The 100,262-nt window shown below is 74.2% G+C and carries 67 protein-coding genes (1 of these 67 running past the window's edge); 28 read left to right on the top strand and 39 right to left on the bottom strand.

Annotated features, from left to right (window positions below; all coding sequences use genetic code 11):
- Positions 1-76: 76 nt before the first annotated feature.
- Together ACQP6G_RS12510 and ACQP6G_RS12505 are read right to left on the bottom strand one after the other, a co-directional pair.
- Positions 77-2,263, bottom strand: coding sequence for a hypothetical protein (locus ACQP6G_RS12510; protein WP_429764642.1), 2,187 nt, complete (start codon positions 2,261-2,263; stop codon positions 77-79).
- A 269-nt stretch (positions 2,264-2,532) separates the two neighbouring features.
- Positions 2,533-4,044, bottom strand: a complete 1,512-nt coding sequence (locus tag ACQP6G_RS12505) for a S8 family peptidase (RefSeq protein ID WP_429764641.1) — start codon at positions 4,042-4,044, stop codon at positions 2,533-2,535.
- 314 nt (positions 4,045-4,358) lie between these two features.
- Here ACQP6G_RS12505 and glf (ACQP6G_RS12500) point away from each other — a divergent pair, with 314 nt between their 5' ends.
- From glf (ACQP6G_RS12500) to ACQP6G_RS12490, 3 genes are read left to right on the top strand one after another with little or no spacing between them, the layout of a single operon-like run.
- Positions 4,359-5,516, top strand: coding sequence for a UDP-galactopyranose mutase (gene glf / locus ACQP6G_RS12500; RefSeq protein WP_429764640.1), 1,158 nt, complete (start codon positions 4,359-4,361; stop codon positions 5,514-5,516).
- Positions 5,513-7,474, top strand: a complete 1,962-nt coding sequence (locus tag ACQP6G_RS12495; RefSeq protein ID WP_429764639.1) for a glycosyltransferase — start codon at positions 5,513-5,515, stop codon at positions 7,472-7,474. Before glf (ACQP6G_RS12500) ends, ACQP6G_RS12495 begins: the two co-directional genes overlap by 4 nt.
- A gap of 52 nt (positions 7,475-7,526) precedes the next feature.
- Positions 7,527-10,103: a polysaccharide pyruvyl transferase family protein gene (locus ACQP6G_RS12490; protein ID WP_429764638.1), complete on the top strand. Its 2,577-nt coding sequence runs from the start codon at positions 7,527-7,529 to the stop codon at positions 10,101-10,103.
- 45 nt (positions 10,104-10,148) lie between these two features.
- On the opposite strand, the gene ACQP6G_RS12485 is transcribed toward ACQP6G_RS12490, so the two are convergent.
- On the bottom strand, positions 10,149-12,266 hold the full coding sequence (locus ACQP6G_RS12485) for an acyltransferase family protein (RefSeq protein WP_429764637.1): 2,118 nt from the start codon (positions 12,264-12,266) through the stop codon (positions 10,149-10,151).
- 446 nt (positions 12,267-12,712) lie between these two features.
- Here ACQP6G_RS12485 and ACQP6G_RS12480 point away from each other — a divergent pair, with 446 nt between their 5' ends.
- From ACQP6G_RS12480 to ACQP6G_RS12465, 4 genes are read left to right on the top strand one after another with little or no spacing between them, the layout of a single operon-like run.
- Complete coding sequence (locus ACQP6G_RS12480) at positions 12,713-13,972, top strand: nucleotide sugar dehydrogenase (protein WP_429764636.1); 1,260 nt, start codon at positions 12,713-12,715, stop codon at positions 13,970-13,972.
- A 51-nt stretch (positions 13,973-14,023) separates the two neighbouring features.
- A complete protein-coding gene (locus ACQP6G_RS12475; protein WP_429764635.1) occupies positions 14,024-15,094 on the top strand; it encodes a class I SAM-dependent methyltransferase in 1,071 nt (356 codons plus the stop codon).
- Between the two features lie 39 nt (positions 15,095-15,133).
- Complete coding sequence (locus tag ACQP6G_RS12470; protein ID WP_429764634.1) at positions 15,134-17,248, top strand: acyltransferase family protein; 2,115 nt, start codon at positions 15,134-15,136, stop codon at positions 17,246-17,248.
- Positions 17,245-19,719: a glycosyltransferase gene (locus ACQP6G_RS12465; RefSeq protein ID WP_429764633.1), complete on the top strand. Its 2,475-nt coding sequence runs from the start codon at positions 17,245-17,247 to the stop codon at positions 19,717-19,719. Before ACQP6G_RS12470 ends, ACQP6G_RS12465 begins: the two co-directional genes overlap by 4 nt.
- A gap of 1 nt (position 19,720) precedes the next feature.
- Here ACQP6G_RS12465 and ACQP6G_RS12460 read toward each other — a convergent pair whose 3' ends face one another.
- From ACQP6G_RS12460 to ACQP6G_RS12430, 7 genes are all read right to left on the bottom strand, one after another.
- On the bottom strand, positions 19,721-20,077 hold the full coding sequence (locus ACQP6G_RS12460) for a hypothetical protein (protein ID WP_429764632.1): 357 nt from the start codon (positions 20,075-20,077) through the stop codon (positions 19,721-19,723).
- Positions 20,078-20,129: 52 nt separating this feature from the next.
- Positions 20,130-22,343, bottom strand: coding sequence for a CDP-glycerol glycerophosphotransferase family protein (locus tag ACQP6G_RS12455; protein ID WP_429764631.1), 2,214 nt, complete (start codon positions 22,341-22,343; stop codon positions 20,130-20,132).
- Positions 22,344-22,387: 44 nt separating this feature from the next.
- Positions 22,388-24,373: a CDP-glycerol glycerophosphotransferase family protein gene (locus tag ACQP6G_RS12450; RefSeq protein ID WP_429764630.1), complete on the bottom strand. Its 1,986-nt coding sequence runs from the start codon at positions 24,371-24,373 to the stop codon at positions 22,388-22,390.
- 338 nt (positions 24,374-24,711) lie between these two features.
- Positions 24,712-25,740, bottom strand: coding sequence for a sulfotransferase family 2 domain-containing protein (locus tag ACQP6G_RS12445; protein WP_429764629.1), 1,029 nt, complete (start codon positions 25,738-25,740; stop codon positions 24,712-24,714).
- Between the two features lie 16 nt (positions 25,741-25,756).
- Positions 25,757-27,070 (bottom strand): sulfate adenylyltransferase subunit CysN, encoded by a 1,314-nt coding sequence (gene cysN / locus ACQP6G_RS12440; protein ID WP_429764628.1) that lies wholly within the window; start codon positions 27,068-27,070, stop codon positions 25,757-25,759.
- Positions 27,071-27,073: 3 nt separating this feature from the next.
- Positions 27,074-27,976 (bottom strand): sulfate adenylyltransferase subunit CysD, encoded by a 903-nt coding sequence (gene cysD / locus ACQP6G_RS12435; RefSeq protein ID WP_429764627.1) that lies wholly within the window; start codon positions 27,974-27,976, stop codon positions 27,074-27,076.
- On the bottom strand, positions 27,973-28,848 hold the full coding sequence (locus tag ACQP6G_RS12430; protein ID WP_429764626.1) for an inositol monophosphatase family protein: 876 nt from the start codon (positions 28,846-28,848) through the stop codon (positions 27,973-27,975). Before ACQP6G_RS12430 ends, cysD begins: the two co-directional genes overlap by 4 nt.
- A gap of 131 nt (positions 28,849-28,979) precedes the next feature.
- Here ACQP6G_RS12430 and ACQP6G_RS12425 point away from each other — a divergent pair, with 131 nt between their 5' ends.
- Both ACQP6G_RS12425 and cysC read left to right on the top strand, forming a co-directional pair.
- Complete coding sequence (locus tag ACQP6G_RS12425) at positions 28,980-29,966, top strand: sulfite exporter TauE/SafE family protein (RefSeq protein WP_429764625.1); 987 nt, start codon at positions 28,980-28,982, stop codon at positions 29,964-29,966.
- Positions 29,963-31,258 (top strand): adenylyl-sulfate kinase, encoded by a 1,296-nt coding sequence (cysC, locus tag ACQP6G_RS12420; RefSeq protein WP_429764624.1) that lies wholly within the window; start codon positions 29,963-29,965, stop codon positions 31,256-31,258. Before ACQP6G_RS12425 ends, cysC begins: the two co-directional genes overlap by 4 nt.
- 37 nt (positions 31,259-31,295) lie before the next feature.
- On the opposite strand, the gene ACQP6G_RS12415 is transcribed toward cysC, so the two are convergent.
- The 5 genes from ACQP6G_RS12415 to ACQP6G_RS12395 form a co-directional block, all read right to left on the bottom strand.
- Entirely contained in the window at positions 31,296-33,917 is a 2,622-nt protein-coding gene (locus tag ACQP6G_RS12415; RefSeq protein WP_429764623.1) for a bifunctional glycosyltransferase/CDP-glycerol:glycerophosphate glycerophosphotransferase, read from the bottom strand.
- Positions 33,910-39,006: a CDP-glycerol glycerophosphotransferase family protein gene (locus tag ACQP6G_RS12410; RefSeq protein ID WP_429764622.1), complete on the bottom strand. Its 5,097-nt coding sequence runs from the start codon at positions 39,004-39,006 to the stop codon at positions 33,910-33,912. The genes ACQP6G_RS12415 and ACQP6G_RS12410 overlap by 8 nt, the downstream gene beginning before the upstream one ends.
- A 14-nt stretch (positions 39,007-39,020) precedes the next feature.
- Positions 39,021-39,410 carry a hypothetical protein gene (locus tag ACQP6G_RS12405; protein ID WP_429764621.1) on the bottom strand — a complete coding sequence of 130 codons (390 nt, stop codon included), beginning with the start codon at positions 39,408-39,410 and terminating at the stop codon, positions 39,021-39,023.
- 171 nt (positions 39,411-39,581) lie between these two features.
- Positions 39,582-40,550 carry an ABC transporter ATP-binding protein gene (locus ACQP6G_RS12400; protein WP_429764620.1) on the bottom strand — a complete coding sequence of 323 codons (969 nt, stop codon included), beginning with the start codon at positions 40,548-40,550 and terminating at the stop codon, positions 39,582-39,584.
- Positions 40,543-41,541: an ABC transporter permease gene (locus tag ACQP6G_RS12395; RefSeq protein ID WP_429764619.1), complete on the bottom strand. Its 999-nt coding sequence runs from the start codon at positions 41,539-41,541 to the stop codon at positions 40,543-40,545. Before ACQP6G_RS12395 ends, ACQP6G_RS12400 begins: the two co-directional genes overlap by 8 nt.
- A gap of 174 nt (positions 41,542-41,715) precedes the next feature.
- On the opposite strand from ACQP6G_RS12395, the gene ACQP6G_RS12390 reads away from it, so the two are divergent.
- Entirely contained in the window at positions 41,716-42,975 is a 1,260-nt protein-coding gene (locus ACQP6G_RS12390) for a CDP-glycerol glycerophosphotransferase family protein (RefSeq protein WP_429764618.1), read from the top strand.
- Positions 42,976-43,070: 95 nt separating this feature from the next.
- Here ACQP6G_RS12390 and ACQP6G_RS12385 read toward each other — a convergent pair whose 3' ends face one another.
- From ACQP6G_RS12385 to ACQP6G_RS12375, 3 genes are read right to left on the bottom strand one after another with little or no spacing between them, the layout of a single operon-like run.
- A complete protein-coding gene (locus ACQP6G_RS12385) occupies positions 43,071-43,766 on the bottom strand; it encodes a phosphocholine cytidylyltransferase family protein (protein WP_429764617.1) in 696 nt (231 codons plus the stop codon).
- Entirely contained in the window at positions 43,763-45,061 is a 1,299-nt protein-coding gene (locus ACQP6G_RS12380; RefSeq protein ID WP_429764616.1) for a CDP-glycerol glycerophosphotransferase family protein, read from the bottom strand. Before ACQP6G_RS12380 ends, ACQP6G_RS12385 begins: the two co-directional genes overlap by 4 nt.
- 47 nt (positions 45,062-45,108) lie before the next feature.
- Positions 45,109-46,599: a glycosyltransferase gene (locus tag ACQP6G_RS12375; protein WP_429764615.1), complete on the bottom strand. Its 1,491-nt coding sequence runs from the start codon at positions 46,597-46,599 to the stop codon at positions 45,109-45,111.
- A 160-nt stretch (positions 46,600-46,759) separates the two neighbouring features.
- Between ACQP6G_RS12375 and ACQP6G_RS12370 the strand changes: the two genes are divergently transcribed.
- The gene (locus ACQP6G_RS12370) at positions 46,760-49,225 is read left to right on the top strand and encodes a glycosyltransferase (protein ID WP_429764614.1); all 2,466 of its coding nucleotides are present in this window, start codon (positions 46,760-46,762) and stop codon (positions 49,223-49,225) included.
- Between the two features lie 88 nt (positions 49,226-49,313).
- Positions 49,314-50,435: an acyltransferase family protein gene (locus ACQP6G_RS12365; RefSeq protein WP_429764613.1), complete on the top strand. Its 1,122-nt coding sequence runs from the start codon at positions 49,314-49,316 to the stop codon at positions 50,433-50,435.
- 1 nt (position 50,436) lies between these two features.
- Here ACQP6G_RS12365 and ACQP6G_RS12360 read toward each other — a convergent pair whose 3' ends face one another.
- On the bottom strand, positions 50,437-51,297 hold the full coding sequence (locus tag ACQP6G_RS12360; RefSeq protein WP_429764612.1) for a TylF/MycF/NovP-related O-methyltransferase: 861 nt from the start codon (positions 51,295-51,297) through the stop codon (positions 50,437-50,439).
- A 124-nt stretch (positions 51,298-51,421) separates the two neighbouring features.
- Here ACQP6G_RS12360 and ACQP6G_RS12355 point away from each other — a divergent pair, with 124 nt between their 5' ends.
- Together ACQP6G_RS12355 and ACQP6G_RS12350 are read left to right on the top strand one after the other, a co-directional pair.
- Positions 51,422-52,438 (top strand): hypothetical protein, encoded by a 1,017-nt coding sequence (locus tag ACQP6G_RS12355; protein ID WP_429764611.1) that lies wholly within the window; start codon positions 51,422-51,424, stop codon positions 52,436-52,438.
- A 131-nt stretch (positions 52,439-52,569) separates the two neighbouring features.
- A complete protein-coding gene (locus ACQP6G_RS12350; RefSeq protein WP_429764610.1) occupies positions 52,570-54,681 on the top strand; it encodes an acyltransferase family protein in 2,112 nt (703 codons plus the stop codon).
- A gap of 32 nt (positions 54,682-54,713) precedes the next feature.
- Here the strand turns inward: ACQP6G_RS12350 and glf (ACQP6G_RS12345) are convergent, their stop codons facing one another.
- The 4 genes from glf (ACQP6G_RS12345) to ACQP6G_RS12330 all read right to left on the bottom strand — a co-directional run bounded on the left by glf (ACQP6G_RS12345) (position 54,714) and on the right by ACQP6G_RS12330 (position 61,653).
- Positions 54,714-55,850, bottom strand: a complete 1,137-nt coding sequence (glf, locus tag ACQP6G_RS12345; protein ID WP_429764609.1) for a UDP-galactopyranose mutase — start codon at positions 55,848-55,850, stop codon at positions 54,714-54,716.
- A gap of 13 nt (positions 55,851-55,863) precedes the next feature.
- The gene (locus ACQP6G_RS12340) at positions 55,864-57,744 is read right to left on the bottom strand and encodes a glycosyltransferase (protein WP_429764608.1); all 1,881 of its coding nucleotides are present in this window, start codon (positions 57,742-57,744) and stop codon (positions 55,864-55,866) included.
- 10 nt (positions 57,745-57,754) lie between these two features.
- On the bottom strand, positions 57,755-59,629 hold the full coding sequence (locus tag ACQP6G_RS12335; RefSeq protein ID WP_429764607.1) for a glycosyltransferase: 1,875 nt from the start codon (positions 59,627-59,629) through the stop codon (positions 57,755-57,757).
- Positions 59,630-59,691: 62 nt separating this feature from the next.
- Positions 59,692-61,653, bottom strand: coding sequence for a peptidoglycan recognition protein family protein (locus ACQP6G_RS12330; RefSeq protein ID WP_429764606.1), 1,962 nt, complete (start codon positions 61,651-61,653; stop codon positions 59,692-59,694).
- A gap of 192 nt (positions 61,654-61,845) precedes the next feature.
- Between ACQP6G_RS12330 and ACQP6G_RS12325 the strand changes: the two genes are divergently transcribed.
- On the top strand, positions 61,846-63,216 hold the full coding sequence (locus ACQP6G_RS12325; protein ID WP_429764605.1) for a SpoIID/LytB domain-containing protein: 1,371 nt from the start codon (positions 61,846-61,848) through the stop codon (positions 63,214-63,216).
- Between the two features lie 13 nt (positions 63,217-63,229).
- Here ACQP6G_RS12325 and ACQP6G_RS12320 read toward each other — a convergent pair whose 3' ends face one another.
- Positions 63,230-63,418 (bottom strand): Trm112 family protein, encoded by a 189-nt coding sequence (locus ACQP6G_RS12320; protein ID WP_429764604.1) that lies wholly within the window; start codon positions 63,416-63,418, stop codon positions 63,230-63,232.
- The gene (locus tag ACQP6G_RS12315; RefSeq protein ID WP_429764603.1) at positions 63,415-64,857 is read right to left on the bottom strand and encodes a phosphomannomutase/phosphoglucomutase; all 1,443 of its coding nucleotides are present in this window, start codon (positions 64,855-64,857) and stop codon (positions 63,415-63,417) included. Before ACQP6G_RS12315 ends, ACQP6G_RS12320 begins: the two co-directional genes overlap by 4 nt.
- Before the next feature lie 104 nt (positions 64,858-64,961).
- On the opposite strand from ACQP6G_RS12315, the gene manA reads away from it, so the two are divergent.
- Entirely contained in the window at positions 64,962-66,170 is a 1,209-nt protein-coding gene (gene manA / locus ACQP6G_RS12310; protein WP_429764602.1) for a mannose-6-phosphate isomerase, class I, read from the top strand.
- A gap of 27 nt (positions 66,171-66,197) precedes the next feature.
- Here the strand turns inward: manA and ACQP6G_RS12305 are convergent, their stop codons facing one another.
- Positions 66,198-66,554 (bottom strand): DUF3499 domain-containing protein, encoded by a 357-nt coding sequence (locus ACQP6G_RS12305; protein WP_429764601.1) that lies wholly within the window; start codon positions 66,552-66,554, stop codon positions 66,198-66,200.
- A 174-nt stretch (positions 66,555-66,728) separates the two neighbouring features.
- Here ACQP6G_RS12305 and ACQP6G_RS12300 point away from each other — a divergent pair, with 174 nt between their 5' ends.
- Entirely contained in the window at positions 66,729-67,205 is a 477-nt protein-coding gene (locus ACQP6G_RS12300; RefSeq protein WP_429764600.1) for a metallopeptidase family protein, read from the top strand.
- Between the two features lie 10 nt (positions 67,206-67,215).
- Here the strand turns inward: ACQP6G_RS12300 and ACQP6G_RS12295 are convergent, their stop codons facing one another.
- The 3 genes from ACQP6G_RS12295 to ACQP6G_RS12285 form a co-directional block, all read right to left on the bottom strand.
- The gene (locus ACQP6G_RS12295) at positions 67,216-68,886 is read right to left on the bottom strand and encodes a DUF5719 family protein (RefSeq protein WP_429764599.1); all 1,671 of its coding nucleotides are present in this window, start codon (positions 68,884-68,886) and stop codon (positions 67,216-67,218) included.
- Positions 68,883-72,254, bottom strand: coding sequence for a glycosyltransferase (locus tag ACQP6G_RS12290; RefSeq protein WP_429764598.1), 3,372 nt, complete (start codon positions 72,252-72,254; stop codon positions 68,883-68,885). The genes ACQP6G_RS12295 and ACQP6G_RS12290 overlap by 4 nt, the downstream gene beginning before the upstream one ends.
- 88 nt (positions 72,255-72,342) lie before the next feature.
- Complete coding sequence (locus ACQP6G_RS12285; protein ID WP_429733639.1) at positions 72,343-72,678, bottom strand: WhiB family transcriptional regulator; 336 nt, start codon at positions 72,676-72,678, stop codon at positions 72,343-72,345.
- 162 nt (positions 72,679-72,840) lie between these two features.
- Between ACQP6G_RS12285 and ACQP6G_RS12280 the strand changes: the two genes are divergently transcribed.
- Positions 72,841-73,599, top strand: a complete 759-nt coding sequence (locus tag ACQP6G_RS12280; RefSeq protein WP_429764597.1) for a TIGR03089 family protein — start codon at positions 72,841-72,843, stop codon at positions 73,597-73,599.
- 31 nt (positions 73,600-73,630) lie between these two features.
- Here the strand turns inward: ACQP6G_RS12280 and ACQP6G_RS12275 are convergent, their stop codons facing one another.
- From ACQP6G_RS12275 to ACQP6G_RS12255, 5 genes are all read right to left on the bottom strand, one after another.
- Positions 73,631-74,386 (bottom strand): class I SAM-dependent methyltransferase, encoded by a 756-nt coding sequence (locus ACQP6G_RS12275; RefSeq protein WP_429764596.1) that lies wholly within the window; start codon positions 74,384-74,386, stop codon positions 73,631-73,633.
- A gap of 140 nt (positions 74,387-74,526) precedes the next feature.
- Positions 74,527-75,495 carry a lysylphosphatidylglycerol synthase domain-containing protein gene (locus ACQP6G_RS12270; protein ID WP_429764595.1) on the bottom strand — a complete coding sequence of 323 codons (969 nt, stop codon included), beginning with the start codon at positions 75,493-75,495 and terminating at the stop codon, positions 74,527-74,529.
- Positions 75,492-76,640, bottom strand: coding sequence for a glycosyltransferase (locus tag ACQP6G_RS12265; RefSeq protein ID WP_429764594.1), 1,149 nt, complete (start codon positions 76,638-76,640; stop codon positions 75,492-75,494). The genes ACQP6G_RS12270 and ACQP6G_RS12265 overlap by 4 nt, the downstream gene beginning before the upstream one ends.
- Entirely contained in the window at positions 76,637-77,644 is a 1,008-nt protein-coding gene (locus ACQP6G_RS12260; RefSeq protein ID WP_429764593.1) for a glycosyltransferase family 2 protein, read from the bottom strand. Before ACQP6G_RS12260 ends, ACQP6G_RS12265 begins: the two co-directional genes overlap by 4 nt.
- On the bottom strand, positions 77,641-79,332 hold the full coding sequence (locus tag ACQP6G_RS12255) for a DUF2142 domain-containing protein (RefSeq protein ID WP_429764592.1): 1,692 nt from the start codon (positions 79,330-79,332) through the stop codon (positions 77,641-77,643). The genes ACQP6G_RS12260 and ACQP6G_RS12255 overlap by 4 nt, the downstream gene beginning before the upstream one ends.
- 137 nt (positions 79,333-79,469) lie before the next feature.
- Here ACQP6G_RS12255 and ACQP6G_RS12250 point away from each other — a divergent pair, with 137 nt between their 5' ends.
- The 3 genes from ACQP6G_RS12250 to ACQP6G_RS12240 all read left to right on the top strand — a co-directional run bounded on the left by ACQP6G_RS12250 (position 79,470) and on the right by ACQP6G_RS12240 (position 83,502).
- Complete coding sequence (locus ACQP6G_RS12250) at positions 79,470-80,870, top strand: LCP family protein (RefSeq protein ID WP_429764591.1); 1,401 nt, start codon at positions 79,470-79,472, stop codon at positions 80,868-80,870.
- A gap of 13 nt (positions 80,871-80,883) precedes the next feature.
- Positions 80,884-82,272, top strand: a complete 1,389-nt coding sequence (locus ACQP6G_RS12245) for an LCP family protein (RefSeq protein ID WP_429764590.1) — start codon at positions 80,884-80,886, stop codon at positions 82,270-82,272.
- A gap of 162 nt (positions 82,273-82,434) precedes the next feature.
- Complete coding sequence (locus tag ACQP6G_RS12240) at positions 82,435-83,502, top strand: TIGR00341 family protein (RefSeq protein WP_429764589.1); 1,068 nt, start codon at positions 82,435-82,437, stop codon at positions 83,500-83,502.
- Between the two features lie 27 nt (positions 83,503-83,529).
- On the opposite strand, the gene purE is transcribed toward ACQP6G_RS12240, so the two are convergent.
- The 4 genes from purE to ACQP6G_RS12220 are packed head-to-tail and all read right to left on the bottom strand — an operon-like array spanning position 83,530 to position 87,396.
- Positions 83,530-84,066 carry a 5-(carboxyamino)imidazole ribonucleotide mutase gene (gene purE / locus ACQP6G_RS12235; RefSeq protein WP_429764588.1) on the bottom strand — a complete coding sequence of 179 codons (537 nt, stop codon included), beginning with the start codon at positions 84,064-84,066 and terminating at the stop codon, positions 83,530-83,532.
- Positions 84,063-85,319, bottom strand: a complete 1,257-nt coding sequence (locus tag ACQP6G_RS12230; RefSeq protein WP_429764587.1) for a 5-(carboxyamino)imidazole ribonucleotide synthase — start codon at positions 85,317-85,319, stop codon at positions 84,063-84,065. The genes purE and ACQP6G_RS12230 overlap by 4 nt, the downstream gene beginning before the upstream one ends.
- A gap of 25 nt (positions 85,320-85,344) precedes the next feature.
- Positions 85,345-86,688 (bottom strand): ATP-binding protein, encoded by a 1,344-nt coding sequence (locus ACQP6G_RS12225; RefSeq protein ID WP_429764586.1) that lies wholly within the window; start codon positions 86,686-86,688, stop codon positions 85,345-85,347.
- Between the two features lie 24 nt (positions 86,689-86,712).
- Positions 86,713-87,396: a response regulator transcription factor gene (locus tag ACQP6G_RS12220; protein WP_079569979.1), complete on the bottom strand. Its 684-nt coding sequence runs from the start codon at positions 87,394-87,396 to the stop codon at positions 86,713-86,715.
- Positions 87,397-87,629: 233 nt separating this feature from the next.
- On the opposite strand from ACQP6G_RS12220, the gene ACQP6G_RS12215 reads away from it, so the two are divergent.
- The 6 genes from ACQP6G_RS12215 to ACQP6G_RS12190 all read left to right on the top strand — a co-directional run bounded on the left by ACQP6G_RS12215 (position 87,630) and on the right by ACQP6G_RS12190 (position 98,578).
- Entirely contained in the window at positions 87,630-89,009 is a 1,380-nt protein-coding gene (locus ACQP6G_RS12215) for a sensor histidine kinase (RefSeq protein WP_429764585.1), read from the top strand.
- Positions 89,006-89,725 (top strand): response regulator, encoded by a 720-nt coding sequence (locus ACQP6G_RS12210; protein WP_429764584.1) that lies wholly within the window; start codon positions 89,006-89,008, stop codon positions 89,723-89,725. Before ACQP6G_RS12215 ends, ACQP6G_RS12210 begins: the two co-directional genes overlap by 4 nt.
- Positions 89,726-89,975: 250 nt before the next feature.
- Complete coding sequence (locus ACQP6G_RS12205) at positions 89,976-90,770, top strand: ABC transporter ATP-binding protein (RefSeq protein ID WP_429764583.1); 795 nt, start codon at positions 89,976-89,978, stop codon at positions 90,768-90,770.
- A complete protein-coding gene (locus tag ACQP6G_RS12200; RefSeq protein WP_429764582.1) occupies positions 90,767-93,403 on the top strand; it encodes an ABC transporter permease in 2,637 nt (878 codons plus the stop codon). Before ACQP6G_RS12205 ends, ACQP6G_RS12200 begins: the two co-directional genes overlap by 4 nt.
- A gap of 57 nt (positions 93,404-93,460) precedes the next feature.
- Positions 93,461-98,200 carry an FtsK/SpoIIIE domain-containing protein gene (locus ACQP6G_RS12195; RefSeq protein ID WP_429764581.1) on the top strand — a complete coding sequence of 1,580 codons (4,740 nt, stop codon included), beginning with the start codon at positions 93,461-93,463 and terminating at the stop codon, positions 98,198-98,200.
- Between the two features lie 129 nt (positions 98,201-98,329).
- A complete protein-coding gene (locus ACQP6G_RS12190) occupies positions 98,330-98,578 on the top strand; it encodes a WhiB family transcriptional regulator (RefSeq protein WP_166849954.1) in 249 nt (82 codons plus the stop codon).
- A gap of 107 nt (positions 98,579-98,685) precedes the next feature.
- Here ACQP6G_RS12190 and ACQP6G_RS12185 read toward each other — a convergent pair whose 3' ends face one another.
- On the bottom strand, positions 98,686-100,176 hold the full coding sequence (locus ACQP6G_RS12185) for a sensor histidine kinase (protein ID WP_429764652.1): 1,491 nt from the start codon (positions 100,174-100,176) through the stop codon (positions 98,686-98,688).
- A 63-nt stretch (positions 100,177-100,239) separates the two neighbouring features.
- Here ACQP6G_RS12185 and ACQP6G_RS12180 point away from each other — a divergent pair, with 63 nt between their 5' ends.
- Positions 100,240-100,262, top strand: partial view of a DUF2505 domain-containing protein gene (locus ACQP6G_RS12180; RefSeq protein WP_429764580.1) — the beginning only. Its footprint extends 499 nt past the window's final position; the window shows 23 of its 522 coding nt (coding positions 1-23); it begins with the start codon at positions 100,240-100,242; the stop codon falls past the right edge of the window.

Genomic DNA, 100,262 nt, shown 5'->3' with positions numbered 1-100,262 from the left:
CCCCCCCCCCCCCCCCCCCCCCCCCCCCCCCCCCCCCCCCCCCCCCCCCCCCCACCCCGTGGTCACGCGCCGGCCGTCAGCCCAGCCCGCGCACCCACTGCGTCGACGACCCGTACATCCACGACCCCGAGTGGTCGACGATCTTCCACACACCGCCCTTGGCGACGGCGCTGCTGACGCCGTCGGCCTCGACGACGATCTGCTCGCAGCCGTCCTCCGTCGCGTAGGGATAGGCGGAGGCACGGTAGGTCTTGCCGTTCGACCCGACGTACGAGATCTCCAGGTCGTCCCAGACGCTCACGGCCGGGTCCCCGAGCGAGCACCCGACGAACCACGCATCGACGAAGGAGACCCCGTCGACCGTCCCCGCCTCGGTGTCCCAGAGAGACTGCATCCAGAAGTTGCCCACGAACCACTTGCCGGGCGCGTAGGGGTCGGACCGGCTGGAGTCGACCCAGAGCGTGGCCGGCTTCGAGTAGGTCGTGCCTGCGACGTTCGACACCCGAACGCGGTAGTCGGCGAGCGTGTGCTTGGAGCGCGCGGTGAACGCGTAGGACGACGAGGTGCGGTCGGACACGTTCTTCCACGTGCCCGACTCCGCCGTCCGCACCTGCCACTGGTACTTCAGCCTGCCGCCGGTCGCGGACGCCGAGAACCGGGCGGACTGGCCGGTGGTGACCCACAGCGCGTCGGGCTGGTTCGTCACCCTGGGCGTGCTGACGCCCACGGGCCAGGCCACCGTGGCGGTGGCCGCGCTGGTCCGGGACGACGTCGCGTACCCCGGGCGGACGCCGGTGACGGTGACGGTGATCTTCTTGCCGTGCAGGGCCGACGTCAGCGTGAACGACGACCTCGTGGCGCCCTTGATGGCGGTGCCGTTCGCCTTCCACTGGTACTTCCACGACGTCGGTGCGGGGCTCCAGGTGCCCTTGCTGCTCACCTTGAGCGTGGAGCCGACGCGGACGGTCCCGGAGACCTGGGGCGCGGAGGTCCTGGAGTAGACGCGCAGCACGGTCGTGCCGGAGCTCGTCACGGTGCGCGTGGTGTAGCCGCTGCGGCTGCCCGTCACGGCGACGGTGAGCGTCCTGCCGGCGTACCTCGACGGGATCGTGTACGTGGAGCGCGTGGCGCCCGGGATCGACCGGCCGCTGATCTTCCACTGGTAGCGGTAGGTCGTCGCCCCGGGGTTCCACGTCCCGCGCGACACGGAGACCGTGCTGCCCGCCTTGACGGTGCCCTTGACGGTCGGCCTCGGCGCCGACAGCACCCCCGGCGCGACCTTCGTGCCGGCGCTCGTCCTCGTGACCGTGGTGTACCCGGTCTTCTTCCCGGTCACCTTGACGGTGAGGGTCCGGCCCTTGGCCGTCGACGGCAGCGTGTAACTCGACCCCGTGGCGCCCGAGACCTTCGTGCCGGACACGTACCACTGGTAGCCCAGCGTGGTCCCGGAGGTCCAGGTGCCCGGCTTGGCGGTGACCTTCGAGCCCACGCGCACGGTGCCGCTGATCGTGGGCGTCCCCGCGGACAGGCCGGCCGCGACGACGACGGCGGTCCGGTCCGACGTGAGCGTCCGGGACGTGTAGCCCTCCGCGGCGCCCGACACCGAGACCGCGATCGTCCTGCCCAGGTCGGCGGCCGTCAGGGTGTACGTCGGCTTCGTGGCCCCGCTGACGGGGTCGTGGCCCCGCCACCACTGGTACGTGAGGGTGGCCGCCGGCTCCCAGGAACCGGCCTTCGCGGTGAGGGTCTGCCCGTACCTCGCCGTCCCGCTGATCGTCGGGGCGTCGGTCACGAGCTCGCCCTCGGCCACCGTGCCGGCGGCGACGACCACGACCGACGCCGAGGTCGCGCCGTCGACGGCGCCCTCGGGAGCCGTGCCGGTGACCTCGACGCTGACCTGCTCGCCGACGGTCGCGGGCCCGAGCGTCAGCGTGGGCTCCGTGCCCTCCGCGACCAGGGAGTCGCCGGCGAACCAGCGGTAGGTGAAGGCGAGCCCGATCCCGGCCGGCGCCCACAGCTCCGGCCGCGGGTCGACCGCGACCTCCTCGCCGACCTGCAGCGTGCCGTCGACGAGGAGCTGCTCCGCCGCCGGGGCGACGACGTCCGTCGGGGCCACCGTCGGTTCGTCCGCGGCCTCCGTCGCGACGACGGACGCCGAGGCCGGTGGTGCGACCAGGAGCGGTGTGACGACCAGAGCCAGGGCCGTGACGAGCGCCGCCGCGCGACCGCGACGTCGTCGCGCCGCCGGGTGGAGAGGTTCCACGGGTCCTCCGAGGATCAGCGGCCGGCGGAGCGGCCACGAGACGAAGCACGGCCGTCGTGGCCACGACCGCTCAGGGCCGGTCGCCTCGTCGCGCGGGCGCGGTCCGGCGGTGCTGCACGTCAGTATGGGGAACCGCGAGGGACGTTCTACGACATATCCACCCAGGTCAGCGGTTTTCACCCGGCCGCACCGGGTGAAACTCCGTCGACGACGCAGGGCGGCCCGCAGCACGCTGCGGGCCGCCCTCCCCCTGCGGTCGTCGTGCTCGGTCAGCCCAGCGTCACCGCGTCGAGGGCGTCGACGAGGCCGTCACCGAAGAAGCTGTTCTCCTCCGGCGTCCCGACGCACGTCGGCCCGACGGGCGTCGTCCCGCAGGGCCGGTCGTCCGCCTGGTCGCGCACGGCCTGCTCGAGCTGGGCGGGCGTCCAGTCCGGGTGCGCGGACTTCATGAGCGCGAGCACGCCCGCGACGTGCGGCGACGCCATGGACGTGCCGCTCTTGGTGTCCCACGTGCCGTTCAGCTCGGTCGAGACGATGGCGCTGCCCGGGGCGGCGACGTCGATCTTGCCGAGGCCGCGGTTGGAGAAGGAGCTCAGGGCTCCGGTGCTCGTGACGGACGAGACCGTCACGACCCCGTCCGCCTCGGTCGGGATGTCCTCGCAGCCCGAGTTGATGGTGCGGTCCACGGCCGTCGAGTCGTTGGGGCTCGACGTGTCGCGGGTGTTGTTCGCCAGGTCCGTGGACGCGTTGCCGGCCGCCGCGGCGTGCACGGCGCCCCGGTCGGTGGAGAAGTCGATCGCGCGGCGCACGGCCTCCTTCACCGCGGCCTGGTCGGGCTGGTCCTCACACCAGTACATGAACGGGTCGATGTAGTACGAGTTGTTGGTGACGTCCACGCCGTGCAGGCCCGCCCAGACGAAGCCGCAGACGGCGTACTCGGGGTAGATGAAGCCGTCGTCGTTGACGACCTTCACGGACGCCATCTTCACGCCCGGCGCGACGCCGACGATGCCCAGCCCGTTGTCGGCCGCCGCGATCGTCCCGGCCACGTGGGTGCCGTGGTCGGACGTCGTGGGCAGCCAGCCGGTGGCCGACGTGTCGGGGCGCCCCGCCGCGGTGCAGTTCACGGACGCCGCCGTGTCGACCTGCGTCGCGAGGTCGGGGTGCGTGGCGTCGATGCCGGAGTCGAGGACGCCGACCAGCACGTCCGGCGAGCCCGGGTTGATCTCGATCGCCCGGTCGGCCTTGATCATCGCCATGTCCCACTGGGTGGCCTCGCCCGGGTCCGGGACGGCCGTCGCGCCGGCGCCGTCCTCGACGACGGCACCGGGCTTCTTGGTGACCTTCGCCTTCCACGGGCCGCCCTTGGCACCCGGGACGTCGTCGGCGACGGCGGGCGTGCCCTCGCTCACCGGGACGGTCCGGGTGACGCCGACCGACTCGACGGCGTGCCCGCGCGCGAGGCGCACGACGTCGGCGCGGAAGTCCGCGCGTGCCGCGTGCGCGACCACGACGCCGATCTCGGGCCACGACTGGACGACGACGCCTCCCGCCGCCTCGACGGCCCGCTCCGCGAGACGCGTCTGGCCGGGGTTCGCGTGCTTGGCGTTGACGACGTAGGAGAAGGTCTGGCCGTCGGGGGTGGTCACCGGGACCGGCGTGGACGGCGGCTCGGCCGCGGTGCCGCCGGCGACGGCGGCGCTTCCGGCGCCGGCGATCAGGAGGGCCGTGGCGGCGCCGACGGCGACCAGACGCGCGCGATGGGTGGTGCGCAGGCTCATGGTGTCCCCTTCGAAGAGGTGCGGTCGCCTCGTTGCGACCGTCACCAGGTGACGGTAGAGCGCCCGGGCCCCCAGAGCCCGTCGAACGCACCGCCGGGTCGGCGTCGCGGGTTTTCTTGACGTCCGGGTAACGCCCGGGTGAACCCGGATGAACACTGTCCGATCATCAGGAGACGCCGTTCAATTCGGCACTTTTGCGGCCTGTCGTGCCCCTAATCTCGGATCCCGTGACCAGCCCGGCACGCACCCCGGTGGTCCTGCTTCTGCCGTGCATGTTCACGGCACCGATTTCGCATTCTTGAGGAGGTCGTCGTATGACGGACGCTGTCGTGGTGGGCTCGGGGTTCTTCGGCCTGACCGTTGCCGAGAGGCTCGCCGAACAGTACGGCGCGAACGTTCTCGTGATCGACCGGCGCCACCACGTCGGCGGCAACGCCTACAGCGCTCTGGAGCCCGAGACCGGCATCGAGGTCCACCAGTACGGCGCCCACCTGTTCCACACGTCGAACGAGCGGGTGTGGGAGTACGTCAACCGGTTCACGGCGTTCACGGGCTACGTGCACCGGGTGTACACGACGCACCGGGGCGAGGTGTTCCCGATGCCGATCAACCTGGGCACGATCAACCAGTTCTTCCGGTCGGCGCACGGCCCCGACGCGGCGCGGGCGCTCATCGCCGAGCTCGCGGGCGAGCTCGCGGGCAAGGACCCCGAGAACCTCGACGAGCAGGGCGTGTCGCTCATCGGGCGACCGCTGTACGAGGCGTTCATCCGCGACTACACCGCCAAGCAGTGGCAGACCGACCCCACCGAACTCCCCGCGTCGATCATCAAGCGGCTCCCCGTGCGCTACACGTACGACAACCGCTACTTCAACGACACGCACGAGGGCCTGCCGGTGGACGGGTACACCGCATGGCTCGAGCGGATGGCCGACCACCCGCGCATCGAGGTGCGGCTCGAGACGGACTTCTTCGACGAGGGGCAGCCGGTCAACAAGGCCGCGACCGTCGGCCAGGTGCCCGTCGTCTACACGGGCCCCGTCGACCGCTACTTCGAGTTCACCGAGGGCGAGCTGTCGTGGCGCACCCTGGACTTCGAGCAGGAGGTCCTGCCGGTCGGCGACTTCCAGGGCACCCCGGTCATGAACTACGCCGACCTGGACGTGCCCTATACGCGCACCCTCGAGTTCCGCCATTTCCACCCCGAACGCGACTACCAGCGCGAGAAGACCGTCGTCGTACGGGAGTACTCGCGTTTCGCCGAGCGCGGCGACGAGCCGTACTACCCGGTCAACACCTCGGCGGACCGCGATCGGCTGCAGCTGTACCGCAAGCACACGGAAGGCGAGAAGGACGTGTTCTTCGGCGGCCGACTGGGTACCTACCAGTACCTCGACATGCACATGGCGATCGGGTCCGCCCTCTCCATGGTCGACAACAAGCTCGGCGCGGTCTTCGGGGGTGCGGCGTGACTCTCCTGGCACAGCTCGAGACGGCCTCGGAGGCCGAGGTGTCCCGCCGCGTCGTGCACCAGGTGGTGCTGCCGCCGGACGCCGACCCGGACACGCTCCCGCTGTACGTGGACTTCACGATGGCGCGCGCCGCCGAGGAGGCGCACCCGGACGTCGCGCCCGCCGAAGCAGGAGCCGAGGTGCTGGGCCGCAGGTCGCTGCGCCTCGACCACGGCCGCGAGGCGTCGTTCGGCACCTACTTCGGCGCGTTCCCCGCCGGGTACTGGCGGCGCTGGACCGACGTCGCCGAGGTGCGGCTCAGCCTCCGGCTCTCGGGGCCCGCGACCGTCGCGGTGTACAAGTCGAACGCGCGGGGAAACCCGCAGCGGGTGCGGTTGATCCACAGCGTGGACGGCGTCGTCGACGTCGACCTGACGCTCGCGTCCTTCGGCGACGGCGGCTGGTACTGGTTCGACCTGTACGCCTCCGACGGCGCCGTGACCCTCGAGTCCGCGGAGTGGAGCGTCGACGGGTCGTACGCCCGCAAGCACGGCACGGCCTCCATCGCGATCACCACGTTCAACCGCCCCGACTACTGCGTCGCGCAGCTGCACGCGCTCGGCGGCGACGAGGGCCTCCAGGACGTGGTGGACCGGATCTACGTGGTCGACCAGGGCAGCAGGCTCGTCCAGGACCAGCCCGACTTCGCCGAGGCCGCCGCCCGGCTCGGCGGCCGCCTGTCGCTCGTGCGCCAGGGAAACCTCGGGGGCTCCGGCGGCTTCTCGCGCGGCATGGCGGAGACGCTGCAGGCCGGCGAGTCCGACTACGTGCTGCTGCTCGACGACGACGTCGTCTCGGAGCCCGAGGGCATCGCCCGCGCGGTCGCCTTCGGCGACTTCGCCCGGACGCCCACGATCGTGGGCGGCCACATGTTCTCGATGTTCGAGAAGTCGTGCCTGCACACCTTCGGCGAGCGGGTCAACCGCTACTCGTTCTGGTGGGGCAAGATCGAGAACACGTTCGACCGGCACGACTTCTCGCTGCACCCCCTGCGCACGACCCCGTGGCTGCACCAGCGCGTGGACGTCGACTACAACGGCTGGTGGATGTCGCTGATCCCGGTCGAGGCGCTGCGCACGGTGGGCCTGTCGCTCCCCGTGTTCATCAAGTGGGACGACGCCGAGTACAGCCTGCGCGCCACCGACCACGGCATCCCGACGGTCTCCCTCCCCGGGGCCGCGGTGTGGCACGTGCCGTGGGTCGACAAGGACGACGCGATCGACTGGCAGGCCTACTACCACCAGCGCAACCGGTGGCTCGCGGCCATGCTGCACTCGCCGTACCGCGGCGGCGGCGAGCTGCCGCGGGCGAGCTTCGTCGGCGACGTCAAGCACCTGCTGCAGCTGCAGTACTCGGCCGTCGAGCTGCGCCTGCGGGCCCTCGAGGACCTGCTCCAGGGCCCCGAGCACCTGCACGCGACGATCGGCTCCACGCTGCCCGAGGTGCGGGCGCTGCGGGCGCGGTTCCCCGACGCCGTGGTGGAGAAGGACCCGGGGGCCTTCCCGCTCACCCGGCGCCACCGCCCCTCCCGCCGGGGCAAGGTGCCGTCGGCTCCCGGAGGGAAGCCCCGCGCGCTCGCGTCGGCGCTGACCGGGATGGCCAAGCAGCTGCGCGCCGTGCGGCCGGAGGCGCTCGAGGTGCCCGAGGAGAGGGTCTCGACCACCGCCGCCCGGTGGTGGCGCCTGTCGCACCTCGACTCCGCGGTCGTCACGTCGGCCGACGGCACGGGCGCCTCGATGTACGTCCGCGACCCGAGGAAGTTCCGCGCCTACCTGGTCCGCAGCCTGCGGCTGCACCGGCAGCTGCGCAGCCAGTGGGCGCCGCTGAGCCGGCGGTACCGGAAGGCCATGCCGTCGTTCACCTCGGTCGACGAGTGGCGCGCGACGTTCGACACCCACGGTGTCGACGAGAACGAGTGAAGACACGATGCGGGCACCGCGCAGGCATCACGAGCAGGCAGGGACACAGCGCATGACGGATCCGGCGAAGAAGTACGACGTCGCCATCCTCGGATGGTGGTACGGCAAGAACTACGGTTCGATCCTCACCTACTACGGGCTCAACCGCGCCGTCGAGAGCCTCGGCCGCTCGGTCCTCATGGTGCACGAGCCGCTCGGCTACAACGGCTACCGGGTGCACTGGCCCACGGACATCGTCTCCATGGACTTCGCCCGTCGCGTCGGCTACGAGCACACCGATCAGGAGCACCACTCCGCGCTGCCGCGCCTGAACGACGTCGCACGCACCTTCGTCGTGGGCAGCGACCAGCTGTGGAACCCGCTGATCGGCCGGGTCAACGACGACCTGTTCCTGGACTTCGTCGCCCCGGAGAACCGCCGGGTGGCCTACGGCACGTCGTTCGGGAACCGCGGCACCGACAAGTTCAAGGTGCCGTTCGTCGCGAAGCACGCCGCGAACCTGCAGCAGTTCACCGCGATCTCGGTGCGCGAGGAGTACGCGATCGACACCGCGCGGGACGTCTTCGGCGCCAAGGCGGCGCTCGTCGTCGACCCTGTCTTCCTGCTGCCCGAGGAGCACTACGCCGGCCTCGCCGACAAGGCGACGGTGGCTCCCGGGGGCGAGTACCTCGCGGTCTTCTACCTCGACCCCAACCCGGAGAAGGTGTCCGTCGCGCGGGCGATCGCCGACAAGCTGGGCTTCGACAAGATCCTGGTGATCCCCAACCCCGACGAGGGGCGCGAGAAGGTGACGTCCCTGTTCGCGGACGAGCCGCGGGTCGAGGTCCTGGCCGAGGACGCCCCGGAGAACTTCCTGCGCGCGTACCGCGACGCCGGCTACGTCGTCACCGACAGCTACCACGGCTCGGCCTTCGCGGCGATCTTCGAGAAGCCCTTCTCGTCGATCTACAACACCAAGCGGGGCGCCGACCGGTTCAAGAACCTCATGGCGGCGATGGGTTTCGACGACCAGCGCCGCGTCCTGGAGTCCGACACCGCCGAGACGATCTCCGAGAACGAGTACGTCACCCGGGAGATCGACTTCACGAAGGCCCGCGAGTACATCGAGTCCGGCCGGGCCTCGTCGCTGGATTGGCTGAGGACGGCGCTGGACCCCGAGGCCGAGGGCTCCGCCGCGATCCGCCGCTTCCAGCGGTTCGCCCTGGACAACCCCGCGTTCAGCGCCAACGGCAAGGCCTGGCGCGTCTCGCGCAAGGCGCGCGGCACCCGGCTGAAGGTGGCCCGGGACGGCGCGGCGGTCGGCAACCACGCCTGGACCGCCCTGCCGGAGCCGCTGACGCCGGGCTCGGCGTACCAGCTGACGATCGACTGGACCCCCCGGACCGACGCGCCGGCCGTCAACCTCCACCTCCGCAACCCCGAGACCGGGCAGTTCCGCGCCGTCGGCAAGGTGAACGTCGCGCAGGGCTCGGGCACGGCGCGCCGGGACGCGGTCACCTTCACCGTCTCCGACCCGGGATTCTCCGAGATCATGCTGGGCGCGCTGCACTTCACCGGCCGCAACGCGGGCGCCGAGGTGCGTGGCATCGAGGTCGTGGAGGTGCCCGCAGCCGTCGCCGCCGCGGCACGGCGGAAGGCCTCGGGCAGGCCCCCTGCCAAGGGCTTCGCGGGCCAGGCCAGGGCGCTGGCGCTGGCGGACTACGAACGCCAGGTGCGTTCGTACGATCGCGCCCGCTCGGCGGACAGGATCTCGGGTGCCCGGGCGCGGATGATCTTCCACGCCCACGCGATCGAGAAGGGTCTGAGCCGGAGCAACTTCCGCGCGGGCTTCGGCAAGATCGCGGTCCCGGGGCTCGCCAAGGAGATGAACTCCTGGCTGGCGTCCGGGTTCAGCATCGACGACCCCTACCTGCAGAGCTCCGCGGCCGTGATGAAGACCTACTTCGAGCGGCACGCGGCGCTGCAGCACGACGTCTCCGCCTTCCGTCAGCTCTTCTCCGGCGCGGCGCAGGACCTCATCGACACCACCCGGCACCACGAGGGCGGTGTGCTGCCCGCCGAGCAGACGCGCGAGATCCGCCTCGAGACCGACGACTCGCGAGGCTTCCTCGACGTGGTCTACGGGCGGCGCAGCGTGCGGGAGTTCACCGACGAGCCCGTCAGCGACGCGGACGTCAGCAGGGCCGTGCAGATCGCGATGCAGTCGCCGTCGGTGTGCAACCGCCAGGCCGCCCGCGTGCACCAGTTCCAGGACCCGCAGGTCATCAGGTCGGTGCTGGACATCCAGGGCGGGTTCAACGGCTACGAGATGCCCCCGCGCCTGCTGCTGGTCACCGCCGACCTCGACGCCTTCCTCTTCGCCCCCGAGCGCAACCAGCCGTTCGTGGACGGCGGGCTGTTCATGATGTCGCTGCTCCTCGGCCTGACCCAGGTGGGCCTGGGGTCGTGCTCGCTCAACACCGCGATGGGGAGCGCGAAGGACGCCGCGATCCGCAAGATCATCGACGTCCCCGACAACGAGGTGTTCATCTCCTTCGTCGCGGTCGGCCACTACGACCAGCAGGTCCTGGTGCCGCGGTCGAAGCGGACCCACGTCCAGGACGTCCTCGTCCGGCACGCCGCCGGTTGAGTCCGCCGCCCCGCCGTCGGTCGAGCGACCCACGGCGGGGCGGCGTCAGCCTCCCGCGGTACGGAGCGCGGCGCGCACGCCGTCGGTGACCTCGGGGGTGAGGGTGCGGGCGAACGTCGCGGTGAGGTGACCGTGGTCGAAGTACGCGACGACCCCGCCGACGACGGGGTGGCAGACCTCGTCGTCGCACATGAGGTCGGTGACCTCGCGGACCGTCACCAGCCCGGAGTCGTCCGCACGCCCGGCCGCGGCGAGGGGGTCCGGCTCGAGCGCCTGCGACGGCGGCGCCCCGCAGGCGTCCCAGGACACGGGCCCGGCGGCGAGGCAGTCGGGGACGTCGTCCGGCATCGCGGGGGTGTCGCGCAGCACGAGCACGGGGATGCCGGCGTCGGTGAACGTGGACAGCGTGTCGGCGTAGGCGTCCTGCGCGGCGCCGGCCTGCTCGGGCTCCGGGACGCCCGCCAGGAGCTGGTTGGTGCGCGCCGACAGGACCACGAGGTCGTACCCGCCGTCGACGACCGAGTCGACCGCCCAGCGCGTGGTGTCGAGGCAGCCCTGCGCGTCACCGGCCGCGTCGTACTCCAGCAGCCGCTCGACGGGGTAGCAGGACGACTGGAGGTACGTGTCGACCTGCCAGTCCCCCGCGCCCTCCCCCGCCTCCAGGGCGGGAGCCCAGTGGCCCGCGTGCGAGTTGCCGAGCAGCGCGACCCGCACGGGGGCGTCGTCGGAGCCGTACGTGCAGGTGTTCCGGGTCGTGAACGGCGGGTCGTTCCAGCAGTCGTCCGCGTAGACGGCCGGCTTGTCCTGCGCGGCCGCCTCCGGCGGCGTCAGCAGGCCCTGGATGTCGCAGGACGGGTCGCGGGCGGCACCGGCCCCCGCGCACGCACCGGCGTCGGCGACCCGGGCGGGGGCGGACGCGACCGCCTCGCGCACCCGCTGGTCGGAGGCGGACGCCGCCGAGACGCCCCAGACCGCGGAGACGCCGACGCACACCGCGAGCAGCCCGAACGTCGCGGCGCGCCGGCGTACCAGCACCGGCTGCCGGCGCAACGGGTCCTCGACCCACCGCTTGGTCAGGGCGGCCAGCACCAGCGACGCCACCACGACGGCCACCAGCTCGACACCCCCCATCGCGCGGCCGAGCGCGTAGGGCACGACGACGATCAGCGGCCAGTGCCACAGGTACACGCTGTAGGAGACGTCGCCCAGCCACTGCACCGGGCGCAGAGCGAGCAGCCCGCCGGGCCCGCCGCGGGCGCCGTCGGCGGCCGCCGCGATCACCAGGGCCGTGCCCACCGTCGGCAGGGCGGCCGCGACGCCGGGGAACGGCGTCGTCCCGTCGAAGAGGACCACCGCCGCCACGACCGCTGCCAGCCCCGCCCACGCCGCCGCCGCCCGGACCGGAGCCGGCGGCTGCCACGGCCGCACCGTCACCGCCGCGGCGACGAGCCCGCCCAGCGCGAGCTCCCACAGCCGGGTCGTCGTGACGAAGTACGCCGCGGACGGGTTCGTCGCGGTCAGGTGCACCGACCACGCGAGCGACACGACGACGACCAGCCCGACGACCGCCGTCGGCAGCCACGCCGACAGCGACGCCGGACGGCCTGCGCCGCGCCGGCGCCACCGCACCGCGACCCACACGGTGAGTCCGATCAGCACCGGCCACAGCACGTAGAACTGCTCCTCGACCGACAACGACCAGTAGTGCTGCACGGGGGACGCCAGCTCCTCGGCGGCCAGGTAGTCCGTCGCCGACCGCGCCAGCGCCCAGTTCTCCACGTACAGCGCCGCGGCCGCGACCTCCCGCGCCACGCGGGCGTGCATCGTCGACGGCAGCCACAGCAGCGTCGCCGCCAAGGTGGCCACGAGCACCACCGTCGCCGCGGGGATGAGGCGACGCACCCGCCGTGCCCAGAACTCCAGCAGGTCGCCCACCCCGCGCACCGGCCGGCGCAGCAGGTGCGACGTGATGAGGAAGCCCGAGATGACGAAGAAGACGTCCACGCCCACGTAGCCGCCCGTCACCGTGCCCGGCAGCAGGTGGTAGACCAGCACCGCGCTCACCGCCAGCGCACGCAGGCCCTGCACGTCGGTGCGGACCTCGGTGCGCGTCGGCGTGCCCGCCGACGAGCCGGCGGGGACGGGCGGGGACAGGATGGTCACGCAGCGCTCCAGGATCGGGTCGGTCCCGACGCGACGGCTCGGGGCGTGGCGGCCCGACGGGCCGGCGCACACTCCCGCGGGGACCGCCTCGGAGAATAGCCCGCCGACCGGTGACGGGCGCAGTCGGGTCCGGTCGCGGGCGCGGCGGGGACCGGGCCTTCACGACACGTCCCGGACGTCTCCACGCCATGTCCGGTCCACCGTCCCGCCGACCACGAGCAGTTCGTCCGCTTGGCGATGTTTCCCGGCGCACGGGGCCGGACGGGCGGTACCCGACGCCCCCGCGGAGGCGGGTATCCTCTCCAACGACATTCAGCCGTTCAGACGGCGTTCACCGGAGCTCCGCCCCCCGCGGTCCCCGGCGCACCTCACACACCGCCGTGGCCTGGTCCCGTCGAGGATTCTTCCTCCCGGGCTCGACCACAGATCGAAAGGACCTGGGCCCCATGCCTCTCGACCTTGCCGTGATCGGCCTTGGTTATGTCGGACTGCCGCTCGCCCGGGAGGCGGTGCGTGCTGGCCTCCAGGTGCGCGGTTTCGACGTCACCACGCCGGTCGTGGACGCGCTCAACGAGGGCCGCTCGCACGTGGACGACATCTCGGACGCGGACGTGGCCTCGATGGTCGAGGCGGGGTTCCGCGCGACCGCCGACGTGGAGGACATCCGTGGTGCGGGCGCCGTGGTGATCTGCGTGCCGACGCCGCTGGGGCAGGACGGCGGGCCGGACCTGGGTGCGGTGATCGCGGCGACCCGCACGGTGGCGGGGGTGCTCGAGCCGGGCATGGTCGTGGTGCTGGAGTCGACGACGTACCCGGGCACCACGGAGGAGGTCCTCAAGCCGATCCTCGAGGAGAGCGGCCTGCGGTGCGGCGAGGACTTCCACCTGGCGTTCTCGCCCGAGCGGATCGACCCGGGCAACCCGACGTACGGCATGAAGAACACGCCGAAGGTCGTGGGCGGGCTCACCCCGGAGGCCACGGAGCGTGCCGCGGCGCTGTACTCGCGGTTCGTGGACACGGTCGTGGTCGCCAAGGGTGCGCGCGAGGCCGAGACGGCGAAGCTGCTGGAGAACACCTACCGGCACATCAACATCGCGCTGGTGAACGAGATGGCGCGGTTCTGCCACGAGCTGGGCATCGACCTGTGGGACGTGATCCGGCTGGCCAAGACCAAGCCGTTCGGGTTCCAGGCGTTCTACCCCGGCCCCGGCGTGGGTGGGCACTGCATCCCGATCGACCCGAACTACCTGAGCCACAACGTGCGCTCGCGTCTGGGCTACCCGTTCCGGTTCGTCGAGCTGGCGCAGGAGATCAACGCGACGATGCCGTCGTACGTGGTGCGGCGTGCGCAGGACATCCTGAACGAGGACGCGAAGGCGATGCGTGGCTCGCGGGTGCTGGTGCTGGGCGTGACGTACAAGCCGAACATCGCCGACCAGCGGGAGTCGCCCGCGGTCGCGGTCGCCCGGGCGTTGGTGGCCCAGGGCGCCGACCTGGTGTTCCACGACCCGCACGTCGCGCAGTGGCACGTCAACGGTGAGGTCCTGGACCGGGTCGCGGACCTCGACACGGCCATCCTCGACGCGGACCTGGTCATCCTGGTGCAGAACCACAGCGCCTACGATGTCGATGTACTGGCGGAGAAGTCGGTGCGCTTCTTCGACACGAAGGGCGCGACGACCCACCCCGACGCCATCCGGCTCTGACCGGCGGGCCGGAACGGACCGGCGCCGAACACCTGACGTCGAAGGAGCCCCATGCGCGCCCGAAGCCTCACGGCCCTCTCAGTGGTCGCCGTGGCAGCAGTCGTGGGCGTCGTCGCCGCCCTCCTGGGCAGCGCCGACGTCGCGCTGGCGGTTCTCGTCGCGCTGGTCGGCGGGGTCGCGGGGGTCGCGGTGCTGACCTACCGGCGGGCCGGGACGGCATCCGCTCGCGCGCAGGCTGCCGAGCAACAGCTTCGTGAGCTCCGCAAGGAGCTTGCGCGCGAGCGCAAGGTCACCACGTCGGCGACCGCGCAGCTCCGTCGCCAGGTGGCACGCACCGACACGTCGGTCGCGCGGTGGCGCTCCGACCTCGAGGCGACGGTGCGCGCCGACGTCGTGCCGCCGCTGGGCGAGGTCTCCGCCAGGCTCGACGGTCTGGACGGCGACGTCCGGCACCTCCGGCGACGGGTCGAGAACGTCCGGAGCCTGGTCCATGCGGCGCGGCCGGGGACCCTGCTCACCCAGATGCAGGCGCTCGATCAGCTCCGGTCCAAGTTCGACGTCTCCGGCCCGCTCCCCGACGTCGGGGGCTGGGCCCTCGATCCGACCGCGCTCGTCTGGCTCGTCGACGAGATCGAGCGTCGGCGTCCCGAGCACGTCGTCGAGTGCGGGAGCGGCACCTCCACCTTCTGGATCGCCATGGCCCTGCGCCAGAACGGCCGCGGCCGGGTCACCGCGCTCGACCACCTGGAGGGGTACGCCGCGCGAACCAGGTCGTCCCTCGAGCGGCACGGGCTGTCCGAGGTGGCCGAGGTCCGTCACGCACCTCTGGTGACGACGTCGACCCCGCGTGGCGAGTTCCCCTGGTACGACGTCGACCCTGCGACCCTCGGGGCGATCGACCTGCTCGTCGTCGACGGACCGCCCGAGGCGACCGGCCCGCTCGCCCGCTATCCCGCGCTCCCCGTGCTGCACGGGGCGTTGCTCCCCGACTCTCACGTCCTGGTCGACGACGTGCACCGCGAGGACGAGAGGAAGGCGATCGAGCACTGGCTCGAGGATCTGCCCCGCCTCCGGCGCGCCGAATACAGGAACGATGTCTCCGAGGTGCTGACCTATGAGTAACCTCGGCTGCCCGCCCGCCCCCTGCACGAAAGCCTTCGAATGACCGTCGACTCGCGCGCCGTCCCGGACGTCTCGGCCTCCGCCGAGACCTCCGGCGCTGCTCCGCGCGCCACGCGCTTCCGCCCCGACGTGGAGGGACTCCGCGCGATCGCGATCGGGAGCGTGCTGCTCTATCACGCCGGGATCGTCTTCATCCCCGGCGGCTTCATCGGCGTGGACGTCTTCTTCGTCATCTCCGGATTCCTCATCACGGGCCAGCTCGTGCGCGAGCTGGAGCGGAGCGGCCGGGTGTCGATGATCCGCTTCTACGCCCGCCGAGCACGACGGCTCCTGCCCGCCGCGGCGCTCGTCCTGGCCGTCACCGCCGCCCTGGTGTTCTTCGTGGGCAGCATCGTCGACCGCCGGGTCTTCGGCGGCGACATCGTCGCGGCCGCCGCCTACGTGGAGAACTGGCGTCTCGCAGGTCGCGCCGTCGACTACCTGGCGGAGGGCGTCAGCGTCTCGCCGGTGCAGCACTTCTGGTCGCTGTCCGTCGAGGAGCAGTTCTACATCGTCTGGCCGCTCCTGCTCGTCGTCGTGGCCTTCCTGGCGCGGCGGTTCCACTGGCCCGCGCGGATCGTGATGGCCGCCGGCCTGTGCCTGATCGTGGTCCCGTCGTTCCTCTGGTCCGTCATGATGTCCACCTCGAGCCCGGCCAACGCGTTCTTCGTGACCACGACCCGGCTCTGGGAGCTCGGGATCGGCGGTCTCGTGGCCGTCGGCGTCGCGATCTGGCCCCGCGTGCCGCGAGCCGTCGCTCTGGTCCTCGGCTGGGGCGGTATCGCGGCCATCGTCGCGGGCGCGCTGCTCCTCGACGAGACGGCCGTCTGGCCCGGCTCCCTGGCGCTCGTCCCGGTCCTCGGCACCGCGGCAGTGATCATCGCCGGGGCGAGCAGCTCGGCCCCCGGGTTCCTCGGCAACAAGCTCATGGTGTGGCTCGGCGGCCTGTCCTACTCGCTGTACCTCTGGCACTGGCCGCTGCTCATCGCCGCCACCTGGGTGTGGGGCGAGCTCGGCCAGAAGCGCGGGCTGCTCATCGTGGTGCTCGCCGTCATCCCCGCGTGGCTGTCGTACAAGCTCGTCGAGAACCCCGTGCGGCGGATCGCCCAGGAGCGCTGGTCGCCCCGGATGACCCTTTCGGTCGGGCTCAACCTGACCGCCCTCACCGTGATCGCCGGGCTCCTCCTCATGAGCGGCACCCCCACGAGCGCCCCGGCGAACGCCAGCGTCGAGGGCAAGGGCGCGCAGAGCCTCGAGATGAAGGACGGCGAGGCGACCGGGATCCCGAACCCCGACACGGTCGAGAGCTTCACCCCGCTCCCCCAGGACGCCGCCGCCGACAAGCCCGACGCCTACGACCGCGGCTGCCAGGTGGACCAGAAGGTCGCCATCCCCAAGCCCTGCGCCTACGGCGACCGGGAGGGCAAGACGCACCTGATGCTCCTCGGCGACTCCAAGGCCCTCCAGTGGATCGACGCGCTCGACCCGATCGCGAAGGACCACGGCTGGAAGCTCGACGTCGCCACCAAGAGCGCGTGCGGCTTCTCGAGCGCGCAGATCAACGACGGGCAGGGCGACCCCTACGTGAGCTGCACGCAGTACAACGAGGCCCTGCTGCAGATGGTGCTCGACGAGAAGCCCGACGCCGTCATGGTCTCGCAGACCACGAGCTACTCCTACGACAGCGCGGGCGAGCGGACGCAGGACGCGATGGTCGAGGCCCTCGAGTCCACGTGGAAGACGCTCGAGGACGCCGGGATCGACGTGATCGCGATCGCGGACAACCCCGACCCGGTCGATCTCCCGGCCGGCGACGGCGAGGTCTACAAGTGCGTCGCCGAGTACATGGACTCCCTGTCCAGCTGCGCCTTCTCCAAGGAGGCCGGGCTCGACAAGAGCGGCACCCCGGCGATGCTGGCGACCGCCGACCTCCTGCCGTCGGTCGACGTCGTCAACATGAACGACCTGGTCTGCACCGACGTCTGCCCGCCGGTGATCGGTGACATCCTCGCCTACCGGCAGGGTTCGCACCTCTCCCGCACCTACGTGAAGTCCACGACCCCGATCCTCGAACGACGCCTGACCCCCGTGATCGAGGAGGCCCGCGCGTCGTGAGCCGGCGGACCGAGCACGGCGCACCCGGGGGCGCGGGTTCCACGACGTTCGTCACGCACCCCGACGTCGTGCTCGCCGCGGCACGGCACGCCGAGGGCCTCGGGGCCTCAGGTGGCCGCGTCACCTCCCTGGCGCTCGACATGCAGGCGCCCACCGCCCGGGAGATCGTCGCGCGGATGATCGACCCGCACGCCGACTACGCCGCGGTCGTCGGGGCGGCTCTCGACCCCTCGTCCGACCTCCTCGGCACGGAGGCCGGACGGACCGGTGAGCTGCTCTGCTCGCTCGCCCGGATGGTCGGGCACCAGCAGGCGACCGAGGACGACGTGCCGCACGCGCTGGCCCTCTTCGCCGCCGCTCGACGGCGCGTCCCCGTCCGCCGCTGGTCCGTCCCCGACCGGCGCGCCCTCGCCCAGCTCCTGTGGGCTCACGGCGAGCACGACACCTTGCGTCGCGACGCGGCCCTGCTGTCGTCTCTCGACGCCGGGACGCGGGCGTTCTTCCGGCTCGACCTCCACGGCGAGGAGCACGGCGTCGCGTCGGAGTCGTGGCTCGCCGAGCTCAACGACAACCTCCGGGCCTTCGGGATCGACCCGGTCGGGCTGACGCCGGAGGGCGCCACCCCCTTCGACCGCCTGCAGCCCGGAACGACCCGGACGGCGGGGCCGGGCCCGCTGATCACCGTGGTGATGCCGGCCTACCGGCCCGGACCGGAGTCGATCACCGCGGTGCGCTCCGTCGTGCAGCAGACATGGCAGGACTGGGAGCTGCTCGTCGTCGACGACGCCTCCGGCGACGAGTTCGAGGCCGTCTTCGCGCAGCTCCAGGGCCTGGACCCCCGGGTGCGCGTCCTGCGTCAGCCCGTCAACCGGGGCACCTACGCTGCGCGCAACCGCGCGCTGGAGGAGGCCCGCGGAGAGTTCGTCACGTTCCAGGACACCGACGACTGGTCGCATCCCGAGCGGCTCGAGCGGCAGGTCCGCCCGCTCCTCGAGGACCCGTCCCTCCTGAGGACGCTCAGCCGCTCCCTGCGGTGCGACGACGACCTCGTCTTCCAGCGCCTGGGGAACGACCCGGTCCACGCCAACGCCTCGTCGCACCTGTTCCGGCGCTCCGTCCTCGACACGGTCGGCCGCTTCGACTGGGTGCGCAAGAGCGCCGACACGGAGTTCGACCTGCGGCTGGAGGCGGTGTTCCCCGGCCGCCGCCTGCAGCTGCAGGAGCCCTTGGCCTTCGTGCGGCTCCAGGTGGACTCGCTCTCCCGCAACGACGTCCGGCCCGGCTGGATGCATCCCACGCGCGTCGAGTACCGGGCTGCGACGATCCACTGGCACCGGCAGATCGAGGCCGGGGCGAGCCCGCGGATCCCCGCGGACGTCACGCAGCGCCCGCTGACGGCGCCGCGCCCGTTCCTGCGGGACGTCGGGCTCCCGGAGCAGGGGGTCGACGTCGCCTTCGTCGCCGACTGGACGATGGACGGCGCCACCCAGCGCACCGCGCTCGCCGAGATGGCGGCCCTCGCGCGCACCGGCCTGCGCGTAGGTCTCGTCCACGTGCGCAGCGCGTTCAGCGAGGCGCCCCGTCGAGCGCCGCTGTCCCTCGCCGCGCGCCGCGCCCTCGCCGACCGGACGCTCACGTTCGTGTCCCTCGAGGAGCAGGACCACGTGCCGACGATCGTCGTCCGGCAGCCCGACGTCCTCGAGTTCCCCACGTCGCGCCCGGTGGCCCTCAGCACGGACCGCGTGGTGGTCGTCGCGGACGCGGGGTCGCGTGCGGCCGGCGGTCCCGGCGTCCGCTGGGTCGCCGAGGACTGCGAGCGGAACGTCGAGACGCTCTTCGGCGTCGCCCCGGAGTGGATCGCCCCCGACGATCCCGCGCATGCGTACCCGCGGGTCCTCGACGTGCCGCGGTGGCCCGGGACGCTGCCGCGCCGGTTCAGGAACGACCGGCCGGTCGTCGGCTGGATCTTCGGCGGCGAGCCGTCCGCGCTGCCCGACGGCGCCGCCCGTCTGCGAGAGGTCTTCCCGGTCGACGGCACGGTCGACGTCCGCCTTCTCGGGAGCCGCCGCGTCCTCGCCGGGGCCCTCCCCGCCGTCCCGGCCGAGTGGCTCGTCTACGAGACGGGCGAGGTCACCGCACGGCAGCTGCTGCACCAGGTCGACGTCGTCGTCGCCTTCCCCCGAGCGGTGACGGCCGAGGCGCTGCGCACGGTGCAGGAGGCGCTCGCCGAGGGCTGTGTGCCGGTCGTCTCGCCAGAGCTCGCCCCGCACTTCGGCGACGCCGTGCTGATGTGCGCACCCGACGAGGTCCCCGGCCTCGTCGGACGGCTGCGGGCCGACGAGGCCGCCTTCCGCGAGCGGTCGCGCCGTGGATGGCGGTGGGCGGACGAGCGGTTCGCGGACTCCGGGCGACGCGTCGTCGACGCACTGGGCCTGGCGGCCCCGTCGTCGAGCCCGACCGGATCGCCGTAGGTCAGCGGGCGGCGCCGGCCTCGCGCTCGGTGGCCTCCAGCCGGACGGCGCCGACGTCGGCGACGACGCGCCGCGCCATCGCGTCGGCGTGCTCCGCGTGCGCGGCGGCGGCCCGGTCGCTCTTCTTCTGACCCGCCAGGACGAGGTCGGCCTTGGCCGCCAGCCGTGCGGTGCCCTCGTCGATCCGCGCGGCCAGGGTGCGGCCGACGCTGTGGACCAGGCCAGCCCCGAGGACGGCGGCCACGCCGAGCGCGGCCCCGCCCAGCTCGGTGCTGGAGGCCGCGAAGCCGACGGCGGCGACCACGCCGGCCAGCGCGGTCAGAGACGTGAGGACGTTGGTCCTCGAGAGCTGGGGCACGATTGCTCCTCGAACTCGGTCGACAGGGATGATGGGGCGCAGACCGCCATGGTCACAGCGGCCGCTCGGGGATCCGTTCCTCGATCGCCGCGACGGTCCGTGCACAATTCTGCCGGTCCCGCCGCGGGAACGCCGCGTCGATGCGTGCCGTGTAGACGGGATCGGGCCGGCAGTCCCGCTCGAGCAGGCTCTCGACGGCGTCGAGCGTGTCGTCGAGGGTCCGCACGACCGGGCCGAAACCGTCCCGGTCGTAGTCGAACCACGTGGGCGACGAGTGCTTGCTCTCGAACTCCTCCTCGTCGAAGCGCGCGTACACGATCGGCGTTCCCAGGTACGCCACGTCGAAGTGCACCGACGAGTAGTCCGTGACGAAGGCGTCGCAGCCACCGATCAGCTCCTGGAACGACACGGCGTCCGTGTCGGCGATCTCGATGCGCTCTCCCGCCACGGGGGCACCCACGAACCTGGACGCCATGTTGTAGTGGGGCACGAAGGTCAGCCGGTAGTCGTACCGCTCCAGCATCTCGTGCAGTCGCCGACTCTCCAGCAGACCCGACATGAACCGCTGGTAGGTCGACCCCTCGTAGGGGACATCGCCGTCCTGCGAGCCCTTGAGCACCGTCGTCGCGAGGTAGTTCCGCCAGGTCGGCATGAAGAGGACGGTCCTGCTGGCCGAGGTGGGCACCAGCGCGTCGTACCGCGGCATCCCCGCCTCGACGAGCTGGCGGTCGTACCCCGACGCGGCGCGCAACGCCTCCGTCTCCCGCGGCATGACGGTCAGGCAGACGTCGTACCCCGTCATGCCGCGCTTCACCGCGTTCGGGCTGAGGTGGACGCCGTGCTTGAGATACACGCGCAGGGCCCCGACCCGCCAGACGATGTGGCGCGTGTAGTCCTTCACGTCCCACCCGTCCGGCACCAGGTAGGCGATCGAGTAGGCGTTGGCCAGGACGGTGGCGTGCAGCAGGAGCAGCTGGTGCTTCCACGACGAGTGGGCGACGACGTGCCCGTACGGGGCCACGCGGTCGTACTGGGGGCTCGACCGGTCGATGACGTAGTAGGCCCGGCGCCGACGGTTCGACTCACGGAGGTGCCGGAACAGGTGGACGCCGTTGTCCTGCGCGGTGTCCTTCCGCTCACCGACCAGCCAGATCTCACGCCCCGCGAAGAACGGCCGGGTCACGAGCCGGAGGAAGCGGAGCCACCTCATCCGGCGGCCTGCCGACCCCCGGCCGATGAACCCCGCGTCCTTCTTGAGCAGCATGCCGGCCCAGCGCAGGCGGGCCCTCAGCCCGGATCCGACCTGGGTGGTGAGGAATGCCGCGGCTCCGTCGCCGACGGTGTGCAGGAGGTACCTGACGGTGGTCGTCCGTGCCTGCCCGGAGGCATCGACCACCTCGGCATGCGTGCCGACCGTCCGCGCGCTGATCAGCGCGCCCACGCGCGGCCGGAGGTTGCGGCGCAACCGCAGCTCGGGCACCTCGGTGTCCAGCTCGACGACGAAGCGCCGGTGGCCGTTCCCCGCGCCCAGGAGCGGGATCCGGGTCCTCAGGCCCGCCCACTGCGCGTCGCCGCGGTTGCCGACCCGCGGGGTCAGCGGTACCGGCCCCGACCGGGCGACGTCACCCGACGGGCCGGTCAGCGCGAGGCGGTACCGCCAGGGCGGCTCGGGCATCTCCGGGAAGAAGGCCACGGAGAGGAACCCCAGGATCTCGATGTCGCCGTCGCCCGGGTCCACCGCCTCGAGCCACGGGGTCGCCGCGGACAGCGCGAGGCGCCCCAGGAAGTCGGCGAGCAGCGATCCCCGCGTCACGTCGTGCTCCGCGAGCATCCGGTGGACGTACCGGGCCACGCTCAGCTTCGTCCCGTGGTCCGTCCAGAGCAGCAGCGGCATCGGGCTGGTGAGGGACAGCTGGTCCAGCCGCTTGACCTCCTGCCACAGACGCCGGGACCACTCGTCGAGCTTGTCGGGTCGCGGGAGGGTCGCGACGGTGCCGTAGAGGGCACCCGAGGACACCAGCCAGTCGCACGCCGCGTCGTTGTGGTCCCGGCTCAGGTTCGACGCCGACTCCACGGCGGCGGCCTCGTGGCGAGAGACCGCCTTGCTGACGTCCGTGCCGGGGTCGTGCACGACCGCGATCGGGGCACGGCGGAAGCGGGGCATCTTCCGGAGCGCTGCCAGAGCAGGCGCGAGGATCCCCGCCCGGCTCTCACTGACGATGAAGACGAGCGCCATCGTCGGTCTCGGCGCATCCACGTCGCTCACCTGCACGTCGTCCACGGGCCGCTCCGGCTCCCTTCCTCCACGGTTCACGACGCCCCACCGCCTCCCGAAGTCTGCCGGACGCCCCTCCGCCGGTCCACCCATCGCCACCACAGGACACGGACGCCACCGGCCGTGCGGACCGAGCGAGCCACCCGCTCGCAGTTGTGGCGGTCGTGGTAGCGGACCGACCGCTGCGCGCGGGCCCAGTGCTCCTCCGACATCGCGAAGCCGGCGGCAGCCGTCGCCTCGACCTCCTCGACCAGCCGGTCGACGTCGGTGACGATCGTCCCCGGGAGGTCCGCGTCCAGGTCGAGGAACGACCCCTGGTCCCCGAAGAACCGCTCCTGGTCGAACTGGAAGTAGAGGACCGGTCTCCGCTGCAGCGCGAAGTCGAAGGCCACGGACGAGTAGTCGGTGACGAGGCAGGCGTGCTCCCGCAGGAGCGTCTGCACGTCGACCGCCCCCTGCTGCAGCACGCGGACGCCGTCCACGTCGAACAGGTCGACGTAGTGCCGCATGTTCGGGTGGAGGATGAACGTCACGCGGAGGCCGTCGCGCATCGCCTGCGCCAGGCGCGGGTGGCCGAGGAACTCCTGCCACCGCGCGCGGTACTCGCTGTCCAGGAACCGGTCGCGGTTCCCCAGCCACTCGCGCCAGGTCGGGATGACGAGCAGGCCCCCCGGGTCCCGGTCCAGCGGGGCGAGCAGCTGGTCGAACCGCGGCAGCCCCGTCACCCGCACCTGCGCGGGCCGGTACCCGAACGCGTCGACGGCGACCCGGTACTCGCGGTCCGAGCTGACATGGAAGCGATCCGTGGCGAAGCCCGGGGCGAAGCGCCCGTAGTTGGCCGTCATGTTCTTGGTGCCGGAGATCCCGTGGCGCAGGAAGACCCGCACGGCCCGCACCCGGGCGACGACGGCCGGGTGCCGCGACGGCAGGAGGTACTCGGCGTGGTGCGTCCCGGCGAGCCGCGACGCCAGGAACGCCACCCGGACGTGCTCGCGCGAGCCGTGGAGGACGACGTTGCCGAGGCCGTCGAGCCTGGCGCGGTCGGGTGCGTCCTCGGCGACGACGTAGTAGGCGCGTCGCCGCGGCTCGTGCTCGCGGAGCCACCGGAACAGGTGGTAGCCGTTGTCCTGCGCCTTGTACGGCAGCTCCCCGACGAGCCAGATCCCGAGGAACGGCCGGACCAGCGGAAGGAGCCAGGCGAGACGGGTCCACCGCCGCAGGGAGGCGAAGACCTCCGGCGACATCCGCTCGACGCGCACCGACACGTTGGCGCCGCGGAAGGTCTCGTAGGGAAGCAGCTGCGTGACGACGCCCCCGACGACGGCCCGGCCGGGCCGCAGCACGACCTGGTGCGCCCTCGTGCCGACGCGGCGGGTCTGGACCCGGCCCTCCTGGTCCTCGACCTCGATGCTGAGGTCCAGCGTCTCGTCCCGCGGGTCGAGGCGCGCCACGAGCGCGGACACCGGCAGGGCGACGGACCCGCGGTGGACGAACCGCCCTCGGTCCCGACGGGACTCGTCGGGCATCGCCGCGAGGGGCACGTCGACGTCGTATCGCCGCCCGGTCTCGCGGGAGACCGCCACGAGACGGGCCCTGCGTGCGCCTCGGTCGGGCCCGCGGACCCGCAGCCGCAGCGCCACGCCGTCGGCGCCCAGGCGCAGCTCGTCCACGTCGATCAGGAACTTGCGTGCGGGGGCGCCCCCCAGGAGCACGCTGAGGTTGCCGTTCTGCGTCACGGCGAGGCGGTCGTCGGCCGCGGCGGCCCCGGACGACCGCGCCACGTCGACCCGCGTCGTCGACCGGAAGTTGCCGAGGCGGACGGGCGCGGGTGCCTGGGCGGCGCCCCGGTCCGGGGCCGCGCCACCCTGGGCCGGCACCAGGTGCATCCACAGGTCGGCGACGTCGTCCCCGGGCACGGAGCGCCGACGCAGCTCGTCCAGCGACAGCCGCGCCGAGAACGTCTCGCGCCCGCTCGCAGGCACCCGGACCTCGGCCCCGCTGTCGCGAAGGACCGCGGACACCTCGCCGACCGTCCACCCGGGGCGCGCCGAGGTCCCCTCGACGACGACCTCACCGTCGCGGATGCCCACCTCGAGGGACGTCTTGTCCGGCCCAACCACCCCGGCCGGGCGCAGCGCACGTGCCGTTCGACGGGCCCATCGGCGGAGCAGCCCTCCTCGCCTCACCGCCGTCGCGCCGCGGGGACGACGAGCGCAGGCCTGCACGTGCGGGGGGACGACGGTGCGTCGCACCTGCGCTCCAGTCGAACCATCGAAACTCCCCACGAATACCCGCGGACACACCGCGGCGGCCACGACATTCTAGGTCGTCCACGGGCCCCGTCGAGCGCCCCGCACGGCTAGTCGCCGGAGCGCGTCATCATCCGCCTCGCCTTGGAGGCGGCGCGCCTCAGCGGCGTCCTCGTCGCCTGCGCGAGGTTCTGCTCCAGGTCCCGGTTGGCGCGGACCAGGACGGCCTTCTCCTGCTTCAGGTCCTTGATCGCTGCGCGCTCGTCCTTGGCGATGCCGTACAGCGTGGTGATCCGCTCGCCGAGGCTTCGTCGGGCGGCGATGTCGCGGAAGTCCGACGCCGACCACTGCGCGGGCTGCTGCATCACAGGGTCGAAGTCCCACCGGTCGCCGAACCGGGCGAGGTCGGCGCCGTAGATCTCCTCGAGCGCCTCGCGCACGCCGCCCCCGAACACCTCGGACGCCGCCCGGAGCGGGGTGTCGTTCTCCCTGCCGAGGGACACCTCGTGCGGGCGCCCGACGTCGTCGAGGTGGGCGCTCAGGTCGCCCAGCAGCGCGGAGATCTCGCTGATGTCGTAGATGCGCGAGTACGGGATCGTGTCCTCGTGCAGCCGCGTCGTCTGGGGCGCGAAGTGCGTGTCGCGGACCGGGCCGCGGGGGTCGCGCAGCACCTCGACGAACCGCGCGAAGTCGCGGACCACGTCCTCGACGGAGCCCGGCGCGCCCGGCAGCCACTCGGCCCCGGCGAACTTCCGACCCGTGTAGACGGGGTCGCCCACGAGGAACTTGGACTGCCACGCCGAGAACGCCCGCAGGCGCGGGTCGCGCACGACCGCGAAGACGAACCAGCCGTTCGCCGGGGAGATCTCCGCCCGCTCGGCCGGCTCGAGCTGCTTGAGCGAGCGCACGTCGTGCCAGAGCCGCCGGTGGTGGATCATCATGCGCGGGGTCGCCTCGCAGCTCAGCACGCTGGTGAACTGCTCCGGGTCCTGCCCGCTGAGCTCCGCGACGAGCCACTTCAGGCTCGTGCACGCGTTCTTCGCCAGGTGCGTGAACAGGACCTTGTGCTCCGGCAGCACCCAGGTGTTGGGAGCGGTCGCGTGCTCCGCCGTCAGCGGGGCGGTCCCGGTCACGGCCATGTCGATCACCTCGTCCTCAGGCGGTGTGCGGAAGGGTCCCGACCATCCCCGCCGCCACGGTCTTGTTGGTGGCCTCGTCGACCAGGATGAACGCGCCCGTCCGCCGGTTCTGGCGGTAGGGGTCGACGAACAGCGGCTGCGTGACCCGCAGCTGGATGCGGCCGATCTCGTTGAGCCGGATCTCGGTCGCGTCCTCGTCGCGGTGCAGCGTGTTGACGTCGACGCGGTACTTGACGTCCTTCACCATGGCGCGCGCCCACCGGGTGGTGTGCTTGATCGCGTACTTCTTGCCCTGCACCAGCGGCGCCGTCTCGTCCATCCAGCAGATCTGGGCGTCGATGTCCTGCAGCGCGGCGGGCGAGTTGTTCGGGCGGCAGATCATGTCCCCGCGCGAGATGTCGATATCGTCCGCGAGGCGCACCGTGACGGACATGGGCGGGAAGGCCTCGTCGACCGGGCCGTCGGCGGTGTCGATCCCCTCGATCGTGGTCTCGAGCCCGGAGGGCAGGACCCGGACCTTGTCGCCCTTCTTGAGCACCCCGCCGGCCACGGTGCCCGCGTACCCGCGGTAGTCGCGCGCGTCGTGCGACTGGGGCCGGATCACGTACTGCACGGGGAACCGCACGTCCTGCAGGTTGCGGTCGCTCGCCACGTGCAGGGACTCGAGGTGGCTGAGCAGCGGGCGCCCGTCGAACCAGGGGGTGTTCTCGCTGCGGTTCACCACGTTGTCGCCGACGAGCGCCGAGATCGGGATGAACGTGAGGTCCGGCACCCGCAGGCGCGAGGCGAAGTCCGTGAAGTCGCGCCGGATGCCCTCGAAGACCTCCTCGGAGTAGTCGACGAGGTCCATCTTGTTCACGCACACCACGATGTGCGGGACACCCAGCAGGGTGGCGAGGAACGTGTGCCGGCGGCTCTGCTCGATGACGCCCTTGCGCGCGTCCACGAGGATGATCGCGACGTCCGCCGTGGACGCCCCGGTCACCATGTTCCGGGTGTACTGGATGTGCCCCGGGGTGTCCGCGATGATGAACTTGCGCTTCGGCGTGGCGAAGTAGCGGTACGCGACGTCGATCGTGATGCCCTGCTCGCGCTCGGCCCGCAGGCCGTCGGTGAGCAGCGCCAGGTCGGTGTAGTCGTTGCCGCGGTCCTTGCTCACCTGCTCCACCGACTCGAGCTGGTCCTCGAAGATCGTCTTGGAGTCGAACAGCAGGCGCCCGATGAGGGTGCTCTTGCCGTCGTCCACGGAGCCCGCGGTCGCGAAGCGCAGCAGGTCGGCCGACGTGTCGATCGCCTGGGAGGCGGTCTCGGTCAAGGTCTCGGTGGTCATGGCTTAGAAGTAGCCCTCTCGCTTGCGGTCCTCCATCGCGGCCTCGCTCACCTTGTCGTCGCCACGGGTGGCGCCACGCTCGGTGAGGCGCACGGCGGCGACCTCCTCGACGATCTCGGCACGGGTCGCCGCCGTCGACGCGACGGCGGCGGTGAGGTTCGCGTCCCCCACCGTGCGGTAGCGGACGGACCGCACCTCGGCGGTCTCGCCCTCCTTGAGCGGCGTGAACTCGTTGACCGCGAACAGCATGCCTCCCCGGTCCACGACCTCGCGCTCGGCCGCGAAGTACAGCTCGGGCAGATCGATGTCCTCGGCCTCGATGTAGGCCCAGATGTCCAGCTCGGTCCAGTTGGACAGCGGGAACACGCGGATCGACTCGCCCTGGTGGACGCGGCCGTTGTACAGGTCCCAGATCTCGGGCCGCTGGTTCTTGGGGTCCCACTGGCCGAAGTCGTCGCGGAAGGAGAACACGCGCTCCTTGGCGCGCGCCTTCTCCTCGTCGCGGCGCCCGCCGCCGAACAGCGCGTCGAAGCCGTTCTTCTCCGCCGCCTCGAGCAGCACCGGGGTCTGGATGCGGTTGCGGGAGCCGTTGGGCTCCTCCTGCACCAGCCCGCGCTCGATGGCCTCCGGCACGGAGGCGACGACGAGCTGGATGCCGAGCCGCTCGACCCAGCGGTCGCGCGTGGCGAGCACGGACGGGAAGTTCAGGCCGGTGTCCACGTGCATGATCGGGAACGGGATCCGCGCCGGGGCGAACGCCTTGGCGGCCAGGTGGAGCATGACGATCGAGTCCTTGCCGCCCGAGAAGAGCAGACAGGGGCGCTGCATCTCCGCGACCACCTCGCGAAAGATGTGGATGCTCTCCGCTTCGAGGCTGCGGAGCTGGCTCAGGACGTGGGACGTCACGGCTGGGCACCTTCCTTGATGTCGACCCCGACCTCCGTCAGCGCCGCACGCAGGTGCGCCGCCACGGCCGGGTGGCTGACGAAGAGATCGGGGAGCCAGGGGTCCTGGCGGTTGTACTCGAGGGGGGTGCCGTCCAGTCGGGTGCACACGAGGCCCGCGGCGAGCGCGACCGCGACGGGCGCCGCCGAGTCCCACTCGTACTGGCCGCCGGCGTGCACGTACGCGTCGACGGTGCCGTCCACGACGGACACGACCTTGACGCCGGCCGACCCCATGGGCACGAGCTCGACGTCGTCGCGGGCGGCGAGGTCCTGCACGAACTGCGGTGGACGGCTGCGGCTCGCGGCGAGGCGCAGCGGCCGGCGGCCGGCGAGGACCGCGTCGGTGTCGTCGGCCGGGCTCGGCCCGGCGTCGGTCGTGGCGGTGCTGAGGACGGCGCCGCGGGCCGGCAGACCGACCGCCCCGGCGGCGAGCCCGTCGGAGCGGGCGACGCCGCGGTCCCAGAGGGCCACGTGCACCGCGAAGTCGTCGCGCCAGCCCGCGCCGTCGCCGGCGCGCTCGGCGAACTCGCGGGTGCCGTCGAGCGGGTCGACGATCCACACGCGGTCCGCCGTCAGGCGGGCGGCGGAGTCGGCGGCCTCCTCGGAGAGGACGGCGTCGCCCGGGCGGGCGTGCGCGAGCGCGGCGGCGAGCCACGCCTGGCTGGCCGCGTCACCCGCGTCCTTGAGCTCCCCCGCCACGAACGACCCGCCGGCGGCGTCGACCTCCGCCCGCAGGCCGCGGAGCACCTCGCCGGCCCCCTGCGCGAGCACGACGGCGAGCTCGCCGTCGGGCAGGCCCGGGTCCGGGAAGGACGGGGCGGACGCGGACATACGACTCCTCGGCTTGCAGCTCTGGACGGAGGCCCCGGGCGGGCCGCGGCCGACGCTACCATTCCGAATTGGACGATTCCCTGAGAGTTCACATTGTTGAATTCTGTTTTTCCGATAGGAATGGTGCGCTTTTGAGCCTCGACCTCCCGCTGATCGTCGGCGGACTCGTCGTGGGCTTCGTCGTCGGCCTGACGGGGATGGGCGGCGGCGCCCTGATGACGCCGATGCTCATCTTCGTGTTCCGCGTCGACCCGCTCACCGCGGTCTCCTCCGACGTCGTGGCCAGCCTGTTCATGAAGCCCGCGGGCGCGATCGTGCACCTGCGCCGCCGCACCGTGAACCTGCAGCTCGTGCTGTGGCTGTGCATCGGCTCCGTGCCGGCGGCGTTCTCCGGCGCGCTCCTCATCCGCTACCTCCCGTTCGACGACGGGTTCGACGAGGTGCTCAAGCAGATCCTCGGCGTCGCCCTGCTCATCGCGTCGGCCGGGCTGGTCGTGCGCGCGGTGCTCGGCATGCTGCAGCGCCGCACCGCCCTCGGCGAGGGGCCCGCCGCGCCCAGCAGCCCCGACGTCGTCGTCCGCAAGGTGCCCACGCTGATCCTCGGCGCCGTGGCCGGGCTCATGGTCGGCCTCACCTCCGTCGGCGCCGGCTCGATCATCATCGTGGTGCTGCTCCTGCTCTACCCGGCCCTCAAGGCCTCCCAGCTCGTCGGGACCGACCTGGTGCAGGCGGTCCCGCTGGTCGCGGCCGCGTCGCTGGGGCACATCCTCTACGGGGACTTCGAGCTGGGCCTGACGACGTCCCTGCTCGTCGGAGCCATCCCCGGTGCGTGGTTCGGCGCCCACGTCTCGAGCCGCGCCCCCGGCGGCATCATCCGCCGCGCCCTGGCGATCCTCCTCCTGGCCTCCGGCCTCAAGCTGCTGGGCGCCTCCCTCGGCGTGGTGGTCGCCGCCGCCGTCGGCGCGCTCGTCGTCGGCAACCTGCTGTGGATCGTGGTCCGGGAGCGCATCAAGCGGCTCCCGCCCCGGCCGGCCGTGCTCGGCACCGTCCCCGCACCCGACCCCGACCCCGCACCCGAACCGGACCCCGACCAGAAGGACACGACGACGCGATCATGACGGAGCCCACGCCCGGCACGGTGCCCTCGGACCTGCCCTCCGACCTGCCCGCCGCGACCCACGTCCTGTCCCCCGACGAGCTGGACCTCCTCGAGCTCGCCCTCGCCGGCGGCCCCTGGGTCCCGCCCGCCGGGCTGCCCGCCGGCCCCGTGACCCTCACGGACGCCGAGAACACGCCGCTCGCCGTCGCCGGTGTCCCCGGCGACGAGGCCCCGCGCGCCGTGCGCCCGTTCGCCCGTGCCGCCGGGCCGCACTGGGACCCCGCGGTGCGTCGCACCGCCCGCGAGGTGCGCGACGGCGCGCAGGCAGGCGTCGAGGCCCTCGCCCTGGTCGTGGCCGAACCGCCCACGCGCTCGGAGGTGGACGCCCTGCCCGGGCTCGTCGGCGACCCGGGCTCGGTGCTCCTGCTCGTCCCCGCCGCGCGCCGGACCCCCGCCGCAGGGCACGTGGGGGCCCCGGGACTCGTGCGCATCGCCCAGGACCTCGCCGACCGGCTCGAGGACCGCGCCCGCCGCGCCAGCGTCGTCGTCGTGCCGTGGCCGGCCGAAGCCCCGGACGGGCTGCGCTGGACGGACGTCGGCGCGCGCTACGGCGCCGCGCGGACCGAGACGCTCGTCGCGCACCGCTCCCCCGAGGACCGCGGCGCCGTCGAGGGGCTCGGCACCGTGTGGTCCGGCGCCGTCGCCGCGCTCTACCCGGAGGTGGCGGCCGCCGAGGTCGTGCGGGCCGTCGGCACGGCCCGGCCGCGGGGCGCCGTGGTCTTCTTCACGGGCCTGTCCGGCTCCGGGAAGTCGACCGTGGCCCGGGCGCTGGCCGCCGAGCTCGACGACGAGGGCCTGCACACCACCCTGCTCGACGGCGACGAGGTACGCCACCACCTGTCCAAGGGCCTCGGCTTCGACAAGGCCTCCCGCGAGCTCAACGTGGAGCGCATCGGCTACGTCGCGTCGCTCGTGTCCTCGCACGGCGGCGTCGCGGTGGCGGCGCCGATCGCGCCGTTCGCGTCGGGCCGCGCGCGGGTGCGCGAGCTCGCCGAGGCCGCGGGCACCTTCCTGCTCGTGCACGTCAGCACGCCGCTGGAGGTGTGCGAGGCCCGCGACCGCAAGGGCCTGTACGCCAAGGCCCGGCGCGGCGAGATCCCCGAGTTCACCGGGGTCTCCTCGCCGTACGAGGCGCCGACCGACGCCGACCTGGTCGTCGACACCTCCCGCGTGACCGTCGAGGACGCCGTGGCGCGCGTCCGCGCGGCGCTCGACGCCGCGGGCGGCGAGCCCTCCGGCCCGCTCCGCTGAGCCCGGGCGTCGTGGCGTCCGCGCGGGACGCCGGGCCTCAGCCGCGCAACGCCTCGAGGATCCGCTCGCGCGCCTTGCCGTCCCGGTAGGCGAACGCGCGGTCGATCCGCTCCGCGTACCGGTCGGGCAGGCGCTCGAGGGTGCTGACGACCGCGTTCCAGGCGTCCTCGGGGCTCGTGACGACCGGGCCGAACCCGGACGACTCGAACCCCGCCGCCCGGGATCGCGCGCTGTCGGCGGCGCCGAGCACGGCCTCCCGGTCGACCTGGAGATAGACCGTCGGCCGGCCGAGATAGGCCAGGTCGAGCGCACGCGCGGAGGAGTAGTCGGTGACGAGGATCGCGGCGGAGGCCAGCGCCTCCAGCTCGTCGTCCTGGGGGACGAGCTCCACCCCGGGCGGGGGCGAGAAGACCTCGGGGCCCACCCCCGACGGGAGGATCAGCCGGACGCGGCGCCCCTCCCGGGCGGCGAGAGCGGCGAGCTCGGCGGACCCGAGGAGCTCCCGCCAGGCGGCCACGAACGGCAGGTCGTGGAACTCCTCGATCGCCCTCCCGGCCGCTTCCGGGTCGGTCGGCCGCAGCGTGCCGGATCGCCAGCCGGGCGCGACGACGACGTGCTCGGCCGGCGCCCGCAGCTCCTCGAGCCGGTCGTGAGAGGGCAGCCCCGTGAGCGCGACCTCGCTCGGGAGGAAGGCCTGGGTCCCGTAGGGGCCGCCGGCGCGGACGAGCTCGATCGCCGAGGAGACGGTGACGAGGTCGGCCTGCGACGCCCAGGAGTCGCGATGGAGCAGCCTGCCGACCCCGGCGGCGGGCAGCAGCGCCACGCGCCACTCCCGCGGGATCCCGTGCCCCGGGAGCGGGACGTGCGCACGCCGTGTCATGCGGGACGTGACCAGGAGGTCCGCCCGGCGCAGGAGGGAGGCGTGCTCGGCCGACCCTGCGGTCACGCACCGGACACCCGCCCGGCGCAGCCGTGCCTCGGCCTCGGAGCCCGCCTCGGTCACGAAGCGCACCTCGACGTCGGACGCCCGCTCCTGCGCGTACTCGTAGAGCAGCTCGCTCTGCGACGGCACGGCGTCGGCGTCGTCGCCGGTGATGAACACCCAGGTCTCGCCGCGCGCGGCCTGCGGCACGGCGTGCACCGCGGCGCGTGGCGGCGCCGCGGAGCCGGTCACGGCCCGCGCGAGGCGCCGCCAACGGGAGACGACGGACCCGGGTTCGACACCCGGCGACGGCGCGGGGGCCGGCGCGGTGGCGGTGGCCGGTTCGGGCTTCTGCGCCGCGGGCTTGACGTCGATGGGCGGCCGTCTCCCGGCACGCTCGTCGACGTCGCCGGCCTTCAGGATCGTGCCGTCGAGCTCGAGCGTGAAGCGCGGCTCCGTCGAGGCCAGGCCGACGGCGTCCCCCCGCTGCATCCGCACGAGGAGCACCAGCTGGTACAACCAGGTCTTCCCGAGGTACTCGACCCCGCGGCTCCTGTGCTCGAGGACCTCGGCCTCGCCCGCGACGACCTGGAGCTCCGGGAAGTCGTGGTCGCTCCCGTAGACGGCCGCGCGCCACGCGCCCCGCTCCGGGTGCCAGCGCAGCCGTTCCACGGGCGAGGACGAGACGTCCTCGACGGCGGAGAGCCACGCATACCGCATCTCCAGCGGCACCGCGAAGATGTCGAAGCCCCTGATGTTCTCGGCGCCGATCTGCCGCAGGTTCTCGACCAGGCGCTCGCGGATGAGCGCCAGCTGATCCTCGGAGGCGAGGTCGACGGGCGTGTTGGCGCGGCGGTTCCGGCGGAACAGCATGAACACGAAGTACAGCAGGAGGTTCGCCAGCCAGGGCGGGCACTCGTCGCCGGCGCGGTCGAGCATGCCGCGGTGCGAGATCCCGAACAGCGACGCGTAGCGGGACATGTTGCCGCTGTGCTTCGACACGATCGAGGACGCGTCGGCACGGCGGAGGTAGAAGTACTCCGCCCCCGGGACGAGCACGTATCGCGCCCGGTTGCAGAGCAGGAAGTGCCCGATCATGTCCGTGTCGGAGGACTGCAGGATCTGCTCGTCGAACCGGAGGCCGTGGCGAGAGATCACGTCGTGGCGGAAGAACGCGACACCACCGAGAGTGTGGATCTTGCGCGGCTGCCGACGCAGGTCGATGACCGAGCTGACGGCGTCGACGTACCGGGCGTCCAGCGTGTGCCCGATCGTCGAACCGTCGGGCGACGTGAGGATCGCCCGGCCCACGAACATCGTCTCGTCCGGGAACCGCTCCCGTGCCTGCTCGATCTCGAGCAGGTAGCGGGGGTCCAGCCGGTCGTCGGGGTCCGGGTGCGACACCCAGGTGCCGCGAGCCCAGGCGAGGCCCGTGTTCCGGGCCGAGGCCACGCCCCCGTTCGGCTTCGTGACGACGCGGACCGCGTAGTCGGTGGTGGGCATCCAGGCCCGCACGACGTCCTCGGAGTCCTCGGGGCAGCCGTCGATGACGAAGATCAGCTCGTACCCCGCGTGCGCCGCGACCTGCTCGTCGAGCGACCGGAGGAACGCGGGAAGGTACGGGCCGACGCGGTAGCAGGCGATGACGAGGCTCGTGTGGGGCGAAAGCCCGTCCCACTCGCCCTCGGGGCGATTGACGTCGGTCACCTCGATGTCGGTCACCTCGGTGTCAGTCATCACGACCCTTCCGCTCCTTCAGGCCTTCGAGCTCCAGCCCGACCTCGTAGATGCGCTTCGAGTTGTCGTGGTCGAAGTAGGCGAAGAACGTCTCGACCCGCTCCTCGAACTCCGGTTCCGGTGCGCAGCCCCGCTCCAGGTAGCGCTCCAGCAGGTCGAGCAGGTCCTGCTCCGACTTCGCGACCTCGCCGAACGCGTCGGTCGCGTAGTCGAACGACGCCGCGGGGTAGTGGGGCGGGATCGAGTCGGGCTGGTAGTACAGCACCGGCTTGTGCATCTGCGCGAAGTCGAACTGCACCCCGGAGAAGTCGGTGATCATGAGGTCCGACCCCGTGAGGAGCTCCTCGTAGCTGACGTCCTCCGTGGCGGCACGCACCTCGACGTGCTCGCTCTGCGAGACGAAGTCGGTCAGCTGGGTCCCGGTGTTGGGGTGGAGGAGGAAGAGGAAGCGGTACCCGTGCTTCTCGAGGGCGGTGTGCAGCCTCGGGCTGTTGATGAGCGAGTCGAAGACCCGGAAGTAGTCGGTCTCCCGGAAGGCGCGGTGGCTGAGGGTCTGCTCCACGCCCCGTTGCGGGCTGTGCAGGTACGTCCGCCAGGTCGGCGCGAGGAGGATCGTGCGCTCCGCCCGGGAGCGGAGCCCGTCGTAGCGGGCGAACCCCGTGACCTCGACCTGGTCGGCCTCGTACCCGTAGTTCGCCTGGAGGAGGTTCCGACGCTCGAGCTCGGAGACCACGCAGATCCGTTCGAAGTTCGAGAACCCGATGTTCAGCAGGTTGTCGAGCTTGTCCACGACGAGCCCGTGGTTGATGTAGACGACGCGCGCGTCGAACAGGTCGCGGAAGTACGTCTGGTCGAGCTGGAACCCGAAGGTGTTGCTCGTCCCGATGCGGGTGGCGAAGACGATCGACGCGTGGAGATAGTGCAGCCGCTGCCGGTCCGTCCCGAAGGCGAGGTACTCCACGCCGTCGGCGTCGAGCTGCGCCGCGAGGGCCGTGCCCGGTTGGGCGACGTAGTGCGTCTCGACCCCGTCGCGCTGCGCCTGCGCCTGCGCGTAGCGGTACGCGTACTCGCCGTTGTCCCCACCCTTGACGATGCGGTCCGCGTACATCCAGATCGTGCGGCCGCGGTAGTCGGGCAGGCTCGTGAAGTACTCGCCGCGGAGCCGCGCGGCACCGATCCGTACCGGGTCGCCCGACTCCCGCAGCGCACGCTGCAGGGCCTCTTCCGCCGTGTCCCGTGCCTGTTCCGAGTAGGGGGCGATGTCGATCCCGCGGCGACCCACCGTCAGGATCCCGAGCCCCGGGACGGCCCAGTACGCCCCGGGCTGGTCGCTGAGCTTGGCGGTCGCCCGCGTGAAGCGGAGCGGCAGCGGGGCGGACCACGCGTCCGGCGCCGCGTACCGGAGCTCCAGCCGACCGGTGGCCTCGGCGAACGGGATCGTCGCCGTGAAGGTGAAGGCACGGTGGAGCGCGACCCCGTGCAGCGAGGTGTCGGCGTACCGCTGCCGGTCGGCGAGCGGGACGGAGCGTCCGCCCACGTGCACCTCGAGCCGGTGCCCGGCGTGGCTGAAGACCAGCGGGATCCGGCCCCTGACCGTCAGGATGCCGTCGCGGGCGTCCATCGAGTCGATCGAGACGGTCACGGCGTCCGGGCGTTCCAGCTCCAGGCCGCGGAACTCCGCGTACGGGCCCCGCGCGTCCTGGCCCAGGACCGGCTCGAACGCCGCACCGTGCTTGAGCCGCAGCAGGTGCATGCGCACGGTCGGGGACGGGATCCGGGTGGGGCGGCGAGGGGCCCAGATCAGCTCGTCGGCCGTGTGCCGCAGCGCCCGCGAGAGGACCCGCTCGTAGGCGGCGAGGTCCTCCTCGGTGAAGATGCGCTTCGGCGTGCCGCCGGTGTTGAGCCGGATCCGGCCGGCGAGCAGGTGCACGAACAGGCGCTGGAGGTAGGCGTGGCTCGCGCCGAGGTCGGCCGTCCCCTCGAGGAGGTCCGCCCAGTCCCGCGCGAAGTCGAGGTACCAGGACCGGGTCAGCACCTCGGCGGACTGCTCCGCACCGTCGTCGAGCACGCCGTGGGAGCGCACCTCGCCGAGCACGCCGAACCCTCCGCTGATCGACAGCGCGGCGGCGAAGGCGACGCCGCGCGTGCGCGCGGCCGGGTACCGCCGGACGGCGGCCCAGAGGATGTCCGCGCGGACGAGCACCGGGCTGGAGCCGACCCACAGCGGGGCGTTCTCGGTGAGGGGCACGCCGCCGCCGAGGTCGGCCTTCGGGTGGAGCGTGTGGCCCACGGACGCGTCGGTGAACACGTGCAGGTCCTCGACCGCGTCGGGGTCCAGGCGGTCGAACGCGTCCGCCTCGAACTCCACCCCGGCGTCGACGAGGCACAGCCGGTCGCCCGGGGCCAGGCCGGCGAAGACCCCTGCCTCGGCGAGCGCGTCGAAGGAGCGGTCGGGCACGGTGCGGAGATCCGGGTCCCGCTCGATCTGCGCGAGGGAGAGCCGGGTCCGCAGGTGCGCCAGCGTCCCGTCCTCGCCGACGACCACGTAGCGGACCCGCGTCGACCGGTCCGACGCCCGGCTCGTCGCGGAGGCCCCGGTCGGCCCCGTCGTCGGGCCGTCGGCACGCTCGTCCATCGAGCCCGCGCCCGGCAGCAGCCGGGCCAGGTCCGGATCGGCGGCGAGGGCCGAGACCACCTCCCCACCACCGAACGCGGAGTACCGCAGCACCGGGACCTGCTGCATCGTCTCGAGCCCGTCCGGCAGCAGCGGCACCACGTCGTGCTCGCGCGCGAGCCACAGCCAGGACTCGGCGGCGTGGAGCCGCTGGCCGAACATGTCGGGCACGAGGACGTCGACGCTGTCCAGGAAGCCCGCGCGGTCGAGCTGGTCGCTCGGCACCACGGCGACCCCCGCGGCCTCGGCCCGCTCCCCGGCCAGGCGCCTGCCCTCGTCGTAGAACACCACCTCGGAGGCGCCCGAGCCCACGAACACGGACCGCAGCACGCCGAGGTTCCAGCCTGCGCCGTCGACGTGCCGGGGCAGGACGACGCCGATCCTCGGGTGCTCCGGAAGGGTGCTCCGGTCCGCCGCTCGTCCCTGGACGAGCGCGACGTCGGCCCCCTGGCCCTGGAGGTACCGGAACAGCTCCGGCGAGGAGACCCTCCAGCTGACGGGCGCGCCGAAGACGGCCCGGGCCTGCTCCTCGCACCAGGCGACCGGGGGCAGCACGGGCTCGTCCACGCGCCGCACGGTCTCGTCGAGCACGAGGTGCACCCGGTCGACGCCGAGCCCGACCTCGGGCTCGGCGGGCAGCGCGAGGAGGTACTCCGGGTCGTCGACGATGAGGTTCTCGACGTGGGTCGTGTCGCGCCAGCTCATCCACCGCAGCTCGCCCTGCTCGACCGCGTCGGTGATCCGGCGCCGCGGCTGCACGGTGCGCTGGTCGCGGCTGGACCGCGGACGGGACCCGCTCAGCAGGCCGACGGGGCCGTCCGTCCCGGTCAGGAGCGTCCGGAGCCGGTGCATTCCGTCCCGGGAGCCCTCCAGGGCGGAGTTCCAGTCGGCCAGCACCGCGTACGAGAGCCGCTCGACCGGCGCCTCGCCGCGAAGGCCCGGAGGCGCCCAGCAGATCGAGGGACGCGAGTCGCTGAGCGCCCAGTCGTCGGACCCCGCGGCCTTGATGCGGCTGTGGGCGGCACCGAACTGCCTGCTGTAGGCGAGCCGCGCCCCCGACCTCCAGTTCGGCCGGAAGTCGGAGCGGGAGAGCGAGCCGCCCTTGAGCTGGACCAGGCCGAGCGGCTCGGGCAGGTTCACCACCGAGGACCTCCCGAAGCACCGCTTCAGGCGCTCGGAGAACTCGCTGTCCCCGGCCTTCCGCACGTCGTCGAACTGGCCGAGCCGCTCGAGCACGGCCTCCCGACGGAACAGGAGCGACGACTCGTTGGTCCGGTGCGGCGAGTAGCCCAGGTAGGTGACCTCGCCGGTGCTCAGCACCCGCTGGCTCCTCGACGTGGACGCGGTCTTGCGCGGGTCCGCCAGCAGCGGGAGGAGCTGCCGCTCGATGCGCTGCGTGTGGGAGACGTCGTCCGCGTCCTGGAAGGTCACGTACTCGCCGCGCGCCTCGCGCAGCCCCGAGTTCCGCGCCTGGTAGGTACCACCGTTGTGCTCCCGCGCGATGACCCGCACCCGGGGGTCCGCCGCAGCACTGCCGTCCAGGTGCTCCCGGCCGCTCGTGGAGCAGTCGTCGACGACCAGGATCTCGAGGTTCGACCACGACTGGCGGACCAGCGAGTCGATCGTGTGCCGGAAGCCGGCGTCGGGGTTGTACGTCGGCACGATGACCGTCACCAGGGGCTGCTCGCCGTCCGGCACGCTGCACGAGTCGGCCTCGGGTGCCTCGATGGCCCCGAAGACCCCGCCGGGTTCGTCCACCTTCTGGGCCGCGAGCACGAACGGGGCGAGCCCCCGGTCGGTGAAGGGCTTGTTGAAGAGCGCCCACCAGCGCTCGAGCCCGTCGCGCACGACCGCGGAGGCCTGGTCCGCCGTCGTGCGCTCCGCCGTGCCGGACGGACGCAGCAGGTCGGCGCGGCCCGCCCACGCGATCCCCTCCTCGGCGGTGGGGAACGAGGCGAGCTCCTCGAACAGCGCCTCGGCACGCGTCAACACCGCGACCTGGGTGGCGAGCCGCAGCGCCGCCGACGCGCCCGGGTCCCACAGCTGCGACCGGTCGAGCGCCGTGATCATGACCCTGGTGGCCGCGTCGAGATTCTGGCGCTCGGGCTCGAGCACGCAGGCGAGCAACGCCGCGCAGAGCACGCGGGGCACGTCCCAGCGCAGCAGCTGCTCCCGGGAGACGCCGGACACGATCGCCTGGCGCAGCGGCTCCCAGCGGTGGGCGGACCCGGTGCCGTCCAGCGCGAGGAGGTCCAGATAGGCGGCGGAGCGCATGCGGCTGCCGATGGCGAGCGCGCGCCAGGGCGACTGGCGGTTCAGCAGGAGGAACTCGTCGGGCGTGAGCTCCTGGAACGCCGGCGCGGGCTCGTCGGTGTGGGCGTGCGCGAACGACTGCGGCGCTGCGGGGATGGACATGTCGGCGCCGCGTCCTAGAGGTCGACCGAGCCCGCGGCGGGGGTGCCGGCCGCGTCCCGCTCAGGCCGCGCGAGCTCGAACGCGATCCGTGCCGCCAGCCGCTCCGGGAGGTGCTCCTCGATCCGCTCGAGACGCGCGTTCACCAGGGCGATCTCGCGCTCCGTCGCCCGGCCCGCCGAGCGCGACGTCTCGGACTCCCTCCGTGCGCCGTTCTGCCCGAGCCGGTAGACGGCCGAGAGCACCTTGCGCAGGAAGAGCAGGACGATCGCCGTGCAGACCCCGACCGTGACCAGCACGGCGATGAGGCCCACCTGCACCGGGGCGAACAGGCACACGAGCACGGCGACGACCATGCACACCGCCATCAGGGCGACGGCGGCGAGCTGGCGAGGCGAAAAAGACATAGTGGAAGACACCTAGCATGCGGTGGGCTGTCGACGGTCGCTGGCGCGCCATCCCGGGTCGAGCGGCTCCGAACCGGACCGGCCGGGACCGATCGCGGCGGCAGGGGTCGCTCGCCGGCCCATGGTAACGGGTGGGTCGCGGGCCTCGCGGGAGGCCCGGTCCCTACGAGATCACGACGCGGCCTGCTTCTTGGGGCGCTGCTTCGAGCGCGCCCGCGGACCGACCCCGCCGGCGCGCGCGGACGACCGCGCCAGGCGGTGCGCGCGGACGAACTTGCGGTACTCGGCGAGCACCTCCTCCGTGCCGCCGTCCATGACCAGCTGCCCCTGGTGCACCCACAGCACGCGGGTGCACATCGCCTCGACCGTGCTGATCGAGTGGCTGACCAGGAAGATCGTGCCCGCGTTCTTGCGGACCTCGTCGATACGGGCCTTGGAGCGCGCCTTGAAGGCCGCGTCGCCGGTGGCCAGCGCCTCGTCGATCATCAGAATGTCGGGCGTCGCGGCCGAGGAGATCGCGAACCGCAGCCGGGCCCCCATGCCGGAGGAGTACGTCTTCATCGGCATGTAGACGAAGTCGCCGATGTCGGCGAACTCCACGACCTCGTCGAAGCGCTCCTCGACCTGCTTGGGGGTGAGGCCGAGGGCCAGGCCGCCGATCCAGATGTTCCGCTCGCCCGTGAGCTGCGGCATCAGGGCGGCGTTGACGCCCAGCAGCGCCGGCTCACCCGCCACGTACACCCCGCCCGACCGCGGCGGGATGAGGCCGGTGATGGCGCGCAGCAGCGTGCTCTTGCCGGAGCCGTTGATGCCGACGATGCCGATGGACTCCCCGTGCCGGGCGACGAAGGAGATGCCGCGCACGGCGTGCACCTCGCTCACCGCGCCCACGTGCTGCGACGTCGAGCTCACGAGGCGGCGCAGGAGGGAACGCTTGGGGGCCTTGGCCTCGCGCACGTTCTCGGCGCCCTTGGCGGCGACCTGCTTCGCCTTGCCGCCGAAGACGCGGTAGACGATGTGCAGGTCGTCGACGACGAGCACCGGGTCGCCGACCGTAGCGACCGGCTTCGGGCCCTCGAGGTCCTCGGGCTCGAACTCCTCGTCGAGGTCGACGTCCAGATGGAGATCCGACTCAGTCACGGCCGTACCGCTCCTCTCCGCGCCAAAAGACGATGAACCCGACCACGAACGTCACGACCGCCCAGCCGGCCGCCCACAGCCACATCCACGGGTCCTGCGGCATGGACGGCTCCTGCGTGAGGATCGAGCGCGCCACGTAGAGGAACACGCCGATCGGCTGGTACTCGAGGATCGCTCCGATGACGGGCTGCACCGCCTCCGGCAGACGGTAGACGTAGTGGGTGACCGGGAAGATCACGCCCGAGCCGTACATCACGAGGCGCAGCACGAAGCCGATGATGTTGTCCAGGTCGGGCGTGATCGCCACGGCCCGGGCGACGATGAACGCGACGCCGGTGTTGAACACCCACATCAGGGCCACGATGGCCGGCAGCAGCAGCCAGCTCCAGGTGATGTGCTCCATCGGGTACTTCGGGAGCAGGCCGCTGAGCAGCACGATCGCGCACATGACCACCAGGGCCGGCACGAGGGTGGTGAGCAGCGAGACGACCTGCGCGATGGGCAGCACGGCGCGCGGGAAGTGCAGCGACCGGATGAGGTTCGTCTTCTGCGCGATCGACCGCGACCCGGCGTGCACCGACTGCTCGAAGAACCGGTACAGGAAGGTCCCGATCACGATGAACGCGATCGCGTTCTCCAGGCCGCGGGTCGTGCCCAGCAGGATGCCGAAGATGAGGATGTAGACGGTCGCGTTGAGGATCGGGTTGAGGACGGCCCACAGCTGACCCAGGTAGTTGTTCTGGTTCTTGGAGTAGGCCGTCGCGGTGCCGAGGACGCGGATGAACGCCCAGCGGGAGGCGACGTCGCGGATGTACTTGCCCAGCGGCGGGCGCACGCCCATCTGCTGCAGCCCGAACTGCTCCGCGATCGCCCGTCGCTCCTGCGAGGTGGTGTCCGGCACGACCGGCTCCGGCGGGCGGAGCGGGTCACGACCGGGCTCCGGCTTCCCGCGGTCACCCGAGGCGGCGTCCGTGGTGGTGTCGGTGGTCACGTAACTTGCATACCCGTCTTCCGAGGTACGGCCAGCGGCTGCCGGGCCCTGTCGATAGTACAGCGATGAGGTGCGCGCCCTTCGCGCCGGCGCCCCCTCGGGGACGCCTCAGGGTGCCGTGGAATACTCGTCGCGCCACGGGAACCCGCCACCAGGAAGGCACGGATGTCGCACGTGACGCCACCGCAGCAGCCCACGATCACGGACCGCGCGCGCAAGCTTGCCGCACAGATCTTGCTGACCGCGGGATCGCGCGTCAAGCGGGTCGTGACCAGCACGATCGCCGGTGAGGAGCCCGAGCACTCCCCCGCGCTGGAGGGCCTGCCCCCGTTCCCCGTGGTGGCGTACTTCGCGGACACCCCGAACCAGGGGTACCAGCTGCGGCAGTGGCTGCCCGTGCTCGAGCGGGTCGCCGCGCAGCACCCCGTGGCGATCGTCACCCGGCACTGGGAGCTCACCGAGCAGCTCCGCGAGACCACCGACCTGCCCGTGCTCTTCGTCCGGCGCCTGGACGGTCTGCGCCGGCTCTACGAGCAGATCGACGTCAAGACGGTCGTCTACGTCAACAACGGCTGGCGCAACTTCCAGTCGCTCATCTACCAGCGGGCCCTGCACGTGCACGTCAACCACGGCGAGTCCGACAAGATCTCGATGGTCTCCAACCAGGCCAAGGCCTACGACCACGTGGTCGTCGCCGGCCAGGCCGCGATCGAGCGCCACCGGCGCGCCCTCATCAACTTCGACCTCGACACGCTGGTCGTGTGCGGCCGCCCTCAGCTCGACCTCGACGTGGCGCCGGCGCTCGCGCCGGCCGACGGTCGCCGGACCGTGCTCTACGCCCCCACCTGGTCCGGCGAGGACGACGCCAACAACTACACGTCCGTCGACCTGTACGGCACCGCGATCGTGCGCGCCCTCCTGGACCGCCCGGACGTCCGGCTCGTCTACAAGCCGCACCCCCGCGTGCTCACGGCCGAGGAACCGGCGGTCGCCCAGGCCCACGCCGAGATCGTGCGGCTCGTCACCGCCGCGCGGGAGGCCGGCGCCCCGCACGAGCTGCCGCTCGAGGCCGACATCCTCGGCCTCTTCGAGGACGCCGACCTGCTCGTCACCGACATCTCGTCCGTCGGCCTCGACTTCCTCTACCTGCGCCCCGACGTCCCGATCGTCCTCACCGACCGGCGCACCGACCGCGCCCGGATCGTCGCCGAGGCCCCCGTCGCGAGCGTCGTCGACATCGTGGACCGCGACACCGTGGGCGACGTCGGCACGCTCCTGGCGGCCAACCTCGCCCAGGACCCCCACCACGACGCCCGCGGGCGCGTGCGCGACCACTACTTCGGGTTCGCGCGGGGCGACAGCAGCCGACGCTTCCTGGAGTTCGTGACGGACTGCGTCGCGCGCCGGGACAGGCTGCTGTCCGGGCCGAGATAGAGAGGCTCCTCGCCGAGAGAGAGAGGGGACGGACCGATCATGGATCGGTCCGTCCCCTCTCTCTCGGCGAGGAGCCTCTCTATCTCGGCAGGTGCTCAGAGCTCCTGGTTCGCCCGCTCCAGGTCCTCGGCGAAGTCCACCTCGACCGCGTACAGGTCGGAGATGTCCACCGGCAGCACCTTCACGCCGTCGTGCGCGATGGCGAGCTCGAGGCCGCCCTCGAAGTACTCCTGGTCGTCGACCTCGTCGAGACGCTGCAGCAGCTTCGCCTTGTCCTGGGCCGCGACGTAGTTGATCCCCACGGCCTCGCCGAGCGCCCCGGCGCCGACCTTCTTCGACAGCTCGTTGATGTAACCGTCGTCGTCGACGGTGTACTTGACCTCCTCGTCACCGACGGAGGACGTGTTGACGCACACGAACGACCGGCCCTCGTCGATGAGGGGCTGCACGCGGCGCAGCACGTCCGGGTGGAAGACGACGTCGCCGTTCAGCCAGAGCACGCCGCGGTCCCCGGTGACCCGGAGCGCGCGGAGGAGGCTCTTGGACGTGTTCGTCTGGTCGTAGACCTCGTTGTAGGTGAACGCGACGTTCGGCGCGGCCTCGAGGATCATCTCGAGCTTGAAGCCGACGACGATCAGCACCTCGGCCTCACGGCCGTAGACGGAGCGGAGGTTGCCGAGCTGCTGGGCGAGGATCGTACGACCGTCGCGCAGCTCCGTCAGCGGCTTGGGGTGCGGCCGGCCGAGGCGGGTCCCCATGCCCGCCGCCAGGATCACTGTCTGGATACTCATCGCGTTCCTCTCTCGTTACCTGTCGGTGCGGCGCTCGGCGCGCCGTGGGCGTCGACCCGGGCGACCTCGCGGTCGCGGATCTCCATGAGGCGCTCGCACGCGGCGACGAACCGCTGCGTGGACGCGCCGGGGGCGGTGTCACCGAGGTAGTGCTCGCGCAGCGCGTGGCGCCGGTCGCGCGTCGGGTCCTCGGTGAGCTCGCGGTCCACCGTGGCCAGCACGTCGCCGAGGGCGGCGACGGGCAGCGACGGCGCGAGCTCCAGCAGCGGGCTCGCCGCAATGATCACGTCACCGACCGGCCGGGTCACGACGATCGGCTCGCCGGTGGCGAGCCAGTCCATCGCCACGCCGGAGACGTCGCAGACCAGGAGGTCGGCCGCCGCGAACGCCGGGGCGACGTCGCCGTGGGTGTCGGTGCCGTGGGCGGGGCCCTCGGCGGGCGCGGGCGCCGCCGCGAGGTACTCCCGGATCGCCTTGTCGGCCTCGCCGTACGCCGCGACGCGGACGCCGGTGAGCGGGTGCGGGCGGTAGAGCACGCGGTAGCGGCCCGAATCCACGAGGGCGCGCACGATCGTGAGCCCGTGCGTGGCCACCGTGCCGTACTCCGCGGACGGCTGGCCGCCCTCCCACGTGGGGGCGTACAGGACGGTGGGCAGGGGCCCGCGGGGCGTCCGCGCGCGCAGGCGCAGCTGGTCGTCGAGCTGCGGGCGGCCCACCGGCACGCACCGCGCGTGCGCGTCGTACAGGGTGCTGAACCGCGCCATGCGCTCGACGGCGGCCTGCCCGGCGACGAAGGAGAAGTCGTACGCCTTGGTCTGGTTCGACACCGTGACGAGCTTGTCGCTGTCCCCGTGCATCAGCGACGCGTGCACGAGCTGCCCGAAGCGCAGGCAGGTGAAGTTCTGCGGGTTGTGGTTGACGTACAGGGCGAGCTTCGTCGGCGACCGGCCGAGGACGTCGTCGAGGGTCGTGTAGTGCGCCACGGTGCGCACGTCCAGCCCGCTGTCGCGGCGGATCGCCCGCGCGGTGCGGGAGTCCTGGGTCACGACGACCACGGGGTGCTCGGCGTGCAGCGCGCGGAACGTGTCGTACCACTGCTCGATCTGGTAGAGCGCGTCGGGGGTGTCGGCGAAGTACACGAGCACCTCGTACGGCCACGAGGTGCCGAGGAGCTCCTGGTCCTCGCCCAGCCCGTCCGGCATGCCGCCGGGCAGCAGCCCGAGCCGACGGATCGCCTTGCCCCCCAGGGACCGGATCCGGCGGCGCCACGTGGCGCCGCGGGGTGTGGCGGTCAAGGCCCCTCCTCAGGGTGGATCTCAGGGTGGATGACGGTCTGGTCCGGTCAGCGACCGGCGCGTCGCAGCATACCGGCCACCCTCCGCGCGGCCCGGGACAGCGAGGATCGCCAGGGCTCCGCGCCGGCCGGCCGGGCGGCGGCCCGCGGAGACACCGGTCGACGACGGGCGACGTCCGCGAAGACCTCCGCCCACCGTCCGACGACCGCCCCGTCGGAGTACCGCTGGGCGGTCGCGACCGCGGCCTCGCGCATGCGGCGCACGGCGTCGTCGTCGAGCGACACGAAGCGCACGATCGCCGCCGCGAGCGCGTCGACGTCGCCGTCCGGCACGAGGAAGCCGTCGACGCCGTCGGTGATGATGTCGGCGGGGCCGTAGCGGACGTCGAACGCGATCGGCACGCACCCGCGCGCCATCGCCTCAGCGAACACCAGCGGCAGCCCTTCCGCCCTGCTGGTCAGCAGCAGGAACGAGGCGTCGGCCAGCCGGTCCGCCGCGCCCGGGACGTACCCGTGCAGCGTCACGCCAGGGACCTTCGCCGCACGGGGCTCGAGGCGGGCCCGCTCCGGCCCGTCGCCGTAGACGTCGAGGGTGAGCGGCAGGCCGCTGCGGACCTTCGCCCGGCGCAGCCCGGCGATCGCGTGGCCGACCCGCTTCCGGCGGCTGAGGCTGGCGAGCATCACCCCGCGGTAGCGGTCGGCGTGCACGGGCATCGCGCCGTCGGGCAGGTCGGTGCTGTTCGGCACCACGTACGTGTTGTCCCGCACGCCGACCCGGTCGTGGACGTCGCGCCGCTGGCCCTCCGTGAGGAGCACCACGGCGTCGTAGTCGCCCACGTGCTCGATCATCGGGGCGCGCGTCCCCGCGAGCGGCCCGTGCGCGTCCTCGGCCGCGGCGGCCAGGTGCGCCCCGTGCACCAGGTGCAGCGTGTAGATCCCCTTGATGTGCAGGCCGGCGAAGAACTTGGTCAGCGCCTTCGAGTCGACCACGAGGTACGTCGGCCGCTCGGACAGCACGGTGCCGACCCAGTGCCGGTACAGCGCCCACACGGTGGACCACCGGCGCCCCGGGCGCCCGTCGCTGGTGTAGAACCGCACCTCGCGACCGGCCGGGGTGCTCTCGTCCGCGGCGGCGAGGGAGCCGTCCGGCCGGAAGTGCAGGTGCCGCGTGGACTCCCCGTCCTTCTCCAGGCGCACCCGCTCCCCCGGAGCCCCGCGCGGGAGGTCCCGCGGAGCGGCGCCGGCGCGCGCCCCGACCTTCTCGTCCGGCATCGCGCGGACGTCGGCCCACAGGTTGTGCAGCGTGACTCCCGGCACGAGCTGGCCACGCTCCTCGAGGGCGGCACGGGCCTTGTCGACGTCGAGGGCCGGGTCGAAGGTGAGCACCCGCACCGGCACCCCGCCCTGGTCCACGAACGCCCGGGAGCGCCGGAGCAGGGCCGACGTCATCCCGCCGAAGTCGGCGGGGATCGACCAGGTCGCGGCGGCGTACGCCCCGTCGGGCAGGCGGGTCGTCGTCGGTCCGTGGCTGTGGGGCACCGGCCCATCGTAGGGTCTGAGGTTCGCCCGGTCCCGCACGCGGCACCCTCCCGGACACGGGGGTCGCCCGAGGGGTGGACGGGCGAGCCGAGGCCCCCGCAAATCCGAGTCGTCCGATGTAATATCGGCCGGCCCCGTCGACACCGAACCGGAAGCTCTGATGCCCTCTCGCCCGCTGCACCCTGCCACCCTGCTGCGCGGCGCCCGCCGCGCGCTGCGCGCCGCGCTCGGACGTCCGGAACCCTCCGGTCCGGAGGTCCTTGCCCGGACGCACCCCGTGGTGCACGAGGTCCGCGGCCTCCTGCACGCCAAGGACCAGAAGGGCGCGCAGTCGCGTGTCGACGAGGCCCTGGCCACGCCGGCTCCCGGCGCCGACGCGCTCGTCGCGGGCGGCCTCGTGGCGCACCGCCGCCACCTGCACGAGCGAGCGCTGGACCTCTTCGACCGCGCGGGCGACGACGCCCTGGCTGTCGCGCCCGTGCCCTACGTCGAGTCGCTCTTCCGCGTGGACCCGCAGCGCGGCCTCGCGCTCGTGCGGTCCTGGCTCGACGGCGCGTCGCCGGCACCCGCCGCCCGGACCTGGCACACCGCGCTGCGCTACGTCTTCGCGCACGGCGACGACACCCTGCGGCACGCCGTGCACGACCGGTTCGTCGCGGCGTACCGCGGGAACGAGAAGCAGTGGCCCGGGGGCGCCGCCGAGGTCGAGTGGCTCGAGCGCTGGCGCGGGGCAGAGCGCCACACCACCGCCCCGGCGCCCGGCGCCCGCGTGCCCTTCGCGGTCATGGACTACGTGCAGCCGGGCAAGGGGAAGTCGTCGCAGAACATCGGCGACCACGTGCAGACGCTGTCGTCCCTCGGGCACGTCGTGCGCCGGCAGAACCTGCGCTTCCACGGCGACGCAGAGCTGGTCGGCTTCGCCCAGGAGATGCAGGAGCGGGTGCGACCCGGGCTGCGCCTCGACGGCGAGGCCACCGACGTCGAGCTCTACCGCGTGGACCGCGACGGGTCGTCGTTCCAGTCGTTCCCGGAGGGCACCTGGCTGCTCGAGTTCGGCTGGCACTCCCACGACCTGGCGGGCACCGGCGTCTGGGACTTCCCGATGCACGAGAACCTCCGGCCGCTCTTCGTCTCGTTCCACTGCAACAAGCGCGGTCTGCTGACCCCGGAGGTGCTCGACTACCTGCGCGCCCACGGCCCGGTGGGCTGCCGCGACTGGACCACGGTCGACCTGCTGCTGTCGCTCGACGTCCCCGCGTTCTTCTCCGGCTGCCTCACGACCACCGTCAGCACGGTCTTCCCCGAGCTCGAGCAGCGTCCCGCGCCCGCCACCGTCTACGTGGACGCCGTGCGCGAGCCCGTGCCGGACGGGCAGGACAACGTCAAGCAGAGCTACCGCGAGGTGAAGGACCGCACCTTCGTGGAGAACATGCGCGAGGCGGTGCGGCTGCTCGAGTGGTACCGCACGTCGTTCACCCACGTCGTGACGAAGCGGCTGCACTGCTACCTGCCCACGACGTCGCTGGGGCTGGACGTCGACTTCCAGCCCGCGAACTTCGCCGACGTGCGCTTCAGCGGGCTGCACCCGCTCGACCACGACGGCTTCGAGGCCATCCGCACCGGCATGATCGCGCGGCTCGAACCGGTTCTCACGGCCGTCTTCGAGGGCCGCGACCCCGAGGCCGTGTACGCGCTGTGGCGCGAGACCGTCGCCCCCGAGGTGGAGGCCGCCCGCGCTCGGCACGTCGCGACGACGCCGCTGCCGGCGCTCCCCGTCGGTCCGGCGGAGGTGGCCGCTCCCACCGCGGTCACGGCCCCTGCCGTGGAGGGCGCCGTCGACGTGGTCCTCCTGCCCCGGCACAGCCAGCTCCCCCACGTGGGCGAGGCCGTGCGAGCGCTCGACGCGTCGGCGTCCGTGCCGCTGCGCGTCTGGCTCGTGGGACCGGGCGTCGGCCGGCTCAGCCTGCCCGAGCTCTCCGCGCGCACCTCCGTGCACCGGCTACCGACCTCGACGCTCGACCTCGAGACGCTCGGGCTGACGACGTCGCAGCGGGCGCACCACGTGCTGCTGCCGCACCTGCTGCCCGGCGTGGACCGCGCCGTGGTGCTGCCCGTCGACGCCGTCGTGCTGGGCGACGTCGCGGAGCTCGCCGCCGCCGACCTGGGCTCCACGGCCGTCGCGGCCAGGCACACCTCGCACGCCGACCCGAGCGGCTTCGGCCTGCTGTACCGGGCGGCCCGCCGCCTGGACGACGCACCGGCGACGGCCTACGACTTCTACCGCCGCATCCACGCCCGGCACGTGTTCGACTTCAACGCGTTCGACACGGGGGTCATGGTGCTCGACCTGGCGCGCCTGCGGGCGGACGGGTACGCGGCGGAGTCGCTCGCCGTCATGCGGGAGTTCCGGATCGACGCGCGCGAGGCCCTGCACCTGTACGTCGGCCCGCACCGCACCGAGCTCGACGCGGCCTGGGACCACGTGCCGACGCGCGACCTGCCGGACGCCCCGGCGCGGCTCGTGCACTGGGCCGACCCCGTCAAGCCGTGGGACGAGGCCTACGTCGCGCGCCAGGACCTGTGGCACGAGCGCGCGGCCAGGCCCGCGTCCCCTGCCGCTCGGTAACCGCGCGCCACCGGCTCGCGGACGGGCTCTCGTCCGAGCCCGTCCGCGATGATCGCCCCGGACACCCGACCGGGTATCGTCGCCGCCCATGATCTCCCCGACGACCACGTCCGCGCCGTCCGTCGGGAGCTCCGCCCCCGCCCGGGTGGGGCCCCGACCACGCCTCCGCGGGCTGGACGGGCTGCGGTTCCTGGCCGCGCTCCTCGTGCTCGGCTACCACTACACGGGGATCGGCATGCCGCACTGGGGTGCCGCGCCGGCCGACGTCTTCCCCGGGCTCAACCAGGTCACCCGGTACGGGTTCCTCGGCGTCCAGCTGTTCTTCATGATCAGCGGGTTCGTCATCCTGATGACGGCGTACGGCCGACCGGTCACCACCTTCGCCGCGTCGCGCGTCGCACGCCTGTTCCCCGCCTACTGGGCCGCCGTCGTGCTGACGGTGATGCTGCACCTCGTGTGGCACGACGGGCGGGACGCCTCGGCGGTGGACTCGCTGCTCAACCTCACGATGATCCAGAACGCCTGGGACGCCACCGACGTGCAGGGCCCGTTCTGGACCCTCTGGTTCGAGATGCTCTTCTACCTGATCGTGGGGGCGTTCATCCTCGTGGGGATCACCCGGCGCCGGGTGATCGCCCTCGCGGTCCTGTGGCCGCTCGTCGCGCAGCTCGCCAGGGCGAACGACGCCGACCTGCTGAACACGGTGCTGATCCCGTCCTACGCGCCCTACTTCGCCGTGGGCATGCTGCTCTTCCTCGTCTACCGCGACGGCGGCGACCTCGCGGTGTGGCTCGCCATCGCCCTGACGAGCGTGCTGTGCGTGCGCCAGGCGTACCACTACGCCGGCCGGGCCTCCGAGCTGGTGGGCGCGCCCGTCTCGGCGGTCGTCTGCGCCGCCGCGGTGATCGCGATGGTGGGGCTCGTCTGGGCGCTCAGCGCAGGGCCGCTGCGGCACGTCGACTGGCGGGTGCTCTCGACGCTCGGCGCGCTCACCTACCCGCTGTACCTGGTGCACGGCCAGTTCGGGTTCGCCGTGATCGACGTGCTCCACGACGACGCGTCCCGCTGGGTGGTGCTGGGGATCGCGACCGCGCTCTCCCTGGCCCTCGCGGCGGTGCTGCACCACCTCGTGGAGAACCGCGTGCACGACCGCCTGCGCCAGGGCGTCCGGTCCGGCCTCGAGAAGACCTTCGACACCGCACGGCGCTGACTCACACGGTGCGCACCAGGTGGAGGCGCGCGTGCATCTCGCGCACCAGCCCGTACCTCGTGCCCTCGCGGGCGAGGAACTCGTCGACCGCCTTGCGGCACCCCGACCAGGCGAAGTAGTCGTCGACGACGAGCCTGCCCGAGGGGACGAGGCGGGGCACCACGCGCTCCAGGCAGGTGCGTGTCGACGCGTACCAGTCGCCGTCCAGGTGCGCGACGGCGACCGGCTCGTCGCCGGTCAGGGTGTCCTCGAACAGCCCCCGGACCAGCGTCACGCCCGAGCTGTCGACGGGCAGGCCGTGCCGGGCGAACGAGTCCCGCACCTCGCTGTACAGGTCGTCGCGGTAGCCGTAGTAGGTCTCCCCGCCACGACCCTTCGCGCGACCCTCGACGATCGTGGCGTACCGGGCGTGGACGTCCTCGCCGTCCTCCTGCGTGGGCGGCGGGATGAGGCCGAAGACGTCGTGGACGAAGAGCCGGCGCCCCGGCGCCTTGGCCTCCGCCATCACGATGGCCGACCCCCCGCGGGCCGTGCCGCACTCCAGCAGCACGCCGGGCAGGTCCCGCGCCTCGGCCTCGAGCACGGCCTGCGCGAGGTCGTGCAGCGGGCGGGCGCCGAGCAGGGTCAGGTGCTCGGCGCGCACCGCGCGCGCGACGGCACCGACCTGATCGGGCAGGTCGTCGAGCAGGCCCGCCTCCAGCTCGCGGACCCGCCTGCGCAGCCGGCGCACCTCGGCACGGCGCGCGTCCAGCTCCGCGCGCAGCGCGGCGGTGTCCTCGTCGTGCCCGGCTCGGTCCGTCCCCGAACGTCCGCCCCGGCGCAGCGCGGCCACGAACCGGTCTCGCACGCTCCGTCCGGACATGCGTCCATCGAACCTCAGGAAACGTCGGACGGCCACGGGGCGGTCCCCGCACGACCACCGAGCGTTCATCCCCCGGCCACGCCGACGTCCCCTGCACGTCGCCCGCCCCGGTGACAGTGGAGACGTGACCGCGTTCGTCGAGTCCCCGCTCCAGCTGCTGTCCGCCGTCGAGGCCCACGCCGCCGGGCACGCAGGCGCACGTACTCGGGTGCTGGCGCGCGCCGACGTGCCCGCCCTCACCGGCGACGTGGACGCCGTGCGCGCCCTCGGCCTGCCCCCCGGCCTGGACGTCGACCTGGCACCCGCGCCGCGGCGCCTGCCGCACGACGTCGTGGTGGTCGGGGACCCGTTCGCCGGCACGTTCCAGTCCGCGCTGGTCCGGGCGCTGCGGCCGCCGCAGCGGATCATCGTCGTGGACGACGGGCTCGGCATCCTCGACCTCGCCCACCGCCTGACGTCGGGCAGCTCGCTGGTGCGGATCGGCGCCCCGCCCGGGTCGCTGCGCTTCGGGCTCGGCGCGCTGGCGGCGCTCCGGATGCGTCGCGTCGCCGAGGACGGCGGGCTGAGCCTGAGCACCGCCCTCCCGCTCGACCCGGACCTGCGCGCCTGGCTGCGCCTGCTGGGCATCGACGTGCTCGAGCACGCCTTCGGGTGGCTGCGGGGCCGGCCCGCGGCCGACGCGCCGGCGGAGCCGACGGTGGTGCTCGGGTCGGCGCTGGCGGCGGACGGGTTGCTGCACCCCGACCGGTACGTGGCCTGGGTGCGCGGCGTCGCCGCCGACGGACCCGTCCGGTACGTGCCGCACCGTCGCCACGACCCGCGGATCTCGGCACTCCTCGAGCAGGCGCCAGGGATCGAGGTGGACGCACCCGGAGCGCCGGTGGAGATCCGGCTGCGCGGCCTGCGTCCCGGCCAGCGCGTGGTCACGCTGCCCTCCGCCGCCGCCCTCACGCTCTCGCGGCTGCTCGTGCCGCGCGGCGTGGCCGTCGTTCCGCACGCGGTGCCCGACGCCTGGTGGACCGACCGCGCGACGCCGGAGCTGCGTCATCGCCTCCGTGCGGCGCACGAGCTCGCGGCGCTCGCCGCGGCCTCCCCCGTCGCAGGACCGTCCCTGCGCGAGGTGCGGGCCCCCGCTTCCTGACCCGCCGGACCGGGTGGGCGCGTCGGGCCGTGAGCCGGCGGTCACGAGCGCGAGCCGGTTTGCCCTGGGCAGCGGGTTCATGGTTAGCCTGACCGGCCCTCCGCTCCCGATCTCCACGGTGAACCCTCCGCATGACGACGCTCGTCCGCGACCGCACGTCCGGCACGCCCGCCGCCCCGGACGGCGGCGCCCGCCGCCCGCCGCGGACCTTCCGCCCGGAGATCCAGGCGCTGCGCGCGCTGGCCGTGGCCCTGGTCGTGCTCTACCACTTCTGGCCGGGCCGGCTGCCGGGCGGCTACGTGGGCGTCGACGTCTTCTTCGTCATCTCCGGCTTCCTCATCACGGGCCATCTGCTGCGCGAGGCGGAGTCCACGGGCCGGGTCCGGCTGGCGCGGTTCTGGGCGCGCCGGGCGCGCCGCCTGCTGCCAGCCGCCTACGTCGTCCTCGCCGCGACCGTCGTCGCGACGCTGCTGTTCGCGCCGCAGTCCCTGTGGCAGCAGTGGTTCCGCGAGACGCTCGGCGCCACGCTCTACGTCGAGAACTGGGTGCTGGCCGGCGACGCGGTCGACTACCTGGCTGCCGACGGCGACCCGTCGCCGGTCCAGCACTACTGGTCGCTGTCGACCGAGGAGCAGTTCTACCTCGTGTGGCCGCTGCTCGTCGTGCTCGGGACCGCCGTCGCCGCCCGGCAGGCCGGGACCCTGCGCCGCACGACGACGCTCCTCCTCGGCGCCGCCACCGCCGCCTCGTTCGCGTACTCGCTGTGGTTGACGACGGCGAACCCCGCCCCCGCCTACTTCGCCACCACGACCCGCGCCTGGCAGTTCGGCGCCGGCGCGCTGCTGGCGCTGTGGCTCGCCCGCCCGGGCTTGCGGCCGACGACGGACGGCGTGCGCACCGCGCTGAGCTGGGCCGGCCTGGCCGTCCTCGCCGGCTGCGCCCTCGCGTACACCGACTCGACGCCCTTCCCCGGCACGGCGGCGCTCGTGCCCGTGCTCGGCACGGTCGCCGTCATCGCCGCCGGTGCGCCGGCGGGGCGCCTCTCCCCCACGCCGCTGTTCGCCTGGCGTCCCGTGCAGCAGACCGGCGAGATCTCCTACGCGCTGTACCTGTGGCACTGGCCCGCGATCGTCCTCGCCCCGTTCGTGCTGGGGCGCGAGGCGGGCCTGCTCGAGCGGGTGACGCTGCTGGCCGGCGTCGTGCTGCTGGCCGCGGCGACCAAGCGCTGGGTGGAGGACCCGGCGCGCTTCACGGAGCGCTGGGGGCTGCAGCGCCCGCGCCGCGCCCTCGGCGTCACCGCGGCCGCGACCGCCGCGCTCGCCCTCGTCGCGGGGGGCGGCGTCGCCGTGGCGCAGCACCGCGCGCAGGAGCAGGCGGCGATCGCCGCCCGGGTCGTCGCCGACCCGCCGTCGTGCTTCGGCGCCGAGGAGATGGACCCCGAGCACCCCTGCGACAACCCCGCCCTCGACGACGTCGTCGTCCCCGCGCCCGTCGCCGTCGCGGACGACGTCGCCGGCCCCCGGGACTGCTTCGTCGACGTCGACGGGACCGCGCTGGCGGACTGCACGTTCGGCCCCGTCGACGACCCCGACGTGCCGCACGTCGTCCTGGTCGGCGACTCGCACGCCCGTGCGCTGCTGCCCGCGTTCCGTCAGCTCGCCGCCGAGGGGCGCGTCAGCGTCACCGCTCACCTGAAGAACTCGTGCGCCTGGACGACCGGACCGGTCGACGCCGACGGCGAGCGCGTCCGCACCTGCGAGGAGTGGCGGGACAAGCTCGAGACGTGGCTGGAGCGGCACGCCGGGTCGACGGACGCGGTCGTGACCACGGGGTCCCTCAAGTTCCTCTCGGGCACGCCGGACCGGCAGGCGTCCGACCTCGCCGCCGCGTGGCGTCCCGTCGCCGAGCGGGGTGTCCCCGTCGTCGCCCTCTCGGACAACCCGCAGCACGACGAGGAGCCGTCGCAGTGCCTCGACGGCGGCCTGGCCGCCGACCCCACCCGCTGCGACCTGCCCGAGGACCAGGCGTTCCCCGACCCGCAGGTGTTCGAGGAGGCCACCGAGGAGGTGCCCGGCGCCTCGTACGTCGACCTCACTCCGCTCTACTGCCGCGACGACACCTGCCCCGCCGTCATCGGCGGCGTCAACGTGTACCGCGACACGCACCACCTCACGGCCACGTACACGCGCACCATGACGCCCTACCTCGAGCGCGAGCTGCGCGACGTCGGCCTCCGCGTCTGACCGACCCGCCGTGCCCCACTGCCGAACAGGCGTCAGGGGGTGAGCTTGTTGTCCACCATGGACAGGGCGGAGCCGATGGCCATGTGCATGTCGAGGTACTGGTACGTGCCCAGCCGGCCGCCGAAGTGCACCTCCGGCTCGTCGGCCATCAGCTCGCGGTAGCGCTTGAGCCGCTCGCGGTCCGCGGGCGTGTTCACCGGGTAGTACGGCTCGTCGCCGCGCTCGGCGAAGCGCGAGTACTCGCGCACGATGACGGTCCTGTCGCTCGTGTACTCGCGCTCGGGGTGGAAGTGCCGGAACTCGAGGATGCGCGTGTACGGCACCTCGGTGTCGGCGTAGTTCATCACCGGCGTGCCCTGGAAGTCCCCGACGGGCAGCACCTCGCGCTCGAAGTCCAGGGTGCGCCACGACAGCGACCCCTCGGCGTCGTCGAAGTACCGGTCCACCGGGCCCGTGTACACGACCGGCACCTGCCCCACGACGGCGCCCTTGCTCACCGGCTGCGAGGCGTCGAAGAAGTCGGTGGACAGCCGCACCTCGATGTTCGGGTGGTCGGCCATCCGCTCCAGCCACGCCGTGTACCCGCCCGTGGGCAGACCCTCGTACGTGTCGTTGAAGTACCGGTTGTCGTACGTGTACCGCACCGGCAGCCGCGAGATGATCGACGCCGGCAGCTCCCGCGGGTCCGTCTGCCACTGCTTGGCCGTGTACCCCTGGATGAACGCCTCGTACAGCGGCCGCCCGATCAGCGACACGCCCTGCTCGTCCAGGTTCGACGGCCGCTTGTCCCCCAGCTCCGCCGCCTGCTCGGCGATGAGCGCCCGCGCCGCGTCGGGGCCGTGCGCCGACCGGAAGAACTGGTTGATCGTGCCCAGGTTGATCGGCATCGGGAACACCTCGCCCCGGCGCGTCGTGTACACCCGGTGCACGTAGCCCGTGAACGCCGTGAACCGGTTGACGTACTCCCACACCCGCTCGTTCGACGTGTGGAACAGGTGCGCGCCGTACCGGTGCACCTCGATCCCCGTGTCCGGGTCCGTCTCGCTGTACGCGTTGCCGCCGAGGTGGTCACGACGGTCGATCATGAGCACCTTGCGCCCCTGCTCGGCCATCCGCTCCGCGACGGTCAGGCCGAACAGCCCGGTACCGACGACGACGAGGTCGGTCATGCTCTCCTCCTGGTCAGGGGGTCGGTCGGTGGGGCTCGTAGCCGCCGCGCAGGCGGGTGTACGCGCGGTACCCGGCCTTGCGCACCGGCTCCGGCACCACGCGGTAGCCGGCGCGCACCACGACGTTGCGCACCATCTGCGGCCCGGTGAGGAAGCCCTCGGCGTGCAGCGTGCGCTGCAGCGCGAGCTCGGACGCCAGCAGACGGCGGCCGCCGCGGCGCGCGTAGGCCCCGGCGCCGACGCGGTACAGCACCAGCGGCTCGACGACGTTCTGCGCGTCCGCGCCGCCCGCGATCATGCGGGCGAAGAGCAGGTAGTCCTCCATGAGGTCCAGGTGCTCGTACCCGCCCGCGGCGGCGACCGCCGAGCGCCGGTACACGACCGACGGGTGGTTGAACGGGTCGCGGAACCGCGCGGCGGTCGCGATGTCGTCGCCCGTCGGCGGCACGCGCACCATGCCGGGCGCGTGCTCGTCGTCGTCGAACTCCTGGATCGCGGAGCCGACGATGTCGCACCCGGCTGCCACGAGGGGCACCTGCGCGGCGAACCGCTCGGGCCGGGAGATGTCGTCCGCGTCGGCGCGCGCCACGATCTCGTGCTTGCACGCCTCCAGCCCGGCCTCCAGCGCGCAGGCGAGGCCGACGTTCTTCTCCAGCGGCACCAGCGTGACGGGCACGGCGGTGAGCTCGTGCAGGCGCCCGAGCACGGCCGCGATCTCCTCGCCGACGGGCCCGTCGCGCACGACGACGACCTCGTCCGGCCGCAGCGTCTGGTCGCGCGTGACGGACAGGAAGCTGCGCTCCAGGTGCGCGGCGTCGTCGCCCGCGTACACGGGCAGCAGCACCGAGAACCGGTGGTCGTCGAGGGGGCCGCGGGCGACGACCGGCGCGGCGGACGCCGCCGCCGGGCAGTCGGCCGGTCGCACGGGCGCGTCCTCGTGCCCCCGCTCGACGCGCGCGACGCTGGCGGCGGCGGGCCCGACGCCGGCGAGCACCTCGCTGTCGGCCCGCGGCCGGCGCACGACGCCGTGCCACAGCCCGCGGCCGCCGGCCTTGAGCAGGGTGCCGCGGTCGGACGAGCGCGCGACGGTGCGCGCCCAGCGGCGCAGCGTGGAGCCGCCGTAGAGCAGGCGCTCGGAGGGCGCGAGCGCGGACGACCGCGTGAACGTCCAGATCTTGTTGCGCACCTCGTAGTAGAAGCGCGGGCCGGGGTCGTGGTCGGTGCCGACCAGCCGGGCGGTGCGGTGCTCGACGACGCTGCCCGGGACGTACAGCCCGGTGCCGCGGCGCAGCAGGCGGGTGGAGTACTCGAAGTCGTCGTTCCAGATGAAGAAGTCGCTGACGGGCAGGCCGTGCTCCCGCACGGCGCGCGCGTCAACCAGCATCGAGACGAACGACATCGACCGCACCGGCATCGCGCCGGCGGCACGCGCCCGGGACAGCTCGGCGGGCGACGCCCCCGGGCGGCTGCGGGGCGTGTTCATCGGGTGGTCGCTCCCGTCGGTCCACACGACGCGGCTCGCCATCGCGGTGACGTCGCCGGCGTAGGCGTCGCGGGCGCCGAGCAGGGCCTCGAGCGCCGTCTCGGTGGGGACCGTGTCGTCGTCCATGAGCCACACGAGGTCGGCGGCAGGTCCGGCGGCACCGTCGGCGACGGCGGTCGCGAGGCCGACGGCGAAGCCGCCCGCGCCGCCGGTGTTGCGCTGGAGCGCCACGACCTCGGGGGCGCTCGGGTGGGACCGCGCGATCTGCAGGGCGTCGTCGGTCGACGCGTTGTCGACCACGACCGTGCGGTCGATCGGCCGGCTCTGGGCGGCCAGCGCGTCGAGGGCCGCGCCGAGCAGCGCGGCCCTGTTGTACGACACGACGACCGCGACGACGGTGGGAGAGGACACCCCGCACATCCTAGTGGTGCTGGGAGGGGCGCCGGACCCCGCCCGGCGCGTCGTGCGGAGCGCCCGCGGAACGGGCGAAGGTCGCGCGCCACGTCTCCGGCGCCGCCAGCGCCGGTGCCGCGGCGCGCCAGCGCCGGGACACCGTGCCCCACCGCGCCGCGAGGCGCAGGTGGGCCACCACGGTCGCGCCGGCGAGGCGCCACACGCGACGCCGCTCGTGGCGCAGCCAGGTCCCGGAGGCGCCGTCGCCGGCCAGCACCAGCACGGAGTCGTGCTCGGGCACCTCCCACCACGTGGCCTGGTCGCGGGTCAGAGCGCCGCGCGGCATCCCGCCGGGCGCCGGGCGCAGGTTGCGCGCCAGGCCGCGCAGCGTGAGCCGCACGAGCGCCACCGCCGAGGTGGGCTTCGGCCGGGCCGGCGCCGTCCAGCGCCGCGCGACCGCGGCGTCGAACACCGCGTCCCCGGGCCGGTACGTGGTCGTCTCGGGATAGGCCGCGCCCACGGCGCGCGACGCGGGGACGACGTCGCCGAGCCCCGCGTGCAGGTCGCCCGGCCCGGCGAGCAGGTCGCGCAGCGCTCGGACGTGCAGGTCCACCGGGTAGTACCGCATCCCCAGCAGCAGCTTGAGGTCGGTGGCGAGCAGGTTCGCCAGGAGCAGGCCGCCGCGCGGGCGGCGGGCGTGCAGCAGCGCCGCGACGATCCGGTTGCGCACGTGCACGTACGCCTGCCACTCGACGGTGTCGTCCTTCTCCGTCCACGCCACGTGCCACAGCGCCGCGCCCGGGAAGGACACGGTGGCGTGGCCGGCGTCCCGCGCGCGCAGCCCGAACTCGGCGTCGTCCCACTTGAGGAACAGCGGCAGGGACAGCCCGACGTCGCGCAGCACGGCGGTGGGGATGAGGCACATCCACCAGCCGTTGAAGTCGCTCTCGCCGCGCGCGTGCAGCCAGGGGGTGTCCCGCAGCGGCGCGGCGGCCAGGTCGTGCCACTGCTGGTCGGCCTCGGGCGGACCCCAGTTGAAGGTCCCCTCGTGCACCACCTCGCTGAAGGAGTTGAGCACCGTGGGGCGGTTCAGGTCGAGCATGTGCCCGCCCACGACGACGGGCTCGCGCGCGGCGCGGTGGAACCGGATCGCGCGGAGCAGCGCCTCCGGCTCCACCTCGACGTCGTCGTCGAGGATGAGCACGGCGTCCGCGCCGTCGCGCTCCAGCGTCTCGAGCATGCCGCGCGAGAAGCCCCCGGAACCGCCGAGGTTGCCCTGCTCGACGACCGTGAGCTGGTCACCGAGGGCCGCGGCGACCTCCGGGTAGTCGGGATGGTCGACCAGGCGTCGCGTGCCCTGGTCGATCACGAACACCGTCCCGACCGCGCCCCGGAGCGCCTCCGACGACGCGATCCGGCGCAGCGTCGCGACGCAGTACTCCGGCTTGTCCATCGTGGTGATCGACAGGCACACGTCGCCCGTCCGCCGCGGCGCGACGTCCACGAGCCAGCGCGCGTCGGTGACCAGGACGTCCGCGTCGCCCGCGTCCACCTCGAACCACAGCCAGCCGCCGTCGGCCATGCCCGCGACGTCGGCGTCGAGCGTCACCGTGCCGTCGTCGACCGGCGCGGAGCCCACGACCGACGCGGCACCGCGCGCGTCCGAGCGGACGAGTCGCAGCGTGCCGGCGCCGGCCGCGGCGACCTCCAGCCGTACGGTCCCGGCGCCGGCCCAGCGCACCCAGTAGGAGGCGGGGAACGCGGAGAAGTAGGTGGCGAGCCCCTGGCTCGTGCCCGCAGGCACGCGGACCGCGCCGTCGGCGACGACGGCGGGCCCCTCCTCCACGGCCAGGGCTCGGCGGTCGGGTGGGAGCGTCAGGATCAGCTGTTGCGCCAGGTGCACGCGCCCGACCCTAGCGTCCGCCGCCGGTCGTCCCGGCCGACCGGCCTCTCAGGCCCCGTGCGCTACCACCTCGCGAGGACGATCTTGCTGATCCGTACCTGCTTGCCGGAGTCCAGCGTCTTGAGCGTGACCGTGCCGCTCGTCCTCGGCACCCACACCGTGAAGATCCGGTCGCCGTCGGAGGCCCTGCCGAAGTCCAGCGTCTCGATCGCCTTCCCGCCGACCCGCACCTGCAGGCGACCGTCGGAGGGGCTGGTCGCCCCGCGGATCACGACGCGTCGCACCTGCTTCGCGCCGGGGAGCTGGACGTAGGCGCCCTTCGTCGTCGTGCGGTACGCGTAGTCGCCGAAGTAGGACGAGCCGGTGACCTTCTTCCACCCGGACGACTTCTTCCAGCTGGAGGGACTGACCGCCCTGTTGGTCCGCGCCAGGGTGGTGAGCGGTCCGCGGCGATGGTCGGAGTCGACGGCCCGCACGGCGAGCTCGCGGGACTCACCGGTGCTCTGGCTGAGCGTGATCGAGGTCCCGGACGTCAGCTTCACCTCCCGCCAGTAGTACGTGTACGGCATGCCCTCGTTCCACCTCGCGTAGCGCTGCAGCACCTGGTAGCTCGACGCACCCGAGACGGGCTTCCACCGGTAGGTGGAGCTGCCGTTCCACTGCACCGGCGCCTGGTTCGACGTCGGGTCGACGCGCGTGGGCGCCTTGACCTTCGGGACGATCGAGCCGTACTTCTTGATCGCGGCGTCGCGCCGCGAGTCGGCGCCCGCGCGGATCGTGCCCATCTTGGCCGCCAGGTACTGCCCCGGACAGGCCGTCAGGTTGGTGGTGCGGTGCATGAGCACCGTCGGCACCCGGACGTCGGTGCCGGGCTTGGCGCGCGTCCCCGATCCCGTGCTCCCGCCGGTCGGGAGGACCACGGTCCCGCGCGGGTTGATCCCGTACGTGTAGCTCTTCCAGGCGACGACCCTGGCGAGCGCCGTGACGAGCGCGCTCGACGGCCGCGCCGTGTCGAAGTTCCCCATCGCCGAGATCCCGATGGTGCCGGTGTTGTACCCGCCGGCCTGCGCGCCGACCGGGTTGTCCCACCGCGACTTCTTGCGCCCCTCGAAGATGTTGCCGTACTTGTCCACGAGGAACTGGTAGCCGATGTCGGGCCAGCCCCGTGACTTCGTGTGATAGGCGTAGACGCCGCGCACCAGCGCCGCGGACTGGCTCTCCTTGTAGCTGTTGGTGCCCGCCGTGTGATGGATGTAGATGGCCTTGAGCTTGCCGGAGATCTCCGGCCACCTCCCGGACAGGGACTCGTCCGCCCCCCACCCGGAGCGGCTGACGATCTTCGGGCGGATCTCGGTCCCGGTGCCGGCGTCGGCGGACGCCGCGGGGGCCTGGTCGTCGCCCACGTACGCGTCGGCCCGCGAGGTCCCCGGGTCCACGACGTCGACCTTCAGGCCGGTGGGCGGCACCCCGCTCTCGGTGCGCACACGGACCTGGACGCCGTCGGCCCCCGCCGTCACGAGCGGCTCGGTCCCGGCCCGGCTCCCGGGCAGCCCGATGTCGTCGATGCCGAGCGACTGCCACTCGCTCCACGTCCCGGACTCGCGCACGCGGACCGCCACCTCGGTCACCGTCGCGGTGGACGTCCCGTCCCACGTCACCCCGGCGACCAGGAAGTCCTGCGTCGTGGTGCGCTCGCTCAGCGCGGCGAGCGCCCCGTCGTCCGGCTCGGGCGTCGGGACGTCGCTGAGCGTCTCGGCACCCTCCACCGCGGCGGTGTTCCCGGCGGCCTCGGCCGCGGCGTCGTGCTCGTGCCCGACGGCGTCGGCGAGCGCCCCCTTCTCGTGCCGGGCGCCGGCGTCGATGCCGCGCACCGGGACGTGCTCCACGTCCGGGGCGACGGCGTGCGCCTTCGGGACGGGGAGGGAGACCGTGGGGAGCACGACCCCCGCGAGGGCCAGCGCCACGACGGTCGACGTCGTGACGGCGGTCCGGGCCGCCCGTCGAGCCCTGCGTGTCGTCGTCATGCTCGTCTCCGCTCGTCCAGCTCTGGTCGATCTTCCGGCGATCTCTGGGGCGATCAAGGCCGCGCATCGTCGCGCCGGGCACCTGACCCGCACGACGATAGGGACGGATCGGTCGGCCAGCACCTCGAACGGGGATCCTTCTCCTCCGGATGCTCGCGCGCCGCCCCTGAGGCACAGTGCAAGAGGGGGTGCATGACCATGACGCACGAGCTCTCGACACTGCCGACCGTGGCCCGACGACCGGGGAGGCCCGGACCACGGCGCCGGCTCCGGCGCACCGTGGCCGCGGCCGTCGCCGGCCTGCTGACGGTGAGCGGCACCGTGGTGGCCGCGACGTCCGCCGAGGCCGCGGTCCCGTCGTCCTTCACGCTGACCGGCTCGGGCTTCGGCCACGGCGTGGGGATGCCGCAGTACGGCGCCTATCAGATGGCGCGGCAGGGATCGGCCAGCTGGAGCATCCTCCAGCACTACTACTCCGGCGGGAAGGTCGCCTGGAAGGGCACGACCGGCAACAACATCCTGGTCCAGGTCTACGGCAAGGACCCGCTCGGGCGGTCCGGCTACGGCGACTCGAGGACGACGACCACGGTCACGGTGCGCGGGGGCGACTGGCGCCTCGCCGACGAGGACGGCAAGACCCTGGCCTCCGGCTCCGGCACGGAGACCTTCGCGGTCACGGTCACGGCCGGCGGACGGTCCCGGATCACGGTGAACGACAAGAGGTACTACGACCAGCTGCTGCGCATCACCTGGTCGGGCACCCGGTACTACAAGCCCACCGGGAAGACGGCGGTCGCGACGGTGTCCGGGGCGCACGGCTCGTACAAGCACGGCCGCCTCACGACGACGGCCCACGGCGGCGTCCCGAACATCACGAACGACGTGCTGCTCAACACCGAGTACCTGTACGGCATCGCGGAGATGCCGTCGTCGTGGGGCCTGAACGGGGGGCTGTCCGCCCTGGCCGCGCAGGCGATCACCGCCCGGTCCTACGTCATGACCAAGCCGCTCCTCGCCGCGTGCCGGTGCAACGTCGTCGACGACGTGCGCGACCAGTACTACTCGGGCTGGAAGAAGGAGAGCGAGGGCACGGACGCCAGGTACGGCAAGGTCTGGAAGAAGGGCGTCGACGCCACCACGTCCAGCCGCACCAGGGCCCGGGTGCTGACGTACGGCGGCAACGCGGTGGCCGCGCACTACTACTCGTCCAGCGGCGGGCGGACGGCGAACTCGGAGGACGTCTGGTCGTCGAAGATCGCCTACGAGCGTTCGGTGTCCGACCCGTACAGCAAGGCGGCGCCGGGCAACTCGTACGCGTCGTGGACCCGCACGCTCACCCAGTCGCAGGCCCGCGCCCTCTTCGGCCTGTCGAACGTGCAGTCGATCAAGGTCACGGCGAAGTGGTCGAGCGGTCAGGCCCGCACCCTCACGGCGACGTCGTCGACGGGGAAGACGGCGACGGTCACCGGCAAGGCGGACACGATCCGGTCGACGGTAGGCAAGCGCACGACCGCCGGGTCGATGCCCGCGGCGTGGATCACCAAGATCACCGCGGTGTCCTAGGGCAGGGCCCGGGTCACAGCGGGCGGGCGTCGCTCTCCAGCAGCACGGGGACGCCGTCGCGCACCGGGTACGCCAGGGGCCGCTCGGGGTCGGTCGAGCGCAGCTCGGGCTCGCCGTCCGGCCCGACGGCGTCGACGAGCTCCGCGCCCGTCACCGGGCAGCGCAGGATCGAGCGCACCCACGGGTCGATCGAGCTGGTCATGCGTCCTCCGTCCGCACGAGCGACAGGACGTCGTCGCGCACCTTCACCATGATGTCCTCGTCGGCGGCCTCGACGTTGAGCCGCAGCAGCGGCTCCGTGTTCGACGCGCGCAGGTTGAACCACCACTGCGGGTGGCCGTCCCAGTGCGCCACGGTGAGGCCGTCGAGCCTGTCGACGTCCGCCTGCGGGTAGGCGCTCGCGTAGGCGTCGCGCACGCGCTCGGTCGCCGCGGCCGCGTCCGTCACGGTCGAGTTGATCTCCCCCGACGCCACGTACGGCGAGTACATCTCCGCCAGCGCCGACAGGGGGTGCGGCTGCCCGCCGAGCGCGGCCAGCACGTGCAGCGCCGCGAGCATCCCGGTGTCCGCGAAGAAGAAGTCGCGGAAGTAGTAGTGCGCGCTGTGCTCGCCCCCGAACACGGCGTCGTGCTGCGCCATCTGCGCCTTGATGAACGAGTGGCCCACGCGGGTGCGCACCGTCGTCGCGCCCGCGGCCTGCAGCAGGTCGGGCACGGCGCGGGAGGTGATGAGGTTGTGGATCACCGTGGGCGTGCGGCCCGCCTCGAGCTCCTTGGCCACCTCGCGCAGCCCCACCAGCGCCGTCACCGCGGACGGCGAGACCGGGTCGCCGTGCTCGTCGACCACGAAGCAGCGGTCGGCGTCCCCGTCGAACGCGAGGCCGAGGTCGGCGTCGTGCTCGACGACGGCGGCCCGCAGGTCCTCGAGGTTCTTCGGGTCCAGCGGGTTGGCCTCGTGGTTCGGGAAGCTGCCGTCCAGCTCGAAGTACAGCGGGACGACGTCGAGCGGCAGCGCCGGCAGGCCGGCGGCGGTGCCCAGCACCGCGGGCACGGTGTACCCGGCCATGCCGTTGCCGGCGTCCACCACGACCTTGAGCGGCCGGATCCCCGACACGTCGACGAGGCCGCGCAGGAACGCCGCGTAGTCGGCCAGGGTGTCGACGTCGGAGACCGTGCCGGGCGTCGCCACCGCGTCGTCGTCGGAGGGGTCGGTCGACGGGTCGTCGAGCAGGCGCTGCGCGAGCTCGCGGACGTCGGCCAGGCCGGTGTCCTGCCCGACGGGCCGGGCTCCCGCACGGCACAGCTTGATGCCGTTGTAGACGGCGGGGTTGTGGGACGCCGTGAACATCGCCCCCGGGGCGTCCAGCGCGCCCGACGCGTGGTAGAGCCCGTCCGTGGAGCACAGGCCGATCCGCACGACGTCGACGCCGGCCGCGGTGACGCCCGCAGTGAACGCGTCGACGAGCTCCGGCCCGGACTCGCGCATGTCGTGGCCGACGACGACCCGGGTCGCGCCCTCCGGTGCCGCCACCACGCGGGCGAAAGCGACGCCGATCGCGCGGGCCACGTCCGGCGAGAGCTGGTCGGGCACGGTGCCGCGCACGTCGTACGCCTTGATGATGTCGGCCAGGTCGATCGTCACGACCCACAGCGTACGTGCCTGCCGCGCCCCGGGGCGGGTGGTTCTGCGGGCGGACTTCCGGCGCGGGCGGCGCCGCGCGGGCGCACGTGTGGAAGGGTGGTCCCGTGCCTGAGCTCTACCCGCTGGAGAACACGGTCCAGCACGCCGACTGGGGCTCGCGCACGCAGATCCAGGGGCTGCTGGGCACCGAGCCCGACGGCACGCCGGCCGCCGAGCTCTGGCTGGGCGCCCATCCCAGCGCGCCGTCGCGGGTGAACGGCGACGGCTCCCTGCTGGAGCTCGTGCGCTCGGCCCCGGACGCGATGCTGGGCCGCCGGGTCGCGGACGACTACGGGCCCCGGCTGCCCTACCTGCTCAAGGTCCTCGCGGCCGAGCGGGCGCTGTCGCTGCAGGTGCACCCGAAGCCGCACGCCGCCCGCGCGGGGTTCAACCGGGAGAACCGCCAGGGCCTGCCCCCGGGCGACCCGGGCCGCTCGTTCCACGACGACCAGCACAAGCCCGAGATGGTCGTCGCGCTGACCGAGTTCGAGGGGCTGGCCGGGTTCCGGGCGCCGCGCGCCGTCCTCGACCTGCTCGACGGGCTCGACGGCGACCTCGTGGACGCCGTCCGCGCCGTCCTGCGGGACGACCGCTCCCCCGGCGGCGTCAAGGCCGCGTTCTCCCGCCTCGTCGCCGCGCGTCGCGACCCGGGCGCGCCCGCCGACGTCGCGACCACCGTCGCGTCCGTCACCGCGCGCCTGGCCGGGGGCTCGCCGTCGTCCCGCGCCGACGCGACCGTGCTGCAGCTCGCCCAGCAGCACCCGGGCGACCCCGCCGCCCTCGCGTCGTTGCTGCTCAACCGCGTGACGCTCGACCCGGGCCAGGGTCTCTTCCTCCCGGCGGGCGAGGTGCACGCGTACCTGTCCGGGCTCGGGGTCGAGATCATGGCGTCGTCGGACAACGTGCTGCGGGCGGGCCTCACCTCGAAGCTGGTCGACGAGGCCGCCCTCGTCGAGTGCGCGTCGTTCGTGCCGCGCCCGCCGCAACCGCCGCGCACGCGCTCCGCGGGCGGGCGGGGCCAGGTGACCACCTACCGCGCCCCGGTGCGGGAGTTCGCGCTCACGGTGGCCGACGTCGACCCGGCCGAGGACGTCGAGCTGCCTGCCGAGGGACCCCGGATCGTGCTGTGCCTCTCCGGTGACCTCAAGCTCGCCGCCGAGGGCTGCCCCGCCCCCGCGACCCTGCACCGGGGCGGCTCCGTGTTCGTGCCGCACGACGCCGGGGAGCTCAGGCTGTCGGGTGCCGGGCACGCGGTGTGCGCCTGGGTCCCCTGACCGGGCCGAAGCGACGACCGCGACGCGTCAGTCGGCCTCGCGCAGCACGCGCAGGTGGCCGCGACGGGCGGTCTCGGTGACCGACGACGGCTCGCCCGCCGGCTCCTGGCGCACCCGCCCCGCCTCGCGGACGGCCTCCGCCAGCGCGGACAGGTCGTCGGGCGACGGGGCCGGCTCCTCGAACGCGGGGGTGAGGCGCACGACCTCCCACCCGCGGGGCGCCGTCAGCCCTTCGGCATGCTGGGCGCACAGGTCGTAGCTGTGCGGCTCGGCGTGCTGCGCGAGCGGACCCAGCACGGCCGTGGAGTCCGCGTACACGTACGTGAGCGTCGCGACGGCGGCATGCGTGCATGCCGTGCGCGAGCACTGCCTCACCGATCTCACGCGGGGAGAATACGCCGCGGCCGGGGGCGCGTGCGTGGGGCTCGCCGGTCGGTGCGGGTCGTGACCGCACCGTGACCCCGTCAGCGACGACGGGACGGGGCGTCGGGACCGGCCTCGGGACCGGCTTCGGGACCGGCTCGGGGCCGACCTCGCGATCGGCCGTAGGCTCGACGGGTGCAGCACGCCCCCCGCCCCGAGCACCGCCCCGAACCCGCTCCGGCACCCGACACCGCCGCCGTCCCCCCGGTCCGTCGCCGCGACCGCCGCGGCCGCGGGGTGCGCGGACCGCTCCTGCCGCCGGGGATGCCGGCGTACCGCACCCGCGCGGAGCAGTTCGACGACCTGGTGCTCGACGTCGTCGAGCTGCTGCAGCGCCGCTGGGGCCCGCAGCTCGCGGGCACGGAGTTCGCCGTCGAGGACGTGCCGCCGTCGGAGCCCGCACCGTGGGAGTCGGACGGCGTCCCGCTGGGCCGCTGCTTCCCTGCCGAGTCCGGCCGGCCGGCGCGCGTCGTGGTGTACCGCCGCCCGGTGGACTTCCGCGCCGCCGACGACGCCGACCGCGCCGACCTGGTGCGCGACGTCGTCGTCGAGCAGGTGGCGCACCTGCTGGCCCGCACGCCCGAGGAGATCGACCCCGGCTACGACTCCTGACCTCGACCTGTCAGCCGGCGTCGACGGTGCGCACCTCGACGGCGCCGGGGGTCGTGACGGCGGCGGTCGGGGCGACGGCGGCCAGCAGGGCCCCGGAGTCGTCCGTGCCGTCGTCGGCGCGCAGCACGGCGGCCCACGTGACCGCCAGGTCGGCGCTGCCCCCGTCGGCGCGGTCGACGCTCACCCCGGCGGGCACGGTGCCCTCCGCGACGACGTCCTCGAGCGCGACGGGCGTCGTCACCCCGGCGGTGAGCTCGACGTCCTCGCTGCCGATCTCGGCGCCCGACGCGTCGTAGACCCGCACCGTGACGCCCGCCGTGCCCTCGGGCTCGGCGTCGGGGCCGCGGTCGGGCGACACGGCGGCGAGCGTGAGGCCCGTCCGCACGCCACCCGGCACGGCCAGCTGGCCCGCGGCTCCGGCGCCGTCCGACGAGCGGACCGGCTGGGCCGCCGACCACGCCACGTCGTACGGGGTGCCGTCCACCACGGAGTCGTCCGGCTGTCGTCCCGGCTGGTCCGTCCGTGCGGCGCCCACGACGGGCACGTCCGCGTCGACGACCATCGTGTACCAGCCGTCGGGCAGCCCTCCGAGGGGCACGTCCGTCACGGCGCCGGCCTCCAGCTCGACCTCGTCGGCGCCGCGCAGCACGACCGGCCCCGACGGCCCGTACACGGTGACCCGCGCCGTCCCGTCCTTCTCGCCGGGAGCCAGGAGCCGCAGCCGTGGGGCGTGCGGGTCGTCCACCGCCTCGCCCCGGCTCCGCACCGCCCCGACCGCGAGCGACTCCCGCGGCGACGCGCCGGCCGTCAGCAGGTCCACCCCGGCGGGCAGCAGGCCGTCGATGGCCTGGGTCTGCAGGCTCGCGTTGACCCGGGCCCCGGCCGCGCGCACGTTGACCGCGAGACGGCCCTGCTCCGGCGCCACGGACTCCAGCCGGGTCGTGACCTGCTCGTGGGGCGCGACGGTGAACGTCCCCTGGCCGCCGAGGGCGACGGGGCCGCCCGGCCCGTACACGTCGAGGGCCACCGTGGCGGGCTGCTCCGACGGGTTCTGCACCGTGAGCGTGGCGGTCGAGCCCACCTCCGTGCTGCCGCCCACCAGCCACTGCGACGTCGACGGCGCGGTGCACGCGCCCGCCCCGAGCCCGCGCAGGTCTCCCTGCGTCGTGACCGACCCCATCGTCCCGGCCGCGCGGAACGGCTCGTCGGCCACCGGCGTCGCCCGCAGCACGCGGGTGGCGTCCACGCCACCCTGCCAGGCGGCCGCGGCCTCGCCCGTGGCGAGCTCCTCCGAGTCCTTGCCCCCGAGGGCCGTGGTGCGCGCGCCGTCCTCCGCACTGCCCAGGACGAACGCCCCGAGGCCGCTGGTCGTCGGCACCGGCGTCGCGTCGAACTGCTGGTCGCCGACGTCGGCACCGTCCGGCAGCGCGACCGGCGTCGGGCAGACGAGCGTGGCGTCCGCCGGCTGCACCCCGACGGTGCGCGTCCCCGCGGCCACGGCCTGCTGCTCCGCACCCGTCCACGACTGCGCCCACTGGTCGCCCAGCACGGCCACGGCCGCCAGCGCACCGACGGCCACCACCCCGGTGACCGCCGCCGCCGTGGCGCGCACGCCGCGCGGCACCCGGGTCGTCCGCACGTCCTCGCCCGCCTTCCCGGCGCCCTTCCGGGGCGCCGTCATCGGCCCCGCCGCCGTCCGACCGGCAGCGCCAGCAACGCGTGCACCAGGAGGACCAGCCCCGCGGCGGCGAGCCAGGCGGTCCGGTGCGGCGCCTCGAACCACACCCGCACGCGGCCCGCCTCGGCGCCGACCGCGAACGCCTGCGTCCCCCCGGCGTCCTCGGCCGGGAGCCGCCGCCCGTCGAGCGTCGCGTGCCAGCCGGAGTCCGCCGTCTCCGCGATCCGCAGCGTGCGGTCCTCGCCGCCCTGGGCGAGCCGGCCGCCGGCGCTCGTCCCGTCGGACGGCGCCGTGCGCACCGCGTCCTTCGGCGCGAAGAACGGCGTGGGCGCGGCGTCGCCGCCGTCGCCCTCGAGCACGGTCGCCCAGCCCGGCGCGGGGCCGTCGGTCGTGACGCGCCAGACGAGCGCGCCCTCCTCGGTCACGCGGGCGAGGCCCGGGACGAGGTCGAGCGTGGTGGCGAGCTCCGCGTCGCCGCCGGCCGGGACCTGCACGGCCCCGATGCCGAGCGCCGCGAGCCGGTCGACGACGTCGGTGGAGCGTCCGGTCGCGACCTCCGCCACGACCTGGTCCAGCAGCGCGGTGTCGGTGCGCTCGGCGCCGCCCACCAGGCCGGCGGCGCGGGCGCGCACCACCGTGGAGGAGTCCTCGAGCCGGGTGCCGTCCGCGTGCAGCAGCGCGTAGTCGACCACCGCCGCGCCCGACGCGTCGGCGCCGCCCCCCGGCTGCACCCGGTCGAGCTGCAGCACCCGGGCCGACCGTGGGGGCGCCTGCATCTGGGTGCCGACGGCGGGCACCACGGCGGTCTCGGCCGCACTCAGGTCGCCCACCCGGCCGCCGGTGGAGCCGAGCGCCCACGACGCGAGCTGCGCCGCGGGCAGCGCGAGGGCCACGACGGCGACCGCGACGACTCCCGCGGACGCGGCCCTCCGTGTCCCGCGCGCGTCCCGGGCGACGGGCTCCGCCGTGGGCACCCGTCCCGTCGACGGCAGCGCGCAGATCGCGGCGGCGCCCAGCGAGAGCAGCAGGACCGACAGCCCGACGCCGGGCCAGCCGGTCACGCTCGCGGCCGTGCCGTCGCCCGCCGACCCGCTCGCCACCGCCGTCGCGACGGCGAGCACGGCCGTCGTCAGGCCCACCGCCCCGGCGAGCCACGCCAGGCGCACCCCGCGCACGGCCCGCGGCCGCACCAGCGCGACGGCCGCCAGCACCAGGACGGCGCCGCCCAGCAGGGCCGGACCCACGACGGCGACCCGCCCGAGCGTGCCGTCGGTCCCGAGCCAGGGCTCGAACCACGCGGTGTCCCCGGGCAGGCCGAGCAGCAGCTCCACCGCCGTCGGCGTGCCGGACGCGACCAGCGGGGCGCCGGGCTCGGCCAGGAGCACGCGCCACCCGCCGTCCGACCAGGTGCCGAGCACCTCGCCCCAGAACGGCAGCGGCACGACGACGGCCGGCAGCAGCACCAGCAGCAGCGACCGCCACACGCGGCGCACCAGCAGCGCGCCGACCCCGATCAGCACCACGGCCACGGGGAGCAGCACCGGGGCGGCGCACACCGCGACCGCGAGCAGCAGCCCGGCGGCACCGGCGGCACCCAGGGACCCGCGACGCCGTCCAGGCGCGAGCGCGACGTCCCGCGCCTGCACCCCCACGGTGCGCAGCACGGCGACGAGCAGCCACGGCAGCGTCAGGTGCACGACGACCGCCCCGAGCCGGCCCGAGCCCAGCGACGCGAGGAAGCCGGGCGCCGCCGCCCAGGCGAGCGCCGCCACCGCGCGCACCACGACCGACCGCGTCAGCGCGCCGGCCGCGAACCAGCCGCCGAGGGCGGCCAGCGGCAGCGCGAGGAGGACCAGCGCGTTCACCGCCGTCTGCAGCCCGCCGCCCGCGAGCACGGCGAACGCGGTGAGCGGCACGAGCAGCGGGTCGGCGGGCGCACGCACCCCGAGGCCGTCGCGCACCCAGCCCGACGTCGCCGCCTCCCAGACGTCGCCCACGGTGCCGGGCGCCGGCAGCAGCCCGCCGCCCACGACCCGGCCGCCGTCGGCCAGCACGCCCTGCCACGGGCCGAAGAGGGCGACGTCGAGCGCCACCACCGCGACCGCCACGACCGCCAGCACCGTGCGGCGCGAGCGCCCGAGGCGCCGCAGGTCGGCCCGCTCCAGCTCGCTCGGCGCCCACCGGGCGCGCTGCGCCTCCGCGCGGGCCAGGCGCGCGTCGCGGCGTTCGCCGGCCACCTGCCGCCACGTGCCGAGCAGCGGCGTCAGCACGCGGCGCGGAAGGCGGCGGGTGCGCGCCGCGCGGCGTCGGGCACGGTAGAGCGGCACCAGGCGCAGCGTCGTGACCACGGCCGCCACGAGCTCGTCCCGCGCGTGCGCGGGCCGCTTGAGCGCCAGCCGGTACATGGCCGCGAACGGCGCCCACAGGAGGGTGGCGAGCCAGACGAACGGCAGCAGCGGCAGCGGTGTCTCGACGAGGCGCAGGTAGAGCTGGCTGCGGCGGCGGGCGTAGCGGGACGCCTCGAGGTCGGGCGCCAGGGCCCCGCGTCCGCGGAGGCCGAGCAGCGAGGCCTGCGCGTGCTTCACGACGGCGTCGGGCACCACGACCACGCGGTGGCCGGCGAGCCGGGCCCGCCGGCACAGGTCGAGGCCGTCGCCGAACGGGCCGAGCTCCGGGTCGGTGCCGCCCAGCTCGGCCCAGACGTGCGCCCGCACGAGGGCGCCTGCCAGCCCGACGGCGAGCACGTCCTCGCGGGCGTCGTGCTGCCCCTGGTCGATCTCGGTGTCGTCGATGCCGGTCATGCGGCGGCCGAGCGGCGACACGGTGCTGCCGACCTCGATCAGCATGCTCGCGTCGGGCGCAGGCGTGCCGTCGGCGGCCACCGGCCAGCGGCGCTGCTTGCAGCCCGCGACGGCCACGGCGCTCGAGTGCTCGACGGCGCGCAGCAGGCGGGACAGGGCGTCGGGCTCCGGGGCGGAGTCGTCGTGCAGGATCCACAGCCAGCCGGTCTCGGGGACGCCGACGACCTCCTGGGCGCGGTCGACCGCCTCGCCGAGGCTGCGGACCCCGGACGCCGCGACGAAGCGGGCGCCGCCGAGGCGCAGATCGGGATGCGCGGCGGACTCCGACGCGCCGACGTCGACCACCACGACCTCGTCCGCGGCACGCTCCTGGAGCGCGAGCGCGTCGAGGGTGGCGTCGAGGAATCGGGTGCGGCCGCGGGTCACGACCACGGCCGTCACGGTGACGACCAGAGGGACGGCTCCGGTGCCGTCGAGGGTGCGGTCGCCGGCGGGCGCGACGGCGACGGTCGCGCCCGTGGGGGCGACCTCCCCGCCGGGGCGGGCTGGAATCGGGTGCGGAGCAGTCATCCTGCCCGCCATGATGCGACGGGCCCCGATCCGGTCGTGGGATATCCGTCCCGAGCGTGTCGGGCCGGACATCCGGTCGGGCGTCGGGTCAGACGGCGCGGCGCTTCAGCTTGCGCCGCTCCCGCTCGGAGAGCCCGCCCCAGATCCCGAAACGCTCGTCGTTCGCGAGCGCGTAGTCCAGGCACTCGGCCCGGACCTCGCAGGACGTGCAGACCTTCTTGGCCTCACGCGTGGACCCGCCCTTCTCCGGGAAGAAGGCCTCCGGGTCCGTCTGGGCGCACAGCGCCCGTTCCTGCCACCCCAGGAGCGTCTCGTCGTCGGTCGTAGCGTCGCCGAACAGCGGGAGCACCGGCGCCACGCGCTCGGGCTCACGGCCGACGTCTGACGGGAAGACCCCCCGGTCCCCATCGAGCAAATTCCACATGGCGTGCCCCTCCATGCCGTTCTCTAGGGAAACTGCATACCTGGAATTACACGCGTGTCTTTCGGAGGCGTCAAGTCGAAATGTGCTAGTGATTGCGATCTCCACTGCCCATTCACACGAGTGCCGGCCTGAGCTGGTCCGGGCACTCGTAGGCTGACCTGCGTGAACCCGCTCCCCACCGCCGGCCGCACCCCCACGACGATCTCCCAGATGATGGATCTCGTCCTGTCGGACCCGGGGCGTCCCCGCCTCACGTGGTACGGCGACGGCGGCGAACGCGTCGAGCTCTCGGGCGCCGTCCTCCAGAACTGGGTGAGCAAGACCGTGAACCTGCTCGTGGAGGAGTTCGACGCCGCGCCGGGCACGGTCGTGACGCTCGACCTGCCCCCGCACTGGCGCGGCGTGCTCTGGGCGCTGGCCGCCTGGCGCTGCGGCGCCACCGTGGAGCCCGCCGGCGACACCCCCGCGACGGGAGGCGACGTCGTCGTCACCGCGCGTCCCGACGCCTGGGCCACCGTGCTCGCCGGGCCCGGTGCCGCCGACCTCGTGGCGGTCGCGCTGCCCGCGCTCGCCCGGTCGTTCGACGGCGACCTGCCGCCCGGCGCCGTCGACGCCGCGGGCGCCGTGATGACCTACGGCGACGTCATCGGGTGGGCCCCCGAGACCGACCCGGCCGCCGTCGCGCTGGACGCCCCCGACGGCACGGTCGCGTTCGCCGACCTGGTGCCGGGCACCGGCGTCCCGGGTGCCCGGGTGCTCGTCGACGGCGCCCGCCCGCTGGGGAGTCTGCTGCGCGAGCTGCTCGCCGTCTGGGCCGCCGACGGCTCCGTGGTCCTCGCCTCCGCCGCCACGGCGGCCGAGCTCGCGGCCGACCCGGCCCGCCTCGACCGCCTGCGCGAGACCGAGCGCGTCACCGCCTGACGAGCACCTCGTGCGGACGCTTCCTGGTGGCTCAGGAGGCGGCGCGACCCCAGGCGACCAGCCCGGTGCCGGTGCGCGGGAACGCGCGCTGCGCGACGCGGAACGGCCAGGTCGCGGCGGCCACGAGCGAGCCCTGCGCGGCCGTCGACGGCTGGAACAGCCGCCCGCTGCGGGCGGTGCGGTCCGCCGTGCTGCCCTCCTCGCGCAGTCCGGGCCGACGGCGCGCGAGCTGGTTGCGCGCCGCCTCCAGCGCGTACCCGAGCGGGACGCCGTACAGGCGCAGGCCGACGTCGGTCAGACCGGCGTCGCGCAGCAGAGCCACGAGTGCGGCGGGGTCGTAGCGGCGGAAGTGCCCGACGGCCTCGTCCATCGGGCCGTACCGGCGCTGCCAGGCCGGGGTGGACAGCAGCAGGGTGCCGCCCGGGCGGAGCCGCGCGGCCCACTCGCGGAGCGCCGCGGCGTCCTCCTCGATGTGCTCGATCACCTCGAACGCGCACACGAGGTCGAAGCGCTCGGCGGCGGGCAGGGAGTCGAGCGGTCCCTGCACGACCGTGCCCGGCACCCCCGCCTCGACGAGGCGCTGCTCGGCGGTGCGCGCGCTGTCGGCGTCGAGCTCGACGCCCGTGTACGCCGCGGCGCGGGCGGCGAGCCGGACGCCGACCGCGCCCTGGCCGCAACCCACCTCGAGCACGCGGCCGGCGGCCCCCGGCAGCAACGGTTCGACGACGTCCCACCGCAGGCTGCCGTACAGCGTGAGCGGTGGCAGGGAGGCGGCGGGGTTCGGCACGGGCATTCCTTCGTCCTCGACGGCTCGGGCAGCGGCACCAGCGGCTTGCAGCCGGTCATGGTCGGCCGGGGCCAGCCTGCCAGCACGGCGGCCGTGGCGGCACCACGCCCCGCCGCGCGAGCGGCGTCTCCTCGGGGCGCCTACCGCGGACGCGCGAGCGCGCCGAGGCCGGCGAGGGCGAGGTCGGCGAGCGTCACCAGCACGCGGCTGACCAGCACCAGCAGCAGCACCGCGGCGTGCGGCAGCGCTCCGGACAGCACCGCGAGCAGCACGAGCTCGCGCGCGCCGGCGCCGGCGGGCACGACGACGACGAGGAACCCGACCACCCACGCCAGCGCGTAGCCGCCGACGGCGAGCGCGACTCCCTGCGCGTCGGACGGCATCCCGAGGCCGACGGCGAGCACCCACACCTGCGCCCCCGCGAGGAGCCACCCGGCCACCGACCACAGCGTGGCGGCGCCGAGCCCGCGCCAGCCGAGCGGGCGGTCGAGCGGGGGGCGGCGCGCGACCCGCAGCGCCCACGCGACCAGGCGGTTGAGCACGGGCGGCAGCAGGACGACGGCGACGGCGGGCAGCGCCCACAGCACCGGCCCGGCGGCCCCCAGCGCCCCGGTCGCGACGAAGGGCAGCGCGACCAGGCCGACGACCGCGCCGGACACGACGCCGACGAGCGTCGCGACCGCCGTCGTCGTCACGGACGTGCGGCGCGCGATCCCGTGGTCGACGCCGAGCTCCGCCGCCGCGACGACGTTCCACACCCCGCCCGGCACGTACTTGCCCAGCTGGCTCAGGCCGAACACCCGCAACGCGACCCGCAGCCCGGTCGGGGCGCCGAGGTCGGCGAGGACGACGCGCCACGACACGAAGGTGCACAGTACGAAGGCGACCGACAGCACGAGCGCGACGGCAAGCCGCTGCCAGGAGAGCTCGGCGGCCGCGCGGGCGAGGTCGTCCCCCGCGGCGACGACGGCGTACACCGCGAGCCCGAGCGCGAGGACGAGGAAGCCCCAGCGCACCCACGGCGACCGCAGCACCGCGAGCACCCGGGCCAGCGGCCCGGACGGCGCCCCGGTCTCGCCCGTCGGATCGCCCGTCGCATCGCCCGTCATGGCCGGACCCCGCGCGACGCGAGCAGCCGGACCAGCGGGCGGACGACGGCGGCGGGCCGGGCGAGGTCACGCCCGGCCGCCGCGCGGGCCCTGGCGGCGGCGAGGGCGACCGGGTCGCGCAGGGCGAGCAACCGGTCCGCGAGCGCCGCCGGGTCGGCGGGCGGGACCAGCTCGAGGTGGTCGCCCAGCAGCCGCCGCTGCGGCTCCGTGTCGGAGGTGACGACCACGCAGCCGGCGGCGAGGCCCTGGAACACCTTGTTCGGCACGACGCGCAGCCCCTTGGGGGTGGCGGAGAAGATCCCGAGGCAGACGTCGTGGGCGGCGGCGACGGCCGGCAGGTCGGCGGGCTCCACCCAGTCGCGCCAGGTGATCCCGGGGGTGCCGCGCAGCCGGTCGCGCACGGACGGGAGGTCCTGGCCGGAGCCGACGAGCGTGACCTCCAGGCCACGCCCGCCGCGGGCGGCGTCCTCGGCCGCCCGCGGCAGCGCGGCGGCCAGCGCCTCGGCGAGCATGTCGGTGCCCTGCAGCGGCGTGAAGAGACCGAAGAAGACGACGCGCAGGGGCCGGGCGTCGTCGGGCGCGGCAGCGTCGGCAGGGGCGGCGTCGAACCACTCCTGCGGCGCCCCGACGGGCACGACGAGCCCGCGGGCGGCGCGGGATCCGGCGAGCTCGCCGAGCATCCGCAGGTGCTCGGTGGTGTCCAGCAGCACGACGTCGGCGCACGACGTGGCGACGCGGTCCAGGCCGCGCAGCAGCGTGACCCGCGCCCCGCGCGCGCCGCGGTCGGTGGCGGTGTCGCCCGCGAAGACGAGGTGGTCCAGCAGCACCGGGGTGCGGCCGAACAGCAGGCGGGCGAGCACGACGTCGAAGTGGCCGAGGTAGCCGACGAGCACCGCGTCCGGGCGCCCGTGCGCGCGGCGGTGCGCCACGACGTCGCCCGTGAGCAGCACCCAGCAGCGCAGCAGCCGCACCAGCAGGCCGGGCAGGCGCCACGGCTGGCGCAGCATCCGCACCCGCTCGGCGGTGCTCAGGCCGAGCGGTCGGTCGAGCTCGCGCACCGTGTACCCGTGGGCGCGCAGCCCGTCGACGAGCACGCCGACGCGCGGGTGCCGGGCGGCGTCGTACGTGCCGAACGCGACGATCACGCGTGCGCGTCCTCGTCGTCCCGCGCCAGGGCCGCGGCCCCGCCGCGGGCGCCGTCGTCGGGCCGCGGGCCGTACTGGAGCTCCTTGACCCGCTCGAGGGTCTCCTCCATCAGGGTGCGGTTGGTGCGCAGCAGGTCGGCGACGACGAGCAGCGCGAGGCACAGCAGCGCGCCGACGAGCATCGCGCCGGCGAAGACGAGCGACTGCACGTGGCCGCCGGCGTCCCCCTGGGCGAGGAAGACGAGGAACCGGACGGCGGGCACGGCCGCCGCGACGAAGAACACCGCGAAGAGCGTGAGGAACACCAGGTGCGGGCGGAACATGATCCACGACCGCACGATCGCCTTCCCCGACCGGGCCATGTGCTGCCAGATGTTGGCGAACAGCCGCGACTCGCGCGTCTTCGCGTTGGTGGTGATCGGCAGGCTCGCGATCCGCAGGCGCTTGTTCCCCGCCTGGACGATCGTCTCCATGGTGTAGCTGAACTGGGTCACGACGTTCAGCCGGAGCAGCGCGCCCCGCGAATACGCGCGGAAGCCGCTCGCGGCGTCGGGCAGCGACGTCCCGGCGGCCGCGCTGACGACGCGGCTGCCGAACCGCTGCATCCGCTTCTTGAACGGGGAGAAGTGCTCGATCGTCGCCGTCTGGCGGTCCGCGACGACGATGTCCGCCTCGCCCGCGACGATCGGCGCGACCAGGTCGCCGATGCGCTCCGACGGGTACTGGTTGTCGCCGTCCGTGTTGACCACGACGTCGGCCCCGTGGGCGAGGGCGTAGTCGACGCCGTCGCGGAACGACCGCGCCAGCCCTCGCGTGCTGGTGTGCCGCACGACGTGCCGCACGCCGAGCCGGCGGGCGACCTCCGCCGTGCCGTCCGTCGACCCGTCGTCGATCACGAGGACCTCGACGCTGTCGAACCCCTCGACCTCGCGCGGGATCGTGGCGAGCACGAGCGGGAGCGTCCCGGCCTCGTCGAGGCACGGGATCTGGACGAACAGCTTCATCGCGCATCCTTCGGGGCGCCGGGAGCCGCCGGCGGCAGCGTGCCGGGGGCCGGGTCGATCGACGACGCCGCGAGTCTACGGGGCCACAGGAGCCCGACGACCAGCCCCCCGAGCAGCACGGCGCCCGCGACGGCCAGCAGGGCGACGAGCGCGGGCTCGGGCAGCGGGCTCCAGGCCAGCCACCGGTCCACGGCGTCGCCGAAGGTCTCGCCGGGCCCCCGGTAGAACGCGTCGAACGCCCACAGCAGGCCCCCGACGGCGGCGGCGAGCGCGAGCGTCACGACGACCGGCACGCCGCGGGCGAGGCGCCGGTCCGAGCGCCGCGCGAGCTGCCAGGCCGCGATCGCCACCGCCGTCGCGAGCGCGACCACGCCGCCGAAGACGTACCGCCCCTGGATCGCGACCAGGCGGCCGGTCTCGGCGTGGAAGTCCCAGGCGTTGTACGCGACGCCCGCCGCGAGCGCGGCGGGGGTGAGCAGCAGGACGACGGCGGTCCGGCGCGCGCCGGGCAGGACGAGCGCCACGAGCGACGCGGCCATGAGCGCCACCGTCCCCCAGACGATCCATGCCCCCGCGAGGTGCACCTCGAGCCACGACAGGTTCCCGAAGAACGACTGCGCGAGCCGGCCCGCGATGATCGACGGCACGTCGGCGTCGGGCACGGTCGCGAGGATGGTCAGCTCGCGGGGCCGGCCGACGGGCTGCACGGCGCCGAGGGTGATCACGTTGCGCACCCACCACCACCCGCCGACGGCGAGGGTCACGCCCCCGGCGACGGCGAGGAGGCCGAGCCGGCCGGGCCAGCGGCGCCCGCGCGCGAGCGCGTACGCCGCGACCACCATGGGCACCGCGAACGCCAGCATGACCTTGGTGAGCAGGCCGAGGCCGAGCACGACGCCGATCGCCACGGCCACCCGCCACCGCAGGTCCCCCGTGACCACCCGTACGGCGAGGTACGTCGCGGCGGCGCACGCCAGGACGACGAGGGCGTCGTTGTTCACGGCCCCCATGACGTGCCCGAGCTGCGGCAGGAGGAGGGGGAACGCCCCGGCGACCAGGCCCGCGGACGGCGACCCCGTGGCCCGGCGTGCCGACTCGGCGGCGAGGGGTACGACGAGCGCGAGCAGCAGCGCGTCCAGGAACCGCAGCGCCAGCGTGACCTGGTCCCAGCGGGCGTCGGTGAGCCCCGTCGCGTGCAGCACGCCCGCACCCAGGGCGTAGTAGAGCGGCGGGTGCTGCGTCATCTGGTCCACCTCGGTGCCCGACGACGCGTCGCCCAGCGCGTTGCCGGCGTCGAGGCGGGTGCGGTCCTCGCGCGGCACGGGCACGACGTCGACGAACTGGCGGGCGTCCTCGCGGTGCTGCCACCTGCCGGGCAGGTCGGCGGGGTACCCGGCCTCGTCGACCGCTTCCGCGATCGCCGGGGAGAAGTAGGCGTCGCCGGGCGGCGGCCAGCCGCCGCCGTACGCGATCCGCAGCACGCTGTTGACGTGGTTCTGCTCGTCGGGCGACCGGAACAGGGGCGTGACCGCGGCCCACACCACCGTCCACGCCGCGACGACCAGCGTGAGCGCGGCGACGGCACGCCGGTAGCGCCGTCCGGCGGGGGGCCGCGCGGTGCGCGTGCGGGGATCAGGGGTGCCGGTCGCCGCGGGAGCCGGGCGCGCGTGCGGCGTCGTGTCCGTCACGACCACCAGTCTCCCCCAGGATCCCGTTCGACGACGGGCTGCGGACCAGCGCCGACGTTCGACCCACACATTTCCTCTACCGTCCCGGTCCTCGGGCACCGCAGCGGCGTGACACCGACCCTCTATGCTCGCTTCCCGTGACCCGCACCACCCCACGCCACGTCGCCTCGCGCCCCGGCACGACCACGGGGCCCTCGCACGCGCGCGCCCTGCGCCGGCACACGGTCGCGCGCACCCTGGGGATGGGGCTGACCGCGGTCCTGGCGTTCGTCGCCGTCGGCGGCGCGACCGCGGCGGTGAAGCTCACCGGCAACATCACCGCCGTCGACTCCGACAAGCTGCTCGGGGCGGACCGGCCCGAGAAGGTCATGCCGGAGGACCCCAACGCGGACATGCCGCTGAACATCGTGCTCATGGGTTCCGACAGCCGCGGCGGCGACAACGCCGACATCGTGGGCGACGGCACCCAGGGCGCCCGCTCCGACACGACGATGATCATGCACATCTCGTCCGACCGGTCCCGCGTGGAGATGCTGTCGATCCCCCGGGACACGACGATCGACATCCCGTCGTGCCCGACCTCCTCCGGCGGGCAGACCTCGCCCGTGTCCCGCTCGAAGTTCAACGGGGCCTTCGCCCAGGGCGTCCTGACGGGCGGCGACGTGGAGTCGGGCGCGCTGTGCGCGCAGAAGACCATCGAGACCATCACCGACGTGCAGATGGACGGCTTCGTCGTCGTCGACTTCGCCGGCTTCGAGAAGATGGTCGACGCGCTCGGCGGCGTCGAGCTGTGCATCCCGAACGACATCGACGCCCCGAAGGCCGACCACCTCGTGCTCTCCGCCGGCATGCAGGAGCTCGACGGCGACACCGCGCTCAAGTACGCCCGGGCGCGCACGGGCGAGGGGCTGGGCGACGGGTCGGACCTCGGCCGCATCGGCCGCCAGCAGGAGCTGCTGGCCGCCGTCGCCCGTCAGGTGATGAGCGCCGGCACGCTCGCCGACCCGACCAAGTCGCTGAAGTTCCTCGGCGCCGTGACCGGTTCCATGACGATGAGCAGCAACTTCGCGTCCATCCAGGGACTCGCCGGGCTCGCGTACAGCGCGCGCAACGTCCGCCCTGACACCATCGCGTTCATGACCGCGCCGTACATGTACGACCCGAACAACGCGGCGAACGTCCTGCTCACCGACGAGGCGGACGAGGTCTGGGACAACCTCAAGCACGACCGCCCGCTGAGCGACGCGATCGAGACCGAGTCCGACGACGCCAAGGACGGCGACAAGGACGGCGACAAGGACGGCGACAAGGACGGCGCGACGAAGGACGGCGCGAAGGACGACGCCGGCAAGGGCACGCAGGCCGCCGAGGGCACCGACGACGTCGACGCCACCCCGGTGGCGGACGACGACCCGGGTACGACGGGGGACGCCGAGGACGGCTCCGGCAAGGGCGAGAAGGACCCCGAGCCGAAGCGGACCCGCGACGCCGGCGAGGAGGCGTTCACGGGCGCCGACGTGACGTCGGTGTGCGGATGAGCGCGGGGGAACCATGAGCAACGACGACCAGCGCATCCCGCCGAGCTTCACGCCGTCCGGCGGCCGGTCCGACCGGCCCAGCGGCTCCGGCGACGCTATCCCCGTGGGCGGCGGGAACCGCCCGTCCGCACCGCCGACGGGCGGCCGCGTGGGCCGGCGCGACGACGCCGCCCCGGTCGAGCCGCGCGTGCGGCGCCAGTCGTCGCGCGAGATCCCGACGACGCCGCCCGAGCGTCGTGGCAGCGCCCAGCAGAAGCCCCGGTCGTACGCGCCGCGCGGCTCCTCGGCGTCGGCCCCGGCCTCCCGTGCGCCCCAGTCGCGCGCTCCGCAGGCCCGGGAGGGCTCGGGCACGCGCGTGATGCCCGCGTCGGCCCAGGGCCAGGCGCGGCGCACTCCCCCGCCCGGCAGCGGCGGGGGCGCCGCAGCGGCGACCGCCGGGGGCGGCGGGTTCCGCGTGCGCAAGGGCCGCGTCGCGGGCCTCGTCCTCGTGCTGCTCCTGGTGCTGCTCCTGGCGTGGCCGATCGGCCTGGTCGTCTGGGCGAACGGCAAGATCCAGCACGTCGACGCCCTGTCCGACGCCAAGGGCACGCCCGGCACCACGTACCTGCTCGCCGGCTCCGACGCGCGCGGCACGGGCAGCGTCGCCGACGACGGCACCGAGGGTGCCCGCACCGACACGATCATGGTGCTGCAGAAGCCGCGGAGCGGGCCGGCCTCCCTCATCTCGATCCCCCGCGACACGTACACGGAGATCCCGGGCCACGACCCGAACAAGATCAACGCGGCGTACTCCTTCGGCGGCGCCCCGCTGCTCGTCGAGACGGTCGAGGGGCTCACGGGCCTGACGATCGACCACTACGTCGAGGTCGGGTTCGGCAGCGTCGAGGAGATCGTCGACGCCGTCGGCGGCGTCGAGCTCTGCTACGACCACGACGTCGACGACCCGAAGAGCGAGCTGACGTGGGAGGCCGGCTGCCACATGGCCGACGGCGAGACCGCGCTCGCGTTCTCGCGCATGCGCTACTCCGACCCGAAGGGCGACATCGGCCGGGCCGAGCGGCAGCAGCAGGTCATCGCCGCCGTCGCCGCGAAGGTCGTCAAGCCCAGCGTGCTGCTCAACCCGGTCAACCAGGTGCAGCTCGTCAACGCCGGCACCGACGCCCTCACCGTGGACGAGAAGACGGGCATCGTCGACCTCGGCCGCCTCGGCCTGGCCTTCAAGGCCGCCACCGGCCCCGAGGGCGTCACCGGCACCCCGCCGATCGCCAACCCGGGGTACGACCCGGGCACCGGCGTCGGCTCGACCGTGCTGCTCGACGAGGACAAGGTCGACCAGTTCTGGGCCGACGTCCGCGACGGCGAGCTGGAGGCCGGCAGCACCGTCGGGGGCATGCCCGGCTGATCCCGAGGTAGTCCCGAGCTCGCCGAGGTAGTCCCGAGTTCGCCGAGGTCGTTCTCGCGCGCCCTCCCGGAGGCCGCGGCGCGGGGCATACTTTCCTCGCCGCGGTGCACCGTGCCCGGGCTGCCCGGCCGCGCGCCGGGCACGAGCCAGCCCGGAGGCGCCATGTCCGCGACCCCGACCCCTGACACCGCTCCGGCGACGTCCGCCGCGCGGGAGACGTCCCGCGCGCGGTTCCTCGGCGTCGTGGTGCCCCCCGCGCAGCGCCGCGACCTGGGCGAGCTGTCCGACCGCCTCGACCTGTCGTCGGGGGACGTGCGGGCCAAACGGTCCGCGTTCTGGGCGATGCTCGTGCTGTCCGGGATCATCGCGATCTCCGGCGTCGTCACCGACTCCACCGCCACCGTCATCGGGGCGATGATCATCGCGCCGCTGTCCACGCCGATCCTCGGCGTCGGGCTCGGGATCGTCACCGGGCGGGGCGGGCTCGTAGGCCGTTCCGCGCTGTACGTCGTCGGGGGCGTGGTGCTCGTCGTCGCCCTCGGCTGGCTGGTGGCGCTCGTGCTGCCGCAGACGTCGGACGTCGTCACCAACTCGCAGGTCACGGGGCGCACGTCTCCCGGCGTGGGCGACCTCGTCGCGGCGTTCGCCACCGGTTTCGCGGGGGCCATCGCCCTCGCGCGTCGCGACCTCGGCGACGTGCTGCCCGGCATCGCGATCGCCATCTCGCTGGTGCCGCCGCTCGGCGTGGTCGGGGTGTGCCTCGGCGCCGGCGAGCCGGCCCTCGCCGCGGGCGCGCTCCTGCTCTTCGGGTCCAACGTGGTCGCGCTCGTCGTGGCGTCCACGGTCGTGTTCTCCGGCGCCGGCTACGCCGCGGACGCCGCACAGGTGCGGCAGGACGCCGGCGGCCGGCGTCGCCCGCGCCGCGCCGTCCTGGTGGGCGCCGTCGCGGTGCTCGTGGTGGCGGTGCCGATGATCGCCAACACCGCCCAGTCGGTGCTGGCCGAGGTCTGGGCCGGGCAGGTCCGTGCCGCTGCCGAGGCCTGGCTCGCGGACACCCCGGACGCCGACGTCGAGGACGTCTCCTGGCAGGGGACCGACCTGGTGGTCGAGGTCCGCGGGCCGGGCGACGTGCCCGACGTCGCCGAGCTGCAGTCCGCCGTCGACGACCTCGTGCCGTGGGACCCGACCGTCACCGTCGTGCACACGGTGGGCGAGCGCGTGGAGGGCTGAGGACCGCTCCCCGGCCGACCCGCGCCGTCAGGCCGAGAAGCCCGTGCGGCGCGCGCCCTCGCGGGTGGCCCGCAGCGAGTCCCCCTTGGCCCGGGCGACGTCGGCGAGCTCGGCCTGGAACGCGACCATCCGCTCGCGCAGCGCGAGCGACCCGGCGTCGGTCCCTGCGGCGAGGATGCGCGCGGCGAGCAGGCCCGCGTTGCGCGCGCCGCCGATCGAGACGGTCGCGACCGGCACGCCGGCGGGCATCTGGACGATCGACAGCAGCGAGTCCATGCCGTCGAGATACCGCAGCGGCACGGGCACCCCGATCACCGGGAGCGGCGTCACCGAGGCGAGCATGCCCGGCAGGTGCGCGGCGCCGCCGGCGCCCGCGACGATCGCGCGCAGCCCCCGCTCGGACGCCGTGCGGCCGTAGTCGATCATCTCGGTCGGCATGCGGTGCGCCGAGACGACGTCGACCTCGACCTCGACGCCCAGCTCGGCCAGCGCGTCGGCGGCGGCCTCCATGACCGGCCAGTCCGAGTCCGACCCCATGACGATGCCGACGGCGGGCGTGCTCATGCGTGCTCCTTGGTGGTGGGGGTGCTCGGGACGGCGGCGGTGACGGTCTCGCCGCGCAGCAGCGCGGCGGCGTCGAGGGCGCGACGGCGGACCTCGTCGAGGTCGGTGCCGCTGACGTTGACGTGCCCGAGCTTGCGGCCCGGGCGGATGCCCTTGCCGTACAGGTTGACGCGGGCCTCGGGGAACTGCGCGAGCACGTCGGGCAGCGCGTCGGTGAGGGCGTCGAGGCTCGACCCGAGCACGTTCGCCATCACCGTCCAGGGCGCGCGGGCGGCGGTGTCGCCGAGCGGTAGGTCGAGCACCGCGCGCAGGTGCTGCTCGAACTGGCTCGTCACCGCGCCGTCGATGGTCCAGTGGCCGGAGTTGTGGGGGCGCATCGCGAGCTCGTTGACCCACACCGTGGCGGTGCCGTCGGCCTCCCGGGTCTCGAACAGCTCGACGGCGAGCACGCCCGTGACGCCGAGCCCCTCCGCCACCGCGACGGCGATCCGGCGCGCCTCGGCGTCCACGGCCGGGTCGAGGTCGGGCGCGGGCGCGACGACCTCCGCGCAGACGCCGTCGCGCTGGATCGACTCGACGACGGGCCAGGTCCGCACCTCGCCGGACGGACGCCGGGCGACCAGCGCCGCGAGCTCGCGCACGAACGGCACCTTCCGCTCCACCAGCAGGGGCGGGGCACCGTCGGCCGCGGCCTGCAGCCAGTCCGCGACGTCGTCCGGCGACGACACGACGCGCACGCCCTTGCCGTCGTAGCCGCCGCGGGACGTCTTCACCACGGCCTCGTGCCCGGCCTCCTCGGCGAGGAACGCGGCGAGCGCGTCGCGCGCGGCGGCCGGGTCGGTCGGCAGCGCGGCCCAGCGCGGGCACGGCAGGCCCAGCTCGGTGAGGCGACGCCGCATGACGATCTTGTCCTGCGCCTGCACCAGCGCGTCCGGGCCGGGGCGCACGGGCGTGCCGTGGTCGATGAGGTCCTGCAGCAGCGCGTTGGGCACGTGCTCGTGCTCGAACGTGAGCACCGCGGCCGGGGCGCGACCGTCGTCGGGGGTGATGAGCGCACGGATCGCGGCGTCGTCGCTCGCCACGCCGACCGGAGCGTCGGTGACGACCTGCGCGGCCGACGACGCCGGGTCCTCGACCAGCACCCGCAGGCCCACGCCCAGCTCGGCGGCTGCGGGGGCCATCATGCGGGCGAGCTGACCTCCTCCGACGACGGCGACGACAGGGGCGGAGGCAGTGGGTCCGGTCACGGGCATCGAGGATACCGGCCCCGCCGGGGGGTCAGCCGCCCTGGTGGTGCAGCCAGCCCCGCCGGCGGCCGCGCGACGAGATCGTCGTGCCCGGCGGCAGCACCAGGTGCGGGTCGAGCGTGCGCGGCACGCCCGCGAGGAAGAGCGCGAAGACCGGGGGCCGGCGCTGCACCAGGTCGAGCCGACCGCCGTCGGCGGCGGCCAGGTCGCGCGCCAGGGCGAGGCCGAGGCCCGTGCTGCCGCCCGTCGTCGTGCCGCGCTCGAAGATGCGGGTCGCGACGTCGTCGGCCACGCCCTCCCCCTCGTCGGCGACCTCGATCGCGACCGCGCCGGTCGTGCCCGACGGGCGCGACCGCACCGTCGTCGTCCCGTCGCCGTACTTGAGCGAGTTCTCCAGCAGGGTCGCGATGATCTGCGCCAGGGCTCCCGGCGTCGCGAGCACCTGCATGCCGTCGGGGACCTCGATGACGAGCCGGCGACCGGCCCGCTCGAACGTCGGCGCCCACTCCTCCTCCTGCTGGTGCACGACGTCCGCCAGCACCACGGCCTCCGTCGTGCCGCCCTGCGACCGCCGCGACGCCGCGAGCAGGTCGTCCACGACGGTCACCAGCCGCTCCACCTGCTCGAGCGAGATGCGGGCCTCCTCGACGACCTCGGGGTCGTCGGAGGCGAGCGTGATCTCCTCGAGCCGCATCGTCAGCGCCGTCAGCGGCGTGCGCAGCTGGTGCGACGCGTCCTGGGTGAACTGCCGTTCCGCCGCGAGGCGTCCGGCGAGCCGGTCGGCGGACCGCGCCAGCTCCGCCGCGACGAGGTCGATCTCCTCGACGCCCGACGGCTCGAGGCGCGGGCGCACCTGGCCCGACCCCAGCTGCTCCGCGGACGCCGCGAGGTAGACCAGGGGCGCGGACAGCCGGTTCGCCTGCCACACCGCCACGGCGATGCCTGCCGCGATCGCGACGATGCCCGCGATGATGACCAGCACCACCGTCTGCGCGGACTTCACGTAGGCGCCGATGGCCGACACCGTCATCGACACGCCGACGTTCTTGTCGGTGAGCTTCGCCTTGTCGATCGTCGGCGGGGAGACCGGCTCGCCCGCCGTCAGCTGGGTGCCGTCCGGCAGCGTGACGACGACGTACGCCGGCAGGTCGCCCTCGCTGCCCTCGGCCGCACGCTGCACCGTCGACTCCTCGACGACGTCGCCCCGGTCGAGGCTGTTGTCCACGCTGCGCGCGAGCGTGTCCACCCGATTGGTGACGCGCTGCTCCTCGGTGGCCAGGACGTACCGGGCACCGAAGATGCCGAGCGGGACGCCGAGCAGGAGCACGGCGACGGCGACCGCGGAGATGGTCGCCAGCAGGACGCGGCGACGCACGAGGTCAGCCCTGTCCCGTCGGCGTCAGCTCGCGCCGAGCTCGAAGCGGAACCCGAGCCCTCGCACGGTGGAGACGTAGCGCGGGGCGTTGGCGTCGTCGCCGAGCTTGCGGCGCAGCCACGACACGTGCATGTCGAGCGTCTTGGTGGAGCCGACCGGGTCGGAGCCCCAGACGTCGCGCATGAGGGTGTCGCGCACCACGACCGACCCGGCGTTCGCGACCAGCACCTTGAGCAGGTCGAACTCCTTGGTGGTCAGGTGCAGCTCGCGGTCGCCCTGGAACGCACGGTGCGCGGAGACGTCGACGCGCACGTCCTGCGCGCGCAGCTCCTCGTCCTCCCCCGTCTCGCCGTGCGTGCGGCGCAGCAGCGCCCGGACGCGGGCGAGCAGCTCCGCGAGGCGGAACGGCTTCGTCACGTAGTCGTCGGCGCCCGCGTCGAGCCCGACGACCAGGTCCACCTCGTCCGCGCGCGCCGTGAGCACCAGCACCGGCACGGTCAGCCCGGAGCCGCGGATCTCCCGTGCCACGTCCAGGCCGTCCATGTCAGGAAGGCCCAGGTCGAGGACGACGATGTCCGCGTTCCCGGCGTTGTCGACGGCTCCTTGACCAGTTCCTTGCACGATGACGTCGTAACCCTCACGCGTGAGAGCCCGCGCCAAAGGCTCGGCAATAGCCGGGTCGTCCTCGGCCAGCAGTACGTGGGTCATTCCCTCATGCTAGCGGCAACGTCGCTGGTCCTGGACCCCTCCCCACGCCGCGTCGGCGCCAGTCCGGTGTGACATGGAGATGACGCGCCGGCAGGTCACCGTCCGCGACGACGGCAGCCGCCGGGGTCGTCGTCGTGCGGTCGGTCCTGTCCCCCTGCGGGACGATGCCTCGCTCCGGCCGTCCGCCCCCGGGCGGACGCGCCGGCTCCCCCCTCCCACCTACCCTGGCGGACATGAGCTGGATCGAGAGGATGGGGCGCTGGTTCGAGGCGCACCGCTTCGGCGTCGACCTGACGACGACCGTGCTGCTCGCCGCGCTCATGCTGACCTCGGCCACCGACCTGTACGCGTCCGACCCGAACCTGTCCCGCACGGAGTCCACCGTGTGGACCGTGGCCCTCCTGGCGCCGCTCCCGTGGCGTCGCACCCGGCCCGTGCCCTCCGCAGTTGCGGTCTTCGCGATCGCGCTCTCCCACATGCTCGCGGGCTACCCCATGATCATGCCGGGCGACCTGCTCGTGCTCGTCTCGCTCTTCTCGGTGACCGTCTACGGCCCGACCTGGGCGCACGTCACGGCGATCTGCTCCACGGCCGTGGGAAGCGTCGTCGTCCTGCCCCTCGCGGTCTCCGTCTTCACGCTGGGCGGGCTCAGCGCCTCCGGCGTCGCCGAGATGCTCCCGGTCGGGATCTTCTGCCTGGTCGCCGGCCTCGCCGTCTGGGCCTTCGCCCTCGTGCGACGGTCCCGCCGCGTCACCATGGACGCCCTGCGCGACCGCGCGCACCGCCTCGAGATCGAGCGCGACCAGCAGGCCCGGATCAGCGCCGCCGCCGAGCGCGCCCGCATCGCCCGCGAGATGCACGACATCGTGGCGCACTCCCTGTCCATCGTCGTCGCGCAGGCCGACGGCGGCCGGTACGCCGCGGCGTCCGACCCCGAGGCCGCCGTGCGCGCGCTGGGCACCATCAGCGAGACCGGGCGCACCGCGCTCACCGACATGCGGCGCCTGCTCGGCGTGCTGCGCTCGCAGGACGACGAGGACGCGGCTCGCGTCGAGGCGGCGCCCCGCTCGGCGTCGCCGCCCGCGCTCGCCGCCGGGCCGGGCGGCGCCCCGCGACCGGCGACCGGCGTCGCCGACGAGCCCCGCCAGGCGCGCCCTGCGCCGCAGCCCGGCGTCGAGGAGATCGAGGACCTCGTCGCGCAGGCGCGGGACGGGGGCCAGCGCGTGTCGCTGGTGCGCGTCGGCGAGCCCCGCACCCTGCCCGCCGGCATGGGCCTCACGCTGTACCGCGTGTGCCAGGAGTCGCTGACCAACGTGCGCAAGCACGCCGGCCCCGACCCGGCCGTGACCGTCGCGGTGCGCTGGACGCCGTCGACCGTCGAGCTCGAGGTGCTCGACGACGGCCGGGGCGCCGCCGCCGCCGCGGACGACCCCGGGTTCGGGCTGCGCGGGATGCGCGAGCGGGCCAACCTGTACGGCGGCACGCTCGAGACCGGTCCCCGCCGAGCCGGCGGGTTCCGCGTGCACCTCGAGCTGCCGCTGCCCGGAGCGCCCGTGACCGCCCCGCCCGCGCCGACGACCCCGTCGGCGACCACCGCCCAGGAGGACGCATGACCCCGCCCGCCGACGACGTCGCGCCGCCCGCCCCCGGACCCGCCGGGAGCGGCGTCGTGCGCGTCGCGCTCGTCGACGACCAGCAGCTCGTGCGCGCGGGCTTCCGCATGGTGATCGACTCCCAGCCGGACCTGGAGGTGGCGCTCGAGGCCGGGGACGGCGCGCAGGCGCTGCGGCTGCTCGCCGACCACCGCGTCGACGTCGTGCTCATGGACGTGCGCATGCCGCACCTGGACGGGCTCACCGCCACCGCGCGCCTCTCCGCCGCGCCCGACGCGCCGCGCGTCATCGTGCTCACCACGTTCGACCTGGACGAGTACGTCCTCGAGGCCATCCGGTCCGGGGCCTCGGGGTTCCTGCTCAAGGACGCGCCGCCCGAGGAGATGCTCGCCGCCATCCGCACCGTGCACGCCGGGGACGCCGTCATCGCGCCGTCGTCCACCCGCCGCCTGCTGGAGCACCTGGTCACCGCGCTGCCCGCGGACCAGGCGGCACCCCAGCGCGACGCGCTCGCCGGCCTCACCGACCGCGAGCGCGAGGTGCTGGTGCTCATGGCCCGCGGCCGGTCCAACACCGAGATCGCGGCCGACCTGTTCGTCGCCGAGGCCACCGTGAAGACCCACGTCGGGCGCATCCTCGCCAAGCTCGACGCCCGCGACCGCGTCCAGGCCGTCGTGACCGCCTACGAGACCGGCCTGGTCCGCCCCGGCTCCTGACCCCCGACCTGTCGGAGCCAGGTCGGTGCGTATCCCGGCGCGGCTCCGACAACTCGGCGAGGGTGCAGGTCAGGGGCGGTTCAGGGTGCGGGTCAGGGTCGGTGTCATACCGGGGGATGACCTGGGAGCACGCCAGGACCCACCCTCGGACCGATGTCGGCGGCGCGGGCGCTCCGTAGCGTCGGTGATGTCCTGGTCCGAGGCTCTGCGGAGCTCCCGGGCCACCATCCCGAGACACCGGAGAGCTTCCGTGGACACGACCGTGTACGTCCCGATCCCCGACGAGGGCACCGCCGCCCGACCGACCGTCACCCCGGCCGTGCGGGCCCGCGCCCTGACCAAGACGTACGGCCGCGGCGAGGCGCAGGTGCGCGCGCTGGACGGCGTCGACGTCGACTTCACGGCCGGCCGCTTCACCGCGATCATGGGCCCGTCGGGCTCCGGCAAGTCGACCCTCATGCACCTCCTCGCCGGCCTGGACTCGGCCACGAGCGGACAGTCCTTCATCGGCTCCACCGAGGTGACCGGCCTGAACGACAAGGCGCTCACCGCGCTGCGCCGCACCCGCGTGGGCTTCGTGTTCCAGCAGTTCAACCTGCTGCCGATGTTCACGGCGGAGCAGAACATCACCCTGCCGGTCGAGCTGGCGGGCGGCACGGTCGACCAGCAGTGGCTCGGCACCCTCGTCGACACCCTCGGCCTGAGCAAGCGCCTCACGCACCGCCCGAGCGAGCTGTCCGGCGGCCAGCAGCAGCGCGTCGCCATCGCGCGCGCCCTCATCGCCCAGCCCGACGTCGTGTTCGCGGACGAGCCCACCGGCAACCTCGACTCCCGCTCCGGCGCGGAGGTGCTGAGCTTCCTGCGCCGCTCGGTGCGCGAGCTCGGCCGCACGATCATCATGGTCACCCACGACCCGGCGGCCGCCGCCTACGCGGACCGCGTCGTCCTCATCGCCGACGGCAAGATCGCCGGCGACATCACCGACCCGACGCCGGAGTCCGCCCTCGCCGGCCTCGACGCGCTGCGGACGGTGGCCTCGCGATGATCCGCCTCACCCTGTCGCAGATGCGGCGCAGCGCCGGCCGGCTCGCCGCCGCCGGCCTGGCGATCGTCATCGGCACCGCGTTCGTCGCGATCACCCTCCTCGCGGGCAACGTCATCACCCGCACCACCTACGACTCGATCGCCGCACAGTTCACGGGCGCCGACCTCGTGGTCCGCGGCGTCCCCGCCGACGACGCCGCCCTCGACGCGGTGCGCGGCACCGACGGCGTGGCCACGGCCGACCCGCAGCTCATGACGTACCAGCAGCTCGAGGCCGGCGGCCGCACCATCTACCAGGGCGTGCTGGCCGAACCCACGGACACGAGCGTGCTGCCGCTCGAGGTCGCCGACGGCTCCCTCCCCGAGGCGTCGGGCGAGATCGCGCTGCCGACCGACGTCGCGGAGCGCCTCGACGCCGCCCCGGGCGACACGATCACCCTCGTGCGCAACGTCCTCGAGGGCGACCAGAGCTCCGAGGAGGACGCCTGGACCGAGGTCCGCGAGCAGCTCACCGTGTCGGGCACGCTCACCGACCCGTACGGCGCGTACTCGATGCAGGGCGGCGCGGCCGTCGCCCCGGCGGCGGACGTCGCCGGCTGGGAGGACGACCTGGCGGCCCCCGGCGAGGAGCCGGTCGCCCCCACGACCATGCTCGTCACCCTCGACGACCCCGCCGGCGTCGAGCAGGCCCGCACGGCGATCACCGGCGCGCTCACCAACGGGGCCGCGGCGTCGGGCGCCGACACCGCCGACCTCAAGGTCGTGACGCCCGAGGAGCACGCCGAGGCCGTCGCCAGCGAGATGACCGGCGGCGAGAACGTCATGTTCACGCTGTTCGTGCTGGTCTTCGCGGCCGTCGCGCTGCTCGTCGCCGCGCTCGTCATCGCGAACACCTTCCAGGTGCTGGTCGCCCAGCGCACCCGCACGCTCGCCCTGCTGCGCTGCGTCGGGGCGGACAAGGGCCAGCTGCGCCGGTCGGTGCTGTTCGAGGCGGCCGTGCTGGGCCTGCTGTCCTCCGCGGTCGGCCTGGTGGCCGGCGTCGGGCTGGGGCAGGCCGCGCTCACGATCGGGCGCGGCATGGACCTGGGGGTCCCGCTGCCGGCGACGGTCACGATCACCCCCGCCGTCGTCCTCATCCCGCTGGCGGTGGGCACCCTCGTGACGCTGGTCGCGGCGCTCTCCCCCGCCCGGGCCGCGACGCGCGTCGCGCCGCTCGAGGCCCTGCGCCCCGCCGACGCGCCGTCCGCGGCCCGTGGTGCCGGTCGCGTCCGGCTGGTGCTCTCGATCCTCGTCTCCGTGATCGGCTTCGCCCTGCTGGGCGGCGGCGTCGCGCTGAGCACCGTCGGCCAGGAGCCCACGACGGGCCTCCTGCTCGCCGTCGCGGGCGGGGCCCTGTCGTTCGTCGGCGTCCTGGTCGGCTCGGTGTTCTGGCTGCCCCGCGTGGTGGCGCTCGCCGGGCGCCTGGTGGGGATGTCCGGCCCGACGGCGCGCCTCGCGGCGGCGAACACCCTGCGCAACCCGCGCCGCACCGCCGCCACGTCCACCGCGCTGCTCATCGGCGTCACGCTCGTCGGCATGATGTCGACCGGCGCCGCGAGCGCCCGGGTGACCATGGACTCCGAGCTGGACTCCCGCTACCCGGTGGACGTCACCGTCTCGACCGACCTGTCGAGCGACCCGACGAGCGTCGCCGCCGGGGACGCCGTCGTGGCGCCCGTCCCGTCCGCGCTCGCCGGCACCGTCAGCGACGTCTCGGGTGTCTCCCGCGTCGTCGAGGCGCGTGCCACGGCCGCCACGGTCACCGGCGACGGCGTGGACGAGGGCCTCGCCGTCACCGTCCGGGGCGTGACCCCGGACGACGCGGCGTCGGTGCTGCGCAGCACCGAGATGGTCGAGCCGCTCGCGCCGGGCACCGTCGTCGTGCCGGAGGAGGTCTCCGAGAACTGGGACATCACCGACGGCCAGGCACTCACCCTGACCGGCCCGGACGGCACCCTCGACGTGACGGCCGCGGTCACCGACCTCGCGGACACCGGGATGATCGTGGTGCCGGACGACCTGTCCTCCCTCGACCCCGACGCCCCGGTGACCAGCCTGTGGGTGGGGCTCGACGACCCGTCCGACGCCACCTCCGTGGTGCCGTCGATCCAGGACGCGGTCGCCGACACCGAGGCCCCCGCCGACGTCATGGGCGCGGCGGTGGAGCGCGCCGGCTTCCAGCAGGTGATCGACACCGCGCTGGGGATCGTCATCGGCCTGCTGGCGGCGGCGGTCGTGATCGCCCTGATCGGCGTGGCGAACACGCTGTCGCTGTCGGTCATCGAGCGGCGCCGGGAGTCCGCCACCCTGCGGGCGATCGGGCTGTCGAAGGGCCAGCTGCGCGGGATGCTCGCGGTGGAGGGCCTGCTCATCGCGCTGGTGGGCGCCGTCCTGGGCGTGCTGCTCGGGCTCGTCTACGGCTGGGCCGGCGCCGCCGCGGCGCTCGGCTGGGCCGGCACCCCGGTCATCGTGGTCCCGTGGCGCGACGTCCTCGTGATGCTGCTCGTCGCCGCCGTGGCCGGGCTGGTGGCGTCCGTCGCCCCCGCCCGCACCGCGGTGAAGACCTCCCCCGTGGAGGCGCTGGCGAGCGAGTAGCGGGAGTTGTCCACAGGCCGTCCTCGACGGCCGTCCCGGGCGGGCACCCTGGGGGTCATGTCGACCTCCTCGGTGCCCGCCCTCGTCGTCCCCGCGCCCGGCCCCGCCCGGGGGCGGACGGGCGACGTCCGGGTCACCGTGCGTCCGGGGGAGGACGTGCTCCTGCCGGCGGGGCTGCCGTTCGGCGCGTGCCGGGCGGGGCTCGCCGACCTCCTGCGCCGACCCGAGCTGCGGCACGTCCCGCTGCGCGCCGACGGCGTCCTCGTGTCCGACGACGACGTCGTCGGGCACCGCCCGCTCCTGCCCGGGGCCGCCGTCGCCGTGCACGACGACGGGGGCGGGAACGCGCACGCAGCCTCGGGCACCTTCCGCCCGGCGCCGGCCGTCCTCGACGGGCCGTGGCTCGCCGCCCGCGCCGACGGCCCCGCCGCCGGGGTGACCGTCGCCCTCGCGCCCGGCGGGTCGACGGCGCTGCACCACGACACGGGCCCGCCGTCCCGGGGCGGCCTCGTGGTACGCGTGGACCCGCGGCGGCCAGACCGTGTCACCGTGCGGCTCACGCGCCGCGGCACAGGCACCCGGGCGCCACGCCCGACGGCGCGGCTCGTCCGCGCGACGGGCACCGCTCGACGGCGTGCGCGGGTGGTGAGTCGCCTGCCGCGCCGCTGGCGCCCCGGCAGCGTGCTGGAGGTGACGGGCCCGCGCGGCGTGCGCTCGTGGACGCTGCACCGCTCGGGGACCGTGGCGGCCTGGCTCGATGCCGCCCCCGGCCGTGGCGAGGCCGCCGACGCGGCGGCGCCGTCCGGGCCCGGCGCGGGGATGCTCGCCACCGCCGCGCTGCCCGTCGTGGGGTCGCTGGTCCTCGCCGCGGTGCTGCGGCAGCCGGCGTACGCGCTGTTCTCCCTGCTCGGTGTCGCGACCCTGGTGCCCCAGCTCCTCGCCGCACGACGGCGGCGGCGCGGCGGGTCCGGCCCGTCGCCCACCGCCGGAGCCCCGGCGACCGGCCACGGGACGGAGCCCGGGGACGCCCCGCCCCGCGTCGTGGGCGAGGCACCCGGCCCGCTGCTCGCCCGGTTGGTCGCGGCCCACCAGGCGTCCGACGGAGCGTGGGGCGCCGCGTGCGCGCGGGCCGCGGCGCGGGCCCGCGCCGGCGGTCACCACGCCGAAGTGTCGCCCCGGGCCGCGCCCCCCGGGGCAACCGGTCAGGGAGGTGGTGCGGTGGTGGTGGGTGCGGTCGCCGAGCTGGTGCCCGACGGCGCGATCGCCGTGGTCGGACCGCGTGCGGACGTGCTCGCGGCCGCACGGTCGGTGGTCGCCGAGCTCGCCGCGGCCGGCGCGTCCGTGGAGGTCGTCGGCGCGCGCGACGCCTGGTCGTGGTGCCGCTGGCTGCCGACCGCCGGCCCGCCGCTGCTCGTCGTCGACACGCCCGCCGCGACAGACCGTGCCGCGGCCACCGCTCGGCCCGACGACGTGCTCGCGCGCGGCGGAGCCGTGCTGCTGTGCCTGCCCGACGGCGCGCCCGTGCCGTCGTGGTGCCGCACGACGTGGCGGGTGCGCGCGGGCCGGGTCCGGCGGGCGGCGCCGGACGGCTCCGCCACCACCGGGCCGCTCGTGGGCGTCGACGCGGCCTGGGCGGAGCGGGTCGCGCGACTCGTCGCGGGCCTGGCGGGGCTGCGCCGGTCGCTGACCACGCTGGACCGGGCGACCGGCCACGACGAGGCGGGCGGGCCCGGCGACGACGGCGACCCGACCGACCCGCGGCTCCCCGCCGTCGTCCCGCTGGTCGACCTGCTCGACGACGCACCCGACCCCGGCGCCGCCTGGGACACCACCACCGGCTGGGCGGTGCCGCTCGGCCGGGACGCCCGCGGTCGGCCCGTGACCTTCGACCTGGTGGCGGACGGGCCCCACCTGCTGGTGGCCGGCACCACGGGGGCGGGGAAGTCCGAGCTGCTGCAGTCGCTCGTGCTGGGGCTCGCGGCGCGGCGGTCCCCGCGTGACCTCGCGCTCGCGCTCGTCGACTTCAAGGGCGGCGCGTCGTTCGGCGCGTGCGGCCGGCTGCCGCACGTCGTCGGCCAGGTGACCGACCTCGACCCCGGGCTGGCGGGCCGCGCCCTGGCCGGCCTCCGCGCGGAGCTGCGCCGGCGCGAGCACGTCCTCGCCCGGCACGGGGCGGCGGACCTCACCGCCCTGCCGCCGGGGGTGCCCGACGCGCCGCCGCGGCTGGTCGTCGTGGTGGACGAGTTCCGGGCCCTCGCCGACGACCTGCCGGACTTCCTGCCCGGTCTGCTGCGCGTGGCCGCGCAGGGGCGCTCCCTGGGCGTGCACCTGGTGCTCGCGACGCAGCGTCCCGCGGGGGCCGTGAGCGCCGACGTGCGGGCCAACGTCTCGGCGCGGCTCGCGCTCCGGGTCGTGGACGCCGCGGACTCGCTCGACGTGGTCGAGACGCCCGCGGCCGCCCGGATCGTGCCGGGGACGCCGGGGCGCGCCGTCCTGCGCCGCGGGTCCGAGCCACCGGTGGCGCTCCAGTGCGCTCATGCCTCGGGGCTCGCCACGACGGCCGAGGACCAGGTGCGCCGCGCTCCGGCCTGGGGTTCGCCGCCGATGGCGGCGCCGTCGGTGCCCGAACCGTGCCAGCGCTCCGCGGGAGCCGGCGCGGCCTCGTGCCCCGTGAACTCGCTCGTCGACTCGCTCGTCGACTCGCTCGTCGACGCTGCCGCCGCGCGAGGCCTCCGCCCCGGCGCCGCGCCGTGGCTGCCCCCGCTGCCGGAGCGCGTCCAGGTCCGGGACATCCCCGAGGCCGACGACGACTCCGCGGGCCTCCCCCTCGCGCTGGGCGACGATCCCGACAGCCAGCGCCGGACCGTCGTGCGCTGGGACCCGGGCACGGGGCACCTCGGCGTCGTGGGCCGCGCACGCTCCGGCAGGACGACGGCACTCCTGACGACGGCGGTGGCGGCGCTGGACGCGGGCTGGCACGTGCACGTGCTGGCACCTGCGGCCGCGCTCCCCCGGTTCGCTCGCCTCGCGCGGCACCCGGGCCTCGGTACCCTCGCCGGCCCCGCGGCGCCGCGGCGGGCGGCACGGCTGCTGCGCCTGCTGGCGGCGGACGCGGAGGGGCCGGCACGGGCGCGGACGCTCGTCGTGGTCGACGGCGTCGACGAGCTGCGCGTCGCGCTCGCCGGACCGGACCCGTGGGACCCGCTCGTGCGGGCGCTGGCCTCGCCCGGCGTCGCGTTCGCGCTCGCGTCCGACGGCGCGACGCTCGGCGGGCTCGCCGCGCGGGCCGGGCCGCGGTTGGTGCTGCTCGGCCCCGAGGCGCACGCCGACGTGCTCCTCGGCGCGCCTTCGGGGCTCGCCGGTCGTGGCGGGCCCGCAGGTCGCGGCGCGTGGCTCGCGCGCGAGCAGGTCCTGTGCCAGGTCCTGCTGCCGGGCGAACCGCGCGTCCCCGACGCCGGTCCCGGCGGCCGCGCGGCCGGGCGGGGGGCCGCTGCGCCGGTGAAGGTCCGGCCGCTGCCCCCGACGGTCGTGGAGACCGACCTGGCCAAGGCGCCGGGGCGCGGTCCCCGGCACCGTGCCGCCGACCCGCGCGACGTCGGCACGCTGCTCGTCCCCGTCGGGGTCGGGGGCGACGCGGCCGGCCCGGTCGCGCTCGACGTCGGCCGGGGCGCTCTCGTCACCGGACCGCGTGCCAGCGGCCGCACCACCGTCCTGCGGCTCGTCGTCCGGCGGCTGGCGGCGGCGGGACGGCTGGCCGGCGTGGTCTCGCGGGATGCCGCGCTGCGTCAGGACGCCGGCGACGTCCCGGCCGTGGCACCGTCGCCGGCAGCCCTGGCCGGGCTGCTCGCCGGGCTGCCGGACGGGCCACCGGACGGCACGGCGGGACCACCGGGCGACGGGCCCGCGGCCCTCCCCGCCGTCACGGGCCAGGGTCCCGGCGTGCTCGTGGTGGACGACCTCGACGTCCTCGCCCAGCAGCACCCGCTGGAGGCGGAACGGATCTCCGCGCTGACCGACGGGACCGGCCTCGTGCTCGTGGCCGCGGCGAGCTCCACAGGGACGGCGCTGGCGCACCGGGGCGCCCTCGCCGAGCTCCGCGCGCGCCGCACGGGGGTGGTGCTGCACCCGGGCGAGCGGGGGGCGGACGAGCTGCTGGGCGTACCGCTCGCGGACGCCGTCGACCCCGGACCGGCGCGCGCGGGGCGCGGGGCGCTCGTGCAGGCGGGGCGGGTGCAGGTCGTGCAGGTGGCCCGGCCGGACGACGTGGACCCGGCAGCCGCAGACTCAGCCGGACGTCGCCTCGACGACCCGGCGCGTCATCACCGCGACGAGCACCGCCGCGGCGACGAGCAGCAGGCCCAGGCCCGCGAGCACCGCCCAGGCCGCCCCGGCGGTCAGCAGGCTGACACCGACGAGGCCCTGCATGATCTGCCACACGACGATCGGCGCCCGGCCCCCGCGACGCCCCGCCCACAAGGCACGGCAGGACCCGACGAGCAGCCACGCGAGGCCAAGGAAGAAGAGCACGAGGAAGACGCTCACGGCTACGCTGTTGGAGGCGCCGCGGACGACCTCGATCCCGATCATCACGGCAGCCCCGACGAGCAGGACGGCCTCGATCCCGACCCCCGCGGCGACGACCCTCAGGCCCGGCGGGCGGGGCCCCTCCGGAGCACCGTCGGCATCGGACGAGGGGGTGACAGGAGCGCGCATGACACGTCAGAATACGTGCGACCTGCAGTTTCACGACAGTGTGATGAAGCACTCACGCTTCATGCGGGAGAAACTTTCACGTAACCCCTTGTGCGGCGCTTCACGAGGTGTGACGCTGGACGGCAGATCAACCCCCACCCATCGGACCCGGTTTGGCGCGCCCGCACGCGTGCCCCTCTGACGGACCAGGTCCCCCTGCACCGAGGAGATGACATGGACTGGCGCCACAAGGCCGCCTGCCTCGACGAGGACCCTGAGCTCTTCTTCCCCATCGGCAACACCGGCCCCGCCCTCCTGCAGATCGAGGAGGCCAAGGCCGTGTGCCGTCGCTGCGACGTCGTCGACACGTGCCTGAAGTGGGCCATCGAGTCCGGCCAGGACGCCGGCGTCTGGGGCGGCATGAGCGAGGACGAGCGCCGCGCGCTCAAGCGCCGCACCGCGCGCGCCCGCCGCGCCGGCTGACGCACCCCCGCACGACGAGCGAAGGGACGGACCGCGACGCGGTCCGTCCCTTCGTCTGCGTCCGTGCCTGTGGCCGTGTCGGTATCGGTGTCCGGGCGCGACGCCCGTCAGTACCCGGAGCGCGCTGCCGACTGACCGTCGCGCAGCTCCAGCTCCAGCACCACCTGTGTGCCGCCGCCGTCGCGCGCCTCCCAGTCGATGGTGCCGCCCAGCTCGTTCGTCACGAGCGTCTGCACGATCTGGGACCCCAGCCCGCTGCGCGACGCGCGCCCCATCGTCGCGATGCCCTCCGGCATCCCCACGCCGTCGTCGGCGACGACCACCCGCATCGAGGCCCCGTCCCGCTGCACGTCGATCTCGACGTTGCCGGACTCACGCCCGGGGAAGCCGTGCTCGACAGCGTTCGTCACCAGCTCGGTGAGCACCAGCGCGAGGGGCGTGGCGTCCTGCGCCGGGACCATGCCGAACGACCCGGTCTGCTGGGTGCGCACCTGCGTGCGCGTCGACGCCACGTCGGCGGCCAGCCGCAGCGCGCGGCTCAGCATGTCGTCGAGCTCCACGTGCTCGTCGAGGGTCTGCGAGAGCGACTCGTGCACCATCGAGATGGTCGCGACCCGGCGCATCGCCTCCTCCAGCGCGGCCCGGGCCTCGGGCACGTCCATCCGGCGGGCCTGCAGCCGCAGCAGCGCGGCCACGGTGGCGAGGTTGTTCTTCACGCGGTGGTGGATCTCGCGGATGGTCGCGTCCTTGGTCATGAGCTCGCGCTCACGACGGCGCAGCTCGGACACGTCGCGGCACAGCAGGACAGCGCCGATGCGCTGCCCGTGGTCCGTGAGCGGCAGGGCGCGCAGCGACAGGGCGACGCCCTTGGCCTCGATGTCGGTGCGCCACGGCGCGCGGCCCATGACGACCAGCGGCAGCGACTCGTCCACCGTGTCCTGATACTGGACGATGTCGGCGGTCACCTCGACCAGCGACTGCCCGACGAGCGGCCCGATGACCCCGAGCCGGTGGAAGCACGAGAGCGCGTTCGGGCTGGCGTAGAGCACCTCGCCCTCGGAGTTGAGCCGGATCAGCCCGTCGCCGACGCGCGGTGCGCCGCGGCGGGGGCCGGTGGCGGCGTTGGTCGCCGGGTACTCGCCGCGCGCGATCATCGCGAGGATGTCGTCGGCCGACTCCACGTAGTTGAGCTCGAGCCGGCTGGGCGTGCGCCCGGACCCGAGGTTGGTCTGCCGGGCGACGACGGCGATCGGCCGCCCTTCGTGCACCACCGGGACCGCCTCCTCGCGGACGGCGTAGGCGCCGAACCAGCGCGGCTCGCGAGAGCGTTGCGCGCGCACCTCCGTCATGGCGGCCGCGAGCTGCGGGCGCTGCCCGTCGGGGGCGAACGACCCCACGATGTCGTCGTAGTGCACCGTCGCCCCGGTGGACGGGCGGCACTGGGCGAGGGCGACGAAGCCGCCGTCGGACGTAGGGAGCCACAGCACCAGGTCGGCGAAGGCGAGGTCGGACACGAGCTGCCAGTCGCCCACGAGGAGGTGCAGCCACTCGGCGTCTCCCTCGGAGAGGTCGGCGTTCTGGGCGATGAGGTCACTCATGGCGGACACGCCCACCAGCCTACGGGCGCTACCGCTCCGCTCCCGCCTCGGTAGGGTGACCTCGTGCACCTGACCGTGGAGCTGAC

The organism is Isoptericola nanjingensis (assembly GCF_050311635.1).
In the GTDB taxonomy this organism is placed as follows: Bacteria; Actinomycetota; Actinomycetes; order Actinomycetales; family Cellulomonadaceae; genus Isoptericola; species Isoptericola nanjingensis.
This window is presented reverse-complemented; position numbering and strand designations above follow the sequence as displayed.

Bases quoted from the DNA above. Each gene is read 5' to 3' on its own strand.
- ACQP6G_RS12505 (WP_429764641.1), bottom strand. From the start codon at position 4,044: ATGAGCCTGCGCACCACCCATCGCGCGCGTCTGGTCGCCGTCGGCGCC.
- glf (WP_429764640.1), top strand. From the start codon at position 4,359: ATGACGGACGCTGTCGTGGTGGGCTCGGGGTTCTTCGGCCTGACCGTT.
- ACQP6G_RS12490 (WP_429764638.1), top strand. From the start codon at position 7,527: ATGACGGATCCGGCGAAGAAGTACGACGTCGCCATCCTCGGATGGTGG.
- ACQP6G_RS12480 (WP_429764636.1), top strand. From the start codon at position 12,713: ATGCCTCTCGACCTTGCCGTGATCGGCCTTGGTTATGTCGGACTGCCG.
- ACQP6G_RS12475 (WP_429764635.1), top strand. From the start codon at position 14,024: ATGCGCGCCCGAAGCCTCACGGCCCTCTCAGTGGTCGCCGTGGCAGCA.
- ACQP6G_RS12470 (WP_429764634.1), top strand. From the start codon at position 15,134: ATGACCGTCGACTCGCGCGCCGTCCCGGACGTCTCGGCCTCCGCCGAG.
- ACQP6G_RS12445 (WP_429764629.1), bottom strand. From the start codon at position 25,740: ATGGCCGTGACCGGGACCGCCCCGCTGACGGCGGAGCACGCGACCGCT.
- cysN (WP_429764628.1), bottom strand. From the start codon at position 27,070: ATGACCACCGAGACCTTGACCGAGACCGCCTCCCAGGCGATCGACACG.
- ACQP6G_RS12430 (WP_429764626.1), bottom strand. From the start codon at position 28,848: ATGTCCGCGTCCGCCCCGTCCTTCCCGGACCCGGGCCTGCCCGACGGC.
- cysC (WP_429764624.1), top strand. From the start codon at position 29,963: ATGACGGAGCCCACGCCCGGCACGGTGCCCTCGGACCTGCCCTCCGAC.
- ACQP6G_RS12415 (WP_429764623.1), bottom strand. From the start codon at position 33,917: ATGACTGACACCGAGGTGACCGACATCGAGGTGACCGACGTCAATCGC.
- ACQP6G_RS12410 (WP_429764622.1), bottom strand. From the start codon at position 39,006: ATGTCCATCCCCGCAGCGCCGCAGTCGTTCGCGCACGCCCACACCGAC.
- ACQP6G_RS12405 (WP_429764621.1), bottom strand. From the start codon at position 39,410: ATGTCTTTTTCGCCTCGCCAGCTCGCCGCCGTCGCCCTGATGGCGGTG.
- ACQP6G_RS12385 (WP_429764617.1), bottom strand. From the start codon at position 43,766: ATGAGTATCCAGACAGTGATCCTGGCGGCGGGCATGGGGACCCGCCTC.
- ACQP6G_RS12370 (WP_429764614.1), top strand. From the start codon at position 46,760: ATGCCCTCTCGCCCGCTGCACCCTGCCACCCTGCTGCGCGGCGCCCGC.
- ACQP6G_RS12365 (WP_429764613.1), top strand. From the start codon at position 49,314: ATGATCTCCCCGACGACCACGTCCGCGCCGTCCGTCGGGAGCTCCGCC.
- ACQP6G_RS12360 (WP_429764612.1), bottom strand. From the start codon at position 51,297: ATGTCCGGACGGAGCGTGCGAGACCGGTTCGTGGCCGCGCTGCGCCGG.
- ACQP6G_RS12350 (WP_429764610.1), top strand. From the start codon at position 52,570: ATGACGACGCTCGTCCGCGACCGCACGTCCGGCACGCCCGCCGCCCCG.
- glf (WP_429764609.1), bottom strand. From the start codon at position 55,850: ATGACCGACCTCGTCGTCGTCGGTACCGGGCTGTTCGGCCTGACCGTC.
- ACQP6G_RS12330 (WP_429764606.1), bottom strand. From the start codon at position 61,653: ATGACGACGACACGCAGGGCTCGACGGGCGGCCCGGACCGCCGTCACG.
- ACQP6G_RS12325 (WP_429764605.1), top strand. From the start codon at position 61,846: ATGACCATGACGCACGAGCTCTCGACACTGCCGACCGTGGCCCGACGA.
- ACQP6G_RS12320 (WP_429764604.1), bottom strand. From the start codon at position 63,418: ATGACCAGCTCGATCGACCCGTGGGTGCGCTCGATCCTGCGCTGCCCG.
- ACQP6G_RS12295 (WP_429764599.1), bottom strand. From the start codon at position 68,886: ATGACGGCGCCCCGGAAGGGCGCCGGGAAGGCGGGCGAGGACGTGCGG.
- ACQP6G_RS12290 (WP_429764598.1), bottom strand. From the start codon at position 72,254: ATGACTGCTCCGCACCCGATTCCAGCCCGCCCCGGCGGGGAGGTCGCC.
- ACQP6G_RS12285 (WP_429733639.1), bottom strand. From the start codon at position 72,678: ATGTGGAATTTGCTCGATGGGGACCGGGGGGTCTTCCCGTCAGACGTC.
- ACQP6G_RS12270 (WP_429764595.1), bottom strand. From the start codon at position 75,495: ATGACGGGCGATGCGACGGGCGATCCGACGGGCGAGACCGGGGCGCCG.
- ACQP6G_RS12260 (WP_429764593.1), bottom strand. From the start codon at position 77,644: ATGAAGCTGTTCGTCCAGATCCCGTGCCTCGACGAGGCCGGGACGCTC.
- ACQP6G_RS12245 (WP_429764590.1), top strand. From the start codon at position 80,884: ATGAGCAACGACGACCAGCGCATCCCGCCGAGCTTCACGCCGTCCGGC.
- ACQP6G_RS12240 (WP_429764589.1), top strand. From the start codon at position 82,435: ATGTCCGCGACCCCGACCCCTGACACCGCTCCGGCGACGTCCGCCGCG.
- purE (WP_429764588.1), bottom strand. From the start codon at position 84,066: ATGAGCACGCCCGCCGTCGGCATCGTCATGGGGTCGGACTCGGACTGG.
- ACQP6G_RS12230 (WP_429764587.1), bottom strand. From the start codon at position 85,319: ATGCCCGTGACCGGACCCACTGCCTCCGCCCCTGTCGTCGCCGTCGTC.
- ACQP6G_RS12220 (WP_079569979.1), bottom strand. From the start codon at position 87,396: ATGACCCACGTACTGCTGGCCGAGGACGACCCGGCTATTGCCGAGCCT.
- ACQP6G_RS12215 (WP_429764585.1), top strand. From the start codon at position 87,630: ATGAGCTGGATCGAGAGGATGGGGCGCTGGTTCGAGGCGCACCGCTTC.
- ACQP6G_RS12210 (WP_429764584.1), top strand. From the start codon at position 89,006: ATGACCCCGCCCGCCGACGACGTCGCGCCGCCCGCCCCCGGACCCGCC.
- ACQP6G_RS12200 (WP_429764582.1), top strand. From the start codon at position 90,767: ATGATCCGCCTCACCCTGTCGCAGATGCGGCGCAGCGCCGGCCGGCTC.
- ACQP6G_RS12195 (WP_429764581.1), top strand. From the start codon at position 93,461: ATGTCGACCTCCTCGGTGCCCGCCCTCGTCGTCCCCGCGCCCGGCCCC.
- ACQP6G_RS12190 (WP_166849954.1), top strand. From the start codon at position 98,330: ATGGACTGGCGCCACAAGGCCGCCTGCCTCGACGAGGACCCTGAGCTC.
- ACQP6G_RS12185 (WP_429764652.1), bottom strand. From the start codon at position 100,176: ATGAGTGACCTCATCGCCCAGAACGCCGACCTCTCCGAGGGAGACGCC.